Raw genomic sequence first — 115,343 nt, forward strand, 5'->3', positions numbered from 1 at the left:
GAACGGGCCTCTCCGGACTGCTCTATCGAGTGGCTCGGGAGGCGTCACGCGGCGATGCCACAGTTACCGTTCTGGTGCCGTTTTCCAAGGGCATCCTCATGAAGATGGTCCACGAACGCTGCCAGGTCATACGCGAGGTGTATACCGAGAAGGGCCTTCTGGCTACCGTAAGTGCCTCTGAAAGGATGCGCTCTACCCTTGCCCCTTATGTTGTTCCCGATGAAAACTTTGAACCCTGGGGTTCCGCTGCTTCTACACCACGCCAGTGAGAAACAGCAGAACAGGCTGGTGAATCACGTAGACGAAAAGTGCATGCCGTCCAACAAAGTTGAGTACGGGTACGTTGGCGCTCAGTGCCCAAGTGGGATAGCCCCGCTCCTTGAACCATGCCCCCATTGAAGCGCCCGCGAGGTACATGAGAACAAAGGGGACGAGAGGGTAGTAGTCGCCGGAGGCGAAGCCTGGACCAGGAATGCCAAGCCAAGCAAGGCCGGGCTGAGCATAGAGCGATTGCGGAAGCGTAATCGAGAGTGTTCCAACACCCAGCGTACCCGAGGGAAGCCCGAGGAAAAATACAAAGCACAGAAAGAGAACTGCGGCGGCAATGGGGCCTCGCGGCATGCAGCGGAACTTCTCGAGAAGCCATGCTACGAGGGTGCAAGCAGACATGCAGTAGATGATGCCGAACGAGATGGGCACGTCCACAGCGGCCAACGCCGTGACCCCATATATGGCTACGGCCACAGCACCGTAGGTTAAGCCGCGCTTGAGATTGTTTCTCGAAAGCGAGCACATGCAGCCGGCGACAAAGAGGAACGTCCACGAGATGCTCGCTCGCCAGATGTCCTGTAAGGGAGGGGCAAACCATGAGAGGCCTGCCCCAGCTAGGAATCGCAGGTCATAGCAAAGGTGAAACAGCACCATCGAGATGACGGATAAGCCTCGCACCGCGTCGAAGATGCCAATCCTTTTGCGCTGACACCTTGGGATCCCGCTCGCGAATCCTGTGCCCGCAGTTTTGCCAGAGGACCCCTCTCCCATGGCTATGAAATGGTTCTGATGAGCGCCGTCACGCGTCCAAGGATGACCGGGTTGTCCGCGTAGATTGGGCTCATGCTGTCATTCTCGGGCTGTAGGCGGATCCTGTTCTTCTCGCGATAGAAGGTCTTAACCGTTGCCGAGTCGTCGATAAGTGCCACCACAATCTCGCCGTCATGAGCATCATGCTGCTCTTTCACCACAATGTAGTCACCATCGAAGATGCCAGCATTGATCATCGACTCGCCCTTGACGCGCAAGATGAAGGAACTCGCATCACCCACGATGCTTGTGGGGAGCGTAAGCGTCTCCTCGACGTTTTGCTCTGCCAGGATGGGTATGCCTGCAGCAACGCGGCCCACAAGAGGCAGCGTGATGGCGTTCTTATCCACATCCTCCTGTACCGTGACAATTTTAGTCTGGGCGCTACCGTCCTCAGAGACCTGCTTGTCTGGGACAACCTCGATGGTTCGAGGCTTCTTTGGGTCCCTGCTAATGAGCCCCATCTCCTCAAGAACCTTGAGATGCATGTGGACGGTTGAGGGCGAAGCCAGGCCTACCGCAGCGCCAATCTCCCTCACCGAGGGGGGATAGCCGTGCTCGTCTGTGTAGGTGCAGATGAAGTCATAGATGGCCCTCTGGCGCTTGCTGAGCTTTCCCTTTGACATGGCGTCTCCTCTCGTCTGTCTTCATGATACCCGTTTGGGGAATTCATTGCAAACAAATGTTCGTATGAGACTTGACACGAACAAATGTACGTTGATACTAGAGTACAGATGTTCGGTCACAAACGCAAGGTGCTTATTTGTGTCCCGCGCGACCGGTATAAAGGTCCCGGCAAACACACAAGAGGGGAGCACACCATGACAAGCACCAATAGCATGTACGGTACCGAGGGTTCTTCGGCTCTCGTTCCTTCTTATCCCATGCTCACGCTCATCGAGGGTGGCATTGAGCGAGGTGGCGTCTGCGAGCAGCCACAGGTTCGGGATGAGAGCGTCGTACGCCCGCGCCTCACGCGCCGAGAGGCTCTTACGGTTGTTGTATGCACACTTATGGTTGCAGCCGGGCTTCTTGTTGCGCTTGTGGTGAGCAACTCCTCTGCCTCTGCCAACCTTGATTCTGCGCTGTCCTCTATCCCCGCCCAGGAGGTTGTCGTTGAGCCTGGAGATTCCATTTGGGGTCTTGCTGGCCAACATCAGGTAGATGGGTACAGCACGTCCGAGCTTGCGCAGTGGATCTTTGAGAAGAACTCACTCAGTACCTCTAGCCTGCAACCGGGACAAGTGTTGCTCGTTCCGGCATCTAACTAGTTTATGGGATGCCTCGTGCGTTTGCCGTGAGCATCCCCTGTCGCCCACTACTCCTGCATTCCTTTTCCAGTTCGTGATAATTGGCATCTTTGTGGTGGAATTTTGGACACTGTGTGTTAAGTTCCTAATGGAGTCCATTAGGAGGTTTGATGCGCTGTCCAAAATGCGGGTGCGAGGAATCTAAGGTCGTTGATTCGAGGCCATCCGAGAGCAATGACGCTATTCGCCGTAGGCGCGAGTGCGTCAAGTGTGGTTATCGGTTCACAACGTATGAGCGGCGCGAAGAGATGCCGCTCTTGGTTGTCAAGAAGGACGGCCGAAAAGAGACCTTCGACCGGCAAAAGCTCATGCGCGGGCTGCTTGCAGCCACGGTAAAGCGAAGCGTTCCCGTCGAGACGCTCGATGGTCTTATTGATGACATCGAGTCTGAGCTGCGGGATGAAGGCGTCAATGAGGTTGACTCTCATGACCTCGGAAGCATGGTGCTTAAGCGTCTAGTGGACGTCGACAAGGTCGCCTACATTCGCTTCGCCTCGGTCTATCGGGACTTCAAGGATGTTGACGAGTTTAGCGAGGAGCTGAGGAGTCTCAACAAATGACACAGAACAATGTGACACTCCCCATCAAGCGCCTTGACCCTTCCGTGGAACTTCCTAGCTACGCCTACGAGGGTGATGCGGGTCTTGACCTAAGGTCGAACGAAGACGTCACGCTCGCGCCCTTCGAGCGGAGGCTCGTGGGCACCGGTCTAGCAATAGCCATTCCCGAGGGATATGCCGGGTTTGTGCAACCCCGGAGTGGCCTTGCTTTGCGCGAGGGCCTCTCCATGGCAAACACCCCCGGCCTCATTGATGCTCATTATCGTGGTGAGCTCAAGGTCTGCGCCATAAACCTCGATTCAGCTAAGAGCATACACATCGAGCGGGGAGAGAGAATCGCCCAGCTCGTCATTAAGCAGGTTCCAGTCGTTCGCCTCCAGGAGGTCGACAAGCTCGATGAGACCGATCGTGGTGCCGGAGGGTTTGGCTCCAGCGGAGTCTAGGCCTTTCGGGCACACCTATGTTTGTCGTGCCACGTCCGTTTGCGGCCGCGGCTGGTTATTTCTGTCCCTGGCTTTTGAGTAGAAAGGATGGGAAGCATGGAGAAGTTCTTCAAGTTCGGGGAAAGAGGGTCGTCTGCAGGCCAAGAGCTTCGCGCTGGTCTTACGACCTTCCTTGCAATGGCCTACATCATTGCCGTTAACCCCTCCCTGCTTGCTGCGGCCGGCGTTCCCATGAACGCCGCTGTCACCTCCACCTGCGTTGGCGCGGGCATCATGACCATCTTCATGGGCCTCTTCTCCAACAGGCCTCTCGCCTGCGCCTCGGGCATGGGCATCAATGCGGTTGTTGCCTTTACCCTTGCTGCCATTAACGGTGCCGACTGGCAGGTTTCTATGGCCGTCATCTTTGTCGAAGGCTGCGCCATTCTCGTCCTGGTCCTCTGCGGCCTGCGTGAGGCAATCATGGATGCCATCCCAGTCTCGCTTCGCCATGCCATCTCCGTTGGCCTTGGCATCTTCATCGCGATGATTGGCCTTGCCGACGGTGGCATCATCGTTGCCAACGAGTCCACAATGGTTGCCTTTGGTGACGTGACAAGTCCCAAGTTCCTTGTGGGCCTCATCTCCATTGTTGCCACGGTCATTCTCTATGCGATGAACGTCAAGGGGTCCATCCTCATTGGCATCATCATTGCCATTCTCTGCGGTATTCCGCTCGGCGTCACGCAGATGCCCACCGGCATTGTCTCTGCTCTGGACTTCTCGTCCTTTGGTGCTCCCTTCATGGTGGACTCCACCGGTACCGTCGCCGTGGTAAGGGTGCTCACCACGCCAATCCTGCTCGTCTTTGCGTTCTCGCTCATGATGTCTGACTTCTTTGACACCATGGGAACCGCAATGGCCGTCGCCAAGCAGGGCGAGTTCCTCAACGAGGACGGAACGGTCGAGAACATTCGCGAGATCCTGATTGCAGACTCCGCCGCTGCAGCTATTGGCGGCCTCGTTGGCGCCTCCTCGATCACGACCTTCGTCGAGTCCGCCTCTGGTGCAGCTGACGGCGGGCGTACTGGCCTCTCCTCTGTCTTCACCGGCATCTTCTTTATCATCGCCGCGTTCTTCGCGCCGGTCATCTCCATCGTGAGCAGTGCTGCCACTTGCGGCGCCCTCGTCATCGTAGGCTTCCTCATGATGACCGACGTCGTTGACATCGACTGGACCGACCTTCTCGAGGGCTTCCCCTCATTCATGGTCATTGCAGGCATCCCCCTTACGTACTCCATTTCCAACGGCATCGGCATGGGCTTCATTGCCTACGTTATCGTTGCCCTGGTCACTGGCCGCGGCAAGAAGGTTAAGCCTCTCATGTGGGTAGCTACCGCTGCCTTCCTCGTCTACTTCCTGCTTTCGTAAGAGGTATCGGTTGAGCACATCGCAATAAACTCCAGCAAAGGGCCCGGTTGGCTTTCCTTCCGGGTCCCCTTTTTCTACCATGTATCAAGCCTAACCAACGCAATGTGACGTATGTATCCAATTGCCTGGGAGTGTCCGGGCGCAACAAGGAGGAGTGTGGTCTATCGCATGCAACGACACGAACGAGAGGTAATTGGCGTTGATGACCGAGTCTCGGTCTCTCGCGCAATCCCTCTGGGCATTCAGCACATGATGAGCATGTTTGGCTCTACGGTCCTGGTTCCCGTTCTAACAGGACTCGATCCAAACGTGGCCATCATGTGCTCCGGCATTGGCACCATCTGCTACCTGCTTGTCACGAGAAACAAGATTCCCAGCTACCTGGGTAGTTCATTCGCCTTCATCAGCCCCATCGTAATCATTGGCGCTACGCGTGGCCTTAATGCAGCCCTCTCAGGCGTTGTCGTTGCAGGCCTTGTCTTTCTTGCCGTTGCGGGCATTGTCAAGCTGGTGGGCACGGGTTGGCTTGACCGATTGCTCCCACCGGTGCTCGTAGCCTCGGTGATGGTTGTCATCGGCGTTGGGCTCTCCGCCACTGCCGCTGGCATGGCATTCCAGACTACGGCATCCGACGGCTCCACGGTCTTCTACGGACTGGGCGCGATCATTGCCGCGATCACCCTCTTTGCTGCCGTCATCTTCTCGAGCATGGGCGGGCTTATTGGCACTGTCCCCGTGCTTCTCGCCATCATCCTGGGCTACGTTGTTTCTCTGGCCTGCGGGCTCGTTGACTTCCAGGCGGTTGTCGATGCTGCTTGGGTGGGGCTGCCCACGTTCCAGCATCCCGTTTGGGACTGGGGTGCCATCGCTCTCATCGGACCTGTTGCCCTTGTCGTGGTCATTGAGCACATTGGCCACCTCCTTGCCGTTGGCGAGATCGTTGGCAAGGACTACCGTCCCATGCTGCCGCGCTCGCTTGCCGGTGACGGCATCTCAACGGTCATCTCTGGTTTCCTTGGTGGTCCTCCTACCACTACGTACGCAGAGAACATTGGCGTCATGAGTGTTACTCGCGTCTACTCTACGCAGGTCTTTTGGTATGCGGCGGGCTTTGCTCTGATTGTCGGCGGCTTTTGCCCCAAGCTCTCTGCCCTCATCCGCTCCATCCCTTCGCCCGTCATGGGTGGTGTGAGCCTTCTGCTCTTTGGCCTTATCGCCTCCAACGGTCTCAGGATGTTCGTGACCAACAAGGTAGACTTTGGCGTCAACCGCAACCTCATGATTGCGTCTGTTGTGATTATCCTTGGCGTTGGAATGGAGACCTCCGGCATCTCTATTCCAATTGGCCAGTACGCGCTTCCCGGCATGGCCACGTCCACGCTCGTGGGCATCGTCATGAACCTTGTGCTTCCCATGCCTCCCGCGGATAAGCCAGCAGACCCCGCAGAGGGCAATGCGATTGCTGCCAACAAGCCAAAGGGCTAAGGCACAAAAACTCGCCTCACCGTTGCCCTCGCACCAGCCCCCATGGGACATCCCTTCTTGTAAGGTTCCCGTGGGGGCTGCTATATGTATCCCTGACAGTCGTATATGCTACCTAACCAGTTGGGTATAGCAGGGGAGAGGAAGAACATGAGGGAAGACCGGGGGAGTGAGGCACTTCTTTCTCCCTGGTCGGATTGGATTCACATGGGAAGCAATAACCAGCAGGTAAAGGACCTTGTCATAGTTGGTGGTGGCCCAGCAGGCCTTACGGCGGCCATCTACGCCCAGCGCTCGCTTCTTGATGCGGTCACGCTCGAGCAAGAGGCGTTTGGCGGGCAGACCATTCTTACGAGCGAGATTGATAACTACCCGGGACTTCCGCACACAGATGGCTACACGCTCTCCGAGGCGATGCGAAGCCAGGCCGTCGACCTTGGCGCCGAGGTCCGTATGGAGCAAGTTACCGGCATTTCCCACAGCGGCGAGGATGGCATCTTTTCCCTCAGAACGCCCGATGGCGAGATCGCAGCCAAGTCGGTCATTCTCGCCGGCGGCGCTACGCCACGTCGTGCCGGCTTCGATGGCGAGGAGAAGTTCGCCTCACACGGCGTTTCGTATTGCGCGACCTGCGATGGCATGTTCTATCGAGGCAAGCGAGTCTACGTTGTTGGTGGCGGTAACTCTGCAGCTGAGGAGGCCTTGTTCCTCACACGCTTTGCGAACGAGGTTATCTTGATTGTGCGCAAGGACCATCTGCGCGCTCAGGCCGCAGTCGCACAAGAGCTTGAGGAGAACGAGAAGGTAACCGTAAGGTACCTCACGAGTATCGTGTCACTCGAGGGCGGCGAGCTTCCAACCACCATTACCTTCAGGAACAACGAGACTGGCGAGACCACCGTCGAGACCTACGAGGAGGGATCCTTCGGCGTCTTTGTCTTTGTGGGTCGCGTGCCCGCAAGCCAACTTGTGAGCGGTCTGGTAGAGCTCGACCCGTCGGGCTACATACTTACTGATGAGCGCATGGCGACAAGGACTCCAGGGCTCTTTGCAGCCGGTGACGTTCGCAAGACGCCGCTGCGCCAGATTGTGACCGCAGCGGCAGACGGTGCCGTAGCAGCAAACAGTGCCGCGGCGTATCTGGGAAGACCTGTCGAAGGCTAGTTGCTGCAACATAAGCCCTCGAGAGTGTCTGGCGAGTCAAAGGCGTGCCTTACGACGGAGGCGACACCGTCAAAGGCACGCCATTCTTTTCCTTGAACTCCCCCTCTTATAACCGTGATAATATATCTTATGTAAAGTAGAGTCATTGGCGAACAAAGCCATCAAATATACGGAGAAGACCGTTCGCCACTCCTCTCGCAAAGTGCTCATCCCAGCTCTCTTAATATGTGAGACCATCTCATAAAGGTCCCCAAATCGGGCGGAGGCGGCATCATGGTTGCAAAGCAGAGGCGCTACGCAACGCTTGCGCTTGCAATTGGCCTTTGCTGTCTCACGGAACTTATCGTTACTCTTCTCTCAAGGCCAAATACCATTTCAAACGATTCGAGCAGTGCTCACCTGGACTACGTCACTGGAACCGTCGTCTCCGTTGAACCAGAGTTACATGCGATGTCCATTCATCCAGACTGTATGTCTAGCGATGCTCCCTTCTCAGAAGATCCCATCCGCTTCGTCTTTCGCGATGGCGAAGAGTTGTATGAATCTGACCTTGGCCAAGCAGTGCAAATTGGCTACGTCCATGACTGTGCCGGCAACGAGGGCGCTCGTGATGGGTATTGCATTGAGTTTATAGGTCTGGACTCCCCCTCGGAACGAGATCCGACGCTCGCCGCCTCTTACGGCTTGGCTTCCTCACCCGTCTACTCGTGCGAGGGAAAGGTCACATCTATAGACAGCGGCACTGCCCTTGTGACCCTTACCGTCGACTCGTCATCGCCTAACGCTCAGGGCCTTGGGATTGCCTCCGGCACCACGTGCTCGTTTGACCTCTCGGCATGGACCATGCGTGAAAACATCGCTGACTATTGCGCTGGCGACTCCATAGGTGTCTGGTTCTCCGAGCTCACAACAGATGAAGGCGCCTACAAGGCTTGGTGTGCTCAGCCAGTCTAGCGCTCTCCCCTTCTCATCAAAGTAACGTCGGAATCTTCTAGATTAAGCTCACCGTGCATTCGATGGCGTCCACTGCGTATCGATACTCGCCCGCGTCATTTGCTGAAGCTTAAGGCCCGCGTCGCTTTCAGTATCGGTATCCATGATGATGAGCAGGTTGTCCAACGCCATGATCCGCGTGCTTCCCGTGGGAACGATCTCCTGTCCAGCTCTCTCGACCGTCACAACGCGCACGTTGTCTGGCCAGGGGATGTCGCGAATGAGCGTGTTCTCGATGCGTGCACCCGCGCCTACCGTGTAGGTATGCAGGATCTTCTCGCCAGCCTCACCGTTTACCATGGGGTCATCTGGCGTCACGCCCAGGAGACCTGCGAGTAGGTGCTCATAGAACGGGTCCACCCGAAGGATGTTTGCTGTGACAAATGCAAGGATGGCCACAATGGAAACCGAGAGCAGCGAGTCAAGCGACCCCGTAAGCTCAAAGACCAGTACCACTGCGGTCACGGGCGCCCTCACGACGCCCGAGAAGCACCCTGCCACGCCGAGTGCCACAAAGTTCACCACATAGGCCTCTGGAAGCCCAAGGGCGTTGATGGCAATGACCCCAAAGAGGCCACCCACGAGCGAGCCCATGGCTACCAATGGGAAGAGCGTTCCGCCGGGTGCCCCAGAGGCAAAGCAGATGGTGGTAAAGAGGTATTTGCCAAGAAGAAGCCCCATGATGGTCCACAATGCAAGGCCACCCGTATGCTGGATGATCTCCACAATGGCATCGCCACCACACATGAGCTCGGGAAACGTAAACGCAACCACACCTGCAATGGCAAACGGTATGGCGAGACGAGCATAGGGCAGGTGGCGTTTGATCTTGTTGTAGCAGCGCTGGGCAAAGAACATGCCACGGTTATGAAGCGCCCCAAGGACACCACAGGCAAGGCCAAGAAGCACGACAAGAGCGTAGTCGATGTGCGGAAGGTCTGCTGCAAAAGAGAGGCTGAGTACCGGGCGCACTCCGAGCACCTGAGAGACGAGAAAGTCCGAGACAACCGAGGCCGTCATGACCGAGACAATGAGAGGGGCGCTGAACTGCTTGTGTATCTCCTCGACTGCAAAGAGGACACCCGTAAGCGGAGCATGAAAGGCAGCGGACATGCCTGCGGCTGCGCCACAGGTGACAAGCAGGCGCTCCTCTCCCCTTCCGCGCTTGAGCGCCTTTGCCACAGCCTTTCCGGACATGCCCCCAAGCTGGACCGAGGGACCTTCTCGTCCAAGCGAGAGGCCCGCAAAGGCACAGAGGGTTCCCTCTAGGAACTTTGCACCGATGACGCGGTACCACGGCATATCGATGCGGCCAATTACCTCAGCATCTATCTGGGGAATGCCACTCCCCTGCGTATAGGGCTCCCAGAGCAGGAGCTTAGAGACCACAATGAGAATTACGGCGAGAATGGCAAACCACGCAGCCACGAGGATCGCATGACCGGCAAAGGCGCTTGTAATGGAGCGCAGACCCTTCTCTGCAAGAGAGAGGGCGAGCCGATAGAGAGTCACGACTCCACCGCCAAGGAGTCCCGCGAGAGCGCCCTCCCCCACCAAGTTCACCTGGAACCTCCGCGAAAGGCGACGTCCCACCGTGAGCTTGCGAGCCGCACGCTCAGTCATGCACCAACCACCACTCTCTTAGCATCTGCAACAACAACGCCCCCAGATTACTCCTCTGGGGGCGTTGGTGCGAGCATGTGAGGCTAAGAACGGCTTAGCCGCCAAAACCTCCGCCGATGCAGGCATACACGTTGGCATAGCAAACGTAACTACCGGGCACCGGCGCATGAATCATCGTGGAGCCGCCGCAGTAGATGGCGACATGGCCCGTCGAGCAAAAGATGACGTCACCGGGCGAGAGCACAGACTGATAGTTGGAGAGGTTGCAGTCCTTCCAGTTTCCGCGTGACTTCATCTCGGCGATGAGGCCGGGAACGGAGGTGGCATAGGATGGCGTGGAGTAGCCCGCCATGTGGTAGGCCGTTGCCACCAAGCCGCAGCAGTCAAAGCCGTCTGCGTTGGGACCGTAGTTCACACCTTGGGTCCAACGCTTATACGGGTAGCCGATGAACTGCGCGGCGTTTGCGATGACGCTGCTCGAGTAGGTCTTTGAGCCACCGCCGGAGCTCGAGCTGGAACTGGAACCGCCACTGGAGCTGGAGCCGCTGTTACTGGAGCTGCTGTTTGAGCTAGGGTTCGAGCTGCTCTCAGAGCTGCTGTTAGAACTCGAAGAGCTGCTTGAAGACTCGCTGCCAGAAGACTGCGATGAAGTGTCAGCTGCTGACGTGGATACGGCGCCGTTGGCGCTCTCTGCTGTGGCCACGGCTGCAGCCACACCGCTTGCCGCAGCATTCTCCTGCTGTGCTTCCTCGGCTTCCTTCGCAAGCTGCTCCTGTACGGCGGTGTCAAGGCTGTTGTAGTAGTCCTGCGCCTCGCTCACCTGGGCGGTGTAGTCATCAACGCTCTGCTGGGTGGCCTCGATCTTTGCCTCTTGCTCGTCCTGCTGAGCCTGGAGCTGTGATTGCTGCTCGGCTAGCTGGTTGGCAAGGTCTTGCACCTCGGAGATGGCCTCGGCGTCTGCCTCGGAGACCTTGTCGAGGTAGTAGATGTTCGAGGAGAGCTCCTCGAAGGAGGCGGAGGACAGGATGAGGTCGAGCGCGCTAGAAGCGCCAGACTTGTACGAGCTCTTCATGCGCGCGCCCAAGTCCTGGCGCTTCTCGTCCAGCTGGGTTTGGGTGTCGGAGATCTGCTGGGTGGTCTGTTCGACCTGATATCGAATGTTCTCGAGGTCAACCTGGGCGTCCATGAGCTCGTCCTGAAGCGAGGAGAGCGTGTTGCCAACGCTCTCCAGACGCTGACGGGCTTCCTCGAGCTGCGATTGGAGCTCCTCGCTCGTTGGCTCTGCCTGGGCGGTCTGGATGCCCGACATAAGGCCAAGCCACGTGGTGGAGACGGCCCCAAGAAAGAGAGCCCTGCGCGATATGTTTTTGGTCACGTCGTGACCTCCCTTGCTTTTACTAATGTGGCTCCCTTTCGGGAGCCACACACTTTTATATTTAGAGTACCAGCATCGGCTATCAGACGGAACGCATCATGGCAAATGGCCACAAGCTTAGTACGAGCCGCCGCCATAGAAGCCGTAGATGCCGCCCACGATGACGCCAGAAGAGGGGTTGGCGGCATGGACAATCTGGCCGTTGCCAAGGTAGATGCCCACGTGGCTGCCGCCGTACTCGAAGACAAGGTCACCATAGGAAAGCTGGTCGATGCTTGTCTTCCAGCCGCCGCTTGCCTTAATGGAGCTAATCATCGAGTACGTGTCACGGCCGCGTGCGTAACCATACACGTAGCAAACGAGGCCCGAGCAGTCAAAGGCATTAGGGCCGGCGGCGCCCCACACATAGGGGTGGCCGACAAGTGCCAGCGCAGCGGAGACTCCACCGCCAGAGGGAACGTTCGTGCTGCTGGAACCGCTGTTGGTGTTAGAGCTGTTGTTCGTGTTCGAGCTGTTATTCGAATTAGAGCCGCTGTTAGTGTTGGTATTCGAGCTGTTGTTCGTGTTGTTCGAGGTATTGGTGTTGGTGTTGCTCGAGTTGTTCGTGTTGCCCTCGGTGGCACCACCGCCATTGGAGCTGATGGTCTCCTGGGTCTGAATGGCCTGGACAACGGTGGCAACGGAACTGGACTGTTCGGCCTCGGCTGCAGCAGCCGCCTCTGCCGCGAGCTGCGCCTGTACCTCCTCGTTGAGTGAGTCGTAATAAGCCTGGGCTTCCGCTACCTGGTTCTGGTAATCAGAGGTCTGAGACTGGAGGCTGTCCACCTGGCTCTGCTGGTCTGCCTGCTGCTGCTCGAGCTCGCTCTTCTGCTGCTCAAGCTGGTTCGAGAGCGACTGCACCTCAGAGATGGCGGCAGCGTCTGCCTCGGAGACCTTGTCGAGGTAGTAGATGTTCGAGGAAAGTTCCTCGAAGGAGGCAGAGGACAGGATGAGGTCGAGTGCGCTCGAGGAGCCGGACTTGTACGAGCTCTTCATGCGCGCGCCCAGTTCCTGGCGCTTCTCGTCTAGCTGGGTCTGCGTGTCGGAGATCTGCTGCTCGGTATTGGCGATGTCATAGCCTGTCTGCTCAAGCTCGGAAGTGGCGGAGGAAAGCTGATCCTGGAGAGAAGAGAGGGTTGCTCCAAGCGAGTCGAGCTTTGCAGATGCGGCAGAGAAATCATCCTCGGGGCTTGCCATGGCAACGGTGGGCGCAACGGAAAGCGCGCACGGCGTGGCAAGGGCAAGAACCAATCCGGCAGTGATGATGCATCTTGCGTGGGTCATTGCGTAGTCCTTTCGACGCTTGGAGACCATTCTACGTCAGGGACCGGTAAGCCGCATGGCTTTCCATACGATGGGCAAAAGGCTCGAATGCAACTCGACCGCCCCCATGAAGGGAGCGGTCGAGGAGACGTGCAAGCTTGCGACTTCCCTACTTGACAGGAATGAGCGTGTAGACCTCGCGGTCGGGGTATTCCTTGGCAATGACGTCGCGGGGGTTCAGGAAGGTGAGCTCGAGGATGAACGAGAAGCCCTCGATCCGCGCGCCGGACTGCTCGACGAGCTTTGCCGTTGCCGCCGCCGTACCACCCGTGGCAACGAGGTCGTCCACAATGAGGACAACGTCGTCAGGGCTGAGGGCGTCCTTGTGGATCTGCAGCTCGTCGGTGCCGTACTCGAGCGAGTAGGACTGGGAGTAGACCTCGCGGGGAAGCTTGCCGGGCTTGCGTGCCGGGACAAAGCCCGCACCCAGCTTGTAGGCAACGGGAGCGCCAACGAGGAAGCCGCGGGCCTCGGCGCCAACGACCTTGGTGATGCCGCGGCCCAGGAAGTGGTCGGCGATGTCGTCAACGAGGTGCACAAGGCCATCGGGATCGGCGAACAGCGGCGTGATGTCCTTAAAGATGACCCCCTTCTCCGGATAGTCGGGGATGCTCACGATGCGGCTCTCGTAGTCGAAATCAGACACGTGCGGTTCCTTTCCTCGGTAATTGTTGTAGCTATGGCAGGGAGGGGGCCCGTGGGCTAGCCCTCCATGTCCTTGAATGACTGGTGGACAAGCCTGCGTATGAGCTCTGTGCGCACCACGTCGGTGAGGGCAAGCATGCGGGAGAAAGCCTGTTCAAAGCGCTCGCGTGACTCGTCGGTAACCTCGGCCTCCACGCCACCGCCTTTTTTGGCATAGACGACCAATGCCTGCTCGAACATGGCAGACTCACGGTTTGCCGAGTTCACGTACTGGCGAAGGTTCTTGGGGCCAATCCCGTAGTGGCGCAGCTCGTCGCAGGTGCGGATGAGGCCAATGTCATGACCATCCACCAGGTCCCGCCCATGAGGAGAACGCTTGAGCGTAATGACACCGGCCTCGGAGAGTTGGCGGACGAAGCTTACCGAGACGCCTGCAACCTCGGGCATGCGATCGATGGGATGGAACTTCTCGGCAATCTCTTCATCCACCGGCCCAACAAGCGACGCCTCGACGGCAGACTCTGCAGCAGCCGATGGCGGCTCTCCGGAATCCTCGCGCTCCAGCTCGTCCTTGATCACAGAGAGCGGCAGGAACCTGTTCTTCTGTAGGTAGAGAATGGTCTCCAGTCGCTTGATGTCGCGTTGAGAGTACAGGCGGTATCCCCCTGGGGTGCGCGACGGGTTGAGAAGCCCCTCGTCCTCGAGATAGCGGACCTTCGATATGGTGAGGTCGGGATAGAGGCTCTGGAGCCGCTTCACGACCTTGCCGATGGTGAGGTATCCGGCGTCAGGCATGGCCTAGCCCTCGGTGTCGATCCTGCGCGGACGTGCGTTGGTGTGGAACACCATGCGGAACGTGCCAATCTGGATGGTTGATCCATCCTTAAGGGAGGCCTTGCTCACAATGGCACCATCTACCCAGGTGCCATTGAGCGAGCCGAGGTCCTCCACCGTGGCCCTGCCCTGCGGACAGGCGGAGAGGTCCATCTTTGCATGGTGGCGTGACACGGTCATGTCGTTAAGAAAGACGCTGTTGCGCGGGTCGCGACCAAGGGTAATGATGGGCGCGTCAAGCTCGAACGTCTCGCCAATCTGGGGGCCCTTGACGATGGTCAGGGTAGGATGGGCTGGCTTCTCCTCGGCCATGAGGTCGGGGACGGTGGCATCCGCAGAGGGCATGCGGAAAATCTCTGTTGCCCCCATGTCGGTGGAGTGGTTGTTGGTGGGCTGCATCGAATCTCCCCTCGAGTAAACCTTACCCTCACATGATACCGCTTACCTGCAGGCCACGCAGTCCATCTCGACGAGCGCGCCAAGGGGCAGGGCGGACACGGCAACAACGGAACGCGAGGGTGCCGGTTGGGTAAAGCGCTTAGCAAAGACCTGGTCCATGGCATCGAAATCTTCAATGTGGGCCAGGTAGACGGTGGTTTGGGCAACGTCGGAGAGCGAGCAGCCCACCTCCGCGAGAATCTCCTCGATAATGTCGATGACACGCGACGTCTGTGTAGCCACGGTTGTTCCCACAATGGCCTCGCCATCTGGAGCAACAGGAAGCTGGCCCGAGGTATAGACAAATCGGCCGGCGGTAGTTCCCTGCGAACAGGAGCCATAGGCATCCGGCGCCTGGGCTGCGTTGATTGCGTATTTCATGCGCTCCCCTATCCCTCGTGGATTCCGCGCGCACCAACAAAGTCGTTGCCATGGCGAAGCAGCCCCCATGCGCGCAGGTCCTGCTCGCTGATCTCAACTACATCCGTCGAGTCAAGAGCGCGTGACCAAGGTAGCTTTGACCAGGCCTGAAGCACCGCACTCCTGCCCACCGGCTCAACCCAGGAAAACGAGAGAAGACTCCTCCACATCACACGGGCGGCTGCCTTAGGAACAAGAAGCACGTACGAGGCTACTCCGGCAGCCGTATCGAGCGGCACGCCTGCGATAAGCGCGGGAATATGGCCATCAAGTGTCACACTCTCAACGGCGCCACGTGCAGGAAGGGCACGGGCGCCTTGCGGAAGATAGTCTGCGAGAAGCTCGTTTGCCCGGGCACCCATGACGAGCACGGGGGCAAGCATTCCGCTTGCCTCCTCTAAAGTGGTTCCCTCGTACGGCGCATTGCCGTTGCTGCTTACCTGCGAAAGAAACGTGAGCCACCCGGCAACTACGGCTCCACGACGAGAAGGGTCGAGAAGCACGTACTCGTGAGCGCCCGTGTGCGCAAGGAGCGGCACGGAGGTGATGGCTCCGTCACCCGTGAGCGCGGGCTCAAAGGCGCACTGGCCCACTCGGAGCTTTTTGGCGCAGAACGCGGCCTCGCAGAGCTCTTGTGGGTGAGCCCCGGAGACAAGCCTATACGTGGCACCGGTGAGGTCGGCTATGGCAGCGCCCTCAAGGGCGTGTTCCAGCTTCTCTTCCCCTGCATAGGAGCTTGGGTATGCCAGACCCGTATCCTCTGCACGGTCAAAGCTTGCACCTAGGGCGAGGTGCTCCTCGTAAAGCGTGCCCCTTACGGTATGCAGAGAAGCGCCTTTCACCTCTGCGTGCTCGTTTGCCACAAAATCCCCCTTCGGTGCAGATGCATTTCCGTACACTAAGCGGCATACCCATAGAGTGGCAACGTGAACACGTTCACCCGAGGAATATTATCCAAAACAAGGCGAGCCGTGTAGTGGACGCTTCCCGCCGGCCTGCCATCCTGTGACCAAGCCGTTGAACCTACCAGCTGGCCGTCGTCCACAACCAGGTTTCGCTGGAGCATTGTGGTGCTAAAGGAGAGGCTTCCACCCTGCGGCCACGTGATGGCGGTCCCATCGTCTGTGGGGGTAACCAAGCAGGACATGGCAAAGTTACATGCATAAGGCCTCACGCCCACAACCCACGAGCTCTTTGCCACGGAGGTCTGCTTGAAGTTCGAATACGACCAGTTGAGAAGCGACACCGTGTCCGTGAAGCGACCAGAGCTGGTCTGTGCGCCCAAAACGCAGGTGAAGAGCTCGACCCCATTGCGCTGGCAGGCTCCAAGGAAGGCGGCGCTTCCCGCAACGTAGCCGGTCTTGATGCCGCGAATGCCCTTGTAGGTCCCTAACAGCTCATCTGTCGAGTAGAACGTCTTCTGCGCGCCGGCCACGCTCACGGTGACCGATCGCGTGTGTACGGTACCAGCGATGAACGGGTACTCCGAGAGTGCAATGCGGCCCATGAGGGCGAGGTCAGAGACGGTGGAGTAGTGCCCATCTTCGTCCAGGCCATGGGGGTTCATGAAGTGGGTGTTGGTCATGCCTAGCTCCTGGGCCTTCTCGTTCATAAGTTCGACGAAGGCGTCCTCGGATCCCGCTACATTCAAGGCAATGTTCTCTGCGGCGTCATTTGCCGAGTAGATAAGCATCACGCGGAGAAGCTGGCGAAGCGTTGGCGTGTCGCCCTCGACAAAGCCGGCTGTCTGGGAGTCTGCGCCTAGGTCGGTCGCGTGTATCTGGCAGGGAGTATCGAGGTCCATGCCAGAGTCAAGCGCTACCATGGCCGTCATGATCTTGGTGATGGACGCCATGGGCATTTGCATGTCAGCGTTTTTCGAGTAGAGAACGTTTCCGGCCGAGTCCTCGACGATGGCGCATTGGGCCTCGCTCAGGACAGGGTCTGCGAGGGAAGCATCGTCGGCATGTGCCACCCGCGGCAGCGCAAAAACCAGTGCTACGACGAGAAGCGCGGCCGCAATGGGCATATGGCGCAGAGAGGTCACTGCTTCTTCTCCCCTTTCTGTTCGGCAAGAGCCTCGCGACGGATCTGGATGCCCTCGCGCGTGTACATCACGGCAGTGGTTATAGAGCAGATAAGGCCCACGTAGACAAAGAAGATGCCGAGCGCAGACGGCTGCGCGTTGAGGCCCGGAAGCCACGCAACATCAACCAGCCCCAGGCCAGGCACCACAGGCGCGCCCAGCAGGAGGTCGCAGAAACCAAACATGAGAAGGGCCGTGGTGACCTTGCCAATGTAGACCACGTCGACGGGGCGACGGCGGTACTTCTGGAGAATGAGGGCGCCCACGGCAAGGTAGCAGTCGCGTCCAATGACGAGCACCGCCACCCATACCGGCAGCTCGCCGGTAAGGACGATGGCCAGCACGCCCGTGAAGAGCAGGACGCGGTCCATGATGGGATCCATGACCTTACCCAGCCAGCTCACCGTTTGGGTACGGCGCGCTATCTGGCCATCAAGGAAGTCCGTCACGGCTGCGATGGCGTAGAAGCTAAGAGCCAAAACGCGGTTGATGCCCTGCACAAAGAGCACAAGGAAGGCAATCGTGAGGGCAAGGCGGCATGCCGTAATGAAATTGGCGACGGTGAGAATCTTGAATGAAGGGTTATCGGGTGTTCCAACCGGTGCGGTTGTGGTCCCACTTTGTTGGGCTGACTCAGCATCGGAGTCAGCCGCACTCCTAATTTGGGAACCCAAGCTCTCGAGTTTTCTTGACACAGCATTGCCCTTCTGGCGCTATCCAAACCCGGCCTCCCGCAAGAATGCGGACGCCCCTGAAGTCCTCATACTACCCCAAATGCATGTGCTCTCCGCCTTTTCGCCAATGACACCAAAAGCTGACCAGACCCCGATACATTGACGAAGATGAGTCTGTTTAGAGGATGGTCCTCTCCAGGAGCCGGACGAGAACGCGAATCCCCTGTGCGTACGTGCGACGAGAGATGCGCTCGTTCACGCCATGGACGCCCGTTGCCTCCTCCTCGGGCGTTGGCCTAAAGGGAATGACGCGAAGAATCGAGTCACAGACTGCCTCATAGCGAATGGCGTCAGTGCCTCCGCAGACAAACGATGGCACCACGTCGACGTTGCCGTAGTAATGCCCAAGCGCCTCGGCGACCTCTGCGTAGCCAGGGCCGTCCGTGGAGTCCATCCTTCCCGCCGGCGTTGTGTGGACGAGCGTTGCAGTGACGCCGGTGCCTTGCACTGCTCGCTCGACCCAAGCGAGCACGTCATCTGCCGTGGTTCCAGGCAGAAGGCGGAAGTTGATGGTGGCACTCGCATCACCTGGCATCACATTGGGCGCGGCAGAGCCGCCCTGGAGCATGTCGACGGCCATCGTGGTTGCCACGAAGGGATAGAGATCGCGCTTAGTGGCAGCAAGGGCGGCGATCTTCTCGGCGTTGCCATGCACGTCCTGGACGAGCGTGCGAAGCGGCTCTTCGGTAATGTAGGGGGCAAGCGTGCGGAAAGTGTCCTCCACGATGGGCGTGAGCTTGGGCGTCGGGCGTGACTCGGCGATGCGAGCTATTGCCACACAAAGGTGCTCGAGCGAGGTCCCGCCAAAGGGGTTCGAGGAGTGGCCGCCCTCTCCGTGCGCATCCAGCCGCAGGTCAAGGTAGCCTTTCTGAGAGATGCAGACATCCGTAAGGACGTGGCCGGCAGCGCCCCACATGGCCCCGTCAACCATGGTGGTTGTGCCCTCGTCGAGCAGCCATTCTGCACGAAGGCCGCGCTCTTTGAGGAGGCCGGCCAGCTCCGTGGCGCCGGTGCTTGAGGTTTCCTCGTCTGCCCCAAAGGCGAGAATGACAGTACGACGTGGACGTTCCCCTCGCGCAAGGAGGTACTCGAGCGCCTCGAGTTCGCCCATGAGCATGTCCTTGATGTCAAGCGCTCCCCTGCCCCAGATGAACGTCTCGTCGAGTTCTCCCGCAAAGGCGTCATGCAGCCAGTCCTTCTCGGTGCCGGGGACTACGGGAACCACGTCCTGGTGGGCCAGGAGCAGCACACAGGGAAGCGAAGGTTCAGTCCCCGGGCAGGTGATGAGGAGGTTCCTGCCCACCTCCTCGAAGGAGGAAGCGGCCATGATGTGCGGATACGATGAGCGTACCAGCGCGTGAAGGCGCTCGAAGGGAGCGTCATCGGTCCCATCGCCTTGGTCTATGGTCTTGCAGGCTATTGCGCTTGCAAGACGCTCGCAGGCACCGGAATAATCGAGGTCTGAGTAGTCTTCCTCGCTTGTGTAATGTGCGTATACATTGATACCGCTCATGGTTTCCCTTCTACCGCCCACGGTTTGACAAAGTTGTCTTTTCCATGGTAGACGGCGTAATTTGGGCTACTCACCGAGAAGGCGCCGCTTTCACGTTCAAGAAATGATTATGCAGATAAACTCTGTCTATGGGCGCAGGAGGCGCCCGGTCCCGAAAGAAGGAGTAGCCATGGCGGAAGACGAGGAGTACTTCGAAGACGCCGAGCTCGACTTTGACGAGCTTGAGGGAGACGACTATGGCCTCGGGGACCAAGGCGGCTGGGCCGACGACGACCCGGAGACCATCACGCTCGAGTACGACGACGGAACCTCCGAGAAGTGCGACGTGCTGGGGATATTTCCCTACGATGGCAGGGAATACATAGCGCTTGCGCCCGAGGGCGACCAGGAGTCGCTCTACCTCTACGGTTACGTTGAGCATGATGATGGCACCAACGACATTGTCCCCATCGAGGACGACACGGAATTCGATGCCGTAGCCGCTGAGTACCAGTCACTCATGGAGTAACGCAAACGCCCCTCTCAGATGTTTGTGAGAGGGGCGACTTCTGCTACAAGAGATGCCCTAGAAGTTACTTTGCACGAATCACTCGGATGCGACGGACGCCCTCGGCCTGCGAGAGGTGGTCGATGACGTCAGCAGGAACCTCGCCCGCAATGTCGATGAGCGTGTAGGCCATCGTGCCGCGGCTCTTGTTTGCCATGTTCTCGATGTTGATACCAGAGTCCGCCAGGTACTGCGAGAACTTGCCGATCATGCCCTGCACGTTCTGGTGGATGATGGCCAGACGCTCGCCGGAGGCAATGGGCCCAAGGTCAACGGCACCAAAGTTCACGGAGTGCGTGATGTTGCCGTTCTCGATGAAGTCACGTAGCTCCTCTGCGGCCATGACGGCGCAGTTCTCCTCCGCCTCGGTTGTGGAGGCGCCCAGGTGCGGCAGGACGATTGCGTTCTTCATGTCGGCCGAGATGGGGTTGGGGAAGTCCGTCACGTAGCGGGCGATGTGGCCATCGCCAAGGGCGGCGGCCATGGCCTGCTCGTCCACGATGGTATTGCGGGCAAAGTTGAGGACCACGGCACCGGGCTTCATCTGCGAGATGAGCTCGGCGTTGATCATGTTCTTGGTGGAGTCCATGGCGGGCACGTGAATGGTGATGTAGTCGCAGTCCGCGACAAGGCGGGAGAGGTCGTCGGCGTGCTCGATGCGGCGGTCGAGGTTCCACGCGGCAGAGACCGAGAGGTACGGATCATAGCCCACGGCCTGCATGCCAAAGCGGGTGGCGGTGTTGGCAACAGCCGCACCAATGGCACCAAGCCCAATGACGCCCAGGCGCTTGCCCGCAAGCTCGTGACCGGCAAACTGCTTCTTGGCCTTCTCGGCGTGCTTGCCAAGATCCGGGTCGTCCGCGTTGGCGCGCACCCACTCGATGCCGCCCACGATGTCGCGGCTGGCAAGCAGCAGCCCCGCAAAGACGAGCTCCTTCACGGCGTTTGCATTGGCGCCGGGCGTGTTGAAGACAACGATGCCCTCGTCAGCGCAGCGGTCAAGCGGAATGTTGTTCACCCCGGCACCTGCACGTGCTATGGCGAGAAGGCCCTTGGGAAACTGGGTCTCGTGGAGGCTCGCGCTCCTCACCATGATGGCGTCGGCGTCCTCGAGGGTGTCCGTGAGCTGGTAGTTGGCTCCAAGGCGGTCGGTGCCTGCCTTGGCGATGTTGTTCATGCAGTGAACCTTGTACATGTGGATGGCTCCTTGGGTCTTGTGGAATGGTGGAAAAGCACTCGCGAGAGGGTCTAGGCCTTCTTGTGGGAGCGCTCGAAGCCATCCATGAAGTTCACGAGCGCCTCGACGCCCGCCTTGGGCATGGCGTTGTAGATGGAGGCGCGCATGCCGCCAACGGTGCGGTGGCCCTTGAGGTTCACGAGACCGGCCTCTGCCGCCTGGGCGACAAATTCGGCGTCGAGGTCCTTGTCGCCCGTGACGAAGGGCACGTTCATAAGAGAGCGGCTCTGCGGATCGGTCACCGTGGGGTGGAAGAGCTCAGAGGCGTCAAGGTAGTCGTAGAGAATCTTGGCCTTCTCGGCGTTCTTCTCGTGCATAGCCGCAAGGCCACCGTTCTCGAGCAGCCACTGGAACACCAGGCCGCACATGTAGATGCCCCAGCAGTTGGGCGTGTTGTAGAGCGAGCCCTTGTCAGCCTGCGTCTTGAAGCGCAGCATCGTGGGAACACCGGGCAAGTCATCGGGGATGAGGTCCTCGCGCACGATCACAATCTGCACGCCGGCGGGGCCAACGTTTTTCTGGACGCCCGCGTGGATGCAGCCAAACTTGGTCACGTCGACAGGCTCGGAGAGGAACATCGAGCTCTGGTCTGAGACGAGCGTGTGGCCCTTGGTGTTGGGCAGGGTGTGGTACTGCGTGCCGTAGATGGTGTTGTTCTGGCAGATGTAGAGGTAGTCGGTGTCCTCGCGGATGGGGAGGTCCGAGCAGTCAGGGATGTAGGTGAAGTTCTTGTCGGCCGAGCTTGCCACCACGTTAGGGTCGCCAAGGATCTGGGCCTCCTGATAGGCCTTCTTTGCCCAGTTACCCGTAATCACAAAGTCCGCCTTGCGGTGCGGTGCCAGGTTGATGAAGGTGGTCGCAAAGAGCAGCGAGTCACCACCCTGGAGGAACAGCACCTTGTAGTTCTCGGGGATGCCCATAAGGGTGCGGATGTCGGCTTCGGCCTTGTCGATGATGCCCTGGAACACCTTGGACCTGTGGCTCATCTCCATGACGGACATGCCGGAACCCTGGTAGTCGAGGATCTCAGAACCCGCGCGAGAAAGCACCTCCTCCGGAAGTACGGCGGGGCCGGCGGAGAAGTTGTACACGCGTGCCATGTAGATCACTCCAAATTCTGGTACATCGCGGTTTCCCGGCTGCAGCCGCGCAGGTGCTCGGCTTGTAGTCGGCTCATGTTTCAACATGATAGCCGGCAAATGACGAGTCTTTTCATCCGTTACGTTTTGATAACCTAGGCGGACGGTGGGAATTTGCGCGTGGTTCTATCCGCTGAAACCCAATTGCAAATACGCGTCAGCTGCTAGACTTGGACTAAAGGCGTCGAGCGAGGAGGGTCCATGGGACAGGTGGCACGACACGATGGGGCCAAAGCTCACACCTGCGTTGACGTTGTCTTCTTTGACATCGACGACACCCTGTACGATCAGGCAAGGCCCTTCGCGTATGCGGTGAGGCGCGTCTGTGGTGACATTCCCGGCGCAACGGACGCAGCGCTCTACGACGCGAGCCGCCGTCACAGCGGCGCCATCTTTGCGGCCTTCTCGGCAGGCCGTACGCCCACTACACACGAATATGCTCTACGTATGCAGCAGACCCTAGCGGATTTTGGTGTCACGATCGACCACGCAACCGCCGTGGAGGCACAGCGCGTCTATGCCGACGAGTCTGGAGAGGCTATGTCGCTCTCCCCTGCCATGGCTTCCTGCCTTGATGTGTGTCACGCCCACGCCCGCTTGGGCGTGGGCGTTATCTCCAACGGGCGCGAGGAGCTGCAGGAGGAGAAGTTGGAAATTCTCGGCGCATCACGTTGGGTCTCGCCCGGCGCCGTCTTTATCTCCCAGGCCGTTGGCCTGGCAAAGCCCGATCCCGCCCTCTTTCGCTATGCGTGTCGTCAGCTCGGCACAGATCCGGGTAGCTGTATCTACGTGGGTGACGCCTGGGACACGGACGTCGTGGGCGCATGCGCGGCGAGTATGCCGTGCGTATGGCTCAACCGGCGCGGCCGGGCGAGGCCGCGCGACGCGAAGGAGGTCTCGCCAACTTGGGAGGTTCGCAGCGAGGAAGAGCTCTTGGCCCTTCTCGGCAGCGAGCCCATCTGGCGGTTGGCTCGCGCTTGAAGCGCACTATGATGGGCGCACGCTAAGAGAGAGGACAGGATATGGATTCAAGGCTTGAGCCACTGTTCACTCCATGGAGCATTGGCGGATGCAAAATCAAGAACCGCATCGTCATGACTTCCATGGGCGGTACCAACATCTTTGGGTGGATGGAGCGAAACCACTTCGACCGGGACGGTGCCCGCTTCCTCATGGAGCGCGCTCAGAACAACGTGGGTCTGCTCCTCCCCGGCTGCCAGCCCGTCTACAACCCCATCGGCGGCCAGTGGCTAGACCAGAACCGCACCATGTACGAGGAGCTCAAGCCCTTCATGGAGCAGCTGCACGCCACAGGCGCCAAGATGTTCGTGCAGCTCACGGCTGGTTTTGGACGCAGCTTCACGGTGTCTGACTCCATGGAGGAGCTCTACACCAACCCGCTGCTGCGCGCGCTGTCGAAGCCCTTCCTGGACCTGGACAAGATCTGCGCCACGGCGTCTCCCTCGCCCAACCGCTGGTCGGACAAGGTGCCTTCTCGCGAGATGACCATCGGCGAGATAGACCGCATCGTTGAGGCGTTTGCCACCTGCGCAAAGATGCTTCGTGATGCCGGCGTTGACGGCGTTGAGGTGCACGCCGTCCACGAGGGCTACCTGCTCGACCAGTTCACCCTCCCCTACGTGAACCACCGCAACGACATCTACGGAGGCTCGCGCGAGAACCGCTACCGCTTCCCGGTGCGCATTGTCCACGCCATCCACGACGCCGCCGGCGAGGACTTCCCCGTCTCGCTTAGATACTCCGTGGTGAGCCGCACCAAGGGCTTCCGCGAGGGGGCGCTCCCCGGCGAGGACTACGTCGAGGTGGGGCGCACTATGGAGGAGTCCGAATGGGCCGCGCGCTACCTCACCGACGAGGGCTACGCAATGCTCAACTGCGACAACGGCACCTACGACGCCTGGTACTGGGCTCACCCGCCCATCTACATGCCCGAGAACTGCAACCTTGCGGACGTCGAGCACATCAAGGGCTTTGTAGACGTCCCCGTGGTGTGCGCCGGCCGCATGGACCCCTATGTGGGCGCACAGGCCGTGGCCGAAGGCAAGCTTGACGCCGTGGGCTTTGCTCGCCAGTTCCTGGCAGACGGCGAGTGGGTTACCAAGCTTGTAGAGGGGCGCGAGAAGGACATTCGCCCCTGCATCTGCTGCCACAACGGTTGCTTCAACATGTGCCACTACAAGGGGCACGCCAACACCCAGACGCTCGAGGACTCGCTGCACCTCTCGCGCTGCGCGGTGAACCCCGAGACCATGCAGTACGAGAGGCACCACATTCGCCCCACTACCACACCCCGGCGCGTTGCCGTGGTTGGTGGCGGCATCGGTGGCATGGAGGCCGCGCGCGTGCTTGCGCTTCGCGGTCACTGGCCCGTCATCTACGAGCAGTCAGACCATCTGGGCGGCGTCTTCCGCGAGGCCGCGTCCGCGAGCTTCAAGGGCAAGCTGCGCGACCTTCTCGCCTGGTACGAGCGGCAGATGAAGGAGCTTGGCGTCGAGATCCACTACAACCGAGAGGTCATCGACGTGCAGGAGCTTGACGAGGACTATGCCATCGTGGCCACCGGCGCCACGCCCAAGCGTCTGCCCGTCCAGGGATTCGAACGCGCGATGGATGCCCTTGACTACCTCGATGGCGCCGAAGTTGGCCAGCGCGTGGTGGTCATTGGCGGCGGGCTTACCGGCTGCGAGGTGGCGCTCGAACTCTACCTCTCGGGCAAGCAGCCCTTCATTGTGGAGATGAAGGATGACCTCGTGGCGCAGGACGGCGTGTGCCTTGCCAACTCAAGCTACCTCCGCGAGTTCTTTGCCTGGAAGAAGGTTCCCGTCTACCTGGAGTCCACGGTGCGCGCCATTGGCGAGGACTGGGTGCAGATCTCGCGCAAGGACGGCACGCTCGAGCGCATCGCGTGCGACTCGGTGGTGAGCGCCGTTGGCTACACGCCGGACCCCGTCTCGCAGCCCGATGGTCGCCACGTGCAGCTTGTTGGCGACTGCGCTGGCGTAGGCAACCTGCGCTCGGTCATATGGCGTGCCTACGAGGCCGCCTCGCGCGTCTAGCTTGGGCGAATCACGAGAAGGAAGGGAGGCCAGCCCATGGAGCTGACCCAAGAGGAGCATGACATCCTCGACGGCAAGCAGGGAGAGACGCTTGCCAAGGTGATGAGGACGCTCGTCGAGTACGGAGAGACGTTTGGCGCCACGCGAATGGTCAAGGTGACGGCACCGGGGCACCTGGTAACTAGCTTTGGCATCTCAATTCTCGAGGCGAACTTCCGCCTCATGGACGAGCTCATCAAGGCCGGGCTTAAGACCAAGGAGCCCTTCACCGTTGACCCGCGCCCCATCGACAACGCAGATGTCCCTGCTAGCGTGGTCCAGAAGGTCGTGGGAGCGGTTACGTATGGCAAGCAGGACTCCTACGAGCGGCAGCTCCGAGCCGTGGGCCTCAAGGACGAGAACGCCTTCACCTGCGCTTGCTACCTGCCCGAGGTTGGCAACGCCCCAAAGCGCGGCGACGTCCTGAGCTGGGCCGAGTCCTCCGCCGTGGTCTATGCCAACTCTGTCCTGGGCGCGCGGTGCAACCGGAACAGCGGATTTATTGATCTCTTTGGCAACATCGTGGGCGAGGTCCCGGAGTTTGGCCTGCTCACCGATGAGGGACGCAAGGCCACATGGGTCGTGGACGTGGAGTGCACCAAGAGGCCCGAGGCGCAGGTGCTGGGCTCTGCCATTGGCATGAAGGTGATGGACGAGGTTCCCTATATCCGCGGTCTGGACAAGTGGCTGGGTGGCACGCTTGACGATGCCGCAAAGGCCTACCTCAAGGACATGGGGGCCGCCACGGCGTCAAACGGCGCCGTGGGCCTCTACCACGTGGCAGGCATCACGCCCGAGGCGGCAGATCTGGGCGAGTCCCTCATCGCTGAGGGTGCGAAGCACTACGTTATCGACGACGCGGAGCTTGAGCGCGTGAAAGCGAGCTACCCCAACATCTGGAAGAAGCCCGACTCCCGCCCGCGTCTGGCGTTCATCGGCTGCCCGCACTGCTCGCTTGACCAACTCAAGGACTGGGCGCATCGCATTCCCGAGGCCCTTGCCCGCGAGGGGCGCACGCGTGTTGCGGTGCCCACGGTTGTCTCGAGCGCACCCGATGTCCTTGCAGCCTTCGATGGAACTCCCGAGAAGCGCAAGCTCCTGGCCACAGGCGCCAAGCTCACCTACATCTGCCCGCTCATGTACATGGACAATCCCGCCACAGACTTGCCGGTAGTGACGTGCTCCAACAAGCTGCGCACGTATACGAGCGCGCGCTACTTTGACGAGGACGACCTGCTCCGCATCATCGCGAGGGGAAGGATTGACTAATGGCTGAGAAGACCTTCAGGGGGCGTGTTGTTGTTGGCGGAGCTGTGAGCGCAAAGGCGCTGGTAAGCCATGGTGGCTTCAACACGCTGGCAAGCTACCAGCAGCCGCTCATCCTTAAGAACGTAAAGGCACCCTGCTCTGATCAGAACAACCCCGACCTCTACAAGAAGCCACTCCAGGGGGCAGCAATCTGCCTGCCGCAGACCATAGGCTCCACCACGGGCGGCATGGTCCTCATGTGCGCGTGCGACATGGGCGCGGGTCCGGCATGCATGCTCTTCTCTAAGCCCATTGACCCCCTTGCCGCAGCGGGAGCCATTCTCGCCAAGAACTGGACGGAGCACCCGTTTGTCGTTGTTGACCAGTTGGGCGACGAGTTTCTCAGCTACGTGCATGACGGCATGGACGTGAGCGTGACCGAGGACGGTACCGTCACCGTGGCTGGGTGACTTCTCTGCCCGGCCTTTCAAAAATGCGCCTTTGGGCGAGGATTTGGCGCCTGAACAGCCGTTTTAGCAGCATTTACGTCTAAAGAAAGACCTCCGGCGCCATATTGGCGTCGGAGGTTCCATCTCGTACGGAATCCCGTCGTAAACCTTCGTTCGGGCGTCATCTTGGCGCCTAAACGTGCCTTTCGTTCTATCTGTTGATTTCCTCGAGAAAGGCGTCGCCATAGCGCTGGAGCTTGGCGCGTCCCACGCCGGAGACCTCGAGCAGCTCCTCAACGTTTGCGGGACGGACTCGCACCATGGCTCGCAGCGTTGCGTCCGAGAAGACCATGTAGGGCCGGACGCGGTACTTGTCTGCCAGCTGCTTGCGCAGCGCGCGAAGCCGCTGGAAGAGTCTCTCGTCTTCGTCGGTGACTTCGGTCTCGCTGGGTAGTTCGCGCGTGCGATAACTGCCGCTGAATCCTGTGGCGCCAAAGACCCTGCGCGGGCGTGCGGCACGCAGATACTCGTCGGCGGAGCTGCCAAGGCACACGGAGCAGCCGCCGCAACCAGCCGGGCTATCACCTGCCCCAAGCGTCGACGCATCTTGGCCAAAGTAGCGAAGCACCCGTACGCGAAGGCACGAGTCGCTCATCGCATAGCCAATCATGGCCGAGAGGAGCCGCTCCCTGTTGCGTAACAGAGTCTCCCTCTCGGCCCGTGGAGTCTCGGGCGGAAACTCGGTGTTGTCGATGAAGTAGTGGCACGTTCGTATGTCACCGCGGCTCCACAGGAGGTAGCACTCGGCAGGCTCGCCGTCGCGACCGGCGCGTCCCGCCTCCTGGTAGTACTCCTCAAGCGAGAGGGGCAGCCCGCAGTTGACAACAAAGCGCACGTCAGACTTGTCGATGCCCATGCCAAACGCGTTGGTGGCCACCATGACGCGAGCTTCGTCGCTCACGAAGGCCTCCTGCGATGCCGCGCGCTCGTCGTTCTCCATGCCCGCGTGGTAACTCGCCGCGGTTATTCCCGCGGCGCGCAGGGTCTCCGCCAGCTCGTCCACCTTCTTGCGGGTGGTCGCATAGACAATGCCGGACCATGTTGGGTGCGTCGAAAGGTAGCCCAGAAGCCAGCGAGTGCGCTCCTTGGGCGTAAGCTCAAAGGACGAGAGACACAGGTTGGGCCGGTCGAAGCCGTTTACCTGGATGGCGGGGTTGCGCAGGTCAAGCAGACGCGAGACGTCCTGGCGCACCCGCGCCGTGGCGGTTGCCGTGAGCGCGCAGACAACGGGACGCTTTGGCAGCTGGTTGACAAAGGCGGGGATGCCTCGGTAGGCCGGGCGAAAGTCCTGCCCCCACTGACTCACGCAGTGTGCCTCGTCAACGGCAACGAGTGGCACGCGCACCTGGCGCGCAAAGGCAATGAAGCGCTGGTCGGCAAGGCGTTCCGGCGCAACGTACATGATGTCGTACCAGCCGGCTATGGCGCGTGCCATCACGACCTCCTGCTGGCGGGGCGTGAGCGTGGAGTTGAGGTATGAGCCCCTGATGCCTGCCTCCTTGAGCGAGCGCACCTGATCGCCCATGAGCGAGATGAGCGGCGACACAACAAGCGTGAGCCCGCCGAGAAGTACTGCAGGGATCTGGTAGCAGATGGACTTGCCGGCTCCCGTTGGCATGACGGCAAGTGCATCGCGACCGGCGAGAATTGCCGAGATGACATCCTCCTGGCCAGGCCGAAAGGAGTCATAGCCGAAGTAGGTGCGCAGCGCTTCGCGAGCGCGGACCATGCCGCCATCTCCCCAGTCCATGCTGTTCTCGTCTGCCACCAACAAACCCCCTTTATGTCCACTTAAAGACGATGCCGCTTACCGATTGTTCGGCACCGCCCGCAGGTACTACCATACAACGCATGGGGAGTAAGGAAGACACAGCAACAGCAAAGTATCGGCAGATGACGGAGGAGCCCGTACGACCCCTCATCCTCACGCTTGCCGCTCCTTCAATTGTTTCTAACCTCGTTACCAGCATCTACAACCTGTGCGATACCTTCTTCGTGGGGTCGCTGGGAACCTCCGCCGAGGGCGCCATTGGCATATCGTTCGTGGTCATGACCGCCATCCAAGCCGTAGGCTTTGGCATGGGACAGGGCACCGGCAACGCAATCTCGCGCTATCTGGGCGCAAAGAAGCGGGAACGCGCCTGCATCATGGCAACCAACGGCCTAGCAACCACGCTTCTTCTCGGCACGCTCATCGCCATTGTGGGCAACATCTTCATCGAGCCCATCTGCCTGGTGGCGGGTTCGACCGAGACCATCCTTCCCTACGCCAAGACCTTCGTGGGTATCATCCTTCTGGGCGCGCCCTTCATGTGCAGCTCGCTCATGCTCAACATGCAGCTGCGCTTCGAGGGAGAGGCACTCCATTCGATGATTGCCATCATGACAGGCGCCCTCATCAACATTGGGCTTGAGCCACTCCTTATCTATGGGGCTGGCCTTGGCATCGCCGGTAGTGCCATTTCCACGGTGATTTGCCAGTTCATAAGCTTTTGCATACTCGTCTGGCAGATCCAGCATGTGGGGATAACGCCCCTCTCGCCCAAGTGGCTGAGAAGGCCCACTCGCGCCATGGTCACCAAGATCGTGAACGGCGGTCTTCCCTCCTTTGTGCGCCAGTGCATGCTCGGTGTGGCTACCACGCTCCTCAACGAGGCGGCGCGTCCCTTTGGCGACGCAGCGATAGCCGCACTTGCGGTGGTGCAACGCATCACGAGCATTGGCAACTACGTTCAGATTGGCATTGGCCAGGGCTTTCAGCCGGTGGTTGGCTACAACTACGGCGCCAAGCTCTACGAGCGCATTAGGGCTGGCTACCACTTTGCGGTGCGCACGGCATTCATTGCCGTAACCCTGCTAGGCGTTGTGACCTTTGCCCTGGCACCGCAGCTTGTGGGGCTCTTTTCGACCGACACCGATGTTGTCGATATAGGTACACTCGCTTTGCGCGTGGAAAGCTTCACGCTCCCGCTCACCGGCACCGCGATGATCACCAACTTCCTGCTTCAGACGACCGGCCGCATGTGGCGGGCAACCATCCTTGGTGCTTGCAGGCTGGGCCTTGTGCTTGGTCCCGTGGTGCTTGTGCTACCGCCCCTGCTGGGGCTTCTCGGCGTCCAGCTGGCGCAGCCCGTAACCGATGTCATCACGTTTTTGGTGACCATCCCCATGGCGTGGTCGATCTTGCATGAGCTTTCGGGCGAGGAGCACGAGAGCAAGAGCTCGAGCGAAGCTGCCGTGCCAGCTAGGTAGCGCGAAACCTTAGCTGAGAAGTGCCGCAGCCATGCGAGAGAACCACTCATCCGCAGCGCCTTTGGGAAAAACCGTGATGTAGCTCTCGAAGAACCTGCCGTACTCGGAGCGGTCCACCGCATAGCCCAGATAGCCGTCGAAATAGCCGCACACCAGCACAGGAACGGGCGAGGCATCTCTCAGCTGCTCTCCAAAGGAGAAGACGACCTCAGAGGGAACGAGGGCAAGCCTCACGCACCCAAGGTCGACCAGCGTGGCCGTGGCATCGAGGCAAATCTGGGGTATTGCCAGCTTTGCCTCAACCATGCCAAGCATCTGGCGAAGGTCGTCCTCTCGGGCGGCAATGCCAGACGCCTTGGCAGCGGCGGGATCTTTGAGGAGGCCGGCGAGCATGCGTTTTGCAGAGAGGAGCGTCTCGTCCTCTGCTGACACGTAGTCGAGATGTACTGGCACCTCTCTGGTGCCCCCAAGTGCAATCGAGGCGGTTTGCAACGTTGCAGCGGCAAAGCGCCTGGCAATCTCTCCGCCAATGCGCTCAACCTCGTCAAAGCCCTCGCCGCGCCGAGTAAACCTGGTACTTGAATCTCCAGCGTCGCCAACGAGGACAATCGCATGCGAGCCAGTGAGGCTCTCGTACTTCTCGCGTAGAGCCCCTACGTAATCCGTGGAAAGTAGGTGGTTCTCCCCATGGAGCACAGTGGGATGGCAGGCAACGTGGAGGATGTCGATGCGCTGGGAACCGTCAGCCGAGGTAAAGCTGAGGACGGTTCCGGTTGTGTCGCAACCGGCGTCAGCGCCGTTGCGGTTTGTGAAGAGGCCAGAGAGGTCGCACGTGCCAAGCCGAGCTGTTGCGTTCCCCTGGCCATCCCACTGTGCCATGCACCTCTCGACGCTTGAGGCCATCGCGTCGAGAAGTGCCTCGATGAACGAAGGGTCTGGTGGACAGCCTGGGTCTGCGAGCTTGCTTACCTTTGGGCCAGAGTGGGTGTGGATTGCGGCCACATGCACGGCATCTTTGGGAAGACCAGTGCGCGAGGCAATTGCCTGCCGAGCCTCCTTCGCAAGCGACGGCTCGAGGAAGAAAACGTCCGCAACGCAAAGGCAGAGTTGGCGAAGCAGCTGCCCCTCCCCATCGGAGATAAGCACGCAGCGTACGGTGATGTTGTCATGAACTCCTGTGGCCTCGCGCCGGCCGTAGCCGTCCATGGGACAAGGAACGACCGGCGTTATGTCCTGCTGAGCGTAAGTAACGTGCATCTTAGGCTGCCTTTGTCGCCATTTGCTCTGCGCCCCGCTCGTCAGCATCGCCCTTGCTCTCGAACCCAAAGACAAGCACAAGGGCTAGGGCGACGACAAAGCTTACCGCCGCCTCGGCCAAGAACCATCCTATAGGTGCAAACGAAGCAAGCGTGAAAACGTTGACCAGGAAGTTGAAGACAATGAGCTGAACGTTGCCAATGCCGCCAACGGCCCCGCCAATCGCTCCCGCCACAACGACCATGGGGATGAGCTTGCGGTACCTCATGATGACGCCATAGATGAGGGGTTCGTTAACGCCAGAAAGAATGCCAGAGATGAGGTAGGAGCCAACGAGGGTCTTGTAGTCCTTGTCCTTGGTGCGCAGGAAGACGCCAAAGCTCACGCCAAGGCATGCAAAGACGCTGGCTGCAGCAAGGGCAAAGATCGGGTCTCCGCCGTTGGCGTTGAGGTTTGCAAGGATGATGGGGATGATTGCCCAGTGCACGCCAAAGATAACGAGAAGGCCCCAGAAACCGCCCATCACGATGCCAGCGACAACCATATTGGCGCTCACGAGGTAGTTGATGGCGGCGCCTGCGCCATTTGCGACGGCGTTGCCGATGGGACCGAGGACCAGCACGGTGAGGGGTACCATCACGGCCAGGTCAATTGCGGGAACGAGGAAGCTCCGTAGGTTTTTGGCCAGATGGGCGTTGAGGAAGCGCTCGAGAAAGCTTGCGACCCACACGGCGAGGAGGCTCGGAACGATGGTTGCCGAGTAGTCCACGGCAACAATGGGGATTGAGAAGAAGCTCTTGGGGTCGCCGGTCTGAAGCGCTGTGAAGTTGGGTTCAAGGAGCGCCGCGCCGATAATTGCGCCAACGAGGGGCGTAACGCCTAGCTTCTTGGCCGCATAGAAGCCAACAAAGATTGGCAGGAAGTAGAAGATCGCGTGACCGGCGGCATACCAGACGGCAAACTGGCCGCTATCAGCGGGGCAGACGCCAAGCCCTGCAAGGATGATGAGCACCGCCGTAAGGATGCCAGCACCAGCAAAAATGGGCAGAAGCGGCGTGAGAGCGCCAGAGATGTAGTCGAAGATCCTCGCCATCACCGAGCGGTGCTCTTTCTCGGATGGAGTGGGTTCCACAACGGCGGAGGTTGGGCTGCTCAGCAGGGACATAAGCGGCGTATACACGGTCTCGACGGCAGGGCCAATGACTACCTGAACTTGTCCGCCCTTCTCGACTACGCCGAGGACACCCTCCGTTGCCTTGAGCCTATCGGCGTCTGCCCTACCGGCATCCTTGAGTGTGAATCGCAGCCTGCTTGCGCAATGCGTCACACCTTCTACGTTACTTGGACCACCAACGAGGTCAAGAATGCTTTGCGCAAGCGCCTTTTCGTCCATCTCTGCCTCCGCGTTTGAGCTTTGGGTTCCTTAGGTGCATCCATGCTAGCGCTGTGGGGGATCAGCGGAGCTTGTTAGTATCAACCATGTAACGATGCCCGTGTCATCGAACAGGCGTCTGCCGCTGAATCTGTGTGACGCAAAACGAAAGACTCGGCATCCAGGACCGTCTTTGTCCCAATTGCGCCTATCATGGGCCGCTGTGAGGATAACGCGCATTAGGTGCCAGTTGCATGGAGGCATTGAATTATGGAAACGTTTGATGAGCTGTACTATCGGGAGCCCTACACGCGAGAGTTCGATGCCTCTGTTGTGTCCTGTGAGCCTGCAGATGAGGGGTTTGCGATTGAGCTTGACCAGACCGCGTTTTATCCCACAGGCGGCGGACAGCCGGGTGATAGGGGCACATTGAGCGTTGGCGCAGGCGAAGACAGCCTCGTTGCCCATGTGCGCGAAGCGATATCCGGTGATGGCGCGGGCGAGGTCATTCACCTCACAGACATCGCGCTTCCCGTTGGTGCCAGCGTCCACGGGTCGCTGGACTGGCCCTGGCGGCGAGACAACATGGAGGCGCACACCGGCGAGCACATTGTCTCGGGCATCGTGCATGCCCTCTTTGGCTACAACAACGTTGGCTTTCACATGGGAGAGCGCTGCATCGAGGTCGACTTCGACGGTCTCCTTACAGACGATGACGTGCTCGACGTTGAGCGGCGCGCCAACGCGGCCATTCGCGAGGACGTGAGCGTCGAGGCCCTTCTTCCCTCTCCTGCCGAGCTTGCAGCGATGGACTACCGTAGCAAGAAGGACCACGATGGCCAGATTCGCGTAGTAAGGATTAACGGCGTGGACTTCTGCGCCTGCTGTGGCACACATGTGTCCTCAACCGGTCAGGTGGGGCTCATCAAGATCTTGCGCATGACTACCAAGAAGAAGCGGACCCGCCTTGAGCTTCTTTGTGGGCGTCGCGCGTTGGAGACATGCGAGGCTGCCATGGCGGCACTACGTGAGACCAGCAACTTCCTCACGGTTGGAGACGAGGAGGTTCCCGAAGCGGTACGTCGCCTCTCTGCCGAAAAGGATGACCTCAAGCACCAGCTCAAGCAAGCCGGTCGCAAGCAGATTGACCAGTATGTGGCAACGTTGGCACCTGAGGACTCGTTGGCCGTTTGCTGTCTTCCCGGTCTGGACGTTGAGGATCTTCGCTACCTGTGCGAGCAGGTCCTCGAGCGCACGGACGCAACAGTTTGCGCGGGTATTTCGCCCGTTGAAGATGGCGGCTCCAGGCTCGCGTACGTGATGGCATCTTCTGATGCTGACCTAAGACCAGCATGCAAGGAGCTTAACCGCAGGCTTGATGGCCGCGGAGGCGGAAAGGCCCAGATGGTTCAGGGCAGTTGGGCGTCATCCAGCGATGCAGCCCTGACTGCAATCCGCGACGTGCTGGGATAGCAGGGCCTCACCCAAAGGTGCCTGCCCAGAAAGTGCGGTTGTCAGTACTTTTTGAGCAAATGGTCGAGTACGAAAACGCTGGCTATTTTTTCGAGCCGCAGGTAGGGAATTGCCGCCTATGGCGTGATACTAAGCGGACGAGGCATACAGTGATCGCATTGAGTCGGGGATGGACGAGGAGGCTGCCGTCAATGATCTTGGGAGTGTCGATGCTGCCGCAACGTCGGTGGTAGAGAGTATGCCAACCATCCAGCGGAGCTTCTACAATCTTCGGCAAAACCACGAGAGGACGGCGCTGGTTACGGTGCTTCTCATTCTTGGCGCCCTCGCCTGGGTGCCGGTTGTGTTTGCCATAGCAATGCTGGCCGTTGCGGTGTATGTGCTCCTATGGAGCCTCATCCTTGCTGCATGGGCGTTTGTGGCAGCCTTATTGCCTGCGGCTTTGCGCCTGGCACGGTGGCTCCCCTACACACAGTCAATGCGGGGTTCCTGGGCAAGATAAGCTACACGCACCTCCCGCAGATCCTAAGTTTTACGAGGGAGGTAATCCTACATCAAAGATGGGCGCCCGGCAGCCACCTTTGGCTGTCGGGCGCCTTGCGTGAAGCTTAGGGTGCTTGTAGCGTTGTGCTGCCTTTGTGACATATGCCATAGAGCGGGTAGCATAAGTGGGAGTCCCAGCTTAAGGACTGAATCCCACTTTTCAAGACATATTTGATATAAGGAGAGCAGTATGTACGCAGATTATCACGAGCGACATGGACATGGTGGGCACTACGGTCATCATCACGGCGGCTGCCATCACGAGCACGGCTATCACCACGATTACGCCAGCGGAGAGGGCCAGCCGGATGCGAACTCTGAGCTTGTTTGCCCATGCGTAGGCGTTGCCAAGGCAGACATCGAGCAGGCCGTTGCCAACGGCGCAAGGACGCTCGAGGACGTGGAGAACGCAACCGGGGTGGGAACGCGCTGCGGACGCTGCACGGGAGCCGTCGAGGCGGTTCTCCAGGAAGCCCTGCGGCCCAAGCGTCGTAGGGTTACTACCCGAGAAGAACACGCCCCAGCTCATCGACCGTGTCTACCACCGTTGTGGCACCAGCGTCGAGAAGCTCTTCTCGGGACCCGTAGCCATAGGTGACGCCCACAAAGCCCACCGAGGCAGCCCGTGCGCCACGCACGTCCTGGGCCCGGTCTCCCACCATGGTGACCATGTTCTTCTCGCCACGCATTCCCAGACGAACGAGCGCCTCGTTGATGACGTCTGCCTTCGCGGTGCGCTTCTCGTCCAGCGTTGCCCCTACCACCTGGTCAAAGAGGTCTGTCATCCCAAAGTGGTCAAGGATTCTTTGCACGAATGGCTGGGGCTTGGACGAAGCCACGCAGGTGAGGATGCCCGCCGCCCTCAGCGTGCCGAGAAGCTCAATAATCCCCTGGTACGGGTGGTTCTCAAAGAGCCCAACGGTTGTGTAGCGTTCACGATAGAGTTCGAGCGCCCGCAGTGCCTCCTCGTGCGACATGCCGGAGAAGTCCATGAACTCCTGAACGAGCGGCGGACCAATGAAGACCGTGAGCGCAGAGGGATCCGGCACCTCTCGTCCCATCTTCTCGAGGGCGTACTGGACTGACTTCACAATCCCCTCGCCGGATGCGGTAAGTGTCCCGTCGAGGTCAAAGAGTACCGCCTTGGCCACGTTCCCTCCCTTGTCTGCCAGTCGTACTAAGAAGACGCGCAACGCCGCCCACCAGAGTTTAGCTCTTTTTCTTAAACGGCTCCTACGTTTGCCCAGGTCGCTGGAAACCGTTTTAAGAAATGGAGCTAAACTCCGCAGCGAGAAGTTCCGCAGCGAATGGCCCCGCAGCGAGAAGCCCTGCGTGACGAGAAGAGCACGGCGGCCCCAGGCGCAAACCCGGGGCCGCTTGCCTATACAGCCTGAATGTCCTTCACCATCACGTCTCGGCCTGTCACGAGGTAGGTGTTGTGGCCGCCGCAGACGGGACAGGCCTTCCCGTACTCGGTGGTGCGGTAGGTCTTCTTACAGTCGCGGCAGTACGAGATGCCTGCCACGATGATCATGTTGAGCTCGCACTCCTGCATGTGCTCGGTGCGGAGCTTTGCCCACTCGAAGCAGTCGCGGAAGTAGCTGGGCACGATGGTGCTGACCTCCCCCACCTCGAGGTCAACGCGCACCACCTTGCTCACGCCGTTCTTGCGAGCGGCCTCCTCGACCATGTCGATCACACGCACGACAATGCCCAGCTCGTGCATTTACGCGTTCTCCTCACGAGACTCGTCGCTTGAGTTGCCAGTGTAGGGGTGCGTGCGGTTGAACTCTTTGTGCGTGCGGTTGTACTCGCGGCGCTTCTCGCGCATGATCTTGGCCTCCTCCGAGCCGGAGTTTGCCACGATCTTCACGGCGCGCTTGATTGCGTAGCTCGCAAGGCCTGCCACCTTGTCCTCGGCCACGCGCATGTCGGTCATCTCGGGGTGGTCGCGGTAGAGGTGGATGGCGTCGAACTTGCAGCGGGTGGTGCAGATGCCGCAGCCAATGCACTTGTTGGGGTCAACAACGGACGCGCCGCAGCTCAGGCAGCGCTTGGTCTCGATGGCCACCTGCTCGGCCGTGAGCGTGCGGTGCGCGTCGCGGAAGCGGTCGACACCCTCGGGGTCCATGCCCTCCTCCTGGCGTCCTGCGTTGTCGTAGGAGTCGATAAGAAGGTCGTCCTTGTCGAACTCGAGGTAGTTGTGGCGGTCGCGGCCAATGGTCATGCTCGCACCCTCCTGCACGCGGCGGTGCAGCGACTCGGCGGCATAGTGGCCGGCGGCAATGGCGTCAATCACGAACTTGGGACCAGTGAGGACGTCACCGCCCACAAAGATGTCCTTGTCTGCCGTCTGGAACGTGAGGGCGTCTGCCTGCGGGTAGTTGCCGTGATGGAAGGTGACCGAACGGCCGTCGAGAAGGCCGCCCCACTCGATAGCCTGGCCAATGGCGAAGACCACCTGGGTGCAGGGCACGGTGATGGTCTCGTCCTCGTTGTAGAGCGGCGAGAAGCGCTTGGTCTTGGGGTCGATGACCTGCGTGCAGCGCTTGAAGACGACGCCCTTCACATGACCGGACTCGTTGACGAGCACTTCCTTGGGGCCCCATCCGTTCTGAACGGTGACACCATCCTCGAGCGTCTCGGCAATCTCTGCGTTGGTGGCGGGCATCTCGTCGCGCTGCTCGAGCGAGACCATCGTGACGGTAGAGGCACCACGGCGTTTGGCGTTACGCGCGCAGTCGACGGCCACATTGCCGCCGCCAACCACCACGACGTCACCGGACATGACAGGGTTACCCTTGGCCATAGAGTCCTCGAGGTAGTGCACGGCAACGTCCGTGCCCTCGGCGGTGTCGCCGGGGACTCCGGGGCGCCTGCCACCCTGGCAGCCCACGGCCACGAAGAATGCCTGGAAGCCCTGCTCACGCAGCTGATCGAGAGTCACGTCACGGCCAACTTCGACGCCGCAGCGAATCTCGACGCCCAGACTCTTGATGATCTCGACCTCGGCGAGAAGCACGTCCTTCTCGAGCTTGTAGGACGGGATGCCGTACATCATCATGCCGCCGGGCTGCTCGTGCTTCTCGAACACGACGGGCGAGTAGCCGAGAAGGGCCAGGTAGTACGCGCAGGAGAGACCTGCGGGACCAGCACCGATGATTGCGATCTTCTGGTCGAAGTGGTCGTGGACCGAAGGCACCGCGCGGTTGGGAACGGCGTGCTGGGCCTGTGCAAGGTCGTAGTCGGCAACGAACTTCTTGACCGCGTCGATGGAGACGGGCTGGTCAATGGTGCCGCGCGTGCACGCGTCCTCGCAGCGCTTGTTGCAGATGCGGCCGCACACGGCGGGGAACGGGTTCATGGTGCGGATAAGCTCGACGGCTTCCTGATACTTGCCCTCCTTGGCCTTTTGGAGGTAGGCCTGCACGGGTACGTGCGCCGGGCAGGCGGCCTTGCAGGGGGCAGAGCCCGTGGGCCAGGTGTTGTGCATGCGGGCGGTGTCGCGGTAGTTCTCGTCCCAGGCGTACTTGCCCCAGTGGATAGCGTCGGGAAGGATGGCGCGCGGGTACTTGGGCTGCTCACCGTTTGCGCGGCAAAGCTTCTGGCCCAGCTTCACGGCGCCGGCCGGGCAGGACTCAACGCAGAGGCCGCAGGCCACGCAGTTCTCCGGCGTGACCTTGGCCGTATACGAGGAGCGTGAGAGGTTGGGCGTGTTGAAGAGCATGCTCGTGCGCAGGGCATTGCAGATCTTCACGTCGCAGTTGCAGATGTCGAAGATCTTGTTCTCGCCGTCGATGTTGGTGATCTGGTGGACAAAGCCGTTGTCCTCGGCGCGCTTGAGAATCTCAAGCGCCTCCTCGGTGGTGATGTAGTGCGCGCGGCCCGTCTCAACGGTGTAGTCGGCCATGTCGCCAACCTGGATGCACCAGTCGTCCGGGTCATCCGCACAACCCTCGCCAAGCTTCGTGCGAGAGTAGCGGCAGGAGCAAATGCCTGCTGAGATGTGGCCCTCGTACTTCTTGAGCCAGTAGGAGATGCGCTCGAGCTTGACGGCCTCGTTCTGGAAGTTGACGGCCTCCTCGACGGGAATCACGTGCATGCCGACGCCGTCGCCTCCTGGCGGGACCATCTGCGTGATGCCAGCGAGCGGGATGAAGGTCATGCGCTCGAAGAAGTTCGCGACGGCGGGGTTCTTGTCGATGCGGTCCTTGCTTGAGTTGAAGAGCTCTGCAGAGCCGGGGACAAAGAACGGCAGGCGCCAGCGCTTGATGCGCGGTGCGTCCGCTATGGGGCCGTCATCGTTGTAGTGGTCACCGTAATCGTACTCGAGGATGCCAATGACGCTCATCTGGTCGAGGAGCTCCTGCAGGTGGGCGGGCTCAATCTCGGGCGCCAGGGCCATCATCTGGTCAAAGTCGTAGAACTGGCGAAGCTTCATACGGTTACCAAGGTCAACCATCTCGTCGGTAAGGACCTCTTTAAGGCCCCAGTACTCGGGATCGTCGGTCTTGACGCCGCCAATCTTGTGCTTCACAACATCAGTGATCTTGCGACCAAGCTTAGCCACGGCAGCATTGCGCTCAGCCTCGTTCTGATAGATGGAGTGCTGCGTCTTAAACTGTTCCGGCATCTCTTATGCCCTCCAGAGGTCAATTTCGTGGCGAACCCAATCGGCGAGCTGGTCCATGCCCTCGCCCGTCTTGGCCGATATCTTGATGAGCTGGCAGTTGGGATTGCGCTGCCGCAGGTAGGTCTCGAAGGTGTCGAGGTCAAAGTCGAAGTACGGCAAGACATCGATCTTGTTGAGAAGCACGACGTCGGCCTTCTCGAACATGAGAGGGTACTTGAGCGGCTTGTCGTCACCCTCGGGAACGGAGAGGATCACGGCATTCTTGGATGCCCCGGTATCAAACTCAGCGGGGCACACGAGGTTGCCCACGTTCTCGAGGAAGACCAGGTCAAGACCCGTGGCATCAAGAGAGTCGATGCCCGTGCGCGTCATGCCGGCATCGAGGTGGCACATGCCTCCCGTATGGAGCTGGATGGCGCGGGCGCCAGTTTGGCTGATGATGTGATCGGTGTCCACGGCGCCGTCGATGTCGGCCTCCATCACGCCTATGCGATAGGTGTTCTTGAGCAAGTTGATGAGGCGCGTAAGCGTAGTGGTTTTGCCCGACCCCGGCGAACTCATAATGTTAAGAAGAAACTGCCCTCGTGACCTGAGGTCTTCTCGCACGCGGTCTGCCTCGGCGTCATTGTCGGCAAAGACGCTCTCCTTGAGCTCGATTACCTTGACTTCCTCCATGCGCTTCCTCTCCTGTGCGCTCATAGCACGCAAGGCAAACGCCCCTCATGCCCTTTTCCATGAAGAACGCGACCCGCCCGTATGGACGCGTCTATGCCATGCCGTGACATTTCCATCACATCTGAACATATCCTAACAGGTGTGTGCGGATAGACGCACGCCAATGGAAAAGGTTTCGCCCGTGCGGCGAGGTCGCCGGTCCGGCACGATGCCAGACATTTCCGTCATAAGATGGAGCAGCCTAACAGGGCAAGACGAGAAAGGCTTTGAGAATGAGCTTGAACCCCCAGGACCACACGGCCCTTGAGCTTGCGATGTTCGATTACGACAAGGGAGACCCCAAGCGCATCCAGCACTTTGTGAAGGTGCGCGCACTGGCCCGCACCATCGGCCTGGCAGAGGGCATTGACGAGAAGACGCTCCACACGCTTGAGGCGGCGGCAATCGTGCACGACAGCGGCATACACGAGTCCGAGCGCATCTATCACGACACCTCCGGGAAGCACCAGGAGGAGCTTGGCCCCGGTGTCGCGCGCCCGCTGCTTGAGGCAGCGGGCTATGAACCCACCGAGATTAACCGCGTGTGCTGGCTCGTGGCGCACCACCACAGCTATGCCAACATCCACGACATGGACCTTCAGGTCCTTGTCGAGGCGGACTTCCTCGTGAACATCTACGAGGACGCCATGGATAGGCCGGAAGCAAGGCGTCGCATGGCGGAGTCCGCCGCGGCCAAGGTCTTCAAGACAAAGACTGGGCTTGCGATGCTTAGGGACCAGTTTCTCTCGTAGCGCTGTGCGCAAAGGCTAGAAACCCTCTGCCGCCCGCGTCTTTCGGAAAATGATCCGCTTGAACGCGTCTTCGTTCTCCTGGCGCTCCTCGTCTGTCTCGAACGTCAAGCCATACTCGACGGGAGTGGGCTTTCCGCCGTCGTCAACGCAGACCTCTGTGAGGTAGGCCACGTTGATAAGGCAGCGCTCACCCGAGTGCACATCCTCGACGTAGGAATCCACCCGCACCTCCATCGAGGTGCGGCCTACGTAGGTCACAGCCGCCACGATGACCACCACGTCGTTGAGGTAGGCCGGATGCTTAAAGGTGAGCTGGTCAACGCAGGCCGTGGTCACATCTCGCCCGCAGTGTCGGCGCGCAGCGATGCCTGCGGTCTCGTCGATCCACTCCATGAGCCGGCCTCCAAAGAGCCGGTTTGCACCATTGATGTCCTCGTAGCGAATGGACTTGATCGACTCGGTGAGGGAAGACGAGACGGTCTTATTGCCTCTGGGATAGGTTCTCTCTGTCATGCGTTCCCCTAGCTGCGCTCGGCGGCGCTGTCTAGGGCGGCGAGGACTTGCTCGGTGGTGGCGACCTTCGTACCAAAGCAGCGCTGCATGTGCTCGAGCGCGCCCTCCTGGGTGCCCACGAGGAACGTGCGCGTTGCGTCGGAGACGACGATTGACTTGTAGCCCAGGTTCCAGGCGTCCGCAAGCGTGTGAAGGACGCAGATGTTGGTGTCCTCCCCCACTCCAATCACGGTTTTGACGCCAAGCTCGCGAAGCGTAAGGTCAAGATCCGTCTGGAAGAAGCCCGAGTAGCGGCGCTTGGGAATCACGAAATCACGCGAACCGCTGCCGGCCCCAAGCGCGGGATGCGGGTGCGCCTTGCCCTTCACGCCGTGCTCGCCCCAGAGGTCGAGCTCACGGTCTACGCCGGGAATGTGCTGGTCGCAGAGGAAGAGCACCGGGAGGCCCGCATTTCTCGCCGCACTCGTGAGCTGGGCGGCATTGGCGACAAGGGCTTCCTCGTCGGGGTCTGGGTTGTAGACGGCGTCTGTCGAGTCCGTCACGAGAACGTCAACTACAAGCAGAGCAGTAGATGCTGCGTCGATGTCCATGGTGTCCTCCAGTGTTCGTAGGGGTACGTGCACATGGTACCCTTTGGACAGAAAGGTGACCGTCGACATGGGATGGGCACCATTCTCGTTGCCGAGAGAGGAGAAAAACCGTGGGGGATGCGCCACAAGTTGCAAGATCGACCGCCGAGGAGCGACGGGCATATGTGCAGAAGCGCTTTCCCTGCATTGCCGACTGCGACATGTGTGGATTCTGCGCCTCTTACCACGGACGCGACCCCGAGACGGCCTACGCCGACTACATAGCCGAAACGGCGGAGTTCCTGGAGGTCTCTCTGCGGTATCGCAGGTAACGGAGACGCACGTCTCCCAATGAGCCACGGCTTCCGGGCCCCAACGACCTCCTGGCCGCCATGTACTCTGGGTCGCCCTATCCCCCTCTCCCGGAGATTAGCTCCTTTTCTTAAACGACCCCTGCATTTGCCCAGTTGGCACAGAATCATTTTAAGAAAAGGAGCTAATCTCCGCATCGGTGGCACATGGCACAGAGATAGGGGCGTGCGCGCGGCCCAAGCTTGCACGAAACTGTCAGAAACTCGACGGCAAACAAGCCTCTGAGCTGCAGTGATATTAGGTATCCTCTCCCCATCAACCACGGTGGGGGTGAGGCTGTAATGGGTAAAGAGACACGGGCGGCGTGCGAGAAAATTCTTGCCTCGGCGGAGCGACGTGGCCTCTGCGCGTCGGCAACAAATAGGGACGAGCTCAATCGTTTCACCTACCTCAGGCGCAAAGGCGAGCTCGTGAGTCCCTATGCCGGGCTCTTTGCGACCGCAGATGTCTGGTCCCGGCTCCTTCCCAGTCAGCGCACGCGACGGGTCATGCGAACGCTCGCCCGTCTGCACCCCAGCTGGATATTTGTGGGTGCATCTGCTGCGCTGATCTACGATCTGGCCGTGCCGCCGTCGGTAATGTGGCCTCTTTGCATTGCAACAACGGGCAATGGCACCTGTAAGACCTATGCGCATGCAAGACGGAAGCGCGTCTCGGCCTGCGAGGTTCTTGTCATTGACAGTATGCGAACGACATCGCTGGATATGGCTGTGGTCGATTGCATGCGGACCCTTGAGTTTCCCTCTGCGCTAGCCATAGCCGATTCCTACCTGCGCAAGACAAATCAGCCCAAAGAGCGCCTTGAGGCAATGGTTTCCCCACCCCAAATGGGAAAGCCTGGGATTAGGAACGCGCGTCTCATAGCAAGTCTGGCAGATGGTCGCGCTGAGAGCTGGGGAGAGTCCGAGGCACGCGCAGCAATGATTGAGCTGGGGTTCCAGATGCCCGATCTGCAGGTCCCCTACCAAGATCCCGTTACCGGGAAATGGTACCGAGCAGACTTCTCGTGGAATCTTGGCGATGCTGGCACGGTCATAGGCGAGATGGACGGACTTCTCAAATATACGGACTCAACTATTACGGGCGGAGACGCGCTGGGGGTCTTTGTTCGAGAGCGGCAACGGGAATCTCGCCTCACCATAGGCGGCAGGAGTGTGATGCGCTTCACGCCAGCACAGGTTAAGGACAGGCCATTCTTCGAGAGCCTGCTAGAAAGCTACGGCATACCTCGGGTGGAGCCGCTTGCGGGTTGGAAGGCCCTGCGATAGGCGCTGTTCTCCTCATGAGGCTGCTCGCGCTCCAGAGAATAGCTCCATTTCTGAAAACAGTTTCGCGCCAACTGGGCAAATTCAGAGGTCGTTTAAGAAAAGGAGCTAATCTTCGCAGGGTAGGCGCCGGGAGGTGCCTGCAATGTCGTCGGGGCAGCCATGTTCCGCAACGGCTACGTGGCCGCCCCGGTCTGGCTCCTAGGCGTCCTTTGTTGCCACTATGTCTACTCCGGTTCCGGCGACATCGGCGAGAATAACGTCGCCTATGTGCACCGGCGCGGTGGCGGTGACATCCGTGAGCGCCCGTACGACGTCGAAGACGCGGTCCTTGGGGACGTCGCCCGCCGTCTTAACCGAGACCATCTTTTCCGTCGCTGAGCCCACAACCGGGACCGTGGTGGTCACCACGCGGACGGGGTGCGTGACCTCGTCGCGGGCGTACTTGTCGCCACGTATGCAGGAGTTGCCGGTGACGCTGGTGATGGTACCGTCATCCGCCAGGGAAACGGTCACGGCGCAGCCTCGAGGGCAGCGGATGCAGGTAAGCGTTCTTGTCTCCATGCTATGCCTCCTCGAGCGTCACGACGATCTTCTCAAGACCAGACCTGGCGAGCAGGTCATCGCGCTTGAGCGTAACGTCTTCCATCTCTCCAGGCACGAGGATGGCCCGCCGCTTGGCAATGACGCGCTCGTCATCAAGGTACACGCAGATGCGCCTGTCCTCGTAGACGCCGCCCACGCGGAAGCGTACCGTAAGCTTCTCGGGCATGCGCTCGGGGTCGATGGACTGCGGGACTGTGTAGCGCACGCCACCCTCGGCAACAACGGGGATACCGGGCATCTCGTCGTGCGCCTGGTTCTGTGCGCAGGCGTCCGCCCACTCGCCCGCTGCGGCGCCGGCAGCCGTTGCCTCCTGCGAAACGTAGTCGACAAGGTCATGCACATGCAGCACGTTTCCGCAGGCAAAAAGGCCAGGCACGCTGGTCTCGAGGCTCTCGTTCACCACCGGCCCGCGCGTGACGCGCGAAAGATCGACACCAGCCGCGCGTGAGAGCTCGTTCTCGGGCAGGAGTCCCACCGAGAGAAGCAGCGTGTCGCACGGGTAGCGCTTCTCCGTGCCCACAATGGGGTGGCTCTTCTCGTCTACCTGAGCGATCCACACCGCCTCAACGCGGCTCTTGCCCTCCACGCGCGTGACCGTGTGCGAGAGCAGCAGCGGAATGCCAAAGTCATCGAGGCACTGGACGATGTTTCGCTTGAGGCCGCCTGAGTAGGGCATGAGTTCGGCCACGCACGCGACGTGCGCGCCCTCGAGCGTCATGCGGCGTGCCATGATGAGACCGATGTCGCCAGAGCCAAGGATGACTACCTCGCGGCCGGGCATGAGGCCCTCGATGTTCACCAGGCGCTGGGCTGTGCCCGCGGTGTAGACTCCTGCTGGCCTGAAGCCGGGAATGTTGAGCGCGCCTCTCGGCCGCTCGCGGCAGCCCATAGCAAGGACGATGGCACCGGCCGTAATGCGCTGCATGCCGCGCGCCTCGCTCACGCAGGTGACCACGTGGTCAGGCGAGACGTCAAGCACCATGGTGTCGAGAAGGAACTCCACGCCGGCCTCGAGCGCAAGCCTCTCATAGCGCGCGGCGTACTCGGGGCCAGTGAGCTCCTCGTTGAAGGTGATGAGGCCAAACCCATTGTGTATGCACTGGTTGAGGATGCCGCCGAGCTTCTGGTCGCGCTCGATCACCAAAACGGAGCGCTTGCCCTCACCACGTGCAGAAGTTGCCGCGGCAAGCCCAGCGGGACCACCGCCAATGACAATGACGTCGTAGTCGCTCATGCACGGGCCTCCTTTGCGATGGTGTCCTTCGCATGACCCTCGATGAACTCGGACCCGGGACCAGACTTGGTGACGTTCTCCATGGTGACGTCAGGCAGCTCGCGCGAGAGAATCTCCATGATCTTTGGCGTGCAGAAGCCGGCCTGGCAGCGGCCCATGCATGCTCCCGTGCGCCGCTTGACGCCATCGAGCGAGCGAGCACCCACGGGACGGTGAATGGCGTCGACGATCTGCGCCTCGGTCACATGGCAGCAGCGGCAGATGACCCTGCCGTAGAGGGGGTTCTCCTCGCAGAGGCTCCCCCACTGCTCGAACGAAAGATCGTTCATGTTGGGGATGCCGCGGCGCGTGTCCACAAACTCGCCTGCGGGCTTCTCCTCTAGTCCCAGAATGTTGGACACGATGCCCGCGACCATGCGCCCAATAGCAGGGGATGCCGTGAGGCCGGGCGACTCGATGGCCGAACAGTCCACAAAGCCTGGTGCTGAGGGGTTCTCGCCAATGAGAAACTCGTGCTCTGCCCGGTGCGCGCGCAGGCCCGAGAAGGACGTAATGACCTCGCGGAGAGGAACGTCGGCCACGGTGATCCCGCACTTCTCGGCCACCTCGGCAAGACCGGAGGCGGTGGTGTCGGTGCCTTCCTTGTCCTGGATGTCCTCTGCCGTGGGACCCACGATGAGGTTGCCGTGAATGGTGGGCGAGACAAGCACGCCCTTTCCCATCTTGGTGGGAAGCGCAAAGACCACATGGTGCACGTGGTTGCCGGCAGTGGTGTCAAGAAGCATGTACTGTCCGCGGCGTGGAATGATCTCCAGCCTGTCCTCGCAGACCATATTGTGGATCTGGTCCGCGTAGACGCCTGCAGCATTCACCACGCAGCGAGCGAGGATGCGGCCACGCGGCGTCTCGAGGGCAAAGCCACCCTCTGGCCTGCGCTCTATTGCCGTCACCGGAGCATCAAAGATGAACTCGACTCCATTGGTCGCGGCATTCTCGGCAAGGGCCACGTTCAACCCAAATGGGTCCACGATGCCTGCCGTTGGCGCCCAGAGTGCACCCACAGCGTTGGGAGAAATGTTGGGCTCCATAGAGCGAAGCGTATCTCGGTCAACAATCTGAAGGTCAGGCACACCGTTGGCCACACCTCGCGCGTAGAGCTCGCGCAAGCCGTCCATGTCGCGCTCACTCGTGCATACGACGAGGGAGCCAATGTTCTTTACCGTGAACTGCAGCTTCTTTGCCAGCTCGTACATAAGCGCATTGCCCTCGACGTTGAGGCGAGCCATGAGCGATCCGGGCGTGGCATCGTAGCCAGCATGAACTATGGCAGAGTTGGCCTTCGACGTGCCGCAGCAGACATCGTCCTCACGCTCGACTACGCAGACGCTCGCCGTAGTCTTTGCAAGCTCGCGCGCCGTGGCACAGCCGGAGACACCTGCTCCTATGACCACGACGTCGTAGTGGCGTTCGTTCTCCTGCATCGACCCCTCCTCGTTCCCGATGGGTGAACGTGGCGAGGCTAGCATGCGACCATCGCCGGGGCCGATTATCCACCCCGATGGACAGAGCGCGTTTGCGCGGTGGACGGACGGTAGCACGGTCCCGTAGAACGGCACCAAGCGTCCGCGAACGGTGCTATCTGGTGACGCTGGCGTTGGCTGCGTCAACACGCAGTGACAATGACGCCCGAGAGCACGGTATCGCCGCAACGATGCACAAAGGGAGCCCTCCGGCGCCAAAATGACGCCCGAAGGCCCATCTCGTACGTAATCCTGTATAAAACCCACGCTCGGGCGCCAAATTCTCGCCCGAGCGTGGGTTTTAGCAGCAAGTACGTATAAAGGTGCTGCTCGGGCGCCGAATTCTCGCCCGAGCAGCATTTTGCGCAAGCGTGGTAAACGTCCCGCCCTATCGCGTTCCCTCGAACTGGCTCTCGTACAGGCTCGCATAGAACCCGCCCTGACGCAGCAGTTCGTCGTGCGTGCCACGTTCGATGATGTGACCGTCCTTCATCACGAGGATGCAGTCCGCGTCTCGCACGGTGGAGAGGCGGTGCGCCACCACAAGCGAGGTGCGGCCTTCCATCATGCGGTCGAAGGCATCCTGCACCTGCAGCTCGGTGCGGGTGTCGATGGAGCTCGTGGCCTCGTCGAGCAGAAGGATCGTGGGGTCTGCGAGCATCACGCGCGCAATGCAGAGGAGCTGTCGCTGTCCTTGCGAGAGGGACCCGCCGTCCTCGCCCAAGAGCGTGTCGTAACCCTGCGGCAGCTGCTCGATGAACTTATGCGCGTGCGCCTGCTTGGCGGCGGCCACTACGTCGTCCATGGTTGCCCCTGGCGTCCCGTAGGCGATGTTCTCGCGAACCGTGCCCCTGAAGAGCCAGGTGTCCTGAAGCACCATGCCAAAGAGCGAGCGAAGATCCTCTCGGCGCATGTTGCTGGTGTCGTGGCCGTCAACCAAGATCTGACCGGAGTCCACGTCATAGAAGCGCAGCAGCAGGTTGATCAGGGTCGTCTTGCCGCATCCCGTGGGGCCAACCAGGGCGATGGTCTGGCCGGGCTTAGCCGCAAACGAGATGTCTTGGAGCAGCGGGCGGTCGGGGACGTACGAGAAGTCGACGTGCGAGAACTCCAGAGCGCCCTCGGGGTTCTCGTCCACCTCGGGCTCGGCGGGATCGGCGCTTTGGGCTGGTGCATCGATGAGCGTGAAAAGACGCCGGGCCGAGGCGTAGGCGGTCTGGATCTGCGTGACCACATTGGAGATCTCGTTGAAGGGCTTCATGTACTGGTTGGCATACGAGAGGAACGTCTGTACCTGGCCTACCGTGAGGACGCTCGGCCACCCGGAGATGACGCAGATGCAGCCAACAACCGCCACGACGGCATAGGTGATGTTGTTCACCACGCGCGTTGCGGGGTTAGAGAGGGAGCTTGTGAACTGGGCGTGCTCCCCCACCCCCAGCAGGCGCTGGTTAATCTCATCAAAGCCCGCCTGGGCACGGTCGCCATATGCAAAGGCGCAGACCAGCTTCTGGCTTCCCACCATTTCCTCGACGTAGCCGCCAAGCGAGCCCTGGAGGGCCTGCTGCTCCTTAAAGCTCTTCGCAGAGTAGCGCGCAATGAGCCAGGCCACGAGCATGGAGACGGGCGTCACGATGACAACCACAAGGCCAACGGGAACAGAGATCGAGAACATGAAGACAAGCGTGCCCACGATGGTCACCACGCCAGTGAAGAGCTGCGTGAGGCCCTGGAGCAGGCCGTCACCCACCTGGTCGGCGTCGTTTACCACGCGGGAGAGCAGGTCTCCATGCGAGTGTGCGTCGACAAACGAGAGGGGCAGGTCGCGGAAGCGCGAGAAGGCATCGATGCGCAGGTCGCGGACCGTCTCGTACGTAAGCCGGTTGGTGCAGTAGCCAGAGAGCCACTGCGTTACTGCGGCGCCCACAACCACAAGCGCAAGCTCCTGGAGGAGGGCTACCAGCGCGGCATAGTCCACGTCTCCGGCCGAGACCATGCAATCGATCGCACGGCCAATCACGATGGGCACATAGAGTTGGAGCACCACCGAGACGGCAGAGGCAACGAAGGAGGCAATCAAAGACACCCGATGCGGGCGGGTGTAGGCAAGCAGACGCCGCGTGACCTCGGCCGTGGCGAGGCCCGTCTCGTCAAGGCGGCCCTGGGGGTTGTCGTCGTTGTTGCCAATGTCTCCCTTGACATTGGCCATGATGGATCCGGCGCTCGCGCCGGCTGCATACGGGTTTGCCATTACGCACCCACCTCCTCAGGACGAAGCTGCGAGAGGCAAATCTCGCGGTAGATGGGGCAACTCCTCATGAGCTCGGTGTGCGAACCCAGGCCAGCCATGCGGCCGTGGTCAAGGACCAGGATCTGGTCGCAGGACATGACCGCCGAGACGCGCTGCGAAACAATCACGCAGGTAAGCTCCGAGCGCAGGCTGCGGAGAGACTGTCGCAGGCTCGCGTCGGTGCGGAAGTCGAGCGCCGAGGCGGAGTCATCAAGCACCACAATGCGCGGGTGGCCAACGAGGGCACGCGCAATGGTGAGCCGCTGGCGCTGGCCTCCCGAGAAGTTCTTGCCGCCTGCCTCGACAACGGCATCGAGCCCCTGGTCCTTGCCCTGTACGAAGTCCGCGGCCTGCGCAAGCTCAAGCGCGCGCCAAAGTTCCTCGTCTGTTGCGTTGGAATCGCGCCAGCAGAGGTTCAAGCGGATGGTGCCCGAGACCAGCGACGCCTGCTGGGGCACGGTGGAGACGAGCTCGCGCAGCTGGGTGAAGGGATACTCTCGCACGTCGTGACCAAAGACGCGAACCTCGCCCGCCGTGGCGTCGTAGAGCCTTGGGATGAGGTTCACAAGCGATGACTTGCCAGAGCCCGTGCCGCCAATGATACCGAGAGATCCTCCGGCACCCAAGCGCAGCGTCACGTTATCGACCGCAGGCCGGGGCGCGCCGTCGTAGGTGAAGCATACGTGGTCGAGCGCGAGGGCCACGCCAGAGGTGAGGGTGCCTGGGGCAAGCTCCACCTGCGTGGTGCCCTCGTCAGAAATCTGGGGCTCGCAGTCGAGCACCTCCATGATGCGCCTGGCCGAGGCGGTGCCGCGGTTGATGGTGATAACCAAGTTGGCCACGTAGACGATGGACACGAGCATCTGCGTCATGTAGTTCACGAAGGCAATGACCTCGCCCTGCGTGAGGTTGCCCGCGTCGATGCGTGCGCCGCCCATCCAGAGGATGGCAACAATGCCCAGGTCCATCACAAGCAGCGTGGCGGGGTTAAGAAGCGAGGAGAGCTTGCCAATGGTGATGGCGGTCTGGGTCTGGTCGTCAGCCGCCTTGTGGAAGCGCTCGTCCTCGCGCCCCTCCTGCCTAAAGGCCCTCACAACACGCACGCCCGAGAGGTTCTCGCGCGTGACAAGGCTCACCTCGTCAAGGCGCGACTGGAGCTCGCCAAAGAGCGGAACGGACCTGGACATCACCAGCCAAAAAACCACCGCAATGACGGGCGTGCAGACGAGAAACACAAGGCCAAGCTGAGCGTCGATGAGCATGGCGCAAACCATCGAGCCAATCGCCAGGATGGGCCAGCGGATAATCTGCCGGATGCCAAGGGCCACGGTGACCTGCACCTGGTTGACGTCGTTTGTGATACGAGTCACGAGGGAGGGCGTGCCAATGCGGTCGAGGTCCGCCGGGGCAAGCTGGTTCACCTTGGCGTAGAGATCGTGACGGATGTCCGTGCCGGAGCTCTGGGAGACAACAGCTGCCATCTTCTGGCACACCAGCGTGAAGCAGAAGCCAACCAGGGCAAGCACAATGAGAACCACGCACATGCGAATCACGTAGCCCTGGTCACGGCTAGTGACGCCCACGTCAATCATACTGGCAACGATGACCGGCGTGATGAGGTCAAATATGACCTCGACGGCCTTGCAGAGCGTGCCAAGAACGATCTTCCCCCGATACTTGGGGAAGACGAACCTCCGTAGAATCTCTCCCAATAGAGCCCCTCCCTCTGGCTGACGGCCTATTCATGATAGGGCTGCTCAGCCGCGGTGCGCATACGGCTTTTGTCACACAACCATTCGTGTTGTGAATGTCTAGCCCGCGCCGCTACTCTATTCCCAGCTTGTCTGAGAGCTCGAGCCACTCGTCCTCAAGCGCCTCGCGCGCAGCAACGGCGTCGTCAACCGCCTTCTGGGCGGCAACGAGCTTCTCGTAGTCCGTAGGGTCGACCTCTGCAAGCGCGGCACGCAGCCGGTCCGGCTCCCCCTCGGTCTTTTCCAGTTTTCTTGTTACAGCATCGAACCGCTTCTTGAGTTCACGCCGCTCCTGGTTCGACAGGGGAGCTTCCTGCGAACCCGTCGAATCGCTTGGCGCGACTGGCCCTTCCATAGCGGAGTTTCGCGTAGCGCACTCCGCGGAGGAAGGGGCTGCCGCGCCCCCGTGTGAATCTAGGAGGTCGAGGAACTCGTCTACGCCGCCCGGGCAGTGGCGCACGTGACCGTCGAGAAGCGCGTACTGGTCGTCGGTCACTCGCTCCATGAGGAAGCGGTCGTGCGAGACCATGAGGAGCGTGCCCGGCCAGGTGTCGAGCAGGTCCTCAAGCACCGCAAGCATGTCGGTGTCCAGGTCGTTGCCAGGCTCGTCGAGCACAAGCACGTTGGGCTCGTCGAGAAGCACCGTGAGCAGCGCGAGACGCCTGCGCTGACCGCCAGAAAGGTCGTGCACAAAGTTCGTGAGCTCGGAGCGCTCGAAGCCCAGTCGCTCGAGGAGCTGCGTGGGGCTCTGGGGCTTGCCGTCCACGTAGTAGGTGCTCTTGTAGCGCGAGAGTACCTCGAGCACGCGCCAGTTCTCCTTCTCGGAGAGCGTGTCCAGGTGCTGCGACATCCATCCAAAGCGCACGGACTTGCCAATGCGCACAGTGCCAGAGGTTGGCTGCAACTTGCCCGTCATGACCTTGAGCAGCGTTGACTTTCCCGCACCGTTGGCTCCAAGGATGCCGTAGCGGTCGCCGGGACCAATGGTCCAGGTGATGTCATCGAGCACGCGCGAGCCATCCGGATAGGCAAACGAGACGTCCTTCATCTCGATGACCTGCTTGCCCAGCCTGCTCACGGCTAGGCGCTTAAGCTCGATGGGGTTTCTCAGCGGTGGGTCGTCGGCGAGAAGGGCGCGCGCCGCCTCGACGCGAAAGCGAGGCTTGCTCGAGCGTGCCTTGGCGCCGTGTGCCAGCCAGTTGAGCTCCTTGCGCAGCGTGTTCTGGCGGCGCTCCTCGGTGGCTGCGGCCATGCGGTCGCGCTCGACGCGCTGCTGGATGTAGGCGGAGTAGCCGCCGTCGAAGGGCTCGATCTCTTGGTCGTGGACCTCCCACATGTGCTCGCAGACCTCGTCCAAGAACCAGCGGTCGTGCGTCACCACAAGAAGCGCTCCCGTACCCTCCGGCCAGCGGGCCTTGAGGTGGTCGGCAAGCCAGCGGATGGCGTGCATGTCCAGGTGGTTGGTGGGCTCGTCCATGAGGATGACGTCCCAGGTCCCCACGAGGAGCCGCGCCAGGTCGCAGCGGCGCCGCTGTCCACCGGAGAGCGTGCCAACGGTGGCGTCCCAGTCCACGTCACCCAAGAGCTCCGAGATAATCTGTCGCACGCGCGGGTCGGAAGCCCACATGTAGTCGGGGACGTCTCCCACGACGGCGCGGCCCACGGTCCAGTCATCGTGGAGCTCGTCATCCTGGCCTAAGAACCCTACGTGGATGCCGTTTCTCCAGGTGACGGTACCCGCGTCTGGCTCAAGGCGATGCGCGATGAGCTCAAGCAGCGTCGACTTGCCGTCGCCGTTCCTGCCTACCACGCCTATGCGTTCGCCCTCGTTGATTCCTATAGTCTGGTCGTCAAGCACGGGCTTGCCCGGCCACTCGTGCGAGAGGTGCTCGCACCCTATGAGAATCCCCATTAGTCCTTCCCATCTCCCCGGGCAAGTCCCCTGAGGAGTGTAATCTCCTGCGCATAGCCCTCAAGCTCGTTGGGCGTCTCAAGGATCATGGGCAGCCCGCACAGGCGCGGGTTGGTCACCACGGCCTCGAAGGTGGACAGCCCAAGCGTGCCCTGGCCGATCTTCTCGTGACGGTCCTTGTGGGAGCCAAGCGGGTTCTTGGAGTCGTTCACGTGCAGCGCCTTCAGGCGGTCAAGCCCAATCACGCGGTCGAACTCGTCAAGCACGCCATCAAGGTTGTCCACAATGTCGTAGCCTGCGTCGGCTACGTGGCAGGTGTCGAGGCACACGCCGAGAAGGTCGCCATCGCGGGTCCCCTCGATGATGCGGGCCAGCTCCTCGAAGTGCGAGCCCACCTCGGACCCCTTGCCCGCCATGGTCTCCAGCAGGACCGTCGTCTTCTGGCCTCGAACCAACACCTGGTCAAGACCCTCGCAGATAAGGCGAATGCCCTCGTCAACCCCTTGGCCCACATGGCTTCCCGGGTGGAAGTTGTAATAGTTGCCCGGCAACATCTCCATGAGCTGAAGGTCGCCAGCCATTGCCTCACGGGCGAACTCAACCGTCTGCGGCTTGGCGGAGCAGAGGTTCATGGTGTAGGGCGCGTGAGCGACGAGCCGCCCAAAGCCGTTCTCGGCAAGGATGGCGAGAAGTCCCGCCACATCGTCTGGGTCTGGCGTCTTGGCACGGCCGCCACGCGGGTTTCTCGTGAAGAAGGCGAAGGTGTTTGCCCCAATGTCAAGCGCGGTCTTGCCCATCTGCGTAAAGCCGCCCGCAACCGAGAGATGGCAGCCGATGGTGATCTCGCCGTGACGTGCCTCGCTCATGCACCCTCCCCCGCCACTGCCGTGGCAACACGGTCGCAGATAGCGGCGGCCACCTGATCGAGCGGCAGCGTGTCAAGCTGCTCAGTGCGGTCGGGCCACACAAAGGCAATCCGGCTCGTGTCGGCGCCAAACGTAGAGTCCGCACGGGACACGTCGTTTGCCACGATGAAATCGCAGCTCTTGCGCTCGAGCTTCTCTCGAGCATTCTTGAGAAGGTCGTTTGTCTCGGCTGCAAAGCCAACCACGACGCGGCCTCCCTTGGAGCGAGAGAGCTCGGCAAGGATGTCTGCGTTCTTGATAAGGCGAAGCGTGGAGAGGTCGTCCGTGCCCTTCTTGAGCTTGCGGTCCGCAGGCGAGGCAGGCGTGTAGTCCGCGACTGCCGCGGCGCATATAGCCGCGTCGGCGTTGGCGAAGGCTGCAACCGTGGCATCGCGCATCTGTGCCGCCGAGACAACCGGGACCACGTAGACCCCCTGTGGCGCGGCAAGCGAGACCGGTCCGGAGACCAGCGTCACCACGGCACCTCGGCGCGAGGCCTCGCGGGCGATGGCATAGCCCATCTTGCCTGTGGAGGCGTTGGCGATGTAGCGCACGGGGTCGATGGCCTCGTGCGTGGGGCCGGCCGTGACCACAAGCCTCATGCCAGCCATATCCTGCTTGGCAGGGGCAAGCGCGTCAAGAGCAGCGGACACGATGTCCGAGACTTCTGCAAGCTTTCCCTCGCCCACGTCGCCGCAGGCGAGAAGGCCCGTCTGTGGCATCACAAAGCGGATGCCGCGCGAGCGAAGCGTTACAACGTTTGCCTGCGTGGCTGGGTTTCTCCACATGTGGACGTTCATGGCAGCCGCCACAAGCACTGGGCAGTGGGTGGCAAGCAGTGTGGTGGAGAGGCAATCGTCTGCAATCCCCATGGCCATCTTAGCCAGCACGTTTCCGGTTGCGGGAACAACCACCACAAGGTCAGCCCAGTCGGCCAGGAAGATGTGCGGAATGGGAGAGTCCGGGTAGGCATAGAGGTCGTCCGCCACGGGATGGCCGGAGAGCGCCTCGAACGTGGGGGTTCCCACAAAGCGCTCCGCATCTGCCGTCATAGTCACGCGAACGTCGCAGCCCGCGTGCTGCAGGCCGCGCATGACCTCGACTGCCTTGTAGACGGCGATGCCTCCCGTAACGGCGAGGACGACGCGAGGCGCCGCCGGCTCTGTATCCCTGTGCGTGCTATCGCTCACTTGCCCTCCCCCTCGACATAGGGATCGTCCACGATGAGGATGCGGTGGCAGTAGGGGCACTCGGCAACGTCGTCACCGTGCGTGAGGTCGTGGAACGAGGCGGGCTGGAGCTTCACGCGGCAAACCGAGGGGACGTTGCCCACGAGCTTCTCAACAGCAAGGCCCTTGAAGCGCTTGCGCGCGGCCTCGTAGTCGCTCATGTGCTTATCAGAGATCTGGGAGACCACGTCTTTGCGCTCAGCGTCGAGCTGGACGATTTTGCGCCTAATCTGCGCACTATCCGTCTCGAAGGACTTCTTCTGCGCGGCCTCCTCGTCGTCGAGGCGCTCAAGCGTGAGGTTGGCGTTGCTCTCGGCGCGCTTGACCTTCTCAAGATCCTCGTCGAGCTGCGCACGGTTGTGCTCGAGCTTCTCGATCTTCTTTGCAAGACCCGTGAGGTGCGCCTCGTAGTCCTGAATCTGGCGGTAGCCGTGGCTTCCAGAGGCAACCTCGGCCTTGACCTCCTCGGTGCGCGCTCGGTAGTGCTCGAGGTCCTCCTGGTTCTCCGAGACATAGGTCTCAAGGTCCTTGCGCTGAGCAAAGATCTTGGTCTGCTCGCTCTGTACCTTTCGGCGCGCTCGAGCGATTGCCTGCATCTTCTTCTGCTGCGGCATCGCGGCCAGCGTAGACGCAAGGCGCAGCATGTCGAGGTCAATCTCCTGAAGTCTAACAAGCGCCTGTGCTTCGGTCATAAGACCCTCACCTTCCTTGGTGGGTGTGCGTTCTGCTAATGGCGTGTCTTTGTTTGCTTGACGAGCGAGATGAGCTCCGCTGCAAAGGCATCAAGGTCTTCCTCGGCAACGCGCTCGTCAAATGAGATGCGAAGCGAGCCAAGCGCCTGGTCACGGCCTATGCCCATGGCCGTGAGCACGTGGCTAGCGTCAAGCGAGCCCGAGGAGCACGCGGAGCCGGCAGAGACCTCAAAGCCATGCTCGTCCAGCCCAAGGACGAGGGACTGCGAGTCCATGCCCGGCACCATGACGCTCACCATGCCGGGAAGGCGGTGCTCGTCGACCACACCCGTGGTTGTGGGGACGATGCCCGTCCCCTCTGCACAGATACGCTGGTAGAGTCTCTCGGCACGGGCGGCAACCTGCGGGCGCACGGTGGCGATGGAGCCGCAACAGGCACATGCGACCGCAGCAAAGGCAAGCGCGCCGCGCACGTCCTGCGTTCCCGCGCGCCTGCCGGACTCCTGGCCGCCACCAAAGGACTGAGGGGCGAGAGGGACGCGCCCACGGACGAGCAGGGCTCCCACACCAACCGGGCCGCCCAGCTTGTGGGCCGCAAGACTTACGGCGTCTGCCTGCGAGACATCAAGAGGAATCCGCCCAAACGCCTGCACGGCGTCAGTGTGGAAGAGCGCACCGGCGGCGTGAGCCGCAGCAGCAAGTTCAGACACAGGCTGCACCACGCCCGTCTCGTTGTTGGCGCTCATAATCGAAATAAGCGCGCAATCGGGACCAAGCACATTCTCGAGCGCGTCACGAGTGACCACACCGTCCCTACCGGGCTTCACGAGCGTCACATCAAAGCCGCGATCGCGAAGCACGCCCGTTACGTCCAGCTCGGAGTCGTGCTCGATGGCGGAGAGAACCACACGTGTGCGCTTGCGATCGCGCTGATGGGCACCGCGTGAGAGGCCGAGAAGGGCCAGGTTGTTGGACTCGGTGCCACCCGAAGTGAAGACTACGTCCGAAGGCCTAAAACCGCCGCCCACGCAGCGAACAATATCGCGGCGAGCACCGTCGAGCGCACGAGCCGCCTCTCGTCCAAGGGTGTGCAGCGAGTTGGGATTTGCCCCCGCAATGGGAGAGTCCTCGTAGGCGCGCTCCGCGACAAGAGACTCCTCTCGCGCGGGTGCGCTCGCGGCATAGTCAAGGTATACGGTTGTGCGGTTGGTCACGCTTCTCACGCTCTCCTCGTGAGACCGGCCTCGCCGGCCTCGGTAATCTTGCGGATGGCCTCGGCGCGGTTTTCCTTGCCAAAGACGGCGCTGCCAGCAACGAGCAGGCGCGCGCCCGCGGCGCAAACATCGCCCGCAGTTGCGGGAGAAATCCCACCGTCAACCTCGATGATGGGGCTCACGCGGCGCTCGTCGCACATGGCCTTGAGCTGGCGGAGCTTGCGAAGAGAGCCAGATATGAACTTCTGGCCCCCAAAGCCGGGGTTCACGGTCATCACAAGCACGAGGTCCACGTCCTCGATGATGGCGTCGAGGGCAGAGACGGGCGTACCGGGGTTGATGGCAATGCCCGCCTTGGCGCCCTTCTCGCGAATGAGGCTGGCAAGACGATTGGCGTGCGCCGTAGCCTCGTAGTGGAAGGTCACGATGTCGGCACCGGCAGCAAGGTACTCCGGCACCATCTGGTCGGGGTTCGAGATCATGAGGTGCGCATCAACGGGGATCTGTGTGGCCTCCTTCACCGCAGCAAGCACGCCAGGGCCAAAGGTGAGGTTGGGCACAAAGTGGCCGTCCATCGCGTCAAAGTGCACATAGCCAGCACCTTCGATAGAGGCAAGCTCGTCCGCAAGATGTCCCAGGTCTGCAGAGAGGATGGAAGGTGCAACCTGGACGTTATTCTCTAGCATTGGTTCTCCTTTGATGCTGTATCTCGCTCTTCCATACCATAGAACTCCGTGCGCGGTACACGCGTGAGAAGTCCCTCCATTGCCTCGTCGATAGGACGTCCCTCATAGAGAACGGAGTGGACGCCGGCCGTGATGGGAACCTCGATTCCGCGCTCTTGCGCAAGCTCGAGGACCGACTCCGAAGCGGGCGCGCCCTCGACCACCATGTGCGTGCGGGCCTGATAGGCGTCAAGCGTCTCGCCCGCCACGAGGGCCCGGCCAAAGCTTCTGTTGCGCGAATGCTCGGAGGTGCAGGTAACCACGAGGTCACCCATACCGGCGAGCCCCATGCACGTCATAGGGTTGCCGCCCAAGGCAGCCACAACGCGCCCAATCTCGGCGATGCCACGGGTCATGAGGACAGCCAGAGTGTTGTCCCCCATCCCCATGCCGCTCGCAATGCCACAGGCGATGGCCACCACGTTCTTAACGGCACCACAGCACTCAACGCCACGAACATCGTCGCTCACGTAGGCCCTAAAGGTCGGACCCGAGAGAAGACCCTGGAAGTATGCAGCCGTCTCCGCATCTTCCGAGGCCACGACAGCGGCCGACACCATCCCCTTGCAGATCTCCTCGGCATGGTTTGGGCCAGAGAGCGCAGCAACGCGAGTGGGATTGCCCAGCTCCTGAGCAGCCACCTCGTGCATGAGGAGGTGCGTTCCGCGCTCCATACCCTTGGAGAGAACGAGCACACGGGCGTTTTTAGCAAGGTGGGAAGCCAGGTTGCGGCAAGTCTCGCGCAGATATGCAGACGGGGTGGCCAGGATCGCGGCATCCACATCACGAACGGCCACGGCAAGGTCGCTTGTTGCCACAACGTTTGGCGCCAACGTATAGTCCACAAGATGGTTCGGATTCCTGTGCTCGAGGTTCATGGCATCGACAGCCTGGGACGTGCGCGCCCACAGCACTACCTCGTCGACGGCAGGCGACACGAGGCCCGTCATGGCGGTACCCCAAGAGCCAGCTCCTATGACGGCAACGCGCCTCACTTTGACTTCCCCTCATCGTGGTGGAAGGAGAAGCGCTTCTCCTCGTGGTGTGCGAGCTTGCGGATGTTCTCGCGGTGCGCCCACACAACGCAGGCGGCCACGATGACCATGGGCAGGACAGCGATGGGGGTGTAGCCAAAGACGGCCGTCCAGATGGGAAGCGAGACTGCCGCACACGAGCTGCCCAGCGAGACAAAGCGCGTGGGAAGGGCAAAGACAAGGAAGACCGCGAGAAGCCCAAAGGCGATGCGCGGGTCTAGGCCCAGCGCCGCGCCAAAGCCAACCGAGATGCCCTTGCCGCCATGGAACCCAAGGTAGGGCGAGAAGACGTGTCCAAGCACGCATGCCGCATAGACGCAGGTGAGCGCCCAGTCAAAGGGCTGGCCGGGAGCAAGTGACTTTGCCTCGGCAAAGAAACTGGAGAACGCCCACGTGGCAAGCCCCGTGCAGAGCCAGCCCTTGCCGGCGTCAAGCAGCAGGGTGAGGCCTGCCGCCCAGGCACCCACGGAGCGCCCCACGTTGGTAGCGCCAATGTTTCCGGACCCCGTGTGACGCACGTCGACGCCCTGGGAGCGTGCAATGAGCATGCCAAACGGAATGCCACAAACAAAGTAGGCAATTGCGCACGCAATGAGCGTAGGAATTACGAGTCTCACTTGTCCCCCTCGGACTTCTTGCGGAAGCGCAGACGGATGGGTGTTCCCTCAAGGTCAAATCTCTCACGCAGGCGGTTCTCCACAAATCGCTTGTAGTTGTCGTCTACAAGGTCCGGCGCGTTGCACCAAACGGTGATGACGGGAGGCCTGGAGCCGGTCTGTGTGGCGTACTGCATCTTGAGGCGACGACCCTTGTCAGAGACCGTGTGGCCACCCTGGCGAATCTCCTCGAGGAGGTTGTTGAGCTCCGAGGTCCTCAACTGGGTCTCGCGTGCCTGGGCGGCAGAGACAGCAAGCTGCAGGACCTTGTCGGTGGCGCGGCCCGTGAGGGCGGAGATGTTCACGTAGGGCACCCATGGCGCAAACTGCATGCGCTTTTCGATCGAGGCAACCACGCGGTCGCGCTGGGCCTCGGTCTCGATGAGGTCCCACTTGTTGAGGCAGAGCACCAGGGCACAGCCACGATCGATGGCCATGTTGGCCACCTTCTGGTCCTGCTCGGTGACGCCGTCGGTGGCGTCCACCACCAAGAGGCAGACGTCGGCGCGCTCCATGGCCATGAGGCCACGCACCATGCTGTAGTACTCCACGTCCTCGTGAACCAGGTTCTTCTTGCGCATTCCGGCGGTGTCCACCAGGCGAATCCGCTGCCCCTGCCACTCGATCATGGTATCGATGGCATCGCGGGTGGTTCCCGCAACGTCGGAGACGATGGAGCGCTTCTTGCCGGCAAGGCGATTCGCCAGGGAGGACTTGCCCACGTTAGGCCTGCCGACGATGGCCAGCGAGAGCACGTCCTCGTCATCCTCGAGCTCGTCCTCGGAGGGTAGAACCGCGACGACCTCGTCGAGAAGGTCGCCCGTACCGTAGCCGTGCGAGGCGGAGAGGGGCATGGGTTCGCCCACGCCAAGGGCGTAGAAGTCCCAGAGGTTGTCGTTCTCGGTGGCGGGGTTGTCCTTCTTGTTGACCACGAGGAACACGGGCTTGTCCTGCTTGCGTAGGATCCTTGCGACCTCCTCGTCCTCGTCGGTGATCCCGGTTGAGCCGTCCACCACAAAGATGATGGCGTCTGCCTCCTGCGCGGCCATTACGGCCTGCTCGCGGATACGCGGCGCAAAGGTGTCCTTCGACTTGACGGACTCGATGCCGCCAGTGTCGATAATCACAAAGTCGCGACCGTTCCAGTCTGCCTTGTGGTAGGAACGGTCGCGCGTGACGCCGCGACTCTCGTGCACTATGGCGTCACGACTCTGGACAATACGGTTTACAAGGGTGGACTTGCCGACGTTGGGTCGACCGACCACGGCGACGACAGGCAATGACATGAGGTGCTCACTTTCTCTTAGCGTATTTAGCACACTCGAGCATATCACGACCGCGTGGGCGCCTTGCCGCCGGCGAGCCTCACCCCAAACTCTGCGTTACTGCAGAGACGATGCTCGTAGGGTCTCCATGCGCAATGATCGCCTTGCCACCACGGCGCTCGATCTCCTCAATGACGTGGTCCTGCGTGTCGCCATCGAGAGTCACGTGATCAAAGTTGAACATGACTTCGGGAAGCACGACCACGTGGTTCTCAAGGTCCTCTGGCAGCTGCGCGAGAAGGTCCTTCGAGACGATGAGGCCCGTGACGTTGACATCTCCACCAAAGTAGTCGTTATGAATGGGATACGTCCGCACGCGCCCAGAAGGAGACCAAAGCTCGCAGAAGAACGAGATTGCTGCCTGCGGTGCCTCTCCGCAGACGATAAAGACCGAGGTTTCACAGCGAGAGAGCTCCGCTTCGCTCGCAGCAAGCTCGGCGGCGTGGTCGCGTGCGAACACCGCCGAGTCGTCGAGGAAGCTCCGCAGCATGCCAATGCCATCGTAGTACTGCGGATATCCGTCGTAAGCCTCCGCTGGCGGCACCTTCACGCCGGCGGCAACGTAGAACTCGTCGGAAAGCTGGAAGCGGGTGGTACCAAGCTCGCGCCTTGCGCGCGCCTGGTAGGGCTCGATAAGCTCGACCACTGCCTTGGCGGATGCCGGGTCATCCGAGAAGGACTTTGAGAACCGACGCGAGAAGCGCGTGTAGCCAAGAGGCACCACGGCAAGAGAAGTGATGGCGGGGCGCGCCTCCACCCAATCGAGCGTGCGAGCGAGTTCCGGTCCGTCGTTCACGCCAGGGCAGAGCACGATCTGAGCATGCACCTCGATGCCGGCCTCGAGCAGGCGCTCCAGAACGTCGATGCCGCGCTGCGCGTGCGGTCCGATGAGCGTGCGCCTGACCTCGGGGGATATGGCGTGGATCGAGACGTTCATGGGCTCGAGCCGGCAGGTGATGATGCGTTCGACGTCCTCGTCGGTCACGTTGGTGAGGGTGACGAAGTTCCCCTGCAGGAACGAGAGGCGGTAGTCGTCGTCGCGCAGCGAGAGGGACGGGCGCGCGTCCGCCGGCAGCATGCTCATGAAGCAGAACTGGCACGCGTTCACGCAGGTGCGGATGCCGTCGAAGAGGACGTCCGTGAAGTCGATGCCCCAGTCCTCGCCGGGCTCGCGCCAGAGCTCGCAGCCATAGGTTCCACCGTCCCTGGGGTCGAAGACCTCCAGCTCGCACGAGGCGCCATCGGCCTCCCAGCGCCAATCGATGAGGTCGCGCAGCTTGTGGCCATTCACGCTCTCGATGCGCATGCCGGGCTCAATGCCAGCCTCCCAGGCGGGGCTCTCCTCCTCTACCGACTGCACCCAGGCGCCAAGGGAGCGTTCGCGCGTGGATGCGTAGTCTGCCCTGTCTCGTGACACCCCTACTCCCCCATCATCGACTCAATTGCTGCCACAACGGCGCGGATCTGCGAGGCAGGGGTCGAGGCGCCAGCCGTGACGCCCACAAGGCCCGCCCCTGCAAACCAGGAAGGGTCAAGCTCATCGGCACCCTCGATATGATGCGTGCGGGGGCAGGCAGCGGCGGCAATCTCGGCCAGGCGCGTGGTGTTGGCAGAGTTTCGGCCGCCGATGACCACCATCACGTCCGCACGGGCCGCAAGCTCGGCGCAGGCGCCCTGATGTCCTGAGGTTGCCTCGCAGATGGTGTTGACTACGCGAAGCTCCTCTGTGCGCGAGAGCAGTGCCGAGACAACCTCGGCTAAGCGTGCCGCAGACTGCGTGGTCTGCACCACAACGCCGGTCTTGCGCGCATGCGGGAGTGCAAGCGCCTCCTCGGCCGTTCCCACAACTACGGCCCCCGGCGCATGGGCAAGGGTAGCGGTGACCTCGGGATGGCCCGCTTCGCCCACGATGACCACGCGATAGCCCTCCGCAGAGAGCTGCTCGGCTGCACGGTGCACCTTCTTAACAAAGGGACAGGTTGCATCGACCACAGAAGAGCAGAGTTCCCGTGCCTCGGCCTCCTCGGCAGGAGTCACCCCGTGCGTGCGGAGGACAAGCGTGCAGCCTGCAGCGTCACGCGGATCCTCGACAACGGCGGCACCACGCTCGCCCAAGCTTGCGACAACCCGCGGATTATGGATGAGCGGCCCCAGCGTGCGGACGCGAGACGCCCCGTCCTTAAGGGCGTCCTCGGTCATCTCAAGCGCGCGCTCGACACCGTAGCAGGCACCGGCCTCGCGCGCCACCTCAACCGTCGCCATGGTTACATCCTCCCCGGGTGCTCTTCGCGAAGCTCGTCTCTCAGCGCATAGACGGCGTCCATGCCAGCCTTCGACATTGCAGCGAGCTGGGCCTTCCTGCCCTTAACGTCCAAGGAGTCCCAGGTGATGGGGTCTCCCGCCTTGAGCCACACGCGGGAAAAGTGGTGCAGGTGACTGCCACGCTTCGTGATGTCGCGCGCGCCCACGATGGCCACCGGCTGGACCGGAGCGTGGCCAAGCTGCGCCATGAGCGAGTAGCCCTCGTGGATGGTCACGGGCTCGTCGTCGCTCTTGATGCGGGTGCCCTCGGGGAAAATGAGGACGCACTCGCCACGGTCAAGCGCTGCCTTAGCACGACGAACGGACTTCATGTCTGCGGTGCCGCGCTGTACCGGAATGGCGCCCACGCGGGTGAAGAACCAGGTGACTACCGGCGACTTGTCGAACTCGCTCTTGTAGATTGTGCGCACGCGAATGCCGTGCAGCCACAGCTGCACGATGATGATCACAGGGTCGAGCATCGAGCCGTGGTTCATGACGAGGACGCGTGGGGTCTTGTCGTCGACGAGCTTCTCCTTGTTCTCAACGCTCCAGCGCCAGCGAAACTGCGTCCACGCCATGCACGCGTAGACAGCGATCCCGAGAAACACGCGCGCCGGCAGCGGAAAGTTGCGCATACCCGTATCGAAGTAGTCATCGAAGCTGTTGCCGTGGAAGGCGCGTAGGCGCTTCTCGGGCGCCTTCTTCTGCGCGCTCACGAACGGCCTCCCGCGAGCGCGGCCTCAAGCCTGGGATCAAGGGCGCAGATGGCGGCCACGACTTCGTCGACGCTCATCGAGGACGAGTCAATGTGGTGCGCGTCCGGCGCCGGCTTGAGAGGGGCGGTCTTTCTCGTCGAGTCAAGCTGGTCGCGGCGGTTGAGGTCTGCGAGGATGCGCTCGACCTCGGCGGGGTCGGCCGTTGCGTTGGCATCCTTGGCGGCGTCTCCACCCTCGCGCTGCACCGCACGGCGCAGGGCTCGCGCGGCAGGATCTGCCGTGAGGAAGACCTTCACGTCCGCCTTGGGAAAGACCACTGTGCCAATGTCTCTACCCTCGGCAACCACATCGCCCGTCTCGCCGTAGGCACGCTGAAGCTCGACCATGGCGGTGCGTACCTCGGGGATGGCCGAGACTGCGGAAACGTTGCGGTCGACCTCTGGCGTGCGAATCTCGGCGGTGACGTCACGGCCATTGGCGGTGACGGTCTGCCCGGCAGGCGAGGTGCCAAAGATGATGGTGATCGTGCGAGCAACCTTCGTCACAGCTGTCGCGTCTGCGGGGTCGATGCCCTGGCGCAGGCACTCGGCGGTGACGGAGCGATACATGGCACCCGTGTCGAGGTAGGTGAGGTGGCACCTCTCGGCAATTGCGTGGGCAACGGTAGACTTGCCGGACCCAGCGGGCCCGTCGATGGCGACAATCATGCGTCCTTCCTTTCCGAGACGCCCCAGATGTCCCTGAGGTCGTATGGGTTTGGCTTGGTCGAGCGCTCTATGACCTCATCGGGGGTGAGGTTGAACCCGCCAAGGTAGAAGCTCTTCCCGTTACAGGTGTAGTACGCCGAGCACACGTTTGCCAGATGCACATTCCAGAAGCGGTCATACGGTACATCGTACATGGCGGCGATGAGAATGCGAGAGAAGCCCCCGTGGGTAACAAGGGCAGTTCTGCCGGCAAGCGGCCTCAGCTCGTCCATAAGATGGTTGGCGCGGGCGGTCGCGTGCTCGAAGGACTCCGCACCGGGCGCAGGAAGCGAGTGCCCGTACTCGTCAAGCGGCCAGGGGAACTGCGTAGGACCGGAGTTGCTCGCCTCAAAGCGCGTGCCCTCCAGCTCGCCAAAGTCAAGCTCCACAAGGTCATCGTCCACGCGGACGGGAATACCCAGGCGCTCCCCGGCCTCCTCGGCAAGATTACGACAGCGCGAGAGGGGCGAGCACCAAATGCGCTCGGGGCCAAAGGCCACAAGGGCGTCCACGCCACGCTCGCGCTGCCTCTCGCCGCGCGAGGTGAGAGGGACGTCCCTCCTTCCCGAGAAGAAGTGCTCAGTGTTCGCGGGCGTCTCCGGATGCCTCATGACAAGGATCCGCTGCCTCATGCCAAAGTCCACGCTAGTCGTCCTCCCCCTGATCGCCGGCAAGCCCGGCGCAAATACCCTCGATGGCCGCAACCTCCTGGGGTGTGAGCTCGCGCCACGAACCCTCGTCAACGCCCGTGAGGGAGAGCGGCCCAAAGGCATCGCGGTGGAGGCGCAAGACCTTGTGCCCTACCGCCTGCATCATCTTCTTGACCTGGTGCTTCCTGCCCTCGTGGATGGTGAGTCCCACGACCGCATTGGGCTCTCCCCCACCCGTGCGTCCGGCTCCATGCGGGGCAACAACCGAGTAGAAGGGGTCACCCTTCGCAAGGAGCGTTGCCCCGGCAGGCGACGCGGGACCGTCCTCGAGCATGACGCCGCGCCTCAGGCGCTCGAGATCATGCGCCGAGGGGGTGCCAGAGACCAACGCCACGTAGTGCTTCTCGACATGACGAGAGGGATGGAGCAGGTCCTGCCCCACGTTGCCGTTGGTGGTGAAGAGGAGGAGGCCGGTCGTATCCATGTCGAGGCGTCCCACCGGGAAGAGCCCGGGGAAGCGCTCGGTGGGGACAAGCTCGGCCACGGTATGCCTACCCTGGGGGTCGCTCATGGTGGTGACGTAGCCCGCCGGCTTGTAGAGCATGAGGTAGCAGGGCCGCTCGAGTATGTGGCACTCGATTCCGTCCACGCTCACCACGTCCGTTGCAGGGTCGACCTTGCTGCCAAGCTCGGTTACGACCTCCCCGTTCACGCGCACGCGGCCGGCGGTCATGAGCCGCTCGGCGCCGCGCCTGCTGGCGACGCCGGCACGGGCAAGAAATCGCTGGAGGCGCATGGGGTAGAGCCCGTCCTCGCGCAGCGGGTCACTCATCGTCCGCGTCACCGTCCGTAGGGTCCTCTGGGCCCGTTGCCTCGGAGAGGGACTCTTCGTCCTCGGTGCCGTCGTCATCACCGAGGAGGTCACGCTCGTCGTCAATGTCGTCCGAGGCCTCCTCGAGCGTGGACTGAAGCGACCGCCCAGAGAGACGCTCGCGGATGAACTGCTTGGACTGCTCGTCCGGGGCAAAGTCCTCGAGCGGCGGAAGGTCGCGGATGCTCCTCAGACCAAAACGCTCGAGGAAGGCTCGCGTGGTGCCAAAGAGCACCGCCTGGCCATGCTCGGCGTCGTGCCCCACCTCGCGCACCAGGCCTTTCTCGCGCAGGGAAGCAATGACGCCGTCGGAGTTCACGCCGCGGATGGCGCGCACGCCCTCGCGCGAGACGGGCTGGTGGTAGGCAATGACAGCCAGTGTCTCCAGCGCGGCCTGCGAGAGGCGCCGCTGGTCCCACGACAACACGTAATCGGCAACCTGGTCGTGAAACGCAGGGTGCGTGAAGAGCCTCCAGCCACCTGCGACCTCGCGGAGCTGGAAGCCACGGTTTGCGTCGGCGTACTCGGCCGAGAGTTCCGCAAGCGCCGAGGCCACGTCACCCGGCGCGGCGCCCGTGGCCTTTGCCAGGTCTGTTGCCGAGACGGAGTCATCGGACACGAGGAGCAGGGCCTCCAGGAGCCCCTTGAGCGAACCGTCCTCAAGCCTCTCGAGACCTGCCATCACGCGTCCTTCCCCGTGTCATCCGCCTGCGCAACTTCGTCCTCGCCTGCGTCCAAAACGTCACCAAAGCCAAGCTCTTCCAGGTCCTGCTCGCCCACGCCCTGCTCCTCCAGCTCGTAGATGACCGACTCGTCCATCTCGTAGGGAGTTGCCCCCTCCACGTGATCAAGATCGATCTCGCCAAAGTTCCTCTCCTGGCGCATTCGAAGCTTGTCCCTATGGTAGAGGTCGAGCACGGCAAGGAAGTTTGCCACCACGACCTCGGGCTCACTCGAGCCGTCAAGAAGCTCAGAGAACGTGAGGTGCCCGCGGGAGCGCGCCAGTCTGTCGACCGAGGCAACCGTGAGCGCGATGGGCAGTCGCTTGGGCGCGATGTGCTCGGACTCAAGAAGGAAGGTCTCGCGATGCGAGTCGATGTCGGCACAGATGACGGCAAGGCTCCGAAGCGTGATGCCCTCGAGGTAGTCGGGCATGAGCCCCAGGAACTCCGGATCCGGTCCCACGGTGCGCGGCACCATGCGAGACTCAGCCTCCATGCGGCTGCCAAGTGCGGCGCCGGCATTCCGGAACTGCTTGTAGGTGATGAGGCGAGCGATGAGCACCTCGCGCGCCTCATCGGGAGAGAGGCCCGCGAGGTCATCCTCCTCGTCCAGATCCTCCTCCCCAGCGTGCTGGGTGCGCGTGACGCCGCCCTCGGGGACAAGCGCCGCAGCCTTCATGTCCAGAAGCGTGGAGGCAACCAGCACAAAGTCGCTCGCAACGTCCAAGTCCAGGTCGCTCATGCGCTCGACCTCGGCAAGGTATTGGTCTGCCACCTCGGCAACCGAGATGGAGCCAATGGCCACCTTCTGCCTGCTTACGAGCTGCAGCAGGAGGTCGAAGGGACCCGTGTACGCATCTGTCTTCACACGCCACGACATGTGCCGTTATGCCCCCATAAGAAGGTCGTAGAGGGAACCGGCCGTTGAATCGAGAATCCATCCCAGGGGATCGACGCCAAAGGCGTAGGGGATGAGGTAGAGCACCACGATGAGGATGGGCATGGCGTACTGCTGCACCTGGTAGTAGGCGCGACGAGAGCGCTTGCTCCTAAAGAGGGGCGAGATGACCTTGGAGCCGTCAAGCGGGGGCAGCGGGATGAGGTTGAAGCACATGAGCATGAGGTTCACGTAGACGTAGGTAGAGAGAATCATGAGGGTCCAGTACGCCACGTCATACCACGGGTCCACGGCAAGCGAGCCGGACTGGAGTCCGCTGGTAAATCCCCAGTAGGCAAGCCGCCACACGGCGGCGCCCGCAAGCGCCTGGAGGAAGTTGCAGACAGGCCCCGCAAGCGCCACCAGCGCCTCGTCGCGGTTGCTCGTCTTGGGGTCGAAGTTCATGGGGTTGTAGGGCACCGGCTTGGCGTAGGCAAAGATGGGCCCGCCAAAGGCGCCCATAATGAGCGGCAGGAGGATAGAGCCAAAGGGGTCGATGTGCGCGGCTGGGTTGAGCGTGAGGCGCCCGGCGCGCTTGGCCGTGGGGTCCCCAAGGCGGTTGGCCATCCAGCCATGGGCCACCTCGTGCGGAATGGCGGAGAGCATGACGAGCCCAACCGAAATGAGAATCGAGATGATGCGCGAGGTCGAGAACACGTCTTCGCCCCTTTCTGGCCTAGATGCGATAGGCGGCCCTTGCGAGGAGCCAGTCTATGACAAAGAGCGCAACCGCGACAAGGGCGAAGTCTCCCCTGAATGCCCCGCCCATGGGCGTGCGAAAGACGAGTACCCCCTGGATGGGCTGGGGAATCGCTCCAGTCGCAAGCCCATTCACACCGAGAAGCGCTGTGTGGAGCGTACCCACGTCAAACGAGTCGACAACCACCAGCACGCAGAGCGCCACGGCAAGCACACGCACGACAACCGTAACAGCGTTGAGGGCTGTGCGCACTCCCATGCGCAAGGGGCTAAGCATCCTGCTCGCCCGCCTCCATAGCCTCGGAGAGCTCGAGCCATTCCTGCTCGAGGGCGGGGATCTTCTTGGAGAGTGCGTTGTACTCGCCCATGCACTTGTTGAAGCGGTCGGTGTCGTTGTAGAGCTCCTCGTCGGCCATGAGCGTCACAAGCTCGTTGTAGCGGTCGTGCGCGGGGCCAAGGGCCGCCTCGACCTCCTGCAGGCGCTTCTTGGTCTTACGGAGCGCCTTGCTCCTGCGGTTGCGCTCCTCGGCCTCGGCGCGGCGCTGCTCCTTGGTCTTGACGTTGCGGCCCGAGGTCTGGTCGGGAGCCTCGCTCGCTACCGGTGCGGCCTTTGCCTGCGCCGCCTTGCTCGTGGGCACATCCTGCCCAGCGGCAGCGGCCTCGAGCTCGGCGCGCTTGAACTGGTAGTACTCGTAGTCGCCGTCGTAGAGCGTCACCTTGTGGTCGCGCACGTCGACCACCTTGTTGGCCACGGCGCGTACGAGGTGCTCGTCGTGGGAGATGAGCACGATGGTACCGGGGAAGTGAACGAGGGCCTGCTCAAGCACGTCGACCGAGTCGATGTCGAGGTGGTTGGTGGGCTCGTCGAGGCAGAGCAGCGGGTCTGGAGCCACGAGCATCTTGGCGAGAGCGAGACGTGCCTTCTCGCCACCGGAGAGCACGGAGACCCGCTTGTCCACGTCATCCCCGTGGAAGAGGAAGGCGCCCAGGAGCCGACGCTCCTCGGAGGTGGTCCAGCCAGGGGCCACGGCGTCCATCTCCTGGAGGACGGTGTTTGCGGGGTCGAGCTGCTCCAGCTGGTGCTGGGCGTAGTAGGCGCAGGTCACGTTCTGACCAAGCTCAACCGAGCCGGCGTCGGGCGAGAGGTGCCCGTTGATGAGCTTCATGAGCGTGGACTTGCCGGCGCCGTTGGGGCCCACGAGCGCCACGTGGTCGCCGCGGTAGAGCGTGAGGTCAACGTGGTCGTAGACGTGGTTCTCGCCAAAGGACTTCGCGACGTCCTCCAGCTTCACCACCATGTCACCGGTGCGGGGCGGGTCCGGGAACGAGAAGTGCACCTTCTTCGAGCCCTCAGGCAAAATGACGAGCTCACTCTTGATCTGTTCGATGCGCTTCATGCGCTCCTGGGCCTGGGCGGCCTTCGTGGGCTTGTAGCGGAACTTGTCGACAAAGACCTGCATGTGGGCGATCTCTCGCTCCTGGGCCGCGCGCTTGGCGCGCATCTGCTCGAGGTTGTCCTCGCGCTGGCGCAGGTAGTCGGAGTAGTTGCCCGTGTAGGTGGTGAGGCGGCGGTTCTCGACGGCCGCCACGTGGGAGACGCAGGCGTCCATGAAGGAGCGGTCGTGGGAGACGAGAAGCACCGCGCCGTCGTAGGCTGCGAGGAAGTGCTCGAGCCACTGGACGCTCTCAAGGTCGAGGTGGTTGGTGGGCTCGTCGAGAAGGAGCAGGTCGGGGTGGCGGAGCAACAGCTTGGAGAGGGCGATGCGCATCTGCCAGCCGCCAGAGAAGTCAGCGGCAGGCTTGTCGAAGTCCTCTATGGGAAAGCCCAGGCCGCCGAGGATCTGGCGCGCGCGGGCGTCGAGCTCGTAGCCGCCCAGGCGCTCGAAGCGGTCCTGGGCGTGGCCGTAGTCCTCGAGCAGGCGGTCGAGCTCGGGGCCGGGCTTTGTGGTAGAGATCTTCGCCTCGAGCTCGGCAACGCGGCGCTCCCAGCCCTTGACCTCGTGCGCGGAGTCCACGACCTCCTGGAGGGCGGTCTTCTCACCGTCGATCTTGGTCTCCTGCTCGAGGTAGCCAACGGTGGTCTCCTTTGCAAAGGAGACGGTGCCCTCGTCAGGTGACTCCTGACCCATGATGATCTTGAGGAGCGTTGTCTTGCCGGCACCGTTGGGGCCAACCAAAGCCCAGCGCTCACCTGCGTTGAGCTGCAGCGTTGCCTGTGTGTAGAGGACTCTTCCGCCAAACGACTTGGTAATCTTGTCTGCGAGTGCTATCACGTGAACCCCTCGGGATGCCAAATTTGCCAAGGGGTGAGTATACGGTACGCTCATGCAGAAGAGGTGTGCCTGCGGGATTCGTTTGCCGGGCAACGGAATCCCACTACCTGGTAATGAAATCCCATTACCGAAATCCCATTACCAGGTAGATCAATCCCGCGCTAGTCGTCTACCGTGATGTGGATGGAGAAGCCTGCAATCTCATCCTTGAAGTAGATGAGGTGGGTGGAACCGTCTGGGAACTTGGCGCGGGACTCCTCGTTGAACTCGAAGCCGCGATCCTCGAACCACTTCTGCGCGGCGTCGATGTCATCCACGTGGAAGCCAATGTGGCCTTTCTCGCCACGCCCGGCGCCCTTCATGATTTCGATGTAGGTGTCAACAAAATAGGAAGGCGCAAGCTCCGTTGTGCCAAGGCCCAGAAGGGCCGCCAGTTGCTTGGTGATCTTCTCGGCCTTCTCCGGCGTGCCGCCATTAATGCCCACGTGCGCAAGGCGCAGACCGAGTGCCTTCTTAGGATCTTCCTCCGTGGCTGCCATGAAAACCAACCCCTCCCGCGCTTTGAATGTCCCACATGCTAACGAGCTCCATGTCCCTTTAGTATATGGGACCTGTTTGGATACGCGAGCGCCCATGAAGACCGCTGCAGCACATTACCATCAAACTGGCAATTCGAGTCCGGTCTTCAATCCGAAAAATAGTGCAGCACTAAGTCCGGATACGAAAAAGAACGAGAAGGCCAGGGTGCTGTCCCAATCGCTGCCATTGCTATGCGCTATGGCAAAGACGATGAAAAGCAGTATCAAAGACCCAATGAAGAATATGAGGCTTCCAATATAGGCTCCCTTGCAAAAGAAGCTGAGAAAGTCCTCCTTGAAGTATCGTTTGTCTCCCTCGAGTGCATACACAACGGCTGCGCAAACAGCCGGTGAAAGCAAGACGAGGTAACTGGGGTTATCAAATGAAGCCAAGCTAATCCCGCTGGGCGTTGGATAGAATTTGATGGCAACCATAGAAGCCAACAGCGCAATCACCAGAAGTGCCCAAATAACGCCCACTACCGCAGAAAGCCCGGACAAAAATGACTCTGCAGAAGTCTTATCGCGCTGAGACGCCTCTTCGTCTGTGACTGGCGTCGCCTGCACCCTGCTAGTCGCCACGCCATCGATTCTCATTGCTGCATTGTTATTAGCATAGTCGGACATAGGGTCTTGTCCGGTTATGCGTTCTGGCTGACGATCCGTGCCGGTCCAACCCGAACCAACCGTTTGCTCAGGTGACTCGGCTTGAGCCTCATCTGCTCTTCCAGGGACGGCGCCGAATTCCTTTCCAATTGTAGCTTCCCCGGTTTCTTCCCAATTGGTGTCGCGCGAATCTGGCTGAGGGTCTGTACTAACCTGGATTGGCTCCACCGATTCCGATGTGGTGACTTTCCCGTCAAGGAACGCATCCAGGTCCGCCGCCATCTCCGCGGCGCTCTGGTAGCGGTCCCCCGGCCTGTAGGCGCAGGCCTTGAGGACTATGCGTGCGAGCTCGGGCGGGCAGCTGTCGGGGGCGGGGATCGGCTCGCCCCCTAGCCTCCTCGCCTCTGCCCGGGCGGCGCCCTCCGGCCCCATCCTCCCCTCCGGCATGAACGGGAGGCGGTACCCGTCGAGCAGCCACCACATAACAAGGCCGAGCGAGTAGATGTCGACGGTCTGGTTGTAGTGGTCGTGACGGATGACCTCGGGCGCCATGAAGCTTTGAGTGCCTGCCACGGTCGCGGTTCGCGTGCCCTCAAGGGTGCGGGCCACGCCGAAGTCGCCGAGCTTGAAGTTGCCCCACTCGTCCACCATGATGTTCTCGGGCTTCACGTCGCGGTGGACGATGCCTCGGGACTCGCAGGCCGAGAGGGCTCGCGCTACGTCGCGGCCGATGCGAGCCGCGTCACGGACGGCGATTTCCTTTCCCCGTACCCACCTGGTGAGCGGCGTCAGGAGCTCCATGCGTATGAGGACGTCGTAGCCGGGGCCGCCCCTGCGCGCGACCTTCGCGACGTCCCTGACCGAGACGACGTTGGGGTGCGAGAGGCCGGCCATGAGCTGGTACTCCCCGAGCATGGAGTCTGCCCTGCTGCTGTAGGTCGTAGAGAGGGTGTCCTCGTCGTAGCCCAGGGAGAGGGAGTCGTCCCAGCCCTCCTCCGGGGGCACTCCCACCACCTTGAGCGCGCAGCGCTCCGGCTTCCCCGCAAGCTCGCGCTCAATCTCCCACACGCTTCCGTAGGAGCCTCGGCCGAGCAGACGGACCGCCCGCCAGCCGGGCCAGGGGATCTCTACGTCTAGGGTCTCAGACATGGCTACTCTCCTGATTGAATCCATTTCGAGAGGTGCTAATGATTTGAAAATAAATTCCTGCGTTTGCTGATAACGACGTCCAAACGGTAAATAGCCACGGCGCAGATGACAAACATTGCCCCAAGCAGCAATGACATCTTTGCTAGCGAAGCGTATGCATCGCCATTGAAATCAGCCCATATACAAGCACGAGAGCAAAGAGGCAGCTTGCGCAAACAGCTCCACGCAGAAACGTGCCGAGAAAATCTTCCTTGAAGTACTGCTTGTTTCTCTCGGCCTTATACATGAGGCCAGCGCAGACTACCGGCGAGAACAAGAGCGAGAACAAGACGATGTAGTCAGGGGGCTGCCCGTTTTGGAAACTTGAGATCATATCTCCGGGCTCTGAAATGAATATTACAATTATTAATACTATGAGCATTATCCAGAGGAAACCACAGACAGTTGAAAGACCCGCACAGAACGACTCCGCCTTGGTCTTTTTGCGCTCGGCAGGCTCGCCGAGCAAGTCCGCCAGTGGAAAGAACGCTCCAAAAGCCGCATCGTCCTTGGTCTTTTTGCGCTCGGCAGACTCGTCGAACAAGTCCGCAAAGAACGCTCGCAAAGCCGCATCGTCCAAAGCTGGCGGCACGCTAGGCTTGGCTGTTGGACCATTGGCGGGCTTGCTTGGCGGCACGCTGGGCTTGGCTGTTGGACCCTCGGCGGGCTTGGGGATCCTCCTGGTTGTCGGGGTCACGGTAGCGTGTGGAGACTGGCCGCTCGTCGGTGTCCTGCCCACGGTTGCCGGCTCGTCATGATAAGAGTTTGCATGCCTAGCCGAATTGACGCCGAATCCCTTCCCCACGGTGGCGTCGGTCGTCTCACCCCAGTCGGTGTCGTTGGGGGCACCGGCGTTAGGGCTGCTCTGTTGCACGGCAACGTCCACCTCGGCCCTTGGGGTTACAGTGGCGCCTGATGGGACGCCGCCGGCTAGGAACTCCTCGAGGTCGGCAACCATCTCGGCAGCGGATTGGTAGCGGTCCTCAGGCCGGAATGCGCAGGCGCGAAGGACGATGCGGGCGAACGCGTTGGGGCAGCCGGCCGGCGCGGGGATACTCTCGCCCGCAAGCCTCCGGGCCTCCGCGCGGGCGACGTCGCCGGAGGCAAGCCTGCCCGCGGGCATGAACGGTAGCCTGTAGTTGTCGAGCATCCACCACATGACGAGGCCCAGGGAGTAGATGTCGACGGTCTGGTTGTAGTGGTCGTGACGGATGACCTCCGGCGCCATGTAGGTCTCGGTGCCGGCCATGGTTGCGGTTCGCGTGCCCTCCAGGGTGCGGGCCACGCCGAAGTCGCCGAGCTTGAAGTTGCCCCACTCGTCCACCATGATGTTCTCGGGCTTCACGTCGCGGTGGACGATGCCCCTCTCCTCGCAGGCTTCGAGTGCCTTGGCAATGTCGAGGCCGATGCGAGCCGCGTCACGGACGGCGATTTCCTTTCCCCGTGCCCACCTGGTGAGCGGCGTCAGGAGCTCCATGCGGATGAGGACGTCGTAGCCGGGGCCGCCCGCGCGCGCGACCTTAGCGAAGTCCCTGCACGAGACCACGTTGGGGTGCGAGGAGAGCCCAGCCATGAGGCGGTACTCCCTCAGCACCGCGTCCGCTCTCTCATCGTATGTGGCAGAGAGGGTCCCCTCGTCATATCCAAGGCCGAGCGAGTCATCGGCTTCGCCTTCCGGGGGCACGCCTATCACCTTGAGCGCACCGCGTTCGGAATCGCCCGCCACATCGCGCTCAATCTCCCAAACGCTGCCGTAGGTACCGTGCCCCAGACGGCTCACCACGCGCCAGCCGGGCCAGGGGATCTTTATAGCGGACGATTCTTCCATCTTCTACCTACATCTCAATTTCATTGTCCAGGTCCAAAACTTGGTTCATTGCTGCTGAACAGTTGCCAAGACGTTCTCGTTCTCGCCATAACGGTCTGTCGAAACATAGGTAACGACATTGTTTGAATATGTGTGATAGGCAAGGCGTCCGCCTTCGCCAGAACCAATCAGCCAGCCATTCGACGTGCGTATTCCGTTTTCGTCTAAATTAGAAACCCAGCCTGAATAACCAATACTTTGGAGGTTCGAGCCGTCTGCATCGGCGGAATAATACGAGTACGAGGAGGAATCTTGGGAGGATTCTCCCCAATAAAAATAAATATTTTGATTGGCAGTATTCCAGTCGAATGCATCCCAGGTTCCCGAGAAATCACAGACGTCTACCGCATCGGAGCTTCCGAAATCCTGCACAAACAGGGAAGAAGTTCCTTCCGCCTTCTTAGTAATCGTATAGAGTCTCGTTCCGTATAGAAAACTTGTCCAAATATCACCATCGAATGTTGCGTCAGGAACGACTGTCTCTTGGGTGCCGCTCTCGACATTGATGGAGATAAGTCTCTGAGTGAAGGAGCCTGATTCGTCAGGGGACCAATACAGCCTTGCATAGAGTTGGCTATCCTGCATAAACAACTCGAAATTACTGTAATAGTATTCTGAATAGTCTCCTATGACTTCGCTGAAGTTTGCCGAATAGACAGTGCTGGTTTCGCCATCCGCCTCGTCAAGCGAGTGAACCTCGTAGACTGTGTTCCCGCTTTCATCGTTGTAATAGCTGCAATAGTAGACAGATCCATCCGCGGCAACGAGACGATTGACACAGCAGCTTGAGTCGAGCGACGCAAGCTCCCTGTCTCCGTTACCGTCCAGGCCAATGATTCTGATGCTTGTTGGTTTATTGTCACTATCGAATCCGGACAGATAGACGAGGGAATCGCCATCGACACTAGCAGGCCATACGCGGTTTGCCTCCTGCTCGTCGTGGGTAAGAACGGGAACTTCTTCTTTTTTCTCAGGGTCGACATGGACGCTGTTATCAGCGCTTTGATCGTCATCCTTATTCTGTGGGCGCGGGGTTGTCAATGCATCAGCTACCAATCTCCCGACGATATATGCGCCAGCAACAATGAAGCCTCTCCTGACAATGCTCGGAATGCCCTTACCTGACTTTTTCGGGGAAGGGTTGGAAGGTGAACCCGGCTCTTCAATTGGAGACGTTTCGATCTGGATCGGAATGGTCCCGCTACTCTTCATATCGAGGAATGTCTCCAGGTCAGCCACCATCTCCGTGGCACTCTGATAGCGTTCCTCCGGCCTGTAGGCGCAGGCTTTAAGAACAATGCTCGCGAGCTCTGCTGGGCAGCCGGCTGGTGCGGGGATCGGCTCACCAGTGAGCCTTCTGGCCTCGGCACGGGTGGCATCGCCGGGCTCGAGCATGCCCTCGGGCATGAAGGGGAGCCGAAAACCGTCGAGCGCCCACCACATGACGAGACCGAGGGAGTAGATGTCCACCGTGAGGTTGTACCGTTCATGGCGAGCCACCTCGGGTGCCATGTAGGTGGCGGTGCCTGCCACGGTCGCGAAGCGGGTGCCCCCCAGGGCTCGGGCAACACCGAAGTCCCCGAGCTTGAAGTTGCCGTAGCCGTCACCCATGATGTTGGCAGGCTTCACGTCGCGATGGACGATGCCCCTCTCCTCGCAGGCTTCGAGTGCCTTGGCAATGTCCCGGCCGATTCTTGCCGCGTCGCTGGGGCCGACCACTCTTCCCCGCACCCACTGGGGCAGCGGTGTAAGGAGCTCCATGCGGATGAAGACATCGTAGCCCGGTGCGCCATTGCGAGAACATATCTCGACGTCCTTGCACGAGACGACGTTGGGATGTGCGAGCGTAGCCATGAGCTGGTACTCACGAAGGACGGCCTCCGCCCTTTCACGATAGGCCGCCGAAAGAGTGCTGTCGTCATATCCCATCCCAAGTGAGTTGTCGTATTCCCCCTCGGTAGGGATGCGCACGACCTTCATGGCGCAGCGCTCTGGGTTGCCGGCCACGTCGCGCTCTATCTCCCATACGCTGCCGTAGGAGCCGCCACCAAGTCGACGAATTAGGCGCCAGCCGGGCCAGGGGATCTTTGCGTCAAGGTTCTCAGACATTGCTTCGCTCCTGATTGGATTCGACGTAGGAGGACGTACACCTCTAAGGTTACTTGATTACGTTACACCAATACGTAGCGATGCTGTTCAGTCACTCGTTAGATACCACGCTTTGGCATTTCTGACGGTTCCGCCCTCGTAATACCTTTGCTCCTGATAAAAAGTCTCAGCGCAATTTCTGGCGCCGTATGCTAATTGCCGAGCGGGCCTCTTCCAGCTCGCCAACACTGGCGATTGCGACATTTCCGTTATCGTCGATTGCGACAATCAGGCCACCATCGGAGGCGGAGCAGTCAGCAACAGCCGCGTCAACAATTCCCGAGATGCCGAGGTCGTAGGTGTTGAATGCCGGCGCGTAATCCCAATAGTCAAACTCGCCAAGCAACAGATCGCCTTCGAACGTGACACCCAGGAACGTGCCATAGATGCCATCAAGCTTCCTGATGCCGTTCCAGCCGGCAATTCCCTCTGCAAGCCTGAGGCATTTCTCATATTCCTCATCGTCCACGGGGTGCCAGGTGGTGGCATGTACCCTGCCATCGGAGTCGACGGCGGCGTAGATACTTACCCCGTCGATGCACTGCACGATGCTCGTCCAGGAGCGTATCGCATCCCCGCAAGCATAACCCTCGCCGTAACTGCTCCAGCAGGTGCCACCCTGCGTGAGAAGGATAGCAGTGCCCTCCGCGTTTGCAGGGAAGGCACGTGCAGGCTTATCGAGAAAGGGTGGCCTATCAGGCATGTCAACGCTTGAGTTCTGCAGCAAGGCCAGCTTCTGCCACTTCCCACTATCGGTGATGATCTGAATCTCACTAGGTCCTGTAATCGCGAAGTCGACGATTCCGCATCTAGAGCCGAGAGAACAGGCCGTGATCGCTTCGGCAAGGTCGTCAGAGGTCGAGACGAAGCTCCCATCATCGCGTAGGCCGAGCGCGTATGAGACGTCCCTCGAGTCGCTGCTGTAGTATTCCCCGAAGCACACCTTCCGGAGATTCGTCCAACCCGCAACCTCCTCCAGCATGTCCCCGTCCGCTTCCCCGGATGTTGCGACCACAGTGCTGCCGTCTTCGCAGCGGAGTACAAAGGCACCGTCATCGCAGGCCCCTACAACCTCGGTAGCGTGACTCGACGTCACGGACGAGTAGTCGCAGGGTATCCAGGAACCGCGGTTGCCGAACGCGGAGCGGCCGTCTATCGATTTCCTGGTTTGCCCAATGCGCGCCGTATCGAAGGAGACCGCATTTGTCTCTCCGACCTCATGTAACTCCACGGGCAAAGGGGTGCTTTCAAAGCCGCGGCCGACAGTCGCACCTTCGTCATCCTCCCAATTGGAGTCCAGGTCTATCTGGGTGTCAGCCCTTCCAAGCTCCGCCGGATTGGGAAGTTCGGGTATCGTGGACGTTATGGCTGCCTTCGCAAGGAAGTTATCCAAATCCGCCATCATCTCAGTGGCTGATTGGTATCGTTCCTCCGCTCTGTAGGTGCAGGCTTTCAGGACAATGCGGGAGAGCTCTCCCGGGCATCCCTCGGGGGCGGGGATCTCTTCGCCCGCGAGCTTCCTGGCCTCCGCCCGGGTGTTGTCCCCCGGCGAGAGCCTGCCCTCCGGCATGAAGGGGAGTCGAAATTCGCTGAGCAACCACCACATCACGAGCCCGAGGGAGTAGATGTCTACCGTCTGGTTGTACCGCTCGTGGCGCGCCACCTCGGGGGCCATGTAGCTCTGGGTCCCCGCCATGGTGGCCGTACACGTACCCTCGAGGTTCCTAGCCACGCCGAAGTCTCCGAGCTTGAATGTCCCCCACCTGTCGGCAAAGATGTTCGCGGGCTTCACATCCCTGTGCACGATGCCCTCGGACTCGCAGGCGGCGAGAGCGCTGGCGATGTCGCGGCCAACGTGGACAACATCCACCGGGGAGACGCTGCGACCCCGTGCCCATGCGGGCAGCGGCTCCAGCAGTTCCATGCGGATGAAGACGTCGTATCCCGGGGTGTCCTCGTGCCGTACCTTTCCGACGTCCCTGACCGAGATTACGTTGGGGTGTGCGAGCGATGCCATGAGCTGGTACTCCCCGAGCACGGTGTCTGCCCTCTCGCCGTAGGCAGCCGTGACGCTCTCCTCGTCGTAGCCCATGTCGAGGGAGTCGTCGTATCCTCCCTCCGGGGGTACGCCTACGACCTTGAGCGCACAGCGCTCCGGCTTTCCCGCCACCTCGCGTTCGATCTCCCACACGCTTCCATAGGAGCCTCGGCCGAGACGGCGGACCGCATGCCATCCGGTCCAGGGAATCTGTATGTCTAGGGATTCTGCCATCTCTTTACTCCCGTCAGGTATTGCGTTTCGTGTTGAGCAATCATCCGGAACTGGTCGGAGAGTCGGCTATTGTGGGCATGCCAGCTCCGGTCGCCAGCCCCTGCCGTTAGTCCTTTAGTCCTTGCCTTTTAGGCTCTTTAGCAGATTGTTAGTCTGTGCAGCCTTCACGTGCCCGTCCCCGTCAATCGTGACGACCCAATCTCCCATAACTGCCGCATCGGCGATGCCGGAAAGGCCGAGGTCCAAAGTGTTGAGCTGATTATCTTTATCCAGGATCAGCGCGCCGCCACTGGATGTGACGCCAAGGAAAGTGGTTGCATCGCAGCTGATCTTTCTGATATCGCTCCATCCAGAGAGCTCTTTGACGATTTGCTGGTTTTCATCGTTATATGTCGCGGCATGCACCGTTCCATCCGAGCCGACGGCGGCATAGATGGAACGCTCATCGACGCACTGCACGATGCCCGACCATGAGCGTATGGCATCGCCGCAGGCGTCGCCCTGCCCGTAAGTGCTCCAGCAGGTGCCGTCTTGCATGAGGATGATGTCCGGGCTGAACCCGTAGGTGGTGGGGAAGGCCTTCGCCGGCTCGTAAGAAAAGAGTGAGCCACCAGGATTTGTCAGACCCCATGCGAACGCTGAACCTTTGATCGTGCTCAACCACTCCCCGCCGGCGGTGATGACCTCCACTGTATTGCCTGATACAGAGAAGTCGGAGACTCCGCTCCAGGAGCCGGATGTGTCGGATGAAATATTATCGGCGAGCTCAACCCATGTGGTGACGAAGCCCTCGTCGTCGCGCAGCCCGAGTGCATATGGCACGTCATCGTGCTCTTCATAGTGCTCTCCAAAGCAAACCTTGCGGAGGTCAGTCCATGCTGCTACTTCCTCCAATAGCTCTTGGTCTGCAGCGTCTTCTGTTACAACAAGGGTGCTGCCGTCACGACACCGGAGCACCAATGGGATTGCGTCATCAAATGAACTAATCTTAGTCCCTACAATCTGTGTCGCGGGACTCGAAGTCGCAGGCGAATAATCACAGGCTACCCAAAGGTCGCTGCCACTTGCGTCGTCTGGGAGCGTGATGATTCCAGACGTGGATGCGCTAACTGTTGTGCTAACCGACGTACTTCCGTTCTGTCCAGCAACTGCAGTGCTATCCGACGTACTTCCGTTCTGTCCAGCAACTGCAAATCCCGCAAACGCAGCTGCAGCAGCTGCTGTGCCTCCGATGATGAAGGCCCTCCTGGAGATTCCGGTACCCTCGTTTCCCTGCGCGCCCGCCTTCGGCTCCGGGACAGGGGGAGCGGGCTCCGGGGGCTCCTCGTTCCGGGGCGACTGCTTGGGGTGAGCCTGGGGGGCGCCGGTCTCCAACTTGCCTGCCGGCTTAGCCTCCCTGCCGGGAGTGTGCCCGGAGGGACCTACCACCGTGGGGCCGGCCTCAAGAGGGACGGCTACAGGAGTCGAGCCGTTGCCATGGTCCTTGCCGATGGTCTCTCCTCCGGCGTCGACCCAGTTGTTCTCCTCGGTGACGGTCTCTCTCCCGCCATGGATGACAGGCTCGGTTATATTCGGCGCGGGAGCGGGAATCCGTCTTCCTTCTAGGAATGCATCCAGTTCCTTGACCAGTTCCGCGGCTGACTGGTAGCGGTCTCCCGGCCTGTAGGCGCACGCCTTGAAGACGATTGACACAAGAGCGTCACTCCCGGTTGCGGGTCGGGGGAAGGGGTCCCCCGAGAGCTTTCTCGCCTCCGCTTTGGCCATGTCATTCACGGAGAGTCTTCCTTCAGGCAGAAAGGGAAGCCGGTAGGCGTTGAGTGTCCAGTACATGACGAGGCCGAGGGAGTAGATATCGACGGTCCTCCCATATCGCTCGTGCTTCAGGATCTCGGGAGCCATGTACGTCTCGGTGCCTGCCACGGTCGCGGTACGGGTGCCCTCCATGGTCCTGGCCACTCCGAAGTCACCCAGTTTGAAGTTGCCGTAGTCGTCCACCATGATGTTCTGGGGCTTCACGTCGCGGTGGACGATATCTTTCTTCTCGCAGGCGGCGAGGGCGGTCGCGATATCAAGGCCGAGCTTTGCCACCTCTCGGTCCGAGAGCTTGCGGTTCCCAATCCATTTCTGGAGGGGCGTGAGGAGCTCCATACGAATGAAGATGTCCCAGCCCGGGTCCGTCTCATGCCTCACGGCCTCCATGTCCTGGCAGGCAACGATGTTGGGGTGGCTGCCTAGCCCCTGGACAAGCTGGTATTCCTTCGCGAATGAGCGCGCCTGCTCGGCATAGGTCTGCGCGAGAGTGTCGCCGTCGTACCCCATGCTGTAGATGTCGTCATCCGGCTCTGGGGGAACGGAGATGACCTTGAGGGCGGCTCTGGTCTTTGTCCCCAACTGGTCCCGCTCGATCTCCCAGACGCTGCCGTACGAGCCGTGGCCAAGGCGACGGACCGCATGCCATCCGGGCCAGGGGATCTGGACGTCAAGTGTTTCTGCCATGGAATCTCTTCTCGCTTAACTGAAATCATCATTGGAAATCGTTCAAGGATTGATAACTAGTCGAAGGCACCAAGAGCCGTGTGCTGGCGTTCACTGTTGACTCGAGGCGGCTCTTTCTGCCACTTGCGTATCCTTATGGATGTACCGGTAGATCGCAAAGGCGGAAATGCCCGTAATGATGGCAAAAAGCATTGCCGAGCCCGTTAGTTGGTCCCAGTACCCTTGAGCAGAGAACCCTCCGACGTAGAATTGAAGGGTGTCATATGCATACATAACTGCGTTTACTGCGCTGTACGCCAGGACCCCAGTCTCAAGCAACGGAACCAGACTGCTTGCCTTTTCCTCGGAACCCGAGCGGAGGGCTACCGGCAGGCAAACGACGAGCAGGACGATTGCCGCTATGAGATTCACGATGGTCGAGTAGTACGTAACGATTACAACGAAGCTATCGACGACGTTTGACACAAGGATAATTATGCATAGCTGCGCATATATACGTGATTGCGCGTCTCGGTGCAGACAGAACCAGATGGTGGGGATTACTTCCACAACTGCGGTAATCGCGTAAGAAATGACATATGGCTCAACGTGACCAAAGGAATAATTGCTCATATAGATCCAGGTCAAACCAATAGCAGCTGGTATGCCATTTACGCCGCCAAGCCCAAATAGCCCTAGCACGATTGCCTTGGATGAAGTAAAGCCGTGATCGGAATCTCCCCCAATGGGTAATGGGCTGATGCGGGTGAAAGTAGCCTTAAGCTTTCCGGCGTTCTTTGTTAACCAAAACGAGGAGGCGATGATGACCAGCACGTAAGGGATGAACTCAGATGAGTTATAACGTACGTAAGAAGACAAAGAAGCTATTCCCATTAGCACCCGGTCAATAATAAAACTCGGAACTAGATTGAGAAGAAGAAGAGTCCAGCTTTCAAGGCCGATCCCAATTACAAGCGACGAGAGATAAACGTCGCCGAGAGCGTTGTCTCGCCGCAAGACCCTGCGTAACACGAAATACGCCGCAACGCAGACTGCAACGACAAACAGAAACTCAATTAGATATATGACTATCGAGGAACTCAAAGATACGTCCTCGCCGTATTTCAACGTGCTAGCAGATTGTACATCCACCCCCATCAGACACCGAAGAAGAGGCGACAAAAGCTGGAACAGCGTACTAGCCGCAAACTTTCCCAAGAACATTGCTGTGCACGCAACAAGCAGGGAGCGCACGTCGAAGTACCAATGCGCCCCCACGCCCATTGCCTTCACCTCACCCAGGCTCTGGGGTGTGCCACCGTTGACATTCGCTGGTTTGCCAAACAGAGGTTCCACCGGATTTGCTATCGTTGGACCAGCATCTATAGGGGGAGCGCCCAAACCCGCGCCGGTGCCATAGCCCTTTCCGACGGTCTCGCCACCGAGGTCATTCCAGTCGTTCTCGTCAACGGCGGAATGTGGGCTATCGGGCGCAACCGGCTCGGGCACCATCGGCTCGGGGGCGGGGATCCGCCTTCCTGCCAGGAACGCATCCAGGCCCTCGACCATCTCCGCGGCTGACTGGTAGCGGTCATCCGGCCTGTAGGCGCAGGCCTTGAGGACTATGCGTGCGAGCTCGGGCGGGCAGCCGTCGGGGGCGGGGATCGGCTCGCCCTGGAGCCTCATGGCCTCCGCGCGCGCCGCGTCGCCCGGGGCGATGCTCCCGGCCGGCATGAACGGCCCGCGGTACCCGTCGAGCATCCACCACATCACGAGGCCGAGGGAGTAGATGTCGACCGTCTGGTTGTAGCGCCCGTGTCTCTCCACCTCGGGCGCCATGAAGCTTTGAGTGCCTGCCACGGTCGCGGTGCGCGTGCCCTCAAGGGTGCGGGCGACGCCGAAGTCGCCGAGCTTGAAGTCGCCGTAGCCGTCCACCATGATGTTGGCGGGCTTCACGTCGCGGTGGACCACCCCCCTCTTCTCGCACGCCTCCAGGGCCCTGGCGATGTCGCGGCCGACCCTCGCCGCGAGGCGCGGGTCGGCGTCCCTGCCCCTAAGCCATCTCGGGAGGGGCGTGAGGAGCTCCATGCGGATGAGGACGTCGCATCCTGGGTCCCCGGCGTGAGACACCTTGGCCACGTCACGGCAGGCGACCACGTTGGGATGAGAGAGCGACGCCATGAGCTGGTACTCGCGCAGGACCTGGTCGGCCTGTTTGCCGTAGCTCTCCGAGAGGGTGCCCTCGTCGTAGCCAAGGCCGAGCGAACCGTCCCAGTCGCCCTCCGGGGGAATGCTCACGACCTTCAGGGCGCATCTCTCGGGCTCGCCGGCCACATTGCGCTCGATCTCCCACACGCTTCCGTAGGAGCCGCGGCCGAGACGGCGAACCAATTGCCAATCCGGCCAGGGGATGATGATGTCTGGGGTGTCGGGCATGGTCCTGCTCCTCTTAAGATAAACGAAGTAATAAAATGTGGCGATTAGCCGGCGAAGATGACAAGCGTGGTGATGTTGTCTCTGCCGCCAGCCTCAAGTGCAGAGCGGATAAGCTTGCGAACGCACTCCTCGGGACTCTTTCCCTCGTCTAGAATCTCGCAGATGCGGTCTTCCTGAACCATGTCAGTCAGTCCGTCGCTGCAGACGAGGTAGACGTCTCCCCTCTTCACGGTTCTCCTGCTTACCGAGGGTTCGAGATTGAAGACTTCTGGATTGATGCCCAGGTACTGCGTGAGCATGGGCTTCCTGTCCACGATGCCCACAGCCCGCATCTCTTCCTCGTCGGTATGGTCAACAGAGAGCTGCCGCATATTCCCATTGCGAACGCGGAAGACTCGGCTGTCACCTAGGTTTACGGTCCACACGTATCCGCTTAGGAAGTAGAGCATTGCAAGGGTGGAACCCATCTGCTCAGAGCCAAGGTTGAAGGCCGTGTGGTAAACCTCTTGGTTAATCAAGAGGCACAAGGCAGCAAGGCTATTCTCGACCCCATCAAGCTCGTCATCTGCGATCTTATCGCGATCGACCAACCAGTCATGCACTATATGTGCGGCCTTCTCGGAAGCGACCTCGCCGTAGTCGCCGCCGCCCATGCCATCGAAAACACCAAAGAGACGTGGGAAGCCCGTCTCCCAGTCCACGCCACCCACTCGCATGGTAAGCACCTCGTCGCCCAAAGACTTCACGTTATTTGGGTCTTGGAGGTAGTCACCATCGAAGCAGAAGTTGTCTTCGTTCTTTGGGCGTCTCTTCCCCGTATTACATCCACAGGCGCAGTAGAGGGGGACTGGCAGTCTACCAACCGCAGCGTCAATGAAATTCATGATGCCCATAGTGCCGGATCCCCCTCTGTTCGTGGGCGCAGGAAGACAAGGATGGTGTTACTGCTAGTCTTCATTCTGCGCCACGGTGGCGTCCTGAGCGGTGAGCTCACCGGCTGCCGCAAGCTCTTCGGTGTGGCGAGCTTCCACGAACTTCAGGAGCTTTTCGTAGGGCTCGAAGGACTCGTCCTTGTAACCTTCGAAAATGACATGGTCGATGTCAGTCATCTGGAAGCCAAGCTGCGACATTAGGCTTACGCTCCCCGCGGGATAGGGAACGCCCAGATAGTCTGCGAACGCATCGGGCTGCTGACCAAACTGCTGCATGTACCCGATGATCATCAGTGGCACCTGTCCACCCTCGAGCATGACAACGGAACCGATGGGAAGGATTCTGTTCATGGTTTTCTCCAATGGGAATCTTGGGGACTGATGGGATGCTCCGCTTACTTGCTGAACACTGAATGGAAGAGATTGCCAGCCACATACTTAACCGCATCGACGCCGTCGTCGATGACATCGCCCACGCTGTGGGTCGCGTAGTAGTTCTGGTAATAGCTGTCCGTCTCGCCGGTTATCGCTTCGTGAACCATGTCCATGGAGCTGCCGACCATCTCATAGATGTTGGACACGCCACGCTCTGAATACTCTTCTTTCGCGACGTTCCGGAAGTAGCCGAAGACAGGGTCGGCATTCAGACCCTTCCCATCAGTTGCGTCGCCCATAATGAAGTCCTCGGCTCCCTGACCAACCGTCTCGATGATGTTGCCCGGCACGGCATTCCAGGTCGTTTCAGCTGCTGTCTTGACGACATCACCAAGAGAGCCGCCGTTAGCAATAGTGGTCGCGATGTTAACGGCTCCCGTAGCTGACTCTTTGACAGAGTTCTTGATGACAGATGACTGCTCGCCAGCCAAATCGATCGTGCCGCCGCTCAGCGCTTTTCCTAACTCCGAGATGGCAGAGTCGTTCGATCCCGTGATTCCGCAGTTCTTTGCCCAATCGGATTCAAGAGTCTTGCTTACGACCTTGTTCAGACCCTTGTCTTCGATTTTTTGCAGAACTGTCTTGTAGTCGCCGTTCACGATATCCTGAACGTAACCGACGACTTCATCACTCGAGACACCAAGTGACTTTAAGACCTGCGGGTCGTCACCAGCCAACTTGAGGAACTCCTTGAGAGTGGCGGCCTGGTTCGAGTTAAGGTCGGCACCCTCGATGTAGTTAGCGATGGCGGACATGTTCCCACCAAACGAGTCTTCACCACCGCCCCCCGCGGAGTATCCTCCGCCTCCGGCTGTATAGGCACCTGCCCGTTCGGTGGCCGTGCTTTCGCCCGTGACGGAGCTGATGAGCGACTGCAGGACCGAGCCGACCTCCGAGTACGAGAGGGCTGCGATCTTGGCGGCACTCGAGCCATTGGCGAGCATGCTCAGGATGCTTGAGAACGATTTCTGCGCGCTACCGATTTTACCCGTGAAGTTGCTTGCAAGCCCTTCGCTCCAACTGCCATTCATGAGGTCGAGAATGCTTTTGACCGTCTGGAATGTATCGTCGTACTGCTGCTGAAGGTTGGCAATCTCCGTCGCCTGTTCCTGGAGCGACATCTGAGAGAATTTGACCTCTGACATGATTGCGCTCCTTAGTACAAGATCGTATTGCTGAAGTCAGCAATGCTGGGAGTATCCACCGTGGATGTCCCCTCGATTGCGGGAACAGCATTCACGATTGTGGCAATGACGTCGTCGAGGTTGCCCTGCTGCTGGATGTAGCGCTGCTCTGCCTCATCGGCAAGGTCCGAGGACTGCTTGACCGCGTTGTAGAAGGCCTCGGCATTGGACTGCAGCGTCGTAGCAAGCATGCGGTTCTCAAGGGTGTACTGGTTGATCCTGGTTCTCTCCGAGCAGTACCAGTCGTTATGCACCGTAATGGCGTTGAGCTGCGCCTCTGCATCGGTCAGCGAGTCATTGAGCTGGCTTGCCGTCTGGGCAAGCGACCTCAGCTCCTCGGTATCGATATTGAATGTCACACCTGCCATGCTGTCTCATCCCCTTCCTAGAAGGCGTTCCGGATCATCTGTGCGCACTGCTGATCGAGATTCTGGAAGTTGCTCTCGACAGATCCTGCATACTGCTTGAACGCATCGAGCACATCGACCATCTGGTTGGCCTGCTTCATGTACTGGGACATGACTTCGGTGTAGGCGTTGGCGGCCTGACCGCCCCAGCTATCGCCGATGCCCTGCACGACAGAGCCCAGATTGCTATTGAGGGACGAATAGGACTCGATGGCGCTGTTCATCCTGTTGACAGCATCGGTGAGCCCCTCGAAATCAATGGTGATCCTGGACATTGCTAGACGCTCCCTCCCTGGATCTTCTGCGCGAGCTGCGCATCCATCTCGGTGTACTTCCAGACGGTCTGGCTGATGAGGTTCTGGGCAGCCGTGAGGTGGGAGTTCAGATTGGAGATCTGTTTCTCGAGCCTCTCGCACTGCTCGACGATGGCCGTCGGAATGCTCCCCTGCATGTCTGCAGCCCCATTCTTGAGCCTCGCGATTGCATCCTGTGCATCCGTGAGCTCTTGCATCGCCGTCTTGATTTTTGCGATGTCCGATGCCGCGGCATCGCTGTTGATCATGACGGCGCCACTCTCGTTCGTCAGGTTCGGCATGCTATGCAGCTCCCTTCAGTAACGCGACGGCCTGGGCGCATGCTTTGGCGTCCAGAAGCTCGTCTTCTCCGTATTCCTTGCGGCTGTATCCTGTCCGGACATCCGCCAGCTGGATCACTGCGGCATCCCCGCCTGCCAGAAGCGCGTAGATGTCCTGGTCGCTCACCTCATGGAAGGCGATTGTCCCGCCATCGAGCGTGCCCTCTACGGCGCGCCCATCCTCCAGATGGAAGGTGTGGACGGCCTCCCCGATTCGCAGACGTGCCTCCCTGCCAGAGAAGAGCACCGGATGGAGAAAATCTGCCACCTCCGGCATGACCTCGGCATCGCCGGAGAAGTCGGTCTCGATGAGTCCCTCGTCCTCAAGAAGCTCCATGGTCTCTTGCTCGCGTATGGCCGGACGCTTCGTGATGTCCGGCATGGCGGCGATGTAGCCATAGTCGATGTAGCGAGCGCCCAAGAGCTTTCCAAGGAAGTAGAGCTCCATCGGGGTTATCGTAAGGTCTCTCATGGCACCACCTTCCTTCCTCATGCCTGTAGTCCTACTTGTATGTGCCGTTGATAACCAGACGGTCCCCGCTCCAGACCCCTGCATCTGCCAGCGTCTCCCCATCTGTCAACACACGGTTGAGACGCTGACAAAAGAGCTGGTATGGTGGGCCAAACTTGATACGAGTTGGGTCGTAAGCCTTGAGTACCTGCGCAATGTCACTCGCTAAGGATCGAGAGTCCTCGCCAGTTGGCAGTTCCAGGTCATAGTCAAAGTTCTTCATGGTGTCAGAGACCGTGACGATCACAAAATCCCTCATAGTGCGCCCCCTCTCTTAAAGAGGGTCACACGGTTGTCGACCACGAGTGCGCTCTCGTTATCATCGAGGTATGCAATGCCGCAGGGGTCATCTGGTGAAATGTGCAGGAAGTGGTAGTCGCCAACTGCCCCGCCCGAGACGATTGCCGCCCCGGCATTCACGGCAAGGTCCGTGACAAGGTCGAACTCATCACCGACGAGCTGGTCTCGGGCTGCAGAGGCTATGGCGACGAGCCCAAATTGGCCTCCCTTTGAGAGAATCTTGCGTAGTGTCCTCTGGCCGGCAGGGGTAAGGGCGCCCGCTACCGTTGGTAGGCCATCGATAACCAGGCACTCCTGCTGGAGGCCCGAGAGCCAGGACTTCTCGTCAAAGCCCGGCTCCGTCTGGCGAGCCCTGCGGTCTTTGAGCCGGTCGTTGAGGAGGTTCGCGACTGATTGAACGGCCTGCTCGGCATCTTGCGGGGCAAGGCGAATGACCCCGTTATCCTGACGCGATGACAGCAAATCAGCCAACGAGTCGAACAGCTGGCGCAGGTGGCTCTCGTCGCTTCCGGATACAAGTACAAGGGGATTGGCGGTCAGATCCAGGACTGCGGGCTCGAAGTCCTCAGAGCGCGTGCCCAGAGGAAGCTGCGTCCGTATTGCATAGATGCCAGGCGCCGTGGCAGGCATTGCGACATCTGCGGCGGATTGTCTCTGCCACTTCTGCGGGGCTTGGCCGGGCGCCTGAGAAGAGGCGGCTGCCGCGGCTTGCGCGTTCTTTTCCTTCTCTGCAGAAATCTGCTGCCATGCCTCGGTCATCTTGTGGCACATCTCCAGGACCGTTGCGTGGCGGTCCTGCTCCTCCTCGCCCTCGGCATACATGGCGGTGTGGAAGGCGACAGGAGGGTTGCCCTTCATGAGCGCGCGGCCGGGGCAGTTGGGCAGGCTTATGCCCGAGGTGGGGCCAACTAGCGAGGTGTAGTCGCCCTTGTCGGACATCTGCAGGCACACACAGCCCTTGACTAGCTGCTGGAACTTAAAGCTCAGGCCCATCGGGGAGGTGTTGGTATAGACCATGTGGATGCCATACGGAGCGCCAGAGCCGGCTATGTCGGACATCACGTCAGTGAACTCAGGTGACGTCTCGAAGAGCGGGCCGAGCTGGTCTACGAGTATCACGATGGCAGGAAGCGTGGGCGAGACCGTCTCGTGGTAGGCGCGCAGCGAGTTGACTGCATGAGCCAGGAAGGCCTTCTTGCGGGTTGCGAGCTCACGGCGCATGCGCATCACGAAGGAGGCAACATTGTCCTCGTCCTGATTGAGCGTCACATGGGCAACGTGTGGCATGCCCGAGAACTCGCTGAGCGACCAGCTTCCGGCGTCCACAATCTCCATGCGCACCTCGTCAGGCCCGAAGTGCTCGGCCAGGGAGCAGATGATGCTCTTGAGGAAGGTCGTCTTGCCTGATCCGGGCGATCCATATACCGCGTAGTGGCCAACGTTGTCGAAGTCCAGCACCTGCGTGCCCTGCAGCTGCTGCGCAGGGACGTCGAAGGTGCCGATGGGGATGGCAAGCCTGTCCTGGTGGGCTGGCCATGTAGTGCCATCGTAGACCTGGGCGCCAGCGACGTCTGCCATGGGGATGAGGTGCGGCAGCTCGGGCAGCCACGGGCCAGCCATCTTCTCCAATCCAAGCTGGCTGCACACGTCGTTGATGTGCCGCACGATCACGGCGAGCTCATCCTCGCCAGTGGCCTTGCGCTTGGCGTTCTTGACGGGCGTGATGCGGTTGCCGGTGGGCTCCACAATGCGCACCTGGTTCTCGCCCTGGAAGCCATGCTGGGTACCGCCGGTGTACTCCGCCGCGCTGTAGAAGGATTGGAAGAGGTCGAAGAACTCGTCCTCCCCCACTCGGATGTATGCACGGCCGGACTGTGTGATGCGTGCGGCATCGGAGCGCTTGATCATCTCGCGGCTGTCCGCCACGTCCTGCACCTTCATGCAGATGCGGAAGCGAGAGTTGGCGTTGATCTGGTCGTTGACCACGCCGGCGGGCTTCTGCGTTGCGAGGAGCATATGGACGCCTAGCGTACGGCCGATGGTCGCCACGGAGTTGAGCTCTTTCATGAAGTCGGGCTCCTCCTTCTTGAGCTCGGCGAACTCGTCCGTGACAAGGATGAGGTGCGGCAGGCGAACCTTGGCGGTTCCATCCCGGAAGGCCTTCTGGTACTTGTTGATGTTGTTGACGCCTACCTCGGCAAAGAGCCTCTGGCGGCGCTTGAGCTCGCTCTTGAGTGCCACGAGCGAGCGACCGATGTTGCGGTCGATGTTGGTAATCTTGCCCACCACGTGCGGCAGAGGCGCCATGAGGTCTGACATGCCGCCGCCCTTGTAGTCGATGATCACGAAGTTCACGTCATATGGCGAGAAGTTCACGCACATCGAGAGAATCCAGGTCTGAAGAAGCTCCGACTTGCCCGAGCCCGTAGTGCCGGCGAGAAGACCGTGGGGGCCATGCGACTTGTCGCCGTCCTTGACGTCCAGCGAGAAGATCTTGCCTCCGCGCATGACTCCGATGGGTGCCGCCAGCGTGCGCCAAGGTTCGCTGGACTCCCAGCGCTCGCGGATGTTCAGCTCTTCTGGTGTGCGAACGCCATAGCCCTGGAGGAAGGTGACGGACGAGGGAATCTCGGCCTCGGCGGCACTGCCGGAGAGCTCGACTGCGGCAAGGCGTCGTGCGTACGCGTCGAGGTCCCTCGTATGCACGTGCTCATCCTGCTCGAAGAAGATGCGCTTGTCGAACTCGTCCTTCTTGAAGACGCAAGGCCGCCCACGCATGTCCACGATGTACTGGCAGCCTTGGGGAAGCTGGTACTCATCCTGGGCGAGAAGGATCGTCGTGCAGCCAAGCGACGGGTTGTTCGAAGTGAGCACGTCGTAGACAGGTTCGCGTCGCATGGCATCGGGGTTGTCCACGATAACGACGAAGTGCGGTATGACCGGAGGGTCGTCGGGACCGTGCTTCTTCGCCACGGGGGCGCCAGTGCTGTCCTCGCTCGTGAGTCCGCGCTTGCGGATGACGTCTGAGAGGATGTCGCAGATGGTGTGGGCGCGCTTCTCGTTGAAGGCGGTGAAACGCACCTGTCCGCTCTCGTCCCAGGTGTGAGGGAGCCAGCGAAGCGCTGCCCAGAACTTGCGGGACTCTGGCGAGAAGAAGCACACCAGACGGACGTCCGATGCGCTGTGCTCGCTTGTAAGCTCGACGAGGAGCGCCCTCAGCTCGTAGGTGACAACATCGGTTGGCCCTATGATGCCGACCGTCTGGATCTGCTCGAGCGGAAGCTCCACGGGGATGTCGTCAACGTAGCGGGTCTCCTCGATTATCTGCGTGGTGAGCGCTTCGAGCTCCTCGTCCGGCTCCATCTGGTAGCCATCCTCGCTCGTGCGAGCACGCACCTGCGCGCAGAGGAGGTCGCGGCCAATTCCCAGACGAAGGTTGAGGAAGTCGCTGTCTACCGGCTGGCGCTCCCAGAGGTTGCGCTTGAGCTTGAGCACCGACTCGATGCAGGCCGTGGGAGCGAGGTTCTCTTGGAGCATGATGCGACGCTGGACGTCCGCGATCTTGCCAATGCGGGCCTTCTCGTTTGCGATGTAGGCCTGGTAGGTCTGCTCACGGAGCTTCATGTACTCCTCAATCTGCTCCTTTTCCTCCTTGCTCATCTTCTTGGACATGATCATGCTCGCGGCAGGAGAGATCATGTACGCCATGCGAGGAAGGAGCGAGATTGGGTTGAGTGCGCCGCCTGCCAGGCCTGTGGCCATCATGACACCGCTGCTGAGGAGGTACATCCAGTTCATGCCCTGCCTGGCCGAGGGAGACATGGAGGCGGGAGGGCTTGAGAGCACGATGGTGTCGGTGGGGAGCATCTCGCGGATTCGCGGAGAGAGATGGTAGACGAGCGATTTTGGGAATCCGTTTGCCTGGAGTTCCTGCGGGATGAGCTTTGGCTCGAGGAGGTTGATAGGCTGGAGAAGCCCGGGGGCTACCGTGAGTGCGCTCCCCATGTTGTGGAAGTGAAGCGCGCCGCTCTCGAGCGTGAAGCGGAAGGTGAAGATGGAGAGAACGTCACCGCTCTTCATGACGGTCTTGGTGATGCGCAGGCCGTTCATGTACGTGTGGTTCGTGCTCTCCAGGTCTTCGATGTGAGGCTTGCCGCTGGTGCAGACAATACGCAGGTGGTGACCAGAGACGATTGGGTACTTGAGGACGACGTCATTGTCGCTTGCGCGTCCGACGTTAATCGTTCCCTGATATGGCAGGTCGACTGCGACGGTGTCCTCTCCACAAATTCGAGATATGTAGAGCTGCGCCGTGCTAAACGTGTCATCCACAGCGATCTCCGGGATTTCTCCCAGGGGGCTAGTTGTGTCGATGGGAATGTAAGTGAGCTCGTTTAGGGTAACGGCGAGCCTGCTTGTTGCGAGGGGCGCTTTGCACTTGACGTCTATGCGGTCACTGCCGGCGGTGGCCTTAAGGACCATAAAGTGGTCGGCGGAACCAGAGACTTGGATGTCATCCTTCTTGTGCGTGCCAAAGGAAACATCTCCTGGATTATCCAGGAGCGTAAAGTATTCGCGTCCGCGGTACCTAAGCACGACCGAATATGACATCTCGCCACCAAACACAAAGTTAAAGATAACGTCATTTACCTAACAGTGGCTAGTATACGTGTGCACTACATAACAGCAATGTAAAAAGATATATATGCCAGCAGATGGCCGGCAGGCGGCATATCGGTGTTGTAGAGATACTAGATAAGAAAAAAGCCCACGGAAAAATCCGTGGGCTCACAAATTCTATGGTGGGCGATGCTGGATTCGAACCAGCGACCCCATCCGTGTGAAGGATGTGCTCTACCCCTGAGCCAATCGCCCGTGCGAGTTGCTATATTACCAAAACAATCAAGTTTGGCAACCGAGAAATTCTACCTTCCCGTAATTGCCGCGCGAAGCATCAAGACGTAGGCGTCCGCACCCTCGGGACGAAGGTGCGTTCCATCGTCCCAGAAGTACTCGTCGTGCCCGGCACTTGTCTCGTACCAGTCTATGACCTCGCAGTTGTCGTACTTTGCAGCCACCTGCTTGAACAGGGCGTTGTTGATGTCCTGGAGGGCAAGGGGTACGCGGGCGGTCACGAGGTACACGCGTTTGCCGGGGTCCACAGCCTCGATGAGCGCCTTCACCTGGTCCTCGGTGGCCACGCCATTGTCGCCAAGCGACCACACCACAACATCGCCATCATGTCCCGCGGCCACGTCTTGCGCATAGGCATCTGGGCCGTCATAGATCTGGCGACCCACCACGGCATCAATGTAACCGTTGGGGAAAATGGTATTGAACTGGTTGATCGCTCCCGCGGGAACAGAGTCGCCAATGAGAATGACCTTGGCGTCCGTGGCGCCCGTCTCGGCGTCGACGTCGTAGCTCACGTTGTTGATGGACGAGAAGGCACCGTCAAACGCAGTTCCGGCAAAGTACGTGCCAGAGTCGTCGTAGCTCTCGAGGCTCTCAGCCTGCTCGGTAAGAGGCGACTCCTGCCCAGCAGCCATCGCCTGCGGCGTGTTGGCTGTCTCTGCATTGAGCGGGACCAGCAGGAGCACCGCAACCGCCACAATACCAACGCCTTCCATGACTACCCTTGGAAGCGGCTGCGCGAGGATACCGCGCGTTAGCCTTGAATGAGAAACGCCACGCTGCCCACCAGCGGCGCGAGCGCCCACAAACGACGGGACGGCTGGAAGCGGCTGCGCCGGCGCCTTCTCGAGGAAACGATACGAGAGCTCTGAAAGCGCCACAATTGCCGCAAACTCGAGGACCCAGCCCCACCAGGGCAGGGGCGTGGTCTTTGTGGCAGGGTTGAGAATGACAAGCAGCGGGTAGTGCCACAGGTACAGAGCGTAGCCCCGCTTGCCCGCCTCTGCCAGAACGGGAACGCCAAGGGTCCGGCCAACGAGGGTGTGGTCAGGGCGGCACATACATCCAACAAGAAGGGCCGTGAGGACAGCGGCAATAAGAATGCCGCCTCGGTACACAAAGTGGCTATACCCATTGAAGGCAAACATCATGGCAACGATGCCGCAGAGCGACCCAAGCGCAATAACGTCATACACAAATCCCGGCACTCCACGCTCCCGCAGGACCGGCACAAGCCTCTCCAGCCGGATTCCACGCCCACCGGTTGCAATGGCGAGAAGGGCTCCAACCAGAAGCTCGGCGGCACGTGTATCTAACCCGTAGTAGATGCGAGCTGTGTCCGCCGTGGGGTCAAAGAGCACCCACATGGCAACCGAGGAGGCAAGGATGAGCGCACACAATGCGTAGCACGCATGACGACGGGACGGCACAACACGCGAGAGCAACAGCACCACAGGTGGCCACAAGATGTAAAACTGCATGACTACGCCCAGGTACCAGAAGTGCGTGAGCGGCGAGGGCGCACCAGCGGCGGCAAAGTAGGACACCTGGCGCACAATGTAGTAGATGTTCTCGTAGAACAGAAGCGCCGGAACGGCATCGCTCTGAACTTTAGGAAGCAAGTATGGGGCGAGGATGGCCGTGAGGATGACGGTCACGCCAACAACGGCGAGCATCGTAGGCCACAGGCGCACTGCGCGTTTGAGAAGGAGCTTCCCATACTCAATCGAGCCAGTGCGTGCAACCTCACGCTGGATTGAGAGCGTAAAAAGGTAGCCAGTAATTACGAAGAAAACCGTTACGCCAAAGAAACCGCCAGAGAGCCAGGTGGGATTCGCGTGATAGATAACAATACCGAGAATGGCTATGACTCGAAGGCCATCAAGGCCAGCCACACGCCGAGAGCGTACGCGGGTTGCGGGCGACTGCGAACCTCCACCGGTTGCGGGACCCACAGAACCGCCACGCCTGTCTGTTGCCACACTTTCCAAGCCTGTCTACTCCCACACGTTTGCCATCGATAGCCCAGAATCGAACGAACCTATTCTATGGCAAAGCGCAAGGGGGCCTAGGGGTACTTTTAAGGTATGACAACCAACCTTGGGCACACGTGTGAGTCTTGTCGTGCGCGGTTAGACCTTCTCGACGCTCTTCTTCACGGCAGACGTTGCGATGGTAACGAGAAGCGCCAGGAAAAATGCCACGGCACCAACAACGATTGGTGCCACTTGGCCGTTAGCAAACACAACGTCACCAGCGCAGAGCGCACCCGTTGCTACCGTAGCCCCGGCTGAGGGACCCATGAGCTTTGGTGCGTTGGAGGGAACGTTCGCAACCCTCGCTCCTCTTGCCCCCAAGAGCAGAGCGACCACCGAAGCAACCACAACAAAGAGATCGGTGATATCGACGCCGAGAACCGCAAGTATAATTCCCGCAACAACGCAGGCGCACCCTGCAATGAGCGCAACAATGCCAGAGAGCTTGAGCCTCTTTGCTTCCGGAGACATGGACAACCCCTAATCGACGATGCTGGCCACGCCAAAGCGCGGCAACCAAACGGGAGTTGTATACCCATTAGCCAGCCAAGGGTTTCTCGTCACGTCTTTGAGATACGGAAAAGCTCCTCCACCGGCTGAGGGTGGAGGAGCTTGCAAGGCATGGTGGGCCCAGTAGGATTCGAACCTACAACCCAGGGATTATGAGTCCCCTGCGCTAACCGTTGCGCCATGAGCCCGTAAGAAAAAGGGCGACGGCAAACGCCGCCGCCCTGAATGTATGGTGGAGAATAGGGGGTTCGAACCCCTGACCTCGTGACTGCCAGTCACGCGCTCTCCCAACTGAGCTAATTCCCCGTGGGTTGGTGCGGGAATTACTATACCAGACGAGAATTCTGGGTCAACAACTTTTTTTAAAAAGTTGGAACCAAAGCCGGGCCGGTGCCGTGAGTCCACGTTCCCGGGCAGCAGGCCGCCCCCTCCCGCTGCGCATTCACACCCCTCCCGCTGCGCATCCTCTCCACTCGCGCGGAGCACCCGCGCCCCTCTCGCTGAGAATAGCTCCGATTCTTAAACCGCCGCCGCGTTTTCGCAGGTCACCGTAAACGGTTTTAAGAAATGGAGCTAAACTCCGCCAACCGCCTTGGCTGCTAGGATGGAGCCAGCAGGCAAACGAAAGGAGAACCATGAGCGCAGAGCGCACGGAGTCACGCTACGTGACGGTTGAGCCGGATGTCCAAATCCACTTCTGGGATGCAGGCGAGAAGGACGCGCCGGCCCTTGTCTTCATCCCCGGTCTCACCTTCTCGGGCAAGGTCTTCAAGCACCAGCTGGAGCACTTCTCCAAGAGCTACCGCGTGATCCTTGTCGATCCCCGCGGCCAGGGTCTCTCAACCAAGTGCCCGTTTGGCAATGATTACCAGACACACGGCCGTGACCTCATCCGCCTGGTGGAGCACGAGGGCATCGAGAAGCCAACGCTCATCGGCTGGAGCTGCGGGAACCTTGAGGCATGGAGCTACCTCGAGCAGGCGGGCGTCGATTCCGTCTCCGGTTGCGTGACGGTTGACATGTCCCCGCTGCCGCACAACGAGGACCCTAAGGCCTGGACGGAGGGCACGCCGGCTAAGCTTTCGGAGATCATGACGCGCACGCTGAACCACCCGGAGACCGCAGCAGGCTTCTGGGATAGCTACCTGCGCGAGGTCATGTGGCAGGGACCGCTCGCGGACGAGCAGTACGAGTGGTTTATCGACATGTCCAACCAGACGCCCTTCTGGGTCACTCACGAGCTCTTTGGCGACGCGATCCTCTCTGACTACCGAGCGATTGCGCAGGAGGCGTCCGAGAAGATCCCCACGCTCATGTTCATAGCCGAGCACTGGGCAGACGTCGCGGAGCCCTACTGGCACAGCCTTTGCCCCAAGACGCCCACGTATGTGATGGGTGGTCACCTGATGGCCATTCAGTATCCGGACCGCTTCAACCGGCGTCTGGAAACCTTCCTCACAACCGGGGAGTAGACCACAGGGTGAACAAGTACGTGGCGAGAGGGACTTGGCGTCGAAGCCGGGATCCCTCTCGCCTGTGAATTGCCGTTACCACATTCTTGCGCGGAATATAGCTCCTTTTCTTAAACTCACCTCGCGTTTCCACAGGTAGCGGTTTTCGGTTCTAAGAAAAGGAGCTGAACTCCGTGGCTGGCGCGGCTGGCAGCCACGCCAGCCGGTGGCATTACCCGCCGCTTCTCGTTATTGAACGAAATTTCTCGTCAATAGAGCGTTTTCCCAGTTGGGAAGCATTACATCAAGAAATTACGTGCAATAATCCAAACACGAGCCGCATTTGTGCAGGTCACCGGTATTGAAATAAGAAGAGACTCCGAGAAGCACCGACGCAGGGACGTCGTAGCGCGTCGGGCCTCCCGATGCCTACCAGCTCACAAGGTCGTCCGTGATGTCCGAGACGGTCTCGGCGCCGCACATCTCCATCGTGTCCGCAAGTTCGCCTTGCAGCTGGTCGAGAAAGTCCCTCACGCCCTGCTCTCCCCCACCGTACATCGCCACTACAAACGGTCGGCACATGAGGACCGCGTTCGCCCCAAGCGCAAGGGCCCGGAAGACGTCGACGCCGCTCCTGATGCCGCCGTCAACCAGGACGACAAGTTCGTCTCCCTCAGCGCGGGCAATCTCGGGGAGAACCGTCGCCGTGGTCTCAACACCATCCTGCACGCGCCCGCCGTGGTTTGAAACCACAATGCCGTCGGCCCCGGCCTTGAGGGCCTTCTCGGCGCCCCGTTCGGTCATGATTCCCTTGAGGACAAAGGGCGTGTTTGCCGCGTGGCATGCCTTGGCAATCTCACGCAGCTGCGAGACGTCCTTGGCACCTGCTGGCGGCTGCTGCCCCTTGAGGAAGGGAAGCCCCGCACCATCGATATCCATGGCCACGGCAACGGGATGGGCGGTGAACGCAACCTTAAGTTTCTCTCGCACCACGTCCTTGGACCACGGCTTGATGGTGCAGATGCCACAGCCGTCGAGTCCAGAGATGGCGCGGCAGGCGCCCTCATGGAGCGATGCCGCAAGGCCGTCGCCCGTCCACCCCAGCGTACCCGCGGCCGCAGCGGCGTGGAGCATCACATTGTTGTAGGTCTCCATGTCGTACTTGGGGCCGTAGTGGCGGTTCACATCGCCCAGGGGGCCAACCATCACGGGGAGCGAGAGCTTGCGCCCAAAGAGCGTCACGGAGGTGTCCGGAACATACGGCTCGTGGATGGTGTCCATGTGAAGCATCACGGACTGCCAGGCCTCGTAATTGCGGATGGCAACCGTCCCCGTGCCCTTTGCGCCCGGGCCGGGTATGCAATTGCGACAAGCTCTCCCGTCACAGACCGGGCACGCCTTGCAGCTGCCCATCTGTCCCCGAGCGGCTTCAGCCAGTTCTGCGTAGCTCATGCGTCCCATGAAATCCCCCTAAACGAAAAGGGCCACGGAGGTCCCGCGGCCCACAGGTGAACCAATGCCAAACGATACGCGCTGAATGAGACAAAGGGAAACTCCCTTTGTCTCACGCGCGCTCGGAGACGACGCGGGCCGAGAGGAGCGAGGCCACCTCGTCGATGGCAACCTCGGTGCGCTCGCCGGTCGCTCGAACCTTGAGCTCCACGTTGCCGTTCTTGATGGCCTTCTTGCCGCAGACCACCTGGTACGGGAAGCCCATGAGGTCCGCATCGGCAAACTTGACGCCTGGGCGCTCCTTGCGATCGTCCACGATGACCTCGACGCCCGCGGCGAGAAGCTCCTCGGCCACGCGCGAGGCAACGGGCCACACCACGTCGTCGTTCACGTCGAGAGGGACGACCTCGACCTCGTAGGGCGCAACTGCCACGGGAAACGAGATGCCGTGCTCGTCGTGGTGCTGCTCGACCACGGCCGCCAGCATGCGGGAGACGCCGATGCCGTAGCAGCCCATCTGGAAGGGCTTCTCGACGCCGTCGGGGTCGGCGAAGGTGGCACCCATGGTCTCGGAGTACTTGGTGCCCAGCTGGAAGACCTGACCAACCTCAATGCCACGGGCAGCCTTAAGAGGCGCGCCGCACTTGGGGCATATGTCGCCAGCCTTGGCGGTGATGACGTCCACCCAGCGGCCAATCGTGAAGTCGCGGCCCTGCTTAGCATGCACATAGTGGTAGCCCGAATCGTTGGCACCGATGGCCCACCAGGAGGAGTTACGCAGGGACTCGTCGGCGCAGGCGCCAACGCCCTCAGGAAGGTCGATGGGGCCAATGAAGCCCTTGACGAGCCCGTACTGCACAAGCTCCTCGTCGCTCATCATGTGGTAGGCGCCAAAGGCGTGCTCGGCCTTCACGTCGTTCATCTCGTGGTCGCCGGGGACGAAGCACACCCAGGGCTTGCCGTCGCCGTCGACAAGCGCGAGCGCCTTCCTCGTGGCGGCCTCGGGCACCTTGAGAAACGCCGCGAGGTCCGCGATGGTCTCGCAACCAGGGGTCTCGAGCTTCTCGAGGTCACCCTCCTCGCCCTCGACGAGGTTGATGGGGGCCGTGGCGGCCTCGGTGTCTGCCGCAAAGCCGCAGTCGTCGCAGTAGACGATCTCGGCCTCGCCGGCGTCTGCAAGTGCCATGAACTCGACGGAGGTGTCGCCACCAATCTGGCCGGAGTCCGCAACCACGGGGAGCGCGCGCAGCCCCACGCGCTCGCAGATGCGCGCGTAGGCACCCTTCTCGTCGTTGTAGGACTTCTGCATGCCCTCGACGTCGGCGTCGAAGGAGTAGCCGTCCTTCATGATGAACTCACGGCCACGCATGAGGCCAAAGCGGGGACGCAGCTCGTCGCGGAACTTGTCCTGAATCTGGTAAAGCGTCACGGGGAGCTGCTTGTAGGAGCGTAGCTCGTTGCGGACGAGGTCGGTGAAGGACTCCTCGTGCGTGGGGCCAAGGGCAAACTCGCGCTCGTGGCGGTCCTTCAGGCGCATGAGCTCCGGGCCGTAGGCGCTCCAGCGGCCGGACTGGCGCCACAGCTCGCCGTCGGTGAGGATGGGGACGAGCATCTCCTGCGCGCCAATGCCCTCCATCTCGTCGCGAATCACGGCCTCGATCTTCATGAGCGAGCGCCACGCAAGCGGCAGGTAGCTGTAGAGACCAGAGGCGGACTTGCGGATCATTCCCGCACGGAGCAAAAGCCTGTGACTTGCAAGCTCCGCCTCCGCGGGATCCTCCTTGAGCGTAGGCGCATAGAGCCCGGTCATCCTTGCATACGTTCTCACGGTGAAAGTCCTCTCCCCCGGCAAACTGGCCGGGCGTCATGCGCCGAAACCGACGCTATGCAATTCTACGGCCGATTAGGCATCAAGGGCGCCGGGGAAGCGCCGCTCGATCTCGGCCATGAGTTCGTCCACGATCTTGTCAGCAGGAACCTTGCGCAGCGGCTTGCCACCCTCGAAGAGCATGGCCTGCCCGTGACCGCATGCCACGCCAAGGTCTGCATCAGAGGCCTCGCCGGGCCCGTTCACCACGCACCCCATGACAGCAACGGTGATGGGCGCCTTCACGGCAGAGAGGCGCTTGCCCACCTCCTCGGCAATGGGAATCATGTCGACTTGGCAACGGCCGCAGGTGGGACAGCTCACGAGCTCGGGCGAGCGGCGGCGCAAGCCAAGCGCCGAGAGGAGCTCCCAGGCAACCGCGACCTCCTCGACCGGGTCTGCGGTGAGCGAGAGGCGCATGGTGTCGCCAATGCCCTCCTCGAGGAGGATCCCCACGCCCGCGGCGTTCTTGACCGTGCCCTGGCGAAGCGTACCCGCCTCGGTCACGCCCACGTGAAGCGGCACCTCGGGCAGCGCCTTCGAGAGCGCGCGGTAGGTCGCAAGCGTGGTGGGCACACTGTGTGCCTTGGCGGAAAGCACCACGTCGAGAAAGCCACGGTCGCGGAAGTGCTCGACAAACCCCTCGGCAGAGGCAACGAGCTTCTCGGGAAGCGTGAGGTCCTGCCTGGCGGCGACCTTCTCGTCGAGCGAGCCCGCGTTGACGCCAATGCGGATGGGAATGCCCGCCTCGCCGCAGGCATCTATCACAGCGTCCACGCGATCCCAGGAGCCGATGTTGCCCGGATTCACGCGCAGGGCCGCCGCACCGCGGGCAGCAGCACCCAGGGCAAGCCGGTAGTCAAAGTGAATGTCCGCGATCACAGGCAGCGGCGACTCCGCGCAGATGCGCTCGAAGCCATCGAGTGACTCCGCGTTAGGAATCGCCACGCGGATGATCTCACAGCCGGCGTCCGCAAGTCGCCTAATCTGGGCAAGGGTGGCCGCAGCGTCTGCCGTCTTGGTGGTGCACATCGACTGCACCGAGACGGGCGCCCCACCGCCCACGGCGACGTTGCCAACCATGACGCGCCTGGTTAGTTCGCGGGGAAGCTTCTGAGTGCTGGTATCCATGTCAGCCGCCAATCACAAAGGTCACGATGTCGTTTCTCATGGCCACGACAAAGACGAAGAGGAAGAACGCAAGGCCCACGTAGCTCACGATGGTCTGAGCACGCGCGGAGACCTGGCGCCGAGAGATGGCCTGGATTATCTCGATAAGGATCTTTCCACCGTCAAGCGGGGGGATGGGAAGCAGGTTCATGAAGCCAAGCGACATCGAGATGGCACCAATGAAGAAGGCGAGCGTGGGAACACCAGCGGAGGCCGCCTCGGAGGCCATGACCGAGATGCCCACAACAGAGCTCGACTGGTCGAGTACCTCCATGGTGTGCGTGGGCACGATGAGCTTCACGGCGTACTCTGCCACCAGTCCACCGTACGCCACGGACCCGCGAAGCGCCTGGCCAAGCGAGGGATAGTAAGTGTAGGCCTGGTTGGTGATGCCCAGGTACTCCGCCGCCTGGCCATCAACCAGGTCGACGGTGGTCTCGGACGTCGAGCCGTCTCTCTCGTAGTCGAGCGTGAAGTCGGTCCCGGACTCCAGGTAGGGCTTGATTGCGGCGACAAGGTCATCGTAGGTGGAGACGGACTCTCCATCCACGGCCGTAATGCGGTCGCCCGCCTCGAGGCCCGCCGCCTCTGCAAAGGAGCCTGGGGAGACACTGCCAATTATTGGCTCATTCGAGGCAACCTGCACGCCCATGACCATGAAGGACGCCGTGACAACTACGAGCGCCACCAGAAGGTTCACCACGGGGCCGGCAAGGAGCATCGCGCAGCGGCGCCAGAAGCCGCACCCAAGGTAGGTGCGCCCACGCTCGCGAGAAAGAAACTCGTCCGCGCTCATGCCGGGGTCGCGCGGCTCACCGTAGTTGGTGGTCCCCGCCTGCGAGAAGTCGTGCCCACGGTCGTACTCGGTGCGAAGGCCGACGTCGCGCCGGAGCGTCTCGAAGCTCGCAGGCCAGTCGGACTGGCCCTCGTGCTCACCAAGCGCAGGATCGTAGTAGGGCCTCACTGCTGCCCAGTCAGTGAGCGTGGCGAGAAGCCCGTATGTCCGATCGACGTCGCAGCCCAGCTGGGAGGCCAGATCGCTCACGGCAATCCTGCCGGCGCGCTGCACGGCCATGAGCGCCGCACCAAGGAGCTCGTCGCCAGAGTTCTCCATGCCACAGATGCGCGTATACCCGCCAAGCAGGATGGGGGTCACGCCAATCTCGGTACCATGGTCCTTGCTCTTGTGCGAGATCTTGAAGCGGCACGGCATGCCAAGGAAGAACTCGGTCACACGCACACCGCACGCGCGGGCAGCAAGGTAGTGCCCACCCTCGTGCACAAAGACGAGGAGCGAGAGAACCACCACGCCCCAGAAGATTGCAGAGACAACCCCCGTCATGCGCGGATTTCCCTGATGACGGAGCGTGCGAGCTGCCGCGACCTGGCATCGACCTCAGCCAGCTGCGCCAGGTTGTCTACGGGCACCGCCTTCGTGGCATTCATGACGGACGAGATGACGCGCTCGATGTCGAGGAATCCGCACTCCCCTGCCCGAAACGCCGCATTGGCAACCTCGTTGGCGGCGTTGGCAGCACACGGCATGGTTCCGGCAATGCGACCGGCTTCCTTGATGAGGGCAAGGCACCCAAAGGTCTTCTCGTCAGCCTCGCCAAAGGTAACGGGGGCCTCGTGGCACCAGTCCACCGGGACCGTTGGGACAGACCAGCGCTCAGGGTAGCTCAGCGCGTACTGGATGGGGATGCGCATGTCAGAGGGTCCAAGCTGGGCCTTCACGGAGCCGTCTGCAAACTCCACCATCGAGTGGATGCGGCTCTGGCGCTGCACGAGCACGCGGATGTCGTCGATGCCCACGCCAAAGAGGTGGTGCGCCTCGATGACCTCAAGGCCCTTGTTGGTAAGCGTCGCGCAGTCGATGGTGATCTTTGGACCCATGGTCCAGGTGGGATGCGCGAGGGCGTCCCCCGGCGTCACGCGAGAGAGCTGGCTTCTGCTCATGCCATAGAAGGGACCACCCGAGCAGGTAAGCCATATGTGATTGATGTCCTGGTCCCTCTCGCCAACAAGGCACTGGTAGATGGCACTGTGCTCGGAGTCAACGGGAATGAGCTTGCCAGGCTTGGCAAGCGGCATGAGAAGGTCGCCGGCAACGACAATCGACTCCTTGTTGGCGTAGGCAAGTATCTTGCCGGCCTTGAGCGCCGCATAGCCAGCTGCCATGCCCGCCTCGCCCACTACGGCGTTAACCACGCAATCGACGTTGGGAAGCTCAGCGAGTTCCATGACCGCATCTGGGCCAAAGCCAAGCTCGCACCCAGACGGAACCTCCTCAAGCGCTACGTCACCCTTACGGGAGGCATCCGCAACGGCAAGGTGTGTGGCACCAAACTCGCGAGCAGCCTCAACAAGCCGCTCGCAGGACGAGTTCACAGAAAGCGCAACCACCTTAAGGCGATCGGCATGCTGACGGCATACGTCGAGCGTCTGCATCCCGATGGAGCCAGAGCACCCAAGGACCGCAACTCGAAGAACATGCGGCCGTGGGGAGCGCGCTCCAGGACGCTCAAACAAACTCATAGAATTCCCCCAAAGAAAAGTACGAAGTATGCAGCCATGCTGCCAAAGAGCATGGAGTCAGATCTATCGAGAAGTCCACCGTGGCCAGGCATGAGGTTGCCAGAGTCCTTGACGCCCACACCTCTCTTGAGGCGAGACTCAAAGAGGTCACCCACGACGCCCGCTATGCCTACAAGAAGCCCGCCCAGTATGGCAAGCGGCATCTCAAGGCCAGCTACTCCAAAGGCGGCGAGAATAGCCCAGATAATCACGGAGGCAACTATCCCTCCGTAGAAGCCCTCCCAGCTCTTGTGCGGAGAGATGCGCGGCGCCAGCTTGTGGATCCCAAATCTCGAACCAATGGCGTACGCCATGGCATCGTTTGCCCAGATGGAGAGCATGACGCCAAAGGTGAGCGTGGCTCCCGTGAAGCCTTTGTCGATGATGCGGACAAGGACCAGGCTCGAGAAGGTAAGCGAGGTGTAGAGCGGCCCAAATACCGTAATTGCCACATCCCCCACGTTGGCACGCGGGGTGAAGACGTACCAAGCCGCACACGCCGCAAGGAGCAGGAAGAGAATGATGACAAGACCCCTCAGGCCATACCCGTAGGCAGCAAGGGGAAACAGCACCGCAGCGGCAAGGCCAACGCCCTCGTTAGGCATGCGACCGCCCATACGAGCGATGCGGAAGAACTCCGAGCAGCAGAGCCACCCCATGGCGCTAATCATAAGCGTCGTGGCAAAGGGTCCTAGGTAGAGGCAGACGAGAACGACAATGGCATAGATGGCGCCCGAAGTAGTGCGCGTGAGCAGACGTTCAGTCCACCCGCGTGCGCGCTGCCCAGCAAGGGCACCAGCAGTACGCTGTGCCTCCTTGGCGTTGCGCCTGTTCTCAAGCTTGTCGATGTGGCGGTCGATGCCAACGCTCTCGCGCTTGTCCCGCCCTCTGTCTGGGCCCTTCTCGCTCAACGCTCGGTGACACCCCCAAACCGACGGCGGCGTCCCTGAAACGCCTTGACTGCCCGCAGGAAGTCCCAGCGCGAGAAATCGGGCCACAGGGTGGGAGTCACGTAGAACTCGGTGTAGGCGAGCTGCCAAAGCAGGTAGTTGGAGAGACGCATCTCCCCCGATGTGCGAATGAGAAGCTCAGGATCGGGAAGCCCGGCGGTGTAAAGCCGAGAAGAGATGGCACTCTCGTCTATGTCCTCAGGACGCAAGGTGCCTGCCGCGACCTCACTTGCAAGCTCACGAGCAGCGCGCGTAATCTCTGCCCTAGAGCCGTAGTTCACTGCAAGCGCAAACGTCATTCCCGTGTGGTCTGCCGTCTGGGCAAGGCCCTCGCGAAAGACATCGGCCGTCTCTTTGGGAAGGGCGTCAATGTCGCCAAAGAAGCGCAGCTGCACGTTCTCTTGATGGAAGAGCGGAAGCTCGTTCAAGAGCGTGGTGGCAAAGAGGTGCATAAGAAGGTCAACCTCATGCTGCGGACGCCGCCAGTTCTCTGTTGAGAAGGCATACACCGAAAGCACGTCGAGGCCAAGCCTCACGCTGGTGGTGACAGCCTCGCGCAGCGAGTCGACTCCCGCCACGTGCCCCTCAGAACGGTCGAGGCCACGAGCCTGTGCCCAGCGACCGTTGCCATCCATGATGATTGAAACGTGGTGGGGAATGCGCTCCAGGTCAACGTCGGCAAGGCTTATGTCCTCGGGGGGATTGGCGTAGTATTCCCCGAGCTTCTTCTCGTCTATATCCACCTAGATCTCCATGACTTCGGCGGTCTTCTCCTTGAGCATGGCGTCGACGCGCTTGACGTAGTCATCCGTGAGCTTCTGGACGGCCTTCTTCTCGCGGGAGACCTCATCCTCCGAGAGCTCCTCGTCGCGATCGAGCTTGTTGTTGGTGTCGCGACGGACATTGCGAATGGAGACGCGCGCCTCCTCGGCTATGTCCTTGCACTCGCGAGCAAGCTCGCGGCGGCGCTCCTCGGTGGGCTTGGGGAACGGCAGACGGATGGTGACGCCGTCGTTGGAAGGCGTGATGCCTAAGTCAGAGGCCTCAATGGCCTTCTCGATGCTCTTGAGGGCGCTCTTGTCCCACGGCTCGATGACCATCATGGATGCCTCGGGGACCTTCACGCCGGCAAGCTGCGTGATAGGAGTTGGCTGCCCATAGTAGTCAACCTTGATGGGATCAAGGATGTGGGGGTTCGCACGGCCAGTGCGAACGCGTGAGAAGTTCGCCTGGAGGGCCTCCAGGCACTTGTCCATGTGCTTCTTTGCCTTGTCGGTGTACTGGCTCATGCTTGGTCCTCCTCAATGACGGTGGTACCCACGTTCTCACCCGCGAGCGCGCTCATAAAGACGCCGTTCTGCCCCATGTCGAAGACCATGATGGGCATCTTGTTGTCGTGGCAGAGCGCAGTGGCGGTTGCATCCATGACCTTGAGGTCGCGAGCGAGGACCTCCTTGTAGGTGATGGTATCGAACTTGGTAGCCTCGGGGTGAGTGACGGGGTCGGCATCGTAGATGCCGTCGACCTTGGTCGCCTTCATGAGCACCTCGGCGCCAATCTCGCAAGCGCGCAGGGCGGCTGCGGTGTCCGTAGTGAAGTAGGGGTTACCCGTACCGGCAGCAAAGATGACGATACGCCCCTTCTCGAGGTGCCTGATTGCACGGCGACGGATGTAAGTCTCGCACACTTGATGCATCTCGATGGCGCTCATGACGCGGCAATCCATGCCGTTACGCTCGAAGCAATCCTGGAGCGAAAGGGCGTTAATAACCGTTGCGAGCATGCCCATGTTGTCGCCCTGAGCGCGGTCCATGCCAGCGGCGGCACCCTGGATGCCACGGAAGATGTTGCCACCACCCACGACAACGGCAACCTGCACTCCGTCCTCCCACACGGGCTTGATCTCCTCGGCAAGTCTCTGCGGTACCTTGGGATCAATGCCAAAGGCCTGGTCGCCCATGAGGGCTTCGCCAGAAAGCTTAAGAAGAACGCGCTGGTACTTGTAGGTCGACAAGCCATCCTCCATTCGTCGGGACGTCGCGGCCGTCATATGGCACAGCCGTAACCCCACCGATTCTATCAGAGCGCCGAGGAGGCGCCCCCGCATCCTCGGCGAGTGTAAGGTCTCTGCATACGGAGGACACGTCAAGGGCCAAAATCTGGGCGCAACACAAGGAAAAGCCCCGGCGGGCGGTGTGCCAGCCGGGGCAATAAAGACGACTTCTTATGAGACCGCGCAGGCTACTCGCCGAAGTTGAAGCGCACGAAGGTAACAACCTTGATGTCGTCGCCGAGGGACTTGGAGACCTTCTTCGCAAGGGAGGAGATGGTCTCGTTGGAGTCCTTCACAAACACCTGCTCGGTGAGGACGTTCTCCTTGTAGAACTTCTCAAGCTTGCCGAGGGCAATCTTCTCCTGGATGGCCTCGGGCTTGCCAGACTCGGCAGCCTGCGCCTTGTAGATGCCCATCTCGTGGTCGATGACGTCCTGGGGGACATCCTCGCGCACGGCGGAGACGGGGTTGCTGGCGACAACCTGCATGGCAACATCGTGCGCGAAGGTCTTGAACTCAGCAGCCTCTGCGGTCTCAGACTTCGAGAAGGAGAAGCTCACCATGTCGGCATGCTTGCCATCGTGGTGGATGTAGCAGCCGATGGCGCCGTTCTCAGCGGTGAGACGGGCGAAGCGGTTGATCTTCATGTTCTCGCCGATGACGTGAATCATCTCGGTGAGCTCGGACTCGACGGTGCCCTCGCCCATGGCGCAGGCCTTGAGGGCGTCGACGTCAGCGGGGTCGTTCTTGGCGACGACCTCGGCCACGGAGTGCGCAAAGTCCTTGAACTTGCCATTGGTGCCCACGAAGTCGGTCTCGCAGGTGAGCTCGACCATGGCGGCAACCTTGGCGTCATCGGAGACGTAAACGGCGATGGTGCCCTCGTTGGTCTCGCGGCCAGCACGCTTGACGGCCTTGGCGAGGCCCATCTTGCGAAGAACGTCGACGGCCTTGTCGAGGTCGCCGTCAGCCTCGACGAGGGCCTTCTTGCACTCCATCATCGGGGAGTCGGTCATCTCGCGGAGCTGCTTGACGAGGGCAGCGGTGATCTGTGCCATGTGAACCTCCTAAAGGGGTTGGTTGGTGTGAGAGAAAACGAGGGCTACTCAGCCGCGGGAGCCTCGGCGGCAGGAGCGGCGGCCTCCTCGGTCGCGACGGGGGCAGAAGCCTCGCCGGTCTGCATCTCCTCGGCGGTCACCTGGGTCTCGCCAGTGCCAGCGAGGACGGCGTCGGCCGCAAGCTCGCACATGAGGGAGACGGAGCGGATGGCATCGTCGTTGGCAGGCACGCCGTAGTCGATGACGTCGGGGTCGGAGTTGGTGTCGAGCAGGCCGACGACGGGGATGTGAAGACGGTTGGCCTCGCGGACGGCAATCTCCTCGCGCTTGGTGTCGACGACGAAGATGGCCTGCGGGAGCGTGGTCATGTCACGGACGCCGCCGAGGTTCTTCTGAAGCTTGTCGAGCTCCTTGGTGAGCAGGGCCTGCTCCTTCTTGGGCAGCGCATTCATGCGGCCGTCCTCGACCATGGCCTCGAGCTCCTCCATGCGGGCGATGCGGGAGCGCATGGTGACGAAGTTCGTGAGCATGCCACCGAGCCAGCGCTGGTTGATGAAGGGCATGTTGGCGCGCTCTGCCTGGGTCTGGATGGGCTCCTGGGCCTGCTTCTTGGTGCCGACGAAGAGAACCTTTCCACCCTTGGCAGCGGTCTCGCGCAGGAACGTGTAGGCCTTGTCGGCGTCAATCAGGGTCTGCTTGAGGTCGAGGATGTAGATGCCGTTGCGCTCGCCGAAGATGTAGGGCTTCATCTTGGGGTTCCAGCGACGGGTCTGGTGACCGTAGTGGCAGCCTGCGTCGAGAAGGGTCTGGATAGTAACCTTAGCAGCCATGTCTGACCTCCATTGGTTGGTCCTCCGCACGATGTCATCCCCGAAAAACCACCCCTGGCCTGGCTTAGAGCCTGGGGCACCACGGCTTTCGAGTCGTCGTGCGTGTGTGATGTTGCCGCTTGGTAGCGACATGCTGAGCATCTGCACAGCGATTGAGGAGTATAGCAGGTAAAAGGCGGTATAGGCAAGCAGTGCGTAAGACCTGCTCGCGTTCACCGTTTCACCTTGATTTTGGCGCGTCTCGTCTCCTTACTGCGCCCTTGGGTGTGCCTGCCGCGCCGCGTCTTTGAGCTTCTCCACCGAGAGGTGCGTGTAGATCTGCGTGGTTGAGAGGCTCTCGTGGCCCAGAAGCTCCTGAACGCTTCGAAGGTCGGCACCGCCTGAGACGAGCTCGGTGGCATAGGTGTGCCGCATGGCGTGGGGCGTGAGCGTTGGGTCAAGCCGCGCGAAGCGCACGTGGGTCTCGAAAACGGTTCGCAGGGCATCGGCACTCATGCGCCTACCTCGGGTGGAGAGGAAGAGAGCGCCATCTGGGCGCGCTGCCTTCTCCCCCTTGGCGGCGGAGGCCAGCAAGGGGCGCGCCTCGTCGAGATAGCGCCTCATCCAGTCGAGCGCCACCTCGTAGAGGGGAACGATTCGCTCTTTAGAGCCCTTGCCAAAGAGCGTAACCTGGCACCTACCAAAGTCCACCGACCCAACGTCGAGGCGCGAAACCTCGGAGATGCGGGCACCGGAGGCGTAGAGCAGCTCCAAGAACGCTCGGTCCCTCACTCCCGTGGAATCGTCCGTGTCGCAGGTGGCAAGGAGCTTCCGTACGTCCTCGTCGGACATGGTCTTGGGGAGGCGTCGGGCCCCTTTGGGCGTGGCGAGCGCGGCCGCAGGGTCCACCGAGCAGATTCCCTCTCGGAGCATCCACCCATAGAAGTCGCGAACGGCCGAGAGGCGCCTGTCAACCGTACGGACCGTGTAGCCCGCGCGATTGAGGTCGGCAAGAAACCCGCGAAGGTCTCGGTGGGTCGCATGGAGGGGTTCCACGCGAGAGCGCTCTGCCCACGAGGCAAAGGACGCCAAGTCTGCCCGATACGCCTTCACGGTGTTCTCGGAGAGGCCACGGACCTGCCTAAGGTATGCGAGGAAGGCCTGGCGCTCGCCTGGCAATACGCTTGACCCAAGGGGACTAGGCTCTGCCGTAATCTTCTCGGCATTCTCGCCGTTACGCCGAGGGCTCATGATGCGATACCCTGCCCAGCCCCGGGAAAGAGGTCCCGTCTCTCCTCCACAAACGCCGCCATGTCGGTGCGTGCGCGCTCAGCCATGCGACGACGACGATCGTCCTTCCGCCTTGGCGCGTCTTCCAGCGGCGGCACCAGCCCAAAGTTCACGTGCATGGGCTGGTATCCCACGGTTGCCGGATTTGTGGCATACGCAACGAGCGAACCCAAGGCGCCAGTCTGGGGTAGCGCCGGATAGGGCAGCCCAGAGAGCTCCGCGTACGTGTTGAGCGCAGCGAGAAGGCCCGACGCTATGGCCTCGACATAACCCTCCGTCCCCGTTATCTGCCCCGCAAGCCGCGTATGGGAGCCGGGAATGGCAAAGGTTGCGTCGAGGGCGTGCGGCGAGTCAACAAACGAGTTGCGGTGCATGACGCCATAGCGGAGAAACTCCGCCTGGGCGAGACCCGGAATCATCCTAAAGACGCGCCTTTGCTCGGGCCAGGTGAGGTTGGTCTGGAATCCCACAAGGTTGTAGGCGGTGCGTTGGGCGTTCTCGGCTCGGAGCTGCACCGCAGCCCAGGGACGACGGCCAGTCCTTGGGTCGGTAAGGCCCACGGGTTTGAGCGCGCCAAAACGGATAGAGTCATGCCCCGTGCGCGCAACCTCCTCTATGGGCTGGCACGCGCAGAAGAGGTCTTTCTGCTCGAAGTCGCGAGAGATGACGCGGTCGGCAGAGAGCAGCGCATCCATGAAGGCGTCGTACTCGTCTCGCTCCATGGGGCAGTTGAGATAGTCGCCGGCGCCGCCCTCCTCGTAGCGAGACTGCGAGAACGCAACGGAGCGGTCGATACTTTCGGAAGAGACAATGGGGGCGGCGGCATCGAAGAAAGACATCGACCCCTCCCCCACGGCCTGCGAGATTGCCTCGAAGAGCGCGTCGGAGCAGAGCGGGCCGGCGGCAATGACCGATGATCCCTCGGGAATCCGCGTGACCTCCTCCCTCACGACCTCGATGAACGGGTGTGACATGACGGCATTGGTCACGGCATCCGAGAACCTCTCGCGATCGACCGCCAGGGCGCCCCCCGCGGGCACGGAGCACTCTTGGGCAAGAGGCAGAAGGCGGCACCCCATGGCGCCGAGCTCCCACTTGAGGACGCCAGCTGCGGTCTCCGGCTTGGTGGACTTCAGGGAGTTTGAGCACACGAGCTCCGCAAAGCGGTCGGTATGGTGCGCGGGTGACATGTGCACGGGCCGCTGCTCGTGGAGCCGAACCCTCACGCCCCTGTCGGCAAGCTGTAGTGCGCACTCGCTTCCCGCAAGGCCCGCTCCAACCACGTCAACTGTCTGCTCCATGCTCCTCCTTCGCTCCGGCCGGGGACGCCTTGGCCCCAGCCAGACCATTGTGCGACAAATAAAACGCGCTCGTGGGCGCGTACCGCCCATCTGGAAGCTTGGTTACCACGCCGGCGGCCTCATAGTCTGAAAGTGCGCTCAGGACGGTAATGACACTCTCACCCAAACGCGATGCAAGGTCATCTGCCCTAGACGGCGACGCGACGAGCGCCGAGAGCACCCGACCAAGGTCCTCGCGTCTCCCCGGGGCATCGGTGAAGCGAAGGCGACCATAGTCTAGGGATATGGCCGCTTCGAGCGAAGCCTCGTCGCAGATGACTCGCGCACCTTCGGAGATGAGCCAGTTCGTCCCCGCTGAGAGCGGCGAGAAAATCGACCCCGGTATACCGTAGACCTTGCGACCAAGTTCCAGCGCCACGTCTGCCGTACTCATGGTACCCGAGCGCATCCCGGCTTCAGTGACAAAGAGGCAGTTCGAGAGCGCGGCAATGATGGCATTGCGTTTTGGGAAGGCATAGCGCTTTGGCGGAGACCCCCAACGCTCGAGCGACACTACGGCACCACCCGTCGCCACAGCACCGGCGTAGACGTCTGCAGAGCTCGCTGGGTAGACCATGTCTGCACCACAGCCCGAAACCACAACCGTCTTGCCTCCGGCCTCCAGCGCAGCCCTCCCTGCGGCGCAGTCACACCCCATCGCCCCGCCCGAGACCACGGTAATGCCACATTCGGCGGCAACCCTACCCGCCATCTCGGCAACGGCTATCCCATAGGGAGTAGCCCTCCTCGCGCCAATGACAGAAAGGCAAGGACCACCGAGGACCTCTGGGTCTCCTCTTCCATAGAGCGTTGCAGGGACAGGATCAAGATCTAGAAGCGAGGCCGGAAACCCTTCGTCCTCGGCACTCATTTCCCAACAGTTTGTCTTGCGCATGCCGTCAGCGCTCATAGCTGCCTCCTAGAACGGTATTGCAGGGCTTCGCCCACATCGTCGCGAGATACAAGCTCGTGACCGTCCATGTCCGCGATGGTTCTTGCCACCCGTCCCACGCGGGCGATGCCTCTGCCACCGAGCGCCAGCCTCTCGGCTGAGTCGATAAAGAAGGTGCTTGCATCCGGTTCAAAACCAAGCCGCGCAATGCCTTGGGTCGACGTGCCATAGTGAGCCTCCTCCCTGGCCTCACGCCAGGAGGCAAACTCCCGAGCTGCCATGACCTGATCGAGCATCTCGGCGGAACCAACCCCCTGAGACCCCCTAATCACGTCAGTTGAGGCAGGCCTATGGACGTCGACTACCACATCGATGCGGTCCATGAGTGGTCCACCGATTCGCCCCTGATAAGCGGCAATGCGTGCTGGCGAGCACGTGCATTCGTGTTTTTCGTCACCAAGGTGCCCGCAGGGGCAGGGATTGGCCGCGGCAATCAGTTGAAAGTCGCAAGGAAAGACATAGACGCCATCCACCCGGACAATCCGGACCTCATGGTCCTCAAGAGGCTGCCGCAGTGACTGAAGAACGTTGGTGGCAAACTCGGGGAGCTCATCCAGAAAGAGAACCCCGCCATGGGCCAGTGAAACCTCTCCAGGCATAACGGGCCTGCCTCCTCCGACAAGACCACCCATCGAGATGGAGTGATGCGGCGCACGGAAGGGGCGCTCCCCTCGCTCGAGGGTGGCAATGGATTGGCCAGCCACCGAGTGGATGAGCATGGCCTCGGAGCGCTCGGCATCTGATAGAGGCGGGAGTATCGTGGGCATCCTACGGGCGAGCATGGTCTTCCCCGAACCCGGTGGCCCCACCATGAGCATCCCGTGCCGCCCCGCTGCAGCTATGACCATGGCTCGCTTGGGGATGTCCTGGTCAACCACATCGGAGAAGTCTAAGCCGGTGGCCCCATCGCCTACATCAAGGTCATTGGCACCCAACCGGGTTCCCAGAAGGGGCAGCTCCCCAACGCCAGCCTTCAGACGCGAGATTTCCGAGATGCCGTAGGCACCCGTTGAAAGCGCGAGAGGCAGCCTCGTCTGCTCAGAGCAGGCAAGGGAGAACCCTTCTCGCTCGGCAAGCGCAGCATATGCCACCGCCCCTCTGGGAGGACAAACGCTCCCATCGAGCGCAAGCTCCCCAACAAAGAGCAGCTTAGAGAGACCATCAAGTGGAATCTGGCCCGTAACGGCAAGCACGGCGACTGCAATTGGGAGATCAAACGCGGTCCCCGTCTTGCGAATCTCGGCCGGCGCAAGGTTCACCGTTACATGGAGTCTTGGAATCTTGTATCCGCATGCCTTGAGCGCACAACGCACTCTAGACCTAGCCTCAAGAACCGAGGTGTCTGGCATGCCCACGATGGAGAGCCCCGGGATTCCCCCAGAAACGCTCACCTCGACGGTTACGGGGACCGCCTCCACGCCCCTGAGCGTTGCCGTGGGAATGCGAACGTCTGGGCTTCCCATCAGTCATCCCAACTAAAAGCACAGACAAGATGGCGAAGTTCGGCGTGCTCGTCACGGGTGATGTTAACGGCGACCACGTCAAATCGAACCGAGTCAACATCGGTGTGATCGACCAAATAGAGCAGGCCCAGCAACCTGTACTTGTTTCTCTTCTTGGGGTCCACGGCAATCTCCGGCATGTAGTCTGCCTCGTCGCCCAGTGCCAGCCTGGTCTTTACCTCAACGAGCACTACGCTGCGCCGAAGGTCTTCGTCCGGCTCATCCATCGTGGCGACAATATCCGCCTCACCAGCCTTGCATCTCCAGTTCATCTCGAGAATGCGGAAGCCGTGGGATGCCAGGTAGCTCGCAGCTATTCTCTCCCCCTTGACTCCAAGTTCCTTGGTGGTGTACTCCTCCAGGGGTTTTCTAGGAAGGTCGAGCCCAATGCTAGGATCGTCAGCCCCGTCAAACTCAAAATACCTGGATTCGCTCTGACCGCTAT

The 115,343-nt window shown here is 60.9% G+C and carries 103 protein-coding genes and 3 tRNA genes (2 of these 106 cut by a window edge); 20 read left to right on the top strand and 86 right to left on the bottom strand.

Annotated features, from left to right (window positions below; all coding sequences use genetic code 11):
- On the top strand, nucleotides 1-269 hold the 3' end of the coding sequence (gene hflX, locus BT122_RS03655; RefSeq protein ID WP_072354651.1) for a GTPase HflX. Its footprint begins 1,072 nt before the window's first position; only the last 269 of its 1,341 coding nucleotides appear in the window; the start codon falls outside the window, past its left edge; it ends in the stop codon at nucleotides 267-269.
- On the opposite strand, the gene BT122_RS03660 is transcribed toward hflX, so the two are convergent.
- Complete coding sequence (locus BT122_RS03660) at nucleotides 253-1,041, bottom strand: heparan-alpha-glucosaminide N-acetyltransferase (protein WP_072354652.1); 789 nt, start codon at nucleotides 1,039-1,041, stop codon at nucleotides 253-255. The genes hflX and BT122_RS03660 overlap by 17 nt on opposite strands.
- Nucleotides 1,042-1,043: 2 nt before the next feature.
- Nucleotides 1,044-1,706 carry a transcriptional repressor LexA gene (lexA, locus tag BT122_RS03665; protein WP_059054257.1) on the bottom strand — a complete coding sequence of 221 codons (663 nt, stop codon included), beginning with the start codon at nucleotides 1,704-1,706 and terminating at the stop codon, nucleotides 1,044-1,046.
- Between the two features lie 195 nt (nucleotides 1,707-1,901).
- Between lexA and BT122_RS10700 the strand changes: the two genes are divergently transcribed.
- The 7 genes from BT122_RS10700 to BT122_RS03700 all read left to right on the top strand — a co-directional run bounded on the left by BT122_RS10700 (nucleotide 1,902) and on the right by BT122_RS03700 (nucleotide 8,403).
- Nucleotides 1,902-2,351: a LysM peptidoglycan-binding domain-containing protein gene (locus BT122_RS10700; protein ID WP_177242188.1), complete on the top strand. Its 450-nt coding sequence runs from the start codon at nucleotides 1,902-1,904 to the stop codon at nucleotides 2,349-2,351.
- Between the two features lie 149 nt (nucleotides 2,352-2,500).
- Nucleotides 2,501-2,950, top strand: coding sequence for a transcriptional regulator NrdR (nrdR, locus tag BT122_RS03675; RefSeq protein ID WP_072354653.1), 450 nt, complete (start codon nucleotides 2,501-2,503; stop codon nucleotides 2,948-2,950).
- Entirely contained in the window at nucleotides 2,947-3,393 is a 447-nt protein-coding gene (dut, locus tag BT122_RS03680; RefSeq protein WP_072354654.1) for a dUTP diphosphatase, read from the top strand. The genes nrdR and dut overlap by 4 nt, the downstream gene beginning before the upstream one ends.
- A 96-nt stretch (nucleotides 3,394-3,489) precedes the next feature.
- Nucleotides 3,490-4,803, top strand: a complete 1,314-nt coding sequence (locus BT122_RS03685) for an NCS2 family permease (RefSeq protein WP_072354655.1) — start codon at nucleotides 3,490-3,492, stop codon at nucleotides 4,801-4,803.
- Nucleotides 4,804-4,971: 168 nt separating this feature from the next.
- The gene (locus BT122_RS03690; RefSeq protein WP_072354870.1) at nucleotides 4,972-6,288 is read left to right on the top strand and encodes a solute carrier family 23 protein; all 1,317 of its coding nucleotides are present in this window, start codon (nucleotides 4,972-4,974) and stop codon (nucleotides 6,286-6,288) included.
- Nucleotides 6,289-6,435: 147 nt separating this feature from the next.
- The gene (locus tag BT122_RS03695; protein WP_353612544.1) at nucleotides 6,436-7,449 is read left to right on the top strand and encodes an NAD(P)/FAD-dependent oxidoreductase; all 1,014 of its coding nucleotides are present in this window, start codon (nucleotides 6,436-6,438) and stop codon (nucleotides 7,447-7,449) included.
- Between the two features lie 273 nt (nucleotides 7,450-7,722).
- Nucleotides 7,723-8,403 (top strand): hypothetical protein, encoded by a 681-nt coding sequence (locus tag BT122_RS03700; protein WP_072354656.1) that lies wholly within the window; start codon nucleotides 7,723-7,725, stop codon nucleotides 8,401-8,403.
- Nucleotides 8,404-8,451: 48 nt separating this feature from the next.
- On the opposite strand, the gene BT122_RS03705 is transcribed toward BT122_RS03700, so the two are convergent.
- From BT122_RS03705 to BT122_RS03755, 11 genes are all read right to left on the bottom strand, one after another.
- The gene (locus tag BT122_RS03705; RefSeq protein ID WP_072354657.1) at nucleotides 8,452-10,065 is read right to left on the bottom strand and encodes a ClC family H(+)/Cl(-) exchange transporter; all 1,614 of its coding nucleotides are present in this window, start codon (nucleotides 10,063-10,065) and stop codon (nucleotides 8,452-8,454) included.
- A 94-nt stretch (nucleotides 10,066-10,159) separates the two neighbouring features.
- A complete protein-coding gene (locus BT122_RS03710; protein ID WP_072354658.1) occupies nucleotides 10,160-11,440 on the bottom strand; it encodes an NlpC/P60 family protein in 1,281 nt (426 codons plus the stop codon).
- Between the two features lie 117 nt (nucleotides 11,441-11,557).
- Complete coding sequence (locus BT122_RS03715; protein WP_177242189.1) at nucleotides 11,558-12,763, bottom strand: C40 family peptidase; 1,206 nt, start codon at nucleotides 12,761-12,763, stop codon at nucleotides 11,558-11,560.
- A gap of 148 nt (nucleotides 12,764-12,911) precedes the next feature.
- Complete coding sequence (locus tag BT122_RS03720) at nucleotides 12,912-13,448, bottom strand: adenine phosphoribosyltransferase (RefSeq protein WP_072354660.1); 537 nt, start codon at nucleotides 13,446-13,448, stop codon at nucleotides 12,912-12,914.
- A 56-nt stretch (nucleotides 13,449-13,504) separates the two neighbouring features.
- The gene (ftsR, locus tag BT122_RS03725) at nucleotides 13,505-14,242 is read right to left on the bottom strand and encodes a transcriptional regulator FtsR (RefSeq protein ID WP_072354661.1); all 738 of its coding nucleotides are present in this window, start codon (nucleotides 14,240-14,242) and stop codon (nucleotides 13,505-13,507) included.
- 3 nt (nucleotides 14,243-14,245) lie between these two features.
- On the bottom strand, nucleotides 14,246-14,680 hold the full coding sequence (locus tag BT122_RS03730) for an FHA domain-containing protein (protein WP_059054284.1): 435 nt from the start codon (nucleotides 14,678-14,680) through the stop codon (nucleotides 14,246-14,248).
- Nucleotides 14,681-14,722: 42 nt separating this feature from the next.
- Nucleotides 14,723-15,100, bottom strand: a complete 378-nt coding sequence (locus BT122_RS03735) for a Rid family detoxifying hydrolase (RefSeq protein WP_059054286.1) — start codon at nucleotides 15,098-15,100, stop codon at nucleotides 14,723-14,725.
- An 8-nt stretch (nucleotides 15,101-15,108) separates the two neighbouring features.
- Nucleotides 15,109-16,002 (bottom strand): hypothetical protein, encoded by an 894-nt coding sequence (locus BT122_RS03740; protein ID WP_072354662.1) that lies wholly within the window; start codon nucleotides 16,000-16,002, stop codon nucleotides 15,109-15,111.
- 35 nt (nucleotides 16,003-16,037) lie between these two features.
- Nucleotides 16,038-17,186: a D-alanyl-D-alanine carboxypeptidase family protein gene (locus BT122_RS03745; protein WP_286130300.1), complete on the bottom strand. Its 1,149-nt coding sequence runs from the start codon at nucleotides 17,184-17,186 to the stop codon at nucleotides 16,038-16,040.
- Nucleotides 17,183-17,920 (bottom strand): CDP-alcohol phosphatidyltransferase family protein, encoded by a 738-nt coding sequence (locus BT122_RS03750; protein WP_072354663.1) that lies wholly within the window; start codon nucleotides 17,918-17,920, stop codon nucleotides 17,183-17,185. The genes BT122_RS03745 and BT122_RS03750 overlap by 4 nt, the downstream gene beginning before the upstream one ends.
- A gap of 157 nt (nucleotides 17,921-18,077) precedes the next feature.
- Nucleotides 18,078-19,472, bottom strand: a complete 1,395-nt coding sequence (locus tag BT122_RS03755; protein WP_072354664.1) for a M20/M25/M40 family metallo-hydrolase — start codon at nucleotides 19,470-19,472, stop codon at nucleotides 18,078-18,080.
- Between the two features lie 169 nt (nucleotides 19,473-19,641).
- On the opposite strand from BT122_RS03755, the gene BT122_RS10705 reads away from it, so the two are divergent.
- Complete coding sequence (locus BT122_RS10705) at nucleotides 19,642-19,980, top strand: DUF1292 domain-containing protein (protein WP_143189970.1); 339 nt, start codon at nucleotides 19,642-19,644, stop codon at nucleotides 19,978-19,980.
- Between the two features lie 64 nt (nucleotides 19,981-20,044).
- Here BT122_RS10705 and BT122_RS03765 read toward each other — a convergent pair whose 3' ends face one another.
- Together BT122_RS03765 and serC are read right to left on the bottom strand one after the other, a co-directional pair.
- Complete coding sequence (locus BT122_RS03765; protein WP_072354665.1) at nucleotides 20,045-21,214, bottom strand: phosphoglycerate dehydrogenase; 1,170 nt, start codon at nucleotides 21,212-21,214, stop codon at nucleotides 20,045-20,047.
- A gap of 53 nt (nucleotides 21,215-21,267) precedes the next feature.
- Nucleotides 21,268-22,356, bottom strand: coding sequence for a 3-phosphoserine/phosphohydroxythreonine transaminase (gene serC / locus BT122_RS03770; RefSeq protein ID WP_072354666.1), 1,089 nt, complete (start codon nucleotides 22,354-22,356; stop codon nucleotides 21,268-21,270).
- Between the two features lie 240 nt (nucleotides 22,357-22,596).
- Here serC and BT122_RS03775 point away from each other — a divergent pair, with 240 nt between their 5' ends.
- From BT122_RS03775 to BT122_RS03790, 4 genes are read left to right on the top strand one after another with little or no spacing between them, the layout of a single operon-like run.
- Nucleotides 22,597-23,376, top strand: a complete 780-nt coding sequence (locus tag BT122_RS03775) for an HAD family hydrolase (RefSeq protein WP_072354667.1) — start codon at nucleotides 22,597-22,599, stop codon at nucleotides 23,374-23,376.
- Between the two features lie 41 nt (nucleotides 23,377-23,417).
- Entirely contained in the window at nucleotides 23,418-25,472 is a 2,055-nt protein-coding gene (locus tag BT122_RS03780) for an oxidoreductase (protein ID WP_072354668.1), read from the top strand.
- Between the two features lie 36 nt (nucleotides 25,473-25,508).
- Entirely contained in the window at nucleotides 25,509-26,780 is a 1,272-nt protein-coding gene (locus BT122_RS03785) for an aconitase X (RefSeq protein WP_072354669.1), read from the top strand.
- A complete protein-coding gene (locus BT122_RS03790; RefSeq protein ID WP_072354670.1) occupies nucleotides 26,780-27,229 on the top strand; it encodes an aconitase X swivel domain-containing protein in 450 nt (149 codons plus the stop codon). Before BT122_RS03785 ends, BT122_RS03790 begins: the two co-directional genes overlap by 1 nt.
- 190 nt (nucleotides 27,230-27,419) lie before the next feature.
- Here BT122_RS03790 and BT122_RS03795 read toward each other — a convergent pair whose 3' ends face one another.
- Nucleotides 27,420-29,036: a RecQ family ATP-dependent DNA helicase gene (locus BT122_RS03795; protein WP_286130301.1), complete on the bottom strand. Its 1,617-nt coding sequence runs from the start codon at nucleotides 29,034-29,036 to the stop codon at nucleotides 27,420-27,422.
- Nucleotides 29,037-29,161: 125 nt separating this feature from the next.
- On the opposite strand from BT122_RS03795, the gene BT122_RS03800 reads away from it, so the two are divergent.
- On the top strand, nucleotides 29,162-30,520 hold the full coding sequence (locus tag BT122_RS03800; protein WP_286130302.1) for an MATE family efflux transporter: 1,359 nt from the start codon (nucleotides 29,162-29,164) through the stop codon (nucleotides 30,518-30,520).
- A gap of 9 nt (nucleotides 30,521-30,529) precedes the next feature.
- On the opposite strand, the gene BT122_RS03805 is transcribed toward BT122_RS03800, so the two are convergent.
- Both BT122_RS03805 and BT122_RS03810 read right to left on the bottom strand, forming a co-directional pair.
- Nucleotides 30,530-31,777 carry a hypothetical protein gene (locus BT122_RS03805; RefSeq protein WP_072354672.1) on the bottom strand — a complete coding sequence of 416 codons (1,248 nt, stop codon included), beginning with the start codon at nucleotides 31,775-31,777 and terminating at the stop codon, nucleotides 30,530-30,532.
- A 1-nt stretch (nucleotide 31,778) separates the two neighbouring features.
- Nucleotides 31,779-33,170: a PTS transporter subunit EIIC gene (locus BT122_RS03810; RefSeq protein WP_072354673.1), complete on the bottom strand. Its 1,392-nt coding sequence runs from the start codon at nucleotides 33,168-33,170 to the stop codon at nucleotides 31,779-31,781.
- A 249-nt stretch (nucleotides 33,171-33,419) separates the two neighbouring features.
- Between BT122_RS03810 and BT122_RS03815 the strand changes: the two genes are divergently transcribed.
- The 3 genes from BT122_RS03815 to BT122_RS11245 all read left to right on the top strand — a co-directional run bounded on the left by BT122_RS03815 (nucleotide 33,420) and on the right by BT122_RS11245 (nucleotide 35,763).
- Entirely contained in the window at nucleotides 33,420-34,622 is a 1,203-nt protein-coding gene (locus BT122_RS03815) for an alanyl-tRNA editing protein (protein WP_072354674.1), read from the top strand.
- A gap of 169 nt (nucleotides 34,623-34,791) precedes the next feature.
- Nucleotides 34,792-35,124 (top strand): hypothetical protein, encoded by a 333-nt coding sequence (locus BT122_RS03820; RefSeq protein ID WP_072354675.1) that lies wholly within the window; start codon nucleotides 34,792-34,794, stop codon nucleotides 35,122-35,124.
- 231 nt (nucleotides 35,125-35,355) lie between these two features.
- Nucleotides 35,356-35,763 carry a (2Fe-2S)-binding protein gene (locus BT122_RS11245; protein ID WP_072354676.1) on the top strand — a complete coding sequence of 136 codons (408 nt, stop codon included), beginning with the start codon at nucleotides 35,356-35,358 and terminating at the stop codon, nucleotides 35,761-35,763.
- Here BT122_RS11245 and BT122_RS03830 read toward each other — a convergent pair.
- From BT122_RS03830 to hypB, 4 genes are all read right to left on the bottom strand, one after another.
- Nucleotides 35,666-36,316 carry an HAD hydrolase-like protein gene (locus BT122_RS03830; RefSeq protein ID WP_072354677.1) on the bottom strand — a complete coding sequence of 217 codons (651 nt, stop codon included), beginning with the start codon at nucleotides 36,314-36,316 and terminating at the stop codon, nucleotides 35,666-35,668. The two genes, BT122_RS11245 and BT122_RS03830, sit on opposite strands and share 98 nt — an antisense overlap.
- 230 nt (nucleotides 36,317-36,546) lie before the next feature.
- Nucleotides 36,547-36,891, bottom strand: a complete 345-nt coding sequence (locus BT122_RS03835) for a hydrogenase maturation nickel metallochaperone HypA/HybF (protein ID WP_072354678.1) — start codon at nucleotides 36,889-36,891, stop codon at nucleotides 36,547-36,549.
- Nucleotides 36,892-39,798 (bottom strand): FAD-dependent oxidoreductase, encoded by a 2,907-nt coding sequence (locus BT122_RS03840; protein WP_072354679.1) that lies wholly within the window; start codon nucleotides 39,796-39,798, stop codon nucleotides 36,892-36,894. It lies immediately after the preceding gene.
- 3 nt (nucleotides 39,799-39,801) lie between these two features.
- Nucleotides 39,802-40,473: a hydrogenase nickel incorporation protein HypB gene (hypB, locus tag BT122_RS03845; protein WP_072354680.1), complete on the bottom strand. Its 672-nt coding sequence runs from the start codon at nucleotides 40,471-40,473 to the stop codon at nucleotides 39,802-39,804.
- A gap of 272 nt (nucleotides 40,474-40,745) precedes the next feature.
- Here hypB and BT122_RS03850 point away from each other — a divergent pair, with 272 nt between their 5' ends.
- On the top strand, nucleotides 40,746-41,264 hold the full coding sequence (locus BT122_RS03850; RefSeq protein ID WP_072354681.1) for an HD domain-containing protein: 519 nt from the start codon (nucleotides 40,746-40,748) through the stop codon (nucleotides 41,262-41,264).
- Between the two features lie 15 nt (nucleotides 41,265-41,279).
- Here the strand turns inward: BT122_RS03850 and BT122_RS03855 are convergent, their stop codons facing one another.
- Complete coding sequence (locus BT122_RS03855) at nucleotides 41,280-41,777, bottom strand: acyl-CoA thioesterase (protein WP_072354682.1); 498 nt, start codon at nucleotides 41,775-41,777, stop codon at nucleotides 41,280-41,282.
- 8 nt (nucleotides 41,778-41,785) lie between these two features.
- Complete coding sequence (locus BT122_RS03860; protein WP_072354683.1) at nucleotides 41,786-42,367, bottom strand: cysteine hydrolase family protein; 582 nt, start codon at nucleotides 42,365-42,367, stop codon at nucleotides 41,786-41,788.
- 632 nt (nucleotides 42,368-42,999) lie between these two features.
- On the opposite strand from BT122_RS03860, the gene BT122_RS03870 reads away from it, so the two are divergent.
- Nucleotides 43,000-43,986 carry a hypothetical protein gene (locus BT122_RS03870; protein ID WP_072354685.1) on the top strand — a complete coding sequence of 329 codons (987 nt, stop codon included), beginning with the start codon at nucleotides 43,000-43,002 and terminating at the stop codon, nucleotides 43,984-43,986.
- A gap of 198 nt (nucleotides 43,987-44,184) precedes the next feature.
- Here BT122_RS03870 and BT122_RS03875 read toward each other — a convergent pair whose 3' ends face one another.
- The 46 genes from BT122_RS03875 to BT122_RS04100 form a co-directional block, all read right to left on the bottom strand.
- Nucleotides 44,185-44,547 (bottom strand): DUF1667 domain-containing protein, encoded by a 363-nt coding sequence (locus BT122_RS03875; RefSeq protein WP_072354686.1) that lies wholly within the window; start codon nucleotides 44,545-44,547, stop codon nucleotides 44,185-44,187.
- A gap of 1 nt (nucleotide 44,548) precedes the next feature.
- The gene (locus tag BT122_RS03880; RefSeq protein WP_072354687.1) at nucleotides 44,549-45,823 is read right to left on the bottom strand and encodes an NAD(P)/FAD-dependent oxidoreductase; all 1,275 of its coding nucleotides are present in this window, start codon (nucleotides 45,821-45,823) and stop codon (nucleotides 44,549-44,551) included.
- The gene (locus tag BT122_RS03885) at nucleotides 45,820-47,304 is read right to left on the bottom strand and encodes an NAD(P)/FAD-dependent oxidoreductase (RefSeq protein WP_072354688.1); all 1,485 of its coding nucleotides are present in this window, start codon (nucleotides 47,302-47,304) and stop codon (nucleotides 45,820-45,822) included. The genes BT122_RS03880 and BT122_RS03885 overlap by 4 nt, the downstream gene beginning before the upstream one ends.
- 427 nt (nucleotides 47,305-47,731) lie before the next feature.
- Entirely contained in the window at nucleotides 47,732-49,594 is a 1,863-nt protein-coding gene (locus BT122_RS03890; RefSeq protein WP_072354689.1) for an ABC transporter ATP-binding protein, read from the bottom strand.
- Complete coding sequence (locus tag BT122_RS03895) at nucleotides 49,594-51,345, bottom strand: ABC transporter ATP-binding protein (protein ID WP_072354690.1); 1,752 nt, start codon at nucleotides 51,343-51,345, stop codon at nucleotides 49,594-49,596. The genes BT122_RS03890 and BT122_RS03895 overlap by 1 nt, the downstream gene beginning before the upstream one ends.
- 112 nt (nucleotides 51,346-51,457) lie before the next feature.
- Nucleotides 51,458-53,296 carry an ABC-F family ATP-binding cassette domain-containing protein gene (locus BT122_RS03900; RefSeq protein ID WP_072354691.1) on the bottom strand — a complete coding sequence of 613 codons (1,839 nt, stop codon included), beginning with the start codon at nucleotides 53,294-53,296 and terminating at the stop codon, nucleotides 51,458-51,460.
- On the bottom strand, nucleotides 53,296-54,162 hold the full coding sequence (locus tag BT122_RS03905) for a deoxyribonuclease IV (protein ID WP_072354692.1): 867 nt from the start codon (nucleotides 54,160-54,162) through the stop codon (nucleotides 53,296-53,298). The genes BT122_RS03900 and BT122_RS03905 overlap by 1 nt, the downstream gene beginning before the upstream one ends.
- On the bottom strand, nucleotides 54,159-55,391 hold the full coding sequence (gene coaBC, locus BT122_RS03910) for a bifunctional phosphopantothenoylcysteine decarboxylase/phosphopantothenate--cysteine ligase CoaBC (RefSeq protein ID WP_072354693.1): 1,233 nt from the start codon (nucleotides 55,389-55,391) through the stop codon (nucleotides 54,159-54,161). Before coaBC ends, BT122_RS03905 begins: the two co-directional genes overlap by 4 nt.
- Nucleotides 55,388-56,122 (bottom strand): zinc ribbon domain-containing protein, encoded by a 735-nt coding sequence (locus BT122_RS03915; protein ID WP_059054353.1) that lies wholly within the window; start codon nucleotides 56,120-56,122, stop codon nucleotides 55,388-55,390. The genes coaBC and BT122_RS03915 overlap by 4 nt, the downstream gene beginning before the upstream one ends.
- A gap of 35 nt (nucleotides 56,123-56,157) precedes the next feature.
- On the bottom strand, nucleotides 56,158-57,336 hold the full coding sequence (locus BT122_RS03920; RefSeq protein WP_072354875.1) for a cysteine desulfurase family protein: 1,179 nt from the start codon (nucleotides 57,334-57,336) through the stop codon (nucleotides 56,158-56,160).
- 5 nt (nucleotides 57,337-57,341) lie between these two features.
- The gene (gene rpe / locus BT122_RS03925) at nucleotides 57,342-58,022 is read right to left on the bottom strand and encodes a ribulose-phosphate 3-epimerase (protein ID WP_072354694.1); all 681 of its coding nucleotides are present in this window, start codon (nucleotides 58,020-58,022) and stop codon (nucleotides 57,342-57,344) included.
- The gene (locus BT122_RS03930; RefSeq protein WP_072354695.1) at nucleotides 58,016-59,056 is read right to left on the bottom strand and encodes an NAD(P)H-dependent glycerol-3-phosphate dehydrogenase; all 1,041 of its coding nucleotides are present in this window, start codon (nucleotides 59,054-59,056) and stop codon (nucleotides 58,016-58,018) included. The genes rpe and BT122_RS03930 overlap by 7 nt, the downstream gene beginning before the upstream one ends.
- Nucleotides 59,053-59,712 carry a glycerol-3-phosphate acyltransferase gene (locus BT122_RS03935; RefSeq protein ID WP_072354696.1) on the bottom strand — a complete coding sequence of 220 codons (660 nt, stop codon included), beginning with the start codon at nucleotides 59,710-59,712 and terminating at the stop codon, nucleotides 59,053-59,055. The genes BT122_RS03930 and BT122_RS03935 overlap by 4 nt, the downstream gene beginning before the upstream one ends.
- Entirely contained in the window at nucleotides 59,709-61,037 is a 1,329-nt protein-coding gene (gene der / locus BT122_RS03940) for a ribosome biogenesis GTPase Der (protein ID WP_059054359.1), read from the bottom strand. Before der ends, BT122_RS03935 begins: the two co-directional genes overlap by 4 nt.
- 79 nt (nucleotides 61,038-61,116) lie before the next feature.
- Nucleotides 61,117-62,493 carry a DUF512 domain-containing protein gene (locus BT122_RS03945; RefSeq protein WP_072354697.1) on the bottom strand — a complete coding sequence of 459 codons (1,377 nt, stop codon included), beginning with the start codon at nucleotides 62,491-62,493 and terminating at the stop codon, nucleotides 61,117-61,119.
- Nucleotides 62,494-62,495: 2 nt separating this feature from the next.
- A complete protein-coding gene (gene ispH / locus BT122_RS03950) occupies nucleotides 62,496-63,338 on the bottom strand; it encodes a 4-hydroxy-3-methylbut-2-enyl diphosphate reductase (protein ID WP_072354698.1) in 843 nt (280 codons plus the stop codon).
- A gap of 2 nt (nucleotides 63,339-63,340) precedes the next feature.
- Complete coding sequence (locus BT122_RS11075) at nucleotides 63,341-64,096, bottom strand: lysophospholipid acyltransferase family protein (RefSeq protein ID WP_083432294.1); 756 nt, start codon at nucleotides 64,094-64,096, stop codon at nucleotides 63,341-63,343.
- Nucleotides 64,093-64,803, bottom strand: coding sequence for a (d)CMP kinase (cmk, locus tag BT122_RS11080; protein ID WP_072354699.1), 711 nt, complete (start codon nucleotides 64,801-64,803; stop codon nucleotides 64,093-64,095). The genes BT122_RS11075 and cmk overlap by 4 nt, the downstream gene beginning before the upstream one ends.
- Nucleotides 64,800-65,486, bottom strand: a complete 687-nt coding sequence (locus BT122_RS03965; RefSeq protein WP_235810771.1) for a histidine phosphatase family protein — start codon at nucleotides 65,484-65,486, stop codon at nucleotides 64,800-64,802. The genes cmk and BT122_RS03965 overlap by 4 nt, the downstream gene beginning before the upstream one ends.
- A gap of 1 nt (nucleotide 65,487) precedes the next feature.
- The gene (locus BT122_RS03970; protein WP_072354700.1) at nucleotides 65,488-66,324 is read right to left on the bottom strand and encodes a pseudouridine synthase; all 837 of its coding nucleotides are present in this window, start codon (nucleotides 66,322-66,324) and stop codon (nucleotides 65,488-65,490) included.
- Nucleotides 66,317-67,045: an SMC-Scp complex subunit ScpB gene (scpB, locus tag BT122_RS03975; RefSeq protein ID WP_072354701.1), complete on the bottom strand. Its 729-nt coding sequence runs from the start codon at nucleotides 67,043-67,045 to the stop codon at nucleotides 66,317-66,319. Before scpB ends, BT122_RS03970 begins: the two co-directional genes overlap by 8 nt.
- Nucleotides 67,045-67,965, bottom strand: coding sequence for a segregation and condensation protein A (locus BT122_RS03980; RefSeq protein ID WP_083432295.1), 921 nt, complete (start codon nucleotides 67,963-67,965; stop codon nucleotides 67,045-67,047). The genes scpB and BT122_RS03980 overlap by 1 nt, the downstream gene beginning before the upstream one ends.
- A gap of 6 nt (nucleotides 67,966-67,971) precedes the next feature.
- On the bottom strand, nucleotides 67,972-68,679 hold the full coding sequence (locus BT122_RS03985; protein WP_235810772.1) for a site-2 protease family protein: 708 nt from the start codon (nucleotides 68,677-68,679) through the stop codon (nucleotides 67,972-67,974).
- A gap of 19 nt (nucleotides 68,680-68,698) precedes the next feature.
- On the bottom strand, nucleotides 68,699-68,998 hold the full coding sequence (locus BT122_RS03990; protein WP_083432296.1) for a hypothetical protein: 300 nt from the start codon (nucleotides 68,996-68,998) through the stop codon (nucleotides 68,699-68,701).
- Nucleotides 68,991-70,994, bottom strand: a complete 2,004-nt coding sequence (locus tag BT122_RS03995; protein WP_072354702.1) for an ABC-F family ATP-binding cassette domain-containing protein — start codon at nucleotides 70,992-70,994, stop codon at nucleotides 68,991-68,993. The genes BT122_RS03990 and BT122_RS03995 overlap by 8 nt, the downstream gene beginning before the upstream one ends.
- A 161-nt stretch (nucleotides 70,995-71,155) precedes the next feature.
- Nucleotides 71,156-71,533, bottom strand: coding sequence for a VOC family protein (locus BT122_RS04000; protein ID WP_072354703.1), 378 nt, complete (start codon nucleotides 71,531-71,533; stop codon nucleotides 71,156-71,158).
- A 120-nt stretch (nucleotides 71,534-71,653) separates the two neighbouring features.
- Complete coding sequence (locus tag BT122_RS04005) at nucleotides 71,654-73,327, bottom strand: serine/threonine-protein kinase (RefSeq protein ID WP_072354704.1); 1,674 nt, start codon at nucleotides 73,325-73,327, stop codon at nucleotides 71,654-71,656.
- A 142-nt stretch (nucleotides 73,328-73,469) separates the two neighbouring features.
- Entirely contained in the window at nucleotides 73,470-75,194 is a 1,725-nt protein-coding gene (locus tag BT122_RS04010) for a serine/threonine-protein kinase (RefSeq protein WP_072354705.1), read from the bottom strand.
- A 45-nt stretch (nucleotides 75,195-75,239) separates the two neighbouring features.
- Nucleotides 75,240-77,342 carry a protein kinase domain-containing protein gene (locus tag BT122_RS04015; protein WP_072354706.1) on the bottom strand — a complete coding sequence of 701 codons (2,103 nt, stop codon included), beginning with the start codon at nucleotides 77,340-77,342 and terminating at the stop codon, nucleotides 75,240-75,242.
- 166 nt (nucleotides 77,343-77,508) lie between these two features.
- The gene (locus tag BT122_RS04020) at nucleotides 77,509-79,653 is read right to left on the bottom strand and encodes a serine/threonine-protein kinase (protein WP_072354707.1); all 2,145 of its coding nucleotides are present in this window, start codon (nucleotides 79,651-79,653) and stop codon (nucleotides 77,509-77,511) included.
- Nucleotides 79,654-79,767: 114 nt separating this feature from the next.
- On the bottom strand, nucleotides 79,768-82,149 hold the full coding sequence (locus BT122_RS04025; RefSeq protein ID WP_072354708.1) for a serine/threonine-protein kinase: 2,382 nt from the start codon (nucleotides 82,147-82,149) through the stop codon (nucleotides 79,768-79,770).
- 90 nt (nucleotides 82,150-82,239) lie between these two features.
- Entirely contained in the window at nucleotides 82,240-84,564 is a 2,325-nt protein-coding gene (locus BT122_RS04030) for a serine/threonine protein kinase (RefSeq protein ID WP_072354709.1), read from the bottom strand.
- Between the two features lie 44 nt (nucleotides 84,565-84,608).
- Complete coding sequence (locus tag BT122_RS04035) at nucleotides 84,609-85,457, bottom strand: PP2C family protein-serine/threonine phosphatase (RefSeq protein ID WP_072354710.1); 849 nt, start codon at nucleotides 85,455-85,457, stop codon at nucleotides 84,609-84,611.
- Between the two features lie 54 nt (nucleotides 85,458-85,511).
- A complete protein-coding gene (locus BT122_RS04040) occupies nucleotides 85,512-85,847 on the bottom strand; it encodes a DUF4176 domain-containing protein (protein ID WP_072354711.1) in 336 nt (111 codons plus the stop codon).
- A 44-nt stretch (nucleotides 85,848-85,891) separates the two neighbouring features.
- Complete coding sequence (locus BT122_RS04045) at nucleotides 85,892-87,076, bottom strand: hypothetical protein (protein WP_072354712.1); 1,185 nt, start codon at nucleotides 87,074-87,076, stop codon at nucleotides 85,892-85,894.
- A gap of 11 nt (nucleotides 87,077-87,087) precedes the next feature.
- The gene (locus BT122_RS04050; protein ID WP_072354713.1) at nucleotides 87,088-87,483 is read right to left on the bottom strand and encodes a hypothetical protein; all 396 of its coding nucleotides are present in this window, start codon (nucleotides 87,481-87,483) and stop codon (nucleotides 87,088-87,090) included.
- Nucleotides 87,484-87,500: 17 nt separating this feature from the next.
- Nucleotides 87,501-87,797, bottom strand: a complete 297-nt coding sequence (locus BT122_RS04055; RefSeq protein ID WP_072354714.1) for a WXG100 family type VII secretion target — start codon at nucleotides 87,795-87,797, stop codon at nucleotides 87,501-87,503.
- A 2-nt stretch (nucleotides 87,798-87,799) separates the two neighbouring features.
- Nucleotides 87,800-88,117, bottom strand: coding sequence for a hypothetical protein (locus tag BT122_RS04060; RefSeq protein ID WP_059054402.1), 318 nt, complete (start codon nucleotides 88,115-88,117; stop codon nucleotides 87,800-87,802).
- 1 nt (nucleotide 88,118) lies between these two features.
- The gene (locus BT122_RS04065; protein ID WP_072354715.1) at nucleotides 88,119-88,628 is read right to left on the bottom strand and encodes a hypothetical protein; all 510 of its coding nucleotides are present in this window, start codon (nucleotides 88,626-88,628) and stop codon (nucleotides 88,119-88,121) included.
- 31 nt (nucleotides 88,629-88,659) lie between these two features.
- Entirely contained in the window at nucleotides 88,660-88,926 is a 267-nt protein-coding gene (locus tag BT122_RS04070; protein ID WP_059054406.1) for an EsaB/YukD family protein, read from the bottom strand.
- Complete coding sequence (gene essC / locus BT122_RS04075) at nucleotides 88,923-93,578, bottom strand: type VII secretion protein EssC (RefSeq protein WP_072354716.1); 4,656 nt, start codon at nucleotides 93,576-93,578, stop codon at nucleotides 88,923-88,925. Before essC ends, BT122_RS04070 begins: the two co-directional genes overlap by 4 nt.
- 189 nt (nucleotides 93,579-93,767) lie before the next feature.
- A tRNA-Val gene (locus BT122_RS04080) sits at nucleotides 93,768-93,842 on the bottom strand.
- A gap of 50 nt (nucleotides 93,843-93,892) precedes the next feature.
- Nucleotides 93,893-95,863, bottom strand: coding sequence for an acyltransferase family protein (locus BT122_RS04085; protein ID WP_286130310.1), 1,971 nt, complete (start codon nucleotides 95,861-95,863; stop codon nucleotides 93,893-93,895).
- Between the two features lie 150 nt (nucleotides 95,864-96,013).
- Nucleotides 96,014-96,388 carry a hypothetical protein gene (locus BT122_RS04090; protein WP_072354718.1) on the bottom strand — a complete coding sequence of 125 codons (375 nt, stop codon included), beginning with the start codon at nucleotides 96,386-96,388 and terminating at the stop codon, nucleotides 96,014-96,016.
- A gap of 151 nt (nucleotides 96,389-96,539) precedes the next feature.
- A tRNA-Ile gene (locus BT122_RS04095) sits at nucleotides 96,540-96,615 on the bottom strand.
- Nucleotides 96,616-96,657: 42 nt separating this feature from the next.
- Nucleotides 96,658-96,733, bottom strand: a tRNA-Ala gene (locus BT122_RS04100).
- 329 nt (nucleotides 96,734-97,062) lie between these two features.
- Between BT122_RS04100 and BT122_RS04105 the strand changes: the two genes are divergently transcribed.
- Entirely contained in the window at nucleotides 97,063-97,899 is an 837-nt protein-coding gene (locus BT122_RS04105; RefSeq protein WP_072354719.1) for an alpha/beta fold hydrolase, read from the top strand.
- 408 nt (nucleotides 97,900-98,307) lie between these two features.
- Here the strand turns inward: BT122_RS04105 and BT122_RS04110 are convergent, their stop codons facing one another.
- From BT122_RS04110 to BT122_RS04185, 16 genes are all read right to left on the bottom strand, one after another.
- Nucleotides 98,308-99,339 carry an alpha-hydroxy-acid oxidizing protein gene (locus BT122_RS04110; protein WP_353612545.1) on the bottom strand — a complete coding sequence of 344 codons (1,032 nt, stop codon included), beginning with the start codon at nucleotides 99,337-99,339 and terminating at the stop codon, nucleotides 98,308-98,310.
- 103 nt (nucleotides 99,340-99,442) lie between these two features.
- On the bottom strand, nucleotides 99,443-101,140 hold the full coding sequence (locus tag BT122_RS04115; RefSeq protein ID WP_218161958.1) for a proline--tRNA ligase: 1,698 nt from the start codon (nucleotides 101,138-101,140) through the stop codon (nucleotides 99,443-99,445).
- A 93-nt stretch (nucleotides 101,141-101,233) separates the two neighbouring features.
- Nucleotides 101,234-102,328, bottom strand: coding sequence for a flavodoxin-dependent (E)-4-hydroxy-3-methylbut-2-enyl-diphosphate synthase (ispG, locus tag BT122_RS04120; RefSeq protein WP_072354721.1), 1,095 nt, complete (start codon nucleotides 102,326-102,328; stop codon nucleotides 101,234-101,236).
- A 1-nt stretch (nucleotide 102,329) separates the two neighbouring features.
- Nucleotides 102,330-103,709 (bottom strand): M50 family metallopeptidase, encoded by a 1,380-nt coding sequence (locus BT122_RS04125; protein WP_072354722.1) that lies wholly within the window; start codon nucleotides 103,707-103,709, stop codon nucleotides 102,330-102,332.
- Nucleotides 103,706-104,905, bottom strand: coding sequence for a 1-deoxy-D-xylulose-5-phosphate reductoisomerase (gene dxr, locus BT122_RS04130; protein WP_072354723.1), 1,200 nt, complete (start codon nucleotides 104,903-104,905; stop codon nucleotides 103,706-103,708). The genes BT122_RS04125 and dxr overlap by 4 nt, the downstream gene beginning before the upstream one ends.
- The gene (locus BT122_RS04135; protein ID WP_072354724.1) at nucleotides 104,902-105,855 is read right to left on the bottom strand and encodes a phosphatidate cytidylyltransferase; all 954 of its coding nucleotides are present in this window, start codon (nucleotides 105,853-105,855) and stop codon (nucleotides 104,902-104,904) included. Before BT122_RS04135 ends, dxr begins: the two co-directional genes overlap by 4 nt.
- Complete coding sequence (uppS, locus tag BT122_RS04140) at nucleotides 105,852-106,637, bottom strand: undecaprenyl pyrophosphate synthase (RefSeq protein ID WP_072354725.1); 786 nt, start codon at nucleotides 106,635-106,637, stop codon at nucleotides 105,852-105,854. Before uppS ends, BT122_RS04135 begins: the two co-directional genes overlap by 4 nt.
- Entirely contained in the window at nucleotides 106,638-107,183 is a 546-nt protein-coding gene (gene frr / locus BT122_RS04145) for a ribosome recycling factor (protein ID WP_059054429.1), read from the bottom strand.
- Complete coding sequence (gene pyrH / locus BT122_RS04150; protein ID WP_059054431.1) at nucleotides 107,180-107,908, bottom strand: UMP kinase; 729 nt, start codon at nucleotides 107,906-107,908, stop codon at nucleotides 107,180-107,182. The genes frr and pyrH overlap by 4 nt, the downstream gene beginning before the upstream one ends.
- 227 nt (nucleotides 107,909-108,135) lie before the next feature.
- Entirely contained in the window at nucleotides 108,136-109,005 is an 870-nt protein-coding gene (tsf, locus tag BT122_RS04155; RefSeq protein ID WP_072354726.1) for a translation elongation factor Ts, read from the bottom strand.
- A gap of 44 nt (nucleotides 109,006-109,049) precedes the next feature.
- Nucleotides 109,050-109,835, bottom strand: a complete 786-nt coding sequence (gene rpsB, locus BT122_RS04160; protein ID WP_072354727.1) for a 30S ribosomal protein S2 — start codon at nucleotides 109,833-109,835, stop codon at nucleotides 109,050-109,052.
- A 249-nt stretch (nucleotides 109,836-110,084) separates the two neighbouring features.
- Complete coding sequence (locus tag BT122_RS04165) at nucleotides 110,085-111,065, bottom strand: tyrosine recombinase XerC (protein ID WP_083432299.1); 981 nt, start codon at nucleotides 111,063-111,065, stop codon at nucleotides 110,085-110,087.
- Entirely contained in the window at nucleotides 111,062-112,405 is a 1,344-nt protein-coding gene (gene trmFO / locus BT122_RS04170; RefSeq protein ID WP_072354728.1) for a methylenetetrahydrofolate--tRNA-(uracil(54)-C(5))-methyltransferase (FADH(2)-oxidizing) TrmFO, read from the bottom strand. Before trmFO ends, BT122_RS04165 begins: the two co-directional genes overlap by 4 nt.
- Nucleotides 112,389-113,354: a DNA-processing protein DprA gene (locus BT122_RS04175; protein WP_059054440.1), complete on the bottom strand. Its 966-nt coding sequence runs from the start codon at nucleotides 113,352-113,354 to the stop codon at nucleotides 112,389-112,391. The genes trmFO and BT122_RS04175 overlap by 17 nt, the downstream gene beginning before the upstream one ends.
- Entirely contained in the window at nucleotides 113,351-114,859 is a 1,509-nt protein-coding gene (locus BT122_RS04180; protein WP_072354729.1) for a YifB family Mg chelatase-like AAA ATPase, read from the bottom strand. Before BT122_RS04180 ends, BT122_RS04175 begins: the two co-directional genes overlap by 4 nt.
- Nucleotides 114,859-115,343, bottom strand: partial view of a YraN family protein gene (locus BT122_RS04185; RefSeq protein ID WP_083432300.1) — the 3' portion only. Its footprint extends 124 nt past the window's final position; only the last 485 of its 609 coding nucleotides appear in the window; the start codon falls outside the window, past its right edge; the stop codon is at nucleotides 114,859-114,861. Before BT122_RS04185 ends, BT122_RS04180 begins: the two co-directional genes overlap by 1 nt.

The sequence above is a fragment of the Olsenella sp. kh2p3 genome, from assembly GCA_900119625.1.
GTDB lineage: Bacteria > Actinomycetota > Coriobacteriia > Coriobacteriales > Atopobiaceae > Tractidigestivibacter.

Coding starts and splice junctions, on each gene's coding strand:
- BT122_RS03660 (WP_072354652.1), bottom strand. CDS start 1,041: ATGGGAGAGGGGTCCTCTGGCAAAACTGCGGGCACAGGATTCGCGAGC.
- lexA (WP_059054257.1), bottom strand. CDS start 1,706: ATGTCAAAGGGAAAGCTCAGCAAGCGCCAGAGGGCCATCTATGACTTC.
- BT122_RS10700 (WP_177242188.1), top strand. CDS start 1,902: ATGACAAGCACCAATAGCATGTACGGTACCGAGGGTTCTTCGGCTCTC.
- nrdR (WP_072354653.1), top strand. CDS start 2,501: ATGCGCTGTCCAAAATGCGGGTGCGAGGAATCTAAGGTCGTTGATTCG.
- dut (WP_072354654.1), top strand. CDS start 2,947: ATGACACAGAACAATGTGACACTCCCCATCAAGCGCCTTGACCCTTCC.
- BT122_RS03685 (WP_072354655.1), top strand. CDS start 3,490: ATGGAGAAGTTCTTCAAGTTCGGGGAAAGAGGGTCGTCTGCAGGCCAA.
- BT122_RS03690 (WP_072354870.1), top strand. CDS start 4,972: ATGCAACGACACGAACGAGAGGTAATTGGCGTTGATGACCGAGTCTCG.
- BT122_RS03695 (WP_353612544.1), top strand. CDS start 6,436: ATGAGGGAAGACCGGGGGAGTGAGGCACTTCTTTCTCCCTGGTCGGAT.
- BT122_RS03700 (WP_072354656.1), top strand. CDS start 7,723: ATGGTTGCAAAGCAGAGGCGCTACGCAACGCTTGCGCTTGCAATTGGC.
- BT122_RS03705 (WP_072354657.1), bottom strand. CDS start 10,065: ATGACTGAGCGTGCGGCTCGCAAGCTCACGGTGGGACGTCGCCTTTCG.
- BT122_RS03715 (WP_177242189.1), bottom strand. CDS start 12,763: ATGACCCACGCAAGATGCATCATCACTGCCGGATTGGTTCTTGCCCTT.
- ftsR (WP_072354661.1), bottom strand. CDS start 14,242: ATGCCTGACGCCGGATACCTCACCATCGGCAAGGTCGTGAAGCGGCTC.
- BT122_RS03730 (WP_059054284.1), bottom strand. CDS start 14,680: ATGCAGCCCACCAACAACCACTCCACCGACATGGGGGCAACAGAGATT.
- BT122_RS03735 (WP_059054286.1), bottom strand. CDS start 15,100: ATGAAATACGCAATCAACGCAGCCCAGGCGCCGGATGCCTATGGCTCC.
- BT122_RS03755 (WP_072354664.1), bottom strand. CDS start 19,472: ATGAGCGGTATCAATGTATACGCACATTACACAAGCGAGGAAGACTAC.
- BT122_RS10705 (WP_143189970.1), top strand. CDS start 19,642: ATGGCGGAAGACGAGGAGTACTTCGAAGACGCCGAGCTCGACTTTGAC.
- BT122_RS03765 (WP_072354665.1), bottom strand. CDS start 21,214: ATGTACAAGGTTCACTGCATGAACAACATCGCCAAGGCAGGCACCGAC.
- serC (WP_072354666.1), bottom strand. CDS start 22,356: ATGGCACGCGTGTACAACTTCTCCGCCGGCCCCGCCGTACTTCCGGAG.
- BT122_RS03775 (WP_072354667.1), top strand. CDS start 22,597: ATGGGACAGGTGGCACGACACGATGGGGCCAAAGCTCACACCTGCGTT.
- BT122_RS03780 (WP_072354668.1), top strand. CDS start 23,418: ATGGATTCAAGGCTTGAGCCACTGTTCACTCCATGGAGCATTGGCGGA.
- BT122_RS03785 (WP_072354669.1), top strand. CDS start 25,509: ATGGAGCTGACCCAAGAGGAGCATGACATCCTCGACGGCAAGCAGGGA.
- BT122_RS03790 (WP_072354670.1), top strand. CDS start 26,780: ATGGCTGAGAAGACCTTCAGGGGGCGTGTTGTTGTTGGCGGAGCTGTG.
- BT122_RS03800 (WP_286130302.1), top strand. CDS start 29,162: ATGACGGAGGAGCCCGTACGACCCCTCATCCTCACGCTTGCCGCTCCT.
- BT122_RS03805 (WP_072354672.1), bottom strand. CDS start 31,777: ATGCACGTTACTTACGCTCAGCAGGACATAACGCCGGTCGTTCCTTGT.
- BT122_RS03810 (WP_072354673.1), bottom strand. CDS start 33,170: ATGGACGAAAAGGCGCTTGCGCAAAGCATTCTTGACCTCGTTGGTGGT.
- BT122_RS03815 (WP_072354674.1), top strand. CDS start 33,420: ATGGAAACGTTTGATGAGCTGTACTATCGGGAGCCCTACACGCGAGAG.
- BT122_RS03820 (WP_072354675.1), top strand. CDS start 34,792: ATGGACGAGGAGGCTGCCGTCAATGATCTTGGGAGTGTCGATGCTGCC.
- BT122_RS11245 (WP_072354676.1), top strand. CDS start 35,356: ATGTACGCAGATTATCACGAGCGACATGGACATGGTGGGCACTACGGT.
- BT122_RS03835 (WP_072354678.1), bottom strand. CDS start 36,891: ATGCACGAGCTGGGCATTGTCGTGCGTGTGATCGACATGGTCGAGGAG.
- BT122_RS03840 (WP_072354679.1), bottom strand. CDS start 39,798: ATGCCGGAACAGTTTAAGACGCAGCACTCCATCTATCAGAACGAGGCT.
- hypB (WP_072354680.1), bottom strand. CDS start 40,473: ATGGAGGAAGTCAAGGTAATCGAGCTCAAGGAGAGCGTCTTTGCCGAC.
- BT122_RS03850 (WP_072354681.1), top strand. CDS start 40,746: ATGAGCTTGAACCCCCAGGACCACACGGCCCTTGAGCTTGCGATGTTC.
- BT122_RS03855 (WP_072354682.1), bottom strand. CDS start 41,777: ATGACAGAGAGAACCTATCCCAGAGGCAATAAGACCGTCTCGTCTTCC.
- BT122_RS03860 (WP_072354683.1), bottom strand. CDS start 42,367: ATGGACATCGACGCAGCATCTACTGCTCTGCTTGTAGTTGACGTTCTC.
- BT122_RS03870 (WP_072354685.1), top strand. CDS start 43,000: ATGGGTAAAGAGACACGGGCGGCGTGCGAGAAAATTCTTGCCTCGGCG.
- BT122_RS03875 (WP_072354686.1), bottom strand. CDS start 44,547: ATGGAGACAAGAACGCTTACCTGCATCCGCTGCCCTCGAGGCTGCGCC.
- BT122_RS03880 (WP_072354687.1), bottom strand. CDS start 45,823: ATGAGCGACTACGACGTCATTGTCATTGGCGGTGGTCCCGCTGGGCTT.
- BT122_RS03885 (WP_072354688.1), bottom strand. CDS start 47,304: ATGCAGGAGAACGAACGCCACTACGACGTCGTGGTCATAGGAGCAGGT.
- BT122_RS03890 (WP_072354689.1), bottom strand. CDS start 49,594: ATGGCAAACCCGTATGCAGCCGGCGCGAGCGCCGGATCCATCATGGCC.
- BT122_RS03900 (WP_072354691.1), bottom strand. CDS start 53,296: ATGGGGATTCTCATAGGGTGCGAGCACCTCTCGCACGAGTGGCCGGGC.
- BT122_RS03905 (WP_072354692.1), bottom strand. CDS start 54,162: ATGAGCGAGGCACGTCACGGCGAGATCACCATCGGCTGCCATCTCTCG.
- BT122_RS03915 (WP_059054353.1), bottom strand. CDS start 56,122: ATGACCGAAGCACAGGCGCTTGTTAGACTTCAGGAGATTGACCTCGAC.
- rpe (WP_072354694.1), bottom strand. CDS start 58,022: ATGCTAGAGAATAACGTCCAGGTTGCACCTTCCATCCTCTCTGCAGAC.
- der (WP_059054359.1), bottom strand. CDS start 61,037: ATGTCATTGCCTGTCGTCGCCGTGGTCGGTCGACCCAACGTCGGCAAG.
- ispH (WP_072354698.1), bottom strand. CDS start 63,338: ATGGCGACGGTTGAGGTGGCGCGCGAGGCCGGTGCCTGCTACGGTGTC.
- cmk (WP_072354699.1), bottom strand. CDS start 64,803: ATGATTGTCGCCATCGACGGGCCCGCTGGGTCCGGCAAGTCTACCGTT.
- BT122_RS03970 (WP_072354700.1), bottom strand. CDS start 66,324: ATGAGTGACCCGCTGCGCGAGGACGGGCTCTACCCCATGCGCCTCCAG.
- scpB (WP_072354701.1), bottom strand. CDS start 67,045: ATGGCAGGTCTCGAGAGGCTTGAGGACGGTTCGCTCAAGGGGCTCCTG.
- BT122_RS03980 (WP_083432295.1), bottom strand. CDS start 67,965: ATGTCGTGGCGTGTGAAGACAGATGCGTACACGGGTCCCTTCGACCTC.
- BT122_RS03990 (WP_083432296.1), bottom strand. CDS start 68,998: ATGCTTAGCCCCTTGCGCATGGGAGTGCGCACAGCCCTCAACGCTGTT.
- BT122_RS04000 (WP_072354703.1), bottom strand. CDS start 71,533: ATGGCAGCCACGGAGGAAGATCCTAAGAAGGCACTCGGTCTGCGCCTT.
- BT122_RS04005 (WP_072354704.1), bottom strand. CDS start 73,327: ATGTCTGAGACCCTAGACGTAGAGATCCCCTGGCCCGGCTGGCGGGCG.
- BT122_RS04010 (WP_072354705.1), bottom strand. CDS start 75,194: ATGGAAGAATCGTCCGCTATAAAGATCCCCTGGCCCGGCTGGCGCGTG.
- BT122_RS04015 (WP_072354706.1), bottom strand. CDS start 77,342: ATGTCTGAGAACCTTGACGCAAAGATCCCCTGGCCCGGCTGGCGCCTA.
- BT122_RS04020 (WP_072354707.1), bottom strand. CDS start 79,653: ATGGCAGAATCCCTAGACATACAGATTCCCTGGACCGGATGGCATGCG.
- BT122_RS04025 (WP_072354708.1), bottom strand. CDS start 82,149: ATGGCAGAAACACTTGACGTCCAGATCCCCTGGCCCGGATGGCATGCG.
- BT122_RS04030 (WP_072354709.1), bottom strand. CDS start 84,564: ATGCCCGACACCCCAGACATCATCATCCCCTGGCCGGATTGGCAATTG.
- BT122_RS04035 (WP_072354710.1), bottom strand. CDS start 85,457: ATGGGCATCATGAATTTCATTGACGCTGCGGTTGGTAGACTGCCAGTC.
- BT122_RS04040 (WP_072354711.1), bottom strand. CDS start 85,847: ATGAACAGAATCCTTCCCATCGGTTCCGTTGTCATGCTCGAGGGTGGA.
- BT122_RS04045 (WP_072354712.1), bottom strand. CDS start 87,076: ATGTCAGAGGTCAAATTCTCTCAGATGTCGCTCCAGGAACAGGCGACG.
- BT122_RS04050 (WP_072354713.1), bottom strand. CDS start 87,483: ATGGCAGGTGTGACATTCAATATCGATACCGAGGAGCTGAGGTCGCTT.
- BT122_RS04055 (WP_072354714.1), bottom strand. CDS start 87,797: ATGTCCAGGATCACCATTGATTTCGAGGGGCTCACCGATGCTGTCAAC.
- BT122_RS04060 (WP_059054402.1), bottom strand. CDS start 88,117: ATGCCGAACCTGACGAACGAGAGTGGCGCCGTCATGATCAACAGCGAT.
- BT122_RS04065 (WP_072354715.1), bottom strand. CDS start 88,628: ATGAGAGACCTTACGATAACCCCGATGGAGCTCTACTTCCTTGGAAAG.
- BT122_RS04070 (WP_059054406.1), bottom strand. CDS start 88,926: ATGAGGGATTTTGTGATCGTCACGGTCTCTGACACCATGAAGAACTTT.
- essC (WP_072354716.1), bottom strand. CDS start 93,578: ATGTCATATTCGGTCGTGCTTAGGTACCGCGGACGCGAATACTTTACG.
- BT122_RS04090 (WP_072354718.1), bottom strand. CDS start 96,388: ATGTCTCCGGAAGCAAAGAGGCTCAAGCTCTCTGGCATTGTTGCGCTC.
- BT122_RS04105 (WP_072354719.1), top strand. CDS start 97,063: ATGAGCGCAGAGCGCACGGAGTCACGCTACGTGACGGTTGAGCCGGAT.
- BT122_RS04110 (WP_353612545.1), bottom strand. CDS start 99,339: ATGGGACGCATGAGCTACGCAGAACTGGCTGAAGCCGCTCGGGGACAG.
- BT122_RS04115 (WP_218161958.1), bottom strand. CDS start 101,140: ATGACCGGGCTCTATGCGCCTACGCTCAAGGAGGATCCCGCGGAGGCG.
- ispG (WP_072354721.1), bottom strand. CDS start 102,328: ATGGATACCAGCACTCAGAAGCTTCCCCGCGAACTAACCAGGCGCGTC.
- BT122_RS04125 (WP_072354722.1), bottom strand. CDS start 103,709: ATGACGGGGGTTGTCTCTGCAATCTTCTGGGGCGTGGTGGTTCTCTCG.
- dxr (WP_072354723.1), bottom strand. CDS start 104,905: ATGAGTTTGTTTGAGCGTCCTGGAGCGCGCTCCCCACGGCCGCATGTT.
- frr (WP_059054429.1), bottom strand. CDS start 107,183: ATGAGCCAGTACACCGACAAGGCAAAGAAGCACATGGACAAGTGCCTG.
- tsf (WP_072354726.1), bottom strand. CDS start 109,005: ATGGCACAGATCACCGCTGCCCTCGTCAAGCAGCTCCGCGAGATGACC.
- rpsB (WP_072354727.1), bottom strand. CDS start 109,835: ATGGCTGCTAAGGTTACTATCCAGACCCTTCTCGACGCAGGCTGCCAC.
- BT122_RS04165 (WP_083432299.1), bottom strand. CDS start 111,065: ATGAGCCCTCGGCGTAACGGCGAGAATGCCGAGAAGATTACGGCAGAG.
- trmFO (WP_072354728.1), bottom strand. CDS start 112,405: ATGGAGCAGACAGTTGACGTGGTTGGAGCGGGCCTTGCGGGAAGCGAG.
- BT122_RS04175 (WP_059054440.1), bottom strand. CDS start 113,354: ATGAGCGCTGACGGCATGCGCAAGACAAACTGTTGGGAAATGAGTGCC.
- BT122_RS04180 (WP_072354729.1), bottom strand. CDS start 114,859: ATGGGAAGCCCAGACGTTCGCATTCCCACGGCAACGCTCAGGGGCGTG.